Annotated in this window: 98 protein-coding genes, 6 tRNA genes and 1 pseudogene (1 of these 105 cut by a window edge); 45 read left to right on the top strand and 60 right to left on the bottom strand. The window is 60.0% G+C overall.

The genetic code is table 11. From position 1 onward, the window contains the following. From DM872_RS26545 to DM872_RS26535, 3 genes are all read right to left on the bottom strand, one after another. On the bottom strand, window positions 1–1,234 hold the 5' portion of the coding sequence (locus tag DM872_RS26545) for an amino acid permease (RefSeq protein ID WP_179062190.1). Its footprint begins 155 nt before the window's first position; only the first 1,234 of its 1,389 coding nucleotides appear in the window; its start codon is at window positions 1,232–1,234; the stop codon falls past the left edge of the window. 55 nt (window positions 1,235–1,289) lie between these two features. Further along, complete coding sequence (locus DM872_RS26540; protein WP_179062189.1) at window positions 1,290–2,714, bottom strand: aldehyde dehydrogenase family protein; 1,425 nt, start codon at window positions 2,712–2,714, stop codon at window positions 1,290–1,292. A 415-nt stretch (window positions 2,715–3,129) separates the two neighbouring features. Next, window positions 3,130–3,318 (bottom strand): YhfG family protein, encoded by a 189-nt coding sequence (locus DM872_RS26535; RefSeq protein ID WP_179062188.1) that lies wholly within the window; start codon window positions 3,316–3,318, stop codon window positions 3,130–3,132. Between the two features lie 447 nt (window positions 3,319–3,765). Between DM872_RS26535 and DM872_RS26530 the strand changes: the two genes are divergently transcribed. After that, window positions 3,766–3,975, top strand: coding sequence for a hypothetical protein (locus DM872_RS26530; protein WP_179062187.1), 210 nt, complete (start codon window positions 3,766–3,768; stop codon window positions 3,973–3,975). 222 nt (window positions 3,976–4,197) lie between these two features. On the opposite strand, the gene DM872_RS26525 is transcribed toward DM872_RS26530, so the two are convergent. Beyond that, a complete protein-coding gene (locus tag DM872_RS26525) occupies window positions 4,198–4,986 on the bottom strand; it encodes a helix-turn-helix transcriptional regulator (RefSeq protein WP_179062186.1) in 789 nt (262 codons plus the stop codon). Window positions 4,987–5,143: 157 nt separating this feature from the next. Between DM872_RS26525 and DM872_RS26520 the strand changes: the two genes are divergently transcribed. The 6 genes from DM872_RS26520 (at window position 5,144) to DM872_RS26495 (ending at window position 11,610) form a co-directional block, all read left to right on the top strand. After that, window positions 5,144–5,434: a helix-turn-helix domain-containing protein gene (locus tag DM872_RS26520; protein ID WP_179062185.1), complete on the top strand. Its 291-nt coding sequence runs from the start codon at window positions 5,144–5,146 to the stop codon at window positions 5,432–5,434. 243 nt (window positions 5,435–5,677) lie between these two features. Beyond that, entirely contained in the window at window positions 5,678–5,809 is a 132-nt protein-coding gene (locus tag DM872_RS31085; RefSeq protein WP_444860453.1) for a helix-turn-helix domain-containing protein, read from the top strand. Between the two features lie 461 nt (window positions 5,810–6,270). Beyond that, window positions 6,271–7,833: a DNA cytosine methyltransferase gene (locus DM872_RS26510; protein WP_256873481.1), complete on the top strand. Its 1,563-nt coding sequence runs from the start codon at window positions 6,271–6,273 to the stop codon at window positions 7,831–7,833. Continuing rightward, entirely contained in the window at window positions 7,799–9,460 is a 1,662-nt protein-coding gene (locus tag DM872_RS26505) for an McrB family protein (protein WP_179062184.1), read from the top strand. Before DM872_RS26510 ends, DM872_RS26505 begins: the two co-directional genes overlap by 35 nt. A 3-nt stretch (window positions 9,461–9,463) precedes the next feature. Next, on the top strand, window positions 9,464–11,116 hold the full coding sequence (locus DM872_RS26500) for a DUF2357 domain-containing protein (protein ID WP_179062183.1): 1,653 nt from the start codon (window positions 9,464–9,466) through the stop codon (window positions 11,114–11,116). Window positions 11,117–11,124: 8 nt separating this feature from the next. Next, window positions 11,125–11,610, top strand: coding sequence for a very short patch repair endonuclease (locus DM872_RS26495; protein WP_179062182.1), 486 nt, complete (start codon window positions 11,125–11,127; stop codon window positions 11,608–11,610). Between the two features lie 178 nt (window positions 11,611–11,788). Here DM872_RS26495 and DM872_RS26490 read toward each other — a convergent pair whose 3' ends face one another. Genes DM872_RS26490 through DM872_RS26470 form a run of 5 tightly spaced genes read right to left on the bottom strand, consistent with a single transcriptional unit; the run spans window position 11,789 to window position 21,752 of the window. Then, the gene (locus DM872_RS26490; protein ID WP_179062181.1) at window positions 11,789–13,543 is read right to left on the bottom strand and encodes a hypothetical protein; all 1,755 of its coding nucleotides are present in this window, start codon (window positions 13,541–13,543) and stop codon (window positions 11,789–11,791) included. Continuing rightward, window positions 13,543–15,168 carry an ATP-binding domain-containing protein gene (locus DM872_RS26485; protein ID WP_179062180.1) on the bottom strand — a complete coding sequence of 542 codons (1,626 nt, stop codon included), beginning with the start codon at window positions 15,166–15,168 and terminating at the stop codon, window positions 13,543–13,545. The genes DM872_RS26490 and DM872_RS26485 overlap by 1 nt, the downstream gene beginning before the upstream one ends. Next, complete coding sequence (gene drmB / locus DM872_RS26480; RefSeq protein ID WP_179062179.1) at window positions 15,165–16,958, bottom strand: DUF1998 domain-containing protein; 1,794 nt, start codon at window positions 16,956–16,958, stop codon at window positions 15,165–15,167. The genes DM872_RS26485 and drmB overlap by 4 nt, the downstream gene beginning before the upstream one ends. Further along, complete coding sequence (locus tag DM872_RS26475) at window positions 16,955–20,170, bottom strand: helicase-related protein (RefSeq protein ID WP_179062178.1); 3,216 nt, start codon at window positions 20,168–20,170, stop codon at window positions 16,955–16,957. The genes drmB and DM872_RS26475 overlap by 4 nt, the downstream gene beginning before the upstream one ends. Window positions 20,171–20,177: 7 nt before the next feature. After that, window positions 20,178–21,752 (bottom strand): nuclease-related domain-containing DEAD/DEAH box helicase, encoded by a 1,575-nt coding sequence (locus DM872_RS26470; protein ID WP_179062177.1) that lies wholly within the window; start codon window positions 21,750–21,752, stop codon window positions 20,178–20,180. Between the two features lie 257 nt (window positions 21,753–22,009). Between DM872_RS26470 and DM872_RS30590 the strand changes: the two are divergent. Beyond that, window positions 22,010–22,111, top strand: a pseudogene (locus DM872_RS30590) (hypothetical protein); the annotation flags it as partial. Window positions 22,112–22,218: 107 nt separating this feature from the next. Here the strand turns inward: DM872_RS30590 and DM872_RS26465 are convergent. From DM872_RS26465 to DM872_RS26415, 11 genes are all read right to left on the bottom strand, one after another. Then, window positions 22,219–22,995 (bottom strand): DUF429 domain-containing protein, encoded by a 777-nt coding sequence (locus DM872_RS26465; RefSeq protein ID WP_256873480.1) that lies wholly within the window; start codon window positions 22,993–22,995, stop codon window positions 22,219–22,221. A gap of 182 nt (window positions 22,996–23,177) precedes the next feature. Next, window positions 23,178–23,254: transfer RNA gene (locus DM872_RS26460), tRNA-Pro, on the bottom strand. Window positions 23,255–23,341: 87 nt separating this feature from the next. Next, entirely contained in the window at window positions 23,342–23,698 is a 357-nt protein-coding gene (locus tag DM872_RS26455) for a MerR family transcriptional regulator (protein ID WP_016493505.1), read from the bottom strand. Beyond that, window positions 23,679–23,981 carry an integration host factor subunit alpha gene (gene ihfA / locus DM872_RS26450; protein ID WP_003282572.1) on the bottom strand — a complete coding sequence of 101 codons (303 nt, stop codon included), beginning with the start codon at window positions 23,979–23,981 and terminating at the stop codon, window positions 23,679–23,681. Before ihfA ends, DM872_RS26455 begins: the two co-directional genes overlap by 20 nt. 3 nt (window positions 23,982–23,984) lie before the next feature. Then, window positions 23,985–26,363, bottom strand: coding sequence for a phenylalanine--tRNA ligase subunit beta (gene pheT, locus DM872_RS26445; RefSeq protein ID WP_179062176.1), 2,379 nt, complete (start codon window positions 26,361–26,363; stop codon window positions 23,985–23,987). A 177-nt stretch (window positions 26,364–26,540) separates the two neighbouring features. Further along, window positions 26,541–27,557: a phenylalanine--tRNA ligase subunit alpha gene (gene pheS, locus DM872_RS26440; protein ID WP_077526030.1), complete on the bottom strand. Its 1,017-nt coding sequence runs from the start codon at window positions 27,555–27,557 to the stop codon at window positions 26,541–26,543. Between the two features lie 94 nt (window positions 27,558–27,651). Further along, window positions 27,652–28,008, bottom strand: a complete 357-nt coding sequence (rplT, locus tag DM872_RS26435) for a 50S ribosomal protein L20 (RefSeq protein WP_016493508.1) — start codon at window positions 28,006–28,008, stop codon at window positions 27,652–27,654. Window positions 28,009–28,036: 28 nt separating this feature from the next. Next, the gene (gene rpmI / locus DM872_RS26430; RefSeq protein WP_069084432.1) at window positions 28,037–28,231 is read right to left on the bottom strand and encodes a 50S ribosomal protein L35; all 195 of its coding nucleotides are present in this window, start codon (window positions 28,229–28,231) and stop codon (window positions 28,037–28,039) included. A gap of 61 nt (window positions 28,232–28,292) precedes the next feature. Then, window positions 28,293–28,844: a translation initiation factor IF-3 gene (gene infC / locus DM872_RS26425; protein WP_179062201.1), complete on the bottom strand. Its 552-nt coding sequence runs from the start codon at window positions 28,842–28,844 to the stop codon at window positions 28,293–28,295. Then, entirely contained in the window at window positions 28,844–30,766 is a 1,923-nt protein-coding gene (gene thrS / locus DM872_RS26420) for a threonine--tRNA ligase (RefSeq protein ID WP_179062175.1), read from the bottom strand. The genes infC and thrS overlap by 1 nt, the downstream gene beginning before the upstream one ends. A gap of 227 nt (window positions 30,767–30,993) precedes the next feature. After that, window positions 30,994–31,070 (bottom strand) — tRNA-Val (locus DM872_RS26415). Window positions 31,071–31,254: 184 nt separating this feature from the next. Between DM872_RS26415 and DM872_RS26410 the strand changes: the two genes are divergently transcribed. Then, a complete protein-coding gene (locus tag DM872_RS26410; RefSeq protein WP_179062174.1) occupies window positions 31,255–32,538 on the top strand; it encodes an NAD(P)/FAD-dependent oxidoreductase in 1,284 nt (427 codons plus the stop codon). A 58-nt stretch (window positions 32,539–32,596) separates the two neighbouring features. Here DM872_RS26410 and DM872_RS26405 read toward each other — a convergent pair whose 3' ends face one another. Further along, on the bottom strand, window positions 32,597–33,265 hold the full coding sequence (locus DM872_RS26405; RefSeq protein ID WP_179062173.1) for a PA2778 family cysteine peptidase: 669 nt from the start codon (window positions 33,263–33,265) through the stop codon (window positions 32,597–32,599). 315 nt (window positions 33,266–33,580) lie between these two features. Here DM872_RS26405 and DM872_RS26400 point away from each other — a divergent pair, with 315 nt between their 5' ends. From DM872_RS26400 to DM872_RS26380, 5 genes are all read left to right on the top strand, one after another. After that, window positions 33,581–33,850, top strand: a complete 270-nt coding sequence (locus DM872_RS26400; protein WP_179062172.1) for a hypothetical protein — start codon at window positions 33,581–33,583, stop codon at window positions 33,848–33,850. Window positions 33,851–34,035: 185 nt separating this feature from the next. Beyond that, the gene (locus tag DM872_RS26395) at window positions 34,036–34,743 is read left to right on the top strand and encodes a DUF421 domain-containing protein (RefSeq protein WP_179062171.1); all 708 of its coding nucleotides are present in this window, start codon (window positions 34,036–34,038) and stop codon (window positions 34,741–34,743) included. Then, on the top strand, window positions 34,740–35,777 hold the full coding sequence (locus DM872_RS26390) for a DNA topoisomerase IB (RefSeq protein ID WP_179062170.1): 1,038 nt from the start codon (window positions 34,740–34,742) through the stop codon (window positions 35,775–35,777). The genes DM872_RS26395 and DM872_RS26390 overlap by 4 nt, the downstream gene beginning before the upstream one ends. An 88-nt stretch (window positions 35,778–35,865) precedes the next feature. After that, on the top strand, window positions 35,866–36,873 hold the full coding sequence (locus DM872_RS26385) for a GlxA family transcriptional regulator (RefSeq protein ID WP_179062169.1): 1,008 nt from the start codon (window positions 35,866–35,868) through the stop codon (window positions 36,871–36,873). A 10-nt stretch (window positions 36,874–36,883) separates the two neighbouring features. After that, a complete protein-coding gene (locus tag DM872_RS26380) occupies window positions 36,884–37,126 on the top strand; it encodes a DUF1272 domain-containing protein (RefSeq protein ID WP_179062168.1) in 243 nt (80 codons plus the stop codon). Between the two features lie 60 nt (window positions 37,127–37,186). Here DM872_RS26380 and nfuA read toward each other — a convergent pair whose 3' ends face one another. Together nfuA and DM872_RS26370 are read right to left on the bottom strand one after the other, a co-directional pair. Continuing rightward, on the bottom strand, window positions 37,187–37,771 hold the full coding sequence (gene nfuA, locus DM872_RS26375) for a Fe-S biogenesis protein NfuA (RefSeq protein WP_179062167.1): 585 nt from the start codon (window positions 37,769–37,771) through the stop codon (window positions 37,187–37,189). 94 nt (window positions 37,772–37,865) lie between these two features. Beyond that, complete coding sequence (locus DM872_RS26370) at window positions 37,866–40,112, bottom strand: fatty acid cis/trans isomerase (RefSeq protein ID WP_256873485.1); 2,247 nt, start codon at window positions 40,110–40,112, stop codon at window positions 37,866–37,868. 211 nt (window positions 40,113–40,323) lie between these two features. Here DM872_RS26370 and metH point away from each other — a divergent pair, with 211 nt between their 5' ends. Further along, entirely contained in the window at window positions 40,324–44,016 is a 3,693-nt protein-coding gene (gene metH / locus DM872_RS26365) for a methionine synthase (protein WP_179062165.1), read from the top strand. 77 nt (window positions 44,017–44,093) lie between these two features. Continuing rightward, window positions 44,094–45,473: an FAD/NAD(P)-binding protein gene (locus tag DM872_RS26360; RefSeq protein ID WP_179062164.1), complete on the top strand. Its 1,380-nt coding sequence runs from the start codon at window positions 44,094–44,096 to the stop codon at window positions 45,471–45,473. A gap of 25 nt (window positions 45,474–45,498) precedes the next feature. On the opposite strand, the gene DM872_RS26355 is transcribed toward DM872_RS26360, so the two are convergent. Continuing rightward, window positions 45,499–45,789: a DUF1883 domain-containing protein gene (locus DM872_RS26355; RefSeq protein WP_179062163.1), complete on the bottom strand. Its 291-nt coding sequence runs from the start codon at window positions 45,787–45,789 to the stop codon at window positions 45,499–45,501. A gap of 172 nt (window positions 45,790–45,961) precedes the next feature. On the opposite strand from DM872_RS26355, the gene DM872_RS26350 reads away from it, so the two are divergent. The 3 genes from DM872_RS26350 to DM872_RS26340 all read left to right on the top strand — a co-directional run bounded on the left by DM872_RS26350 (window position 45,962) and on the right by DM872_RS26340 (window position 47,945). Continuing rightward, window positions 45,962–46,570, top strand: a complete 609-nt coding sequence (locus tag DM872_RS26350) for a hypothetical protein (protein ID WP_179062162.1) — start codon at window positions 45,962–45,964, stop codon at window positions 46,568–46,570. 66 nt (window positions 46,571–46,636) lie between these two features. Continuing rightward, a complete protein-coding gene (locus tag DM872_RS26345) occupies window positions 46,637–47,677 on the top strand; it encodes an RNA methyltransferase (protein ID WP_179062161.1) in 1,041 nt (346 codons plus the stop codon). Between the two features lie 49 nt (window positions 47,678–47,726). Next, the gene (locus DM872_RS26340; RefSeq protein WP_179062160.1) at window positions 47,727–47,945 is read left to right on the top strand and encodes a DUF2970 domain-containing protein; all 219 of its coding nucleotides are present in this window, start codon (window positions 47,727–47,729) and stop codon (window positions 47,943–47,945) included. 3 nt (window positions 47,946–47,948) lie between these two features. Here DM872_RS26340 and DM872_RS26335 read toward each other — a convergent pair whose 3' ends face one another. Next, a complete protein-coding gene (locus tag DM872_RS26335) occupies window positions 47,949–49,034 on the bottom strand; it encodes an ABC transporter substrate-binding protein (RefSeq protein ID WP_179062159.1) in 1,086 nt (361 codons plus the stop codon). Window positions 49,035–49,487: 453 nt separating this feature from the next. Here DM872_RS26335 and DM872_RS26330 point away from each other — a divergent pair, with 453 nt between their 5' ends. Beyond that, window positions 49,488–51,146: a nitrite/sulfite reductase gene (locus tag DM872_RS26330; protein ID WP_179062158.1), complete on the top strand. Its 1,659-nt coding sequence runs from the start codon at window positions 49,488–49,490 to the stop codon at window positions 51,144–51,146. Next, window positions 51,130–51,630 (top strand): DUF934 domain-containing protein, encoded by a 501-nt coding sequence (locus DM872_RS26325; RefSeq protein WP_179062157.1) that lies wholly within the window; start codon window positions 51,130–51,132, stop codon window positions 51,628–51,630. Before DM872_RS26330 ends, DM872_RS26325 begins: the two co-directional genes overlap by 17 nt. A 239-nt stretch (window positions 51,631–51,869) precedes the next feature. On the opposite strand, the gene DM872_RS26320 is transcribed toward DM872_RS26325, so the two are convergent. Then, complete coding sequence (locus tag DM872_RS26320) at window positions 51,870–52,448, bottom strand: TetR/AcrR family transcriptional regulator (RefSeq protein WP_179062156.1); 579 nt, start codon at window positions 52,446–52,448, stop codon at window positions 51,870–51,872. Between the two features lie 109 nt (window positions 52,449–52,557). Between DM872_RS26320 and DM872_RS26315 the strand changes: the two genes are divergently transcribed. After that, window positions 52,558–53,412, top strand: a complete 855-nt coding sequence (locus DM872_RS26315) for an alpha/beta hydrolase family protein (protein WP_179062155.1) — start codon at window positions 52,558–52,560, stop codon at window positions 53,410–53,412. A gap of 19 nt (window positions 53,413–53,431) precedes the next feature. Here DM872_RS26315 and DM872_RS26310 read toward each other — a convergent pair whose 3' ends face one another. The 6 genes from DM872_RS26310 to sohB form a co-directional block, all read right to left on the bottom strand. Then, window positions 53,432–54,031: a cytochrome c3 family protein gene (locus DM872_RS26310; RefSeq protein WP_179062154.1), complete on the bottom strand. Its 600-nt coding sequence runs from the start codon at window positions 54,029–54,031 to the stop codon at window positions 53,432–53,434. Between the two features lie 9 nt (window positions 54,032–54,040). Beyond that, window positions 54,041–54,529 carry a nitrate reductase cytochrome c-type subunit gene (locus DM872_RS26305; protein WP_179062153.1) on the bottom strand — a complete coding sequence of 163 codons (489 nt, stop codon included), beginning with the start codon at window positions 54,527–54,529 and terminating at the stop codon, window positions 54,041–54,043. Window positions 54,530–54,539: 10 nt separating this feature from the next. Then, complete coding sequence (napA, locus tag DM872_RS26300) at window positions 54,540–57,044, bottom strand: nitrate reductase catalytic subunit NapA (RefSeq protein ID WP_179062152.1); 2,505 nt, start codon at window positions 57,042–57,044, stop codon at window positions 54,540–54,542. After that, window positions 57,044–57,337, bottom strand: coding sequence for a chaperone NapD (locus tag DM872_RS26295; protein ID WP_179062151.1), 294 nt, complete (start codon window positions 57,335–57,337; stop codon window positions 57,044–57,046). Before DM872_RS26295 ends, napA begins: the two co-directional genes overlap by 1 nt. 56 nt (window positions 57,338–57,393) lie before the next feature. Further along, window positions 57,394–57,561: a periplasmic nitrate reductase, NapE protein gene (gene napE / locus DM872_RS26290; protein WP_077526004.1), complete on the bottom strand. Its 168-nt coding sequence runs from the start codon at window positions 57,559–57,561 to the stop codon at window positions 57,394–57,396. Between the two features lie 150 nt (window positions 57,562–57,711). After that, entirely contained in the window at window positions 57,712–58,746 is a 1,035-nt protein-coding gene (sohB, locus tag DM872_RS26285; RefSeq protein ID WP_179062150.1) for a protease SohB, read from the bottom strand. Window positions 58,747–58,956: 210 nt separating this feature from the next. Between sohB and DM872_RS26280 the strand changes: the two genes are divergently transcribed. The 4 genes from DM872_RS26280 to DM872_RS26265 all read left to right on the top strand — a co-directional run bounded on the left by DM872_RS26280 (window position 58,957) and on the right by DM872_RS26265 (window position 62,111). After that, on the top strand, window positions 58,957–59,667 hold the full coding sequence (locus DM872_RS26280) for a histidine phosphatase family protein (RefSeq protein ID WP_179062149.1): 711 nt from the start codon (window positions 58,957–58,959) through the stop codon (window positions 59,665–59,667). Window positions 59,668–59,726: 59 nt separating this feature from the next. After that, a complete protein-coding gene (locus tag DM872_RS26275) occupies window positions 59,727–60,041 on the top strand; it encodes an SCP2 sterol-binding domain-containing protein (RefSeq protein ID WP_077526001.1) in 315 nt (104 codons plus the stop codon). A gap of 206 nt (window positions 60,042–60,247) precedes the next feature. Then, window positions 60,248–61,318, top strand: coding sequence for a phosphotransferase family protein (locus DM872_RS26270; RefSeq protein WP_179062148.1), 1,071 nt, complete (start codon window positions 60,248–60,250; stop codon window positions 61,316–61,318). 25 nt (window positions 61,319–61,343) lie between these two features. Then, window positions 61,344–62,111: an SDR family oxidoreductase gene (locus tag DM872_RS26265; RefSeq protein ID WP_179062147.1), complete on the top strand. Its 768-nt coding sequence runs from the start codon at window positions 61,344–61,346 to the stop codon at window positions 62,109–62,111. Between the two features lie 359 nt (window positions 62,112–62,470). On the opposite strand, the gene DM872_RS26260 is transcribed toward DM872_RS26265, so the two are convergent. Beyond that, window positions 62,471–63,121: a hypothetical protein gene (locus tag DM872_RS26260; protein ID WP_179062146.1), complete on the bottom strand. Its 651-nt coding sequence runs from the start codon at window positions 63,119–63,121 to the stop codon at window positions 62,471–62,473. 106 nt (window positions 63,122–63,227) lie between these two features. Between DM872_RS26260 and DM872_RS26255 the strand changes: the two genes are divergently transcribed. Beyond that, window positions 63,228–64,001, top strand: a complete 774-nt coding sequence (locus DM872_RS26255) for a TSUP family transporter (protein WP_179062200.1) — start codon at window positions 63,228–63,230, stop codon at window positions 63,999–64,001. Here DM872_RS26255 and nudC read toward each other — a convergent pair. From nudC to DM872_RS26240, 3 genes are read right to left on the bottom strand one after another with little or no spacing between them, the layout of a single operon-like run. After that, the gene (nudC, locus tag DM872_RS26250; protein WP_179062145.1) at window positions 63,975–64,808 is read right to left on the bottom strand and encodes an NAD(+) diphosphatase; all 834 of its coding nucleotides are present in this window, start codon (window positions 64,806–64,808) and stop codon (window positions 63,975–63,977) included. The two genes, DM872_RS26255 and nudC, sit on opposite strands and share 27 nt — an antisense overlap. Before the next feature lies 1 nt (window position 64,809). Beyond that, window positions 64,810–66,489: a ferrous iron transporter B gene (locus DM872_RS26245; protein ID WP_179062144.1), complete on the bottom strand. Its 1,680-nt coding sequence runs from the start codon at window positions 66,487–66,489 to the stop codon at window positions 64,810–64,812. 38 nt (window positions 66,490–66,527) lie between these two features. Beyond that, entirely contained in the window at window positions 66,528–67,340 is an 813-nt protein-coding gene (locus DM872_RS26240) for a crotonase/enoyl-CoA hydratase family protein (protein ID WP_179062143.1), read from the bottom strand. Between the two features lie 218 nt (window positions 67,341–67,558). On the opposite strand from DM872_RS26240, the gene nhaB reads away from it, so the two are divergent. Then, window positions 67,559–69,061 carry a sodium/proton antiporter NhaB gene (nhaB, locus tag DM872_RS26235; RefSeq protein WP_179062142.1) on the top strand — a complete coding sequence of 501 codons (1,503 nt, stop codon included), beginning with the start codon at window positions 67,559–67,561 and terminating at the stop codon, window positions 69,059–69,061. On the opposite strand, the gene DM872_RS26230 is transcribed toward nhaB, so the two are convergent. From DM872_RS26230 to DM872_RS26205, 6 genes are all read right to left on the bottom strand, one after another. Further along, complete coding sequence (locus DM872_RS26230; protein ID WP_179062141.1) at window positions 69,045–70,409, bottom strand: amino acid permease; 1,365 nt, start codon at window positions 70,407–70,409, stop codon at window positions 69,045–69,047. The genes nhaB and DM872_RS26230 overlap by 17 nt on opposite strands. A gap of 21 nt (window positions 70,410–70,430) precedes the next feature. Then, window positions 70,431–72,686, bottom strand: coding sequence for an Orn/Lys/Arg decarboxylase N-terminal domain-containing protein (locus tag DM872_RS26225; RefSeq protein WP_179062140.1), 2,256 nt, complete (start codon window positions 72,684–72,686; stop codon window positions 70,431–70,433). A 103-nt stretch (window positions 72,687–72,789) separates the two neighbouring features. Then, a complete protein-coding gene (dnaQ, locus tag DM872_RS26220; RefSeq protein WP_179062139.1) occupies window positions 72,790–73,551 on the bottom strand; it encodes a DNA polymerase III subunit epsilon in 762 nt (253 codons plus the stop codon). Between the two features lie 245 nt (window positions 73,552–73,796). After that, window positions 73,797–75,344: an amino acid ABC transporter permease/ATP-binding protein gene (locus DM872_RS26215; RefSeq protein WP_179062138.1), complete on the bottom strand. Its 1,548-nt coding sequence runs from the start codon at window positions 75,342–75,344 to the stop codon at window positions 73,797–73,799. 50 nt (window positions 75,345–75,394) lie between these two features. Then, on the bottom strand, window positions 75,395–76,186 hold the full coding sequence (locus tag DM872_RS26210) for an ABC transporter substrate-binding protein (RefSeq protein WP_179062137.1): 792 nt from the start codon (window positions 76,184–76,186) through the stop codon (window positions 75,395–75,397). Between the two features lie 88 nt (window positions 76,187–76,274). Beyond that, window positions 76,275–77,030, bottom strand: a complete 756-nt coding sequence (locus tag DM872_RS26205; RefSeq protein WP_179062136.1) for a class II aldolase/adducin family protein — start codon at window positions 77,028–77,030, stop codon at window positions 76,275–76,277. A gap of 113 nt (window positions 77,031–77,143) precedes the next feature. Here DM872_RS26205 and DM872_RS26200 point away from each other — a divergent pair, with 113 nt between their 5' ends. After that, window positions 77,144–78,109: a LysR family transcriptional regulator gene (locus tag DM872_RS26200; RefSeq protein WP_256873478.1), complete on the top strand. Its 966-nt coding sequence runs from the start codon at window positions 77,144–77,146 to the stop codon at window positions 78,107–78,109. A 149-nt stretch (window positions 78,110–78,258) separates the two neighbouring features. Here DM872_RS26200 and rnhA read toward each other — a convergent pair whose 3' ends face one another. Beyond that, window positions 78,259–78,702 (bottom strand): ribonuclease HI, encoded by a 444-nt coding sequence (rnhA, locus tag DM872_RS26195; RefSeq protein WP_077525985.1) that lies wholly within the window; start codon window positions 78,700–78,702, stop codon window positions 78,259–78,261. Beyond that, on the bottom strand, window positions 78,703–79,467 hold the full coding sequence (locus tag DM872_RS26190; protein WP_077525984.1) for a methyltransferase domain-containing protein: 765 nt from the start codon (window positions 79,465–79,467) through the stop codon (window positions 78,703–78,705). 61 nt (window positions 79,468–79,528) lie between these two features. On the opposite strand from DM872_RS26190, the gene gloB reads away from it, so the two are divergent. Then, window positions 79,529–80,308, top strand: coding sequence for a hydroxyacylglutathione hydrolase (gene gloB / locus DM872_RS26185; protein ID WP_179062135.1), 780 nt, complete (start codon window positions 79,529–79,531; stop codon window positions 80,306–80,308). 98 nt (window positions 80,309–80,406) lie between these two features. Continuing rightward, window positions 80,407–81,990, top strand: coding sequence for a LysM peptidoglycan-binding domain-containing protein (locus DM872_RS26180; protein WP_179062134.1), 1,584 nt, complete (start codon window positions 80,407–80,409; stop codon window positions 81,988–81,990). Here the strand turns inward: DM872_RS26180 and DM872_RS26175 are convergent. Then, a complete protein-coding gene (locus tag DM872_RS26175) occupies window positions 81,978–83,432 on the bottom strand; it encodes an HDOD domain-containing protein (protein WP_179062133.1) in 1,455 nt (484 codons plus the stop codon). The two genes, DM872_RS26180 and DM872_RS26175, sit on opposite strands and share 13 nt — an antisense overlap. Before the next feature lie 236 nt (window positions 83,433–83,668). Between DM872_RS26175 and DM872_RS26170 the strand changes: the two genes are divergently transcribed. The 6 genes from DM872_RS26170 to fabI are packed head-to-tail and all read left to right on the top strand — an operon-like array spanning window position 83,669 to window position 91,871. After that, window positions 83,669–85,495: an extracellular solute-binding protein gene (locus DM872_RS26170; RefSeq protein WP_179062132.1), complete on the top strand. Its 1,827-nt coding sequence runs from the start codon at window positions 83,669–83,671 to the stop codon at window positions 85,493–85,495. Further along, a complete protein-coding gene (locus DM872_RS26165; RefSeq protein WP_179062131.1) occupies window positions 85,492–87,339 on the top strand; it encodes an extracellular solute-binding protein in 1,848 nt (615 codons plus the stop codon). The genes DM872_RS26170 and DM872_RS26165 overlap by 4 nt, the downstream gene beginning before the upstream one ends. Then, window positions 87,340–88,425 carry a microcin C ABC transporter permease YejB gene (locus DM872_RS26160; protein WP_179062130.1) on the top strand — a complete coding sequence of 362 codons (1,086 nt, stop codon included), beginning with the start codon at window positions 87,340–87,342 and terminating at the stop codon, window positions 88,423–88,425. 2 nt (window positions 88,426–88,427) lie between these two features. After that, window positions 88,428–89,447 (top strand): ABC transporter permease, encoded by a 1,020-nt coding sequence (locus DM872_RS26155; protein ID WP_179062129.1) that lies wholly within the window; start codon window positions 88,428–88,430, stop codon window positions 89,445–89,447. 1 nt (window position 89,448) lies between these two features. Next, entirely contained in the window at window positions 89,449–91,056 is a 1,608-nt protein-coding gene (locus tag DM872_RS26150) for an ABC transporter ATP-binding protein (protein ID WP_179062128.1), read from the top strand. 20 nt (window positions 91,057–91,076) lie between these two features. Further along, the gene (gene fabI, locus DM872_RS26145; protein WP_179062127.1) at window positions 91,077–91,871 is read left to right on the top strand and encodes an enoyl-ACP reductase FabI; all 795 of its coding nucleotides are present in this window, start codon (window positions 91,077–91,079) and stop codon (window positions 91,869–91,871) included. A gap of 128 nt (window positions 91,872–91,999) precedes the next feature. Here the strand turns inward: fabI and DM872_RS26140 are convergent, their stop codons facing one another. The 11 genes from DM872_RS26140 to DM872_RS26090 form a co-directional block, all read right to left on the bottom strand. Further along, complete coding sequence (locus DM872_RS26140; protein WP_179062126.1) at window positions 92,000–92,515, bottom strand: AAA family ATPase; 516 nt, start codon at window positions 92,513–92,515, stop codon at window positions 92,000–92,002. A 164-nt stretch (window positions 92,516–92,679) separates the two neighbouring features. After that, window positions 92,680–94,554 carry a SurA N-terminal domain-containing protein gene (locus tag DM872_RS26135; RefSeq protein WP_179062125.1) on the bottom strand — a complete coding sequence of 625 codons (1,875 nt, stop codon included), beginning with the start codon at window positions 94,552–94,554 and terminating at the stop codon, window positions 92,680–92,682. A gap of 212 nt (window positions 94,555–94,766) precedes the next feature. Then, window positions 94,767–95,039 (bottom strand): nucleoid-associated protein HU-beta, encoded by a 273-nt coding sequence (gene hupB / locus DM872_RS26130; protein ID WP_003087931.1) that lies wholly within the window; start codon window positions 95,037–95,039, stop codon window positions 94,767–94,769. 135 nt (window positions 95,040–95,174) lie between these two features. Then, on the bottom strand, window positions 95,175–97,571 hold the full coding sequence (gene lon, locus DM872_RS26125; RefSeq protein ID WP_077523793.1) for an endopeptidase La: 2,397 nt from the start codon (window positions 97,569–97,571) through the stop codon (window positions 95,175–95,177). 133 nt (window positions 97,572–97,704) lie between these two features. Next, a complete protein-coding gene (clpX, locus tag DM872_RS26120; protein ID WP_077523794.1) occupies window positions 97,705–98,985 on the bottom strand; it encodes an ATP-dependent Clp protease ATP-binding subunit ClpX in 1,281 nt (426 codons plus the stop codon). 109 nt (window positions 98,986–99,094) lie between these two features. Further along, entirely contained in the window at window positions 99,095–99,736 is a 642-nt protein-coding gene (gene clpP, locus DM872_RS26115) for an ATP-dependent Clp endopeptidase proteolytic subunit ClpP (protein WP_179062124.1), read from the bottom strand. Between the two features lie 96 nt (window positions 99,737–99,832). Further along, window positions 99,833–101,143, bottom strand: a complete 1,311-nt coding sequence (tig, locus tag DM872_RS26110) for a trigger factor (RefSeq protein WP_179062123.1) — start codon at window positions 101,141–101,143, stop codon at window positions 99,833–99,835. A gap of 250 nt (window positions 101,144–101,393) precedes the next feature. Further along, window positions 101,394–101,469, bottom strand: a tRNA-His gene (locus tag DM872_RS26105). Between the two features lie 112 nt (window positions 101,470–101,581). Continuing rightward, window positions 101,582–101,666, bottom strand: a tRNA-Leu gene (locus DM872_RS26100). 57 nt (window positions 101,667–101,723) lie between these two features. Further along, window positions 101,724–101,799, bottom strand: a tRNA-His gene (locus DM872_RS26095). Window positions 101,800–101,833: 34 nt separating this feature from the next. Beyond that, a tRNA-Arg gene (locus DM872_RS26090) sits at window positions 101,834–101,910 on the bottom strand. A gap of 263 nt (window positions 101,911–102,173) precedes the next feature. Between DM872_RS26090 and folD the strand changes: the two genes are divergently transcribed. Continuing rightward, the gene (gene folD, locus DM872_RS26085) at window positions 102,174–103,028 is read left to right on the top strand and encodes a bifunctional methylenetetrahydrofolate dehydrogenase/methenyltetrahydrofolate cyclohydrolase FolD (protein WP_179062122.1); all 855 of its coding nucleotides are present in this window, start codon (window positions 102,174–102,176) and stop codon (window positions 103,026–103,028) included. Between the two features lie 56 nt (window positions 103,029–103,084). On the opposite strand, the gene cysS is transcribed toward folD, so the two are convergent. Further along, window positions 103,085–104,470 carry a cysteine--tRNA ligase gene (cysS, locus tag DM872_RS26080; RefSeq protein ID WP_179062121.1) on the bottom strand — a complete coding sequence of 462 codons (1,386 nt, stop codon included), beginning with the start codon at window positions 104,468–104,470 and terminating at the stop codon, window positions 103,085–103,087. Next, window positions 104,470–106,137, bottom strand: a complete 1,668-nt coding sequence (locus DM872_RS26075; RefSeq protein WP_179062120.1) for a glutamine--tRNA ligase/YqeY domain fusion protein — start codon at window positions 106,135–106,137, stop codon at window positions 104,470–104,472. The genes cysS and DM872_RS26075 overlap by 1 nt, the downstream gene beginning before the upstream one ends. A 122-nt stretch (window positions 106,138–106,259) precedes the next feature. On the opposite strand from DM872_RS26075, the gene DM872_RS26070 reads away from it, so the two are divergent. After that, window positions 106,260–106,754 carry a peptidylprolyl isomerase gene (locus tag DM872_RS26070; RefSeq protein ID WP_179062119.1) on the top strand — a complete coding sequence of 165 codons (495 nt, stop codon included), beginning with the start codon at window positions 106,260–106,262 and terminating at the stop codon, window positions 106,752–106,754. Continuing rightward, the gene (gene lpxH / locus DM872_RS26065) at window positions 106,751–107,473 is read left to right on the top strand and encodes a UDP-2,3-diacylglucosamine diphosphatase (protein WP_179062118.1); all 723 of its coding nucleotides are present in this window, start codon (window positions 106,751–106,753) and stop codon (window positions 107,471–107,473) included. The genes DM872_RS26070 and lpxH overlap by 4 nt, the downstream gene beginning before the upstream one ends. A 49-nt stretch (window positions 107,474–107,522) precedes the next feature. On the opposite strand, the gene DM872_RS26060 is transcribed toward lpxH, so the two are convergent. Next, complete coding sequence (locus tag DM872_RS26060) at window positions 107,523–108,125, bottom strand: tRNA-(ms[2]io[6]A)-hydroxylase (RefSeq protein ID WP_179062117.1); 603 nt, start codon at window positions 108,123–108,125, stop codon at window positions 107,523–107,525. Window positions 108,126–108,299: 174 nt separating this feature from the next. Here DM872_RS26060 and DM872_RS26055 point away from each other — a divergent pair, with 174 nt between their 5' ends. Further along, window positions 108,300–109,163 (top strand): universal stress protein, encoded by an 864-nt coding sequence (locus tag DM872_RS26055; protein ID WP_179062116.1) that lies wholly within the window; start codon window positions 108,300–108,302, stop codon window positions 109,161–109,163. 46 nt (window positions 109,164–109,209) lie between these two features. Here the strand turns inward: DM872_RS26055 and DM872_RS26050 are convergent, their stop codons facing one another. After that, window positions 109,210–109,686, bottom strand: coding sequence for a DUF1289 domain-containing protein (locus tag DM872_RS26050; protein WP_179062115.1), 477 nt, complete (start codon window positions 109,684–109,686; stop codon window positions 109,210–109,212). 400 nt (window positions 109,687–110,086) lie between these two features. Here DM872_RS26050 and acnB point away from each other — a divergent pair, with 400 nt between their 5' ends. The 4 genes from acnB (at window position 110,087) to DM872_RS26030 (ending at window position 115,067) form a co-directional block, all read left to right on the top strand. Next, window positions 110,087–112,696 carry a bifunctional aconitate hydratase 2/2-methylisocitrate dehydratase gene (acnB, locus tag DM872_RS26045; RefSeq protein WP_179062198.1) on the top strand — a complete coding sequence of 870 codons (2,610 nt, stop codon included), beginning with the start codon at window positions 110,087–110,089 and terminating at the stop codon, window positions 112,694–112,696. 155 nt (window positions 112,697–112,851) lie between these two features. After that, window positions 112,852–113,061 (top strand): YgdI/YgdR family lipoprotein, encoded by a 210-nt coding sequence (locus DM872_RS26040; protein WP_179062114.1) that lies wholly within the window; start codon window positions 112,852–112,854, stop codon window positions 113,059–113,061. Between the two features lie 191 nt (window positions 113,062–113,252). Further along, window positions 113,253–114,467 (top strand): CmpA/NrtA family ABC transporter substrate-binding protein, encoded by a 1,215-nt coding sequence (locus DM872_RS26035; protein ID WP_179062113.1) that lies wholly within the window; start codon window positions 113,253–113,255, stop codon window positions 114,465–114,467. Window positions 114,468–114,488: 21 nt separating this feature from the next. Beyond that, window positions 114,489–115,067, top strand: a complete 579-nt coding sequence (locus tag DM872_RS26030; protein WP_179062112.1) for an ANTAR domain-containing response regulator — start codon at window positions 114,489–114,491, stop codon at window positions 115,065–115,067. Window positions 115,068–115,343: the final 276 nt, after the last annotated feature.

Below are 115,343 nucleotides of genomic sequence, written 5' to 3'. Positions count from 1 at the left end.
CGATGGCGAAGTACTGCCCGTAAGGCCAGAACGGTACCCGGAAGTGCAGCTTCGCGACCTCCACCTCGCCAAGGCTCCGACGCATCGCCACCTGGGAGAGCAGGATCATCAGCCATACCCACACCCCGGCGAACGTCACCAGCGATGCGAATGTCAGGAACAGCTCATTCGGCATCAGATAGTTGAGCAACACGCCCAACAGCAGCGCGACGGCGATGACCACCACGGTCATCCAGGGCACGCCATGGCGAGACAAACGCCCGAACGCTGCAGGCGCATGGCCGATCTCAGCCATGCCGTAGAGCATCCGACCCGTGCAGAAGATGTCGCTGTTGATCGCCGATACCACTGCCGAAATCACCACCAGGTTGAGAATGCTGGCGGCCGACTCGATTCCAAGCCCACTGAAAATCTGAACGAAGGGACTGCCCTGGCTACCGATCTTCGGCCAGGGATAGAGAGCCATCAGCACCAGCAACGTCAGCGCGTAGAACAGAAGGATGCGTAACGGCACCGAATTGATGGCTTTGGGGATCATCCGTTGCGGGTCCTTCGCTTCTCCCGCCGTGAGGCCAATCACTTCGATACCGCTGAAGGCGAACATCACGATCGTGAAGGACGCCACCATGCCCTCGACGCCATTGGGGAAGAACCCGCCATGGGCCCAGAGGTTGCTGAGCGTCGGCTCCCCGCCCGAACCATCGCCCAGCCGGATGCCCATCAGCAGCACGGCCAGCCCGGCCGTGATCATGGCGACAATGGCCAGTACCTTGATCAGCGACAGGCAGAACTCCAGCTCGCCAAACACCCGCACGTTGCACAGGTTCAGCGCTGCGATGAAACAGACAATGCCCAATACCCAGATCCAGCGCGGCGTATCGGGAAACCACAGCCCCATATAAATGCCGAAGGCCGTGACATCAGCCAGACAGACCATCGCTATGGCGAAAGCGAAGGTCCAGCCGGTGAGAAACCCCGCGTAGCGTCCCAGGTACCAGCTTGCGTACTGACCGAAGGAGCCTGCCACCGGCGAGCGCACTGCCATTTCCCCCAGGGAACGCATCACCAGGTAAACCACAAGGCCGCCAATCAGGTAGGCCAATAGCACCGAAGGCCCTGCCCACTGGATGGCTGCCGCCGAGCCGTAGAACAACCCCGTGCCGATGGCCGAGCCCAGTGCGATGAATCGAATATGCCGCGCACTCAAACCACGGCGCATTGCGGAACCTTCCATCGAGTTGTCTCCTTGTTGTTGTTATCAGCGAAACGTCCGAGCTGCCCGCCCTCGCCTACCTTGGGTACCAGCCCCAGCGTTCGGCACTGTCGTAATGGATGATCTGCTTTCTCTCCAGGTAGCTCTCCAGCCCCGAGGGCTCTGGGGTGAAGGCAGAGGGCGAGCAGTTGACCCAGGTCGTCCCGGCACGCAGCCCGTTGGCGATGCGAGTGGCACGCTCCAGGTCAGCGGAGAACACTGCGGTCGCCCGGTCGTCGCCGTCGTGATTGAGCAATGCCAACGCCTCCGCTTCCGTCTTGAAGCGCTTTACGCAGATCACAGGGCCAAGGACGTCCTCACGCCAGATTTCATGCCTGACGTCGGGCTCATCGAAGATTGTCGCTTCAACGAAGTGGCCGACCGGTAAGTGGGCTGGGCGTCTTCCACCGATGAGCAACTTGGTAGCCCGTTGGCCGTGCTGAACCACCGTGATGAACTTCCGATGCTGCCTGGCACTGACGAGAGGCCCCATGTGAACCCCCGCCTCCATCCCATGGCCCACACGCATACCGCGCACGGACTCAACCAGCCGCTCCAGCAGGCGAGGCGCAATGCTCGCTTGAACCACCAATCGCGAGATGGAACCAGAAGCCTGCCCCTGGTTAAGGAAGGCGCCGTGCACTATCCCCTCCACCGCGGCGTCTACGTCGATGTCGTCGAACAGAATGCAGCCCGCCTTGCCGCCTGATTCCGGACTCAACCTCCTTTCCCCGACCAGGGCGGTCAAGGGCATCTTGACCCCGAAAGGCAAACGACCGAAGGACAACCTGTCCACGCCCGGGTGCCGAACCAAGGCCCGGTCGACCTGCCCCTCGAAGCCCGACAGGATGTTCAGCACCCCGGGCGGGAGACCGACTCGGCTCGCCGCCAACCCCAACTCCAGGGCACTCAGCGGCGTGAGCTCCGACGGCACGACCACGCATGTCGCCCCTGCTGCCAACACCGGCGCAATCGCCCGCGCCGCCATCAGCAACGGGAAACTCCAATGGATGATCAGCCCCACCACTCCCAACGGCTCGTGGCGAATCCGACAGCTGAAACCCTTATCCCTCAGATGCAGCAGTTGCTCCTGACGTTCATCCAGCTCGCACGCCAGCCTCGCGTAGTGGCGGAAACACTCGATGGCATCGGCCACATCTGCCTCCGCTTCGAGCAAGGGTTTGCCGTTGTCGCGAACCTCCAGCCCCGCCAGGGTCTCCTTGCGCAGCTCCAGGTTGTCGGCCAGCGCATTCAGGTACCCCGCCCTCTCGCTGCCAGGCATCTGCGCCCAGCCACCATTGAAGGCCGTTCGGGCAGCTTTCACGGCCAGGTCCACATCCTCCGCACCGGCCGCCCCCAACTCCATGATGCGTTTCTCCAGAGCCGGATCAACGGTGGAGAACCGTTGCCCTTGCCTCGGCGCCACCCAACGCCCATCGATGTAGAGCGTTGGCTCGCTCATGGTGGTTTTCCTCGCGCGACTTGATTGATGAACGAAGGCTATCAATGCCGCTGCGAAGGGCGCCTATGCCGACAGAGGTACGGGCCACCTCGCCGGGCTGTCAGGCATTTCTCAGAGGCAGAAAACGCGAGGCGATTCAGCACCTCGAGACTCACGAGGCGCACGATGGGGAAGGAGGAGATTCGAAGAAGGGGTTGAGTGGGACGATGCCCATGCAGTTCATTGCTGCAATCGGGTATTCAGGCAATCGGCGGCCCGATGGAGCGCTCGAAGATACGGATCCACTCGCCGTAGTCGCAAACCACTGCATCGACATTCGCCTGCAGCCACTCACCCTCCTCCACCGGCCACCAACTGATCTCATAGCCGGCGTTGACGATGAGGTGTTCAAACAGGGTGCGCAGCGCCCCGGCCGTCAGCCCTGCCTGGAATGGTAGGCACTCAGCACGGACTCACGCGAAGGCAGCTTGCGCTCGGCATCGGCCGGCGTCACATCGACGCCCTTCAGCCGCAGGCTGGCCGCGTAATTGGATTGGCGTGCCTTGGCGTAGTAGGCCTTCTTGGCCTGCAGGGACGGATTGGCATTGGCTGGCCGCTCTCGCAATAGAGGACGCAGTTACAGTGGATGACGTTTTGGACGACCCAATGGGAGAAAGTGCGCAAGCTCAATGCCCTACCGCACTGCGAACGCTCAGGCCACCACCAAGCCGGAGGTAACTCCAAAGCACCAGGCGCGAGTCACCCCTCTCCTCTTTAGGGAGAGGGGCCGGGGGAGAGGGCAGCTGCCGGCGTGCTCTGCGCCAATCCCCTTCGCCTCAGTCAGGATGACGACATCTGCCCTGCCGGCGATCACGTCACGAAACATAGTCACGGGACCATGCGACACCAGGTCGCAATGGTCACTTCACAGAACCATGACATGCTCCAGGTGCATGCACGAAGGCGATTTCGACGGTTCGGAAACGATCGGTTTCGACTTCATGCTCGCGACGTCGGCTATTCGCCGTTATCAGAATTGTTCGGTTCATCCCCTCAAATCAGGAGGTCCGCCATGAGTGCACGCTTTTCGGTGAAACGGGTCCCACGTGTAGGCGTCAGAGGGATCAAGAACGTGGAGGATCACGGAGCAAACGCGCTGGATGCCTGCTGGTATCGGATCATCGACAGAGCAACTGGCGATTTCGTCGGTGGCAGGCATGCAGAACAAACCGGGGCGCATGATGAGTGCGAGCGGCTGAACAACAGGACGAGATGTGCGTGATCGTGCTACCTGGTAAAGCCCCGTTCTGTGCGGGGCTATTGCAGGTTGCCAACCCATCTACCTATTGAGGCGAATTCGTACATACTTCCTTCACGTACTGCTTCCCCCTCGATCACGGCTACCGTTCTCTGGATGCCGGTTCGGATATCTGCAAGACACTGCCCGCTAGCGAGATCGAGCTCGGCTCTTCCTGCACCAGCGCCGTCAACGAGGTCGGGGGGATTACCCGCCCTTGAGCTCCCTGATAAACACCGCCAGCAACTCGGCCTGGCTGCCTATCTCCAACTTGTCGTAAAGGTTCTTGCGGTGGACCTTCACCGTTCCTCGCTGGATGCCGAGTAACTCCGCGATCGAGCTATTGGTGTTCCCTTGCAATACCAAACGGGCAACCTGACGTTCACGCGGGCTCAACACTTCGTGCCCAAACTGGTCGAACGCGTTGCGAACCCTCTCATCCAGGTCATAGGCAACACGCTGCTCCTTCGGCCGATGCGCCTGCCAAGCCGAACGCACTACCTCATCCACCACCGGCACCGCACTGCGAAATAGCCGCAGCTCCTTTTCGCTGAACGACAGCCTCCCCCGTCGCCTCATCAGCGACAGCACCGCACTGCCCTGGCCCTCCAGGCTGGTGAAAAAGCCCAGCTCCTCGCACAGGCCCAGGCGGCGGTAATAGCTGCGGAAGTACTCACTGGCAGAAAAGCCCTGGGGCGCCAGGCTTTGCATGCTGTGTAACCCCTCCGCCTGGCCGCCCTGACTAGCGAGGTAGAACGGGTCCAATCGATAAGGTCCTGCCTGATACTCGTGCACGAAGAATTGCCGTAGGTGCGCCGGGAAGGTGTCGAACAGCGACAGCGGCAGATAACGCCCCTCGTAGATGAACAGCACGAAGTGATCGATGAAGCCCAGACGCTGCAGCCAGGTGGTCAACGCCTGTAGTTGCGGCTGACCGGGAGGTCGAGTGAGGACGGCAGCAACATCGCGGGTCCATTCGGTTAGCTGGCCGTGCATGGTCGATCTCTCAATCCGCCGATGCGGATTTGTGCATCTGCGCAGATGCAAGAATGTGCGTGCCGGCAAATCCGTCAGCGCATGAAAGCGCCGAACATGCCGAAATGAGTTAAATATAACGTGGTTTTGATTCTCCCTCCACCGGACGCTTCTGCCCATGCAGAAGCGATCAGTCCAACCCGGCCGACCGGCCGGCTCCACCACCTTCGATGCCGAGCTGGCGCAAGCCTTCGGCGCGGCAGTGCGCGCCCTGCGCAAGGAGCAAGGCATCGCGCAAGAGTCGCTGGCGAACCTGGCCAGCATCGAACGCTCGCACATGGGCAAGGTCGAGCGCGGCGAGCACATGCCCACCCTGGCAATCATCTTCAAGATCGCCGGCGCTCTCGACTGCAGTACGGCGGCGCTGATGGCAGCGACGGAAAACCAGCTCGCCGCATCCAGGGCATAGTCCCGCGACAGTGTCTGCTGCAAAGGGCAGAGCGACGAAGTGGTCGTCATGCCACAGATAAAAGGGATCGGATAGAAAGTTAGAGCAGGAAAAATAAATCCGTCCCCTTTTCCCTTAGACCGGCTCCACCACCTTCGATGCCGAGCTGGCGCAAGCCTTCGGCGCAGCAGTGCGCGCCCTGCGCAAGGAGCGAGGCTCGCGCAAGAGTCGCTGGCCAACCTGGCCAGTATCGAACGCTCGCACATGGGTAAGGTCGAACGCGGCGAGCACATGCCCACCCTGGCGATCATCTTCAAGATCGCCGGCGCGCTCGACTGCAGTACGGCGGTGCTGATGGCAGCGACGGAAAACCAGCTCGTCGCATCCAGGGCATAGTCCGCGACAGTGTCTGCTGCAAAGGGCGGGGCGACGAAGTGGTCGTCATGCCACAGATAAAAGGGATCGGATAGAAAGTTAGAGCAGGAAAAATAAATCCGTCCCCTTTTCCGGCCGTAGAAGCAATTCATGAGTTTGATTGGAAGACATTCTGCGAAGTTAGGAGTTGGGACAAACGAATGAGCGCGTGGTACGTGGGCGCCTCCCAGAAGACGCTTGCAAAGGCGAAGACTTACCCCCCAACTGATGATGCAAGGTTATGCATAGTGATGCATAATGGTGCCTTTCCATCCAGCGACGAACATCACACATGGCCCGTAACCCCGTTGCACCGGATCGCAAGACTGTCAGGACGTCCGTCCTGTTGCCTGAGGACGCACACCTGCAAATCCAGGCCCTGGCAGATGCAAACCATGTCTCCGCTGCCTGGGTCATCCGAATGGCCGTTCAACGCTTCCTAGATGAACAGCAAGGTCAGCTTGAGCTACCTCTACGCTTGTCCGCACGACAAGGATTCGATTCCAATGACTGAAGAAGTAATTCTCCGCAAACTCGCACGCTTGCAAGCGGGTGCAAAGCCTCGTGTTCTGGACCTGTTTGCCGGCTGTGGCGGAATTTCTCTCGGCTTCGAGGCCGCCGGATTTGATATGCGTGCAGCTGTCGAGTTCGACCCGGATGCCGCAAGGTCTCATGGGCTGAATTTCCATGGCGGTGCCGAAGCTCATAGCCAGCCGATCGACATTACTCGGACGTCACCAGCAGAGCTTTGCGCCCGCCTTGGCACTGGAAAAGTGTCAGATGCATTCGACGTCGTTGTAGGAGGACCGCCATGCCAAGCATTTGCTCGCGTTGGCCGCTCCAAGCTACGAGAGATTGAGGACCACCCTGAGGCGTTTATTCACGACCCCAGGGCACAGCTCTACAAAAAGTACTTGGAGTATGTAGACGCATTTCAACCGCTTGCAGTTCTCATGGAGAACGTTCCTGACATCCTGAACCATGGCGGCCAGAACATTGCGGAAGAAACGTGCGAAGTGCTGGAAGCTAAAGGCTACGTATGCGGCTATACGCTTCTGAACGCCGCCTTTTATGGTGTACCCCAGATGCGCGAGCGGATGTTCCTGATCGGCTATCGCAGGGAGCTCAGGCAGCAGGTGTCCTTCCCTTCACCGACTCACTGGTTGGTGCTCCCTCCGGGATATGAAGGGTCGCGCTCAGTAGCTCTGAAGTCACTTCGTGGTCTCTTCGACGACGCTCATTCTTATATCGAGCCTCCAATAGCGACCCCTGACTTACCGCCTGCAGTGACGGCCGAGGAGGCGCTGGGCGATCTACCTGTGATCAACGCCAGGGAACTCTTGGCTGAGGGAAAAATTGCACGTGGCGCTCGACGTTTCGATACTCCCGCCGGTTACAGCCGCAACAAGCCTTCCGCCTATGCAACACTTATGCGGACTTGGCCTAGGCACGAAGCATCGAGCGAAGGTCCGAAGGATCATGTCATTCGATATCTGCCTCGGGATTATGAGCTGTTTGCCCGGATGAACCCTGGAGATCAGTATCCCGAAGCCTATGCACATGCGGTAGAAATGTTCCATGAACGCTTAGAAGCGGCCCAAGCAGCAGGAAAAGAACTCGCGGAAGGTTCTGCTGATTACAAGGCTCTCTGGGACTCCATCGTACCTCCGTACGACGCCAGCAAGTTCCCTAACAAATGGCGAAAAATGTGGAGCAATCAGCCTGCACGCACACTTATGGCACATCTGGGTAAAGACAGCTATAGCCACATTCATTATGACAGCAAACAGGCACGCACAATTTCTGTACGCGAAGCCGCCCGACTACAGTCTTTTCCGGACGGATTCCTTTTCAGCGGCACAATGAACCCTGCATTCAAGCAGATAGGCAATGCCGTGCCCCCGCTTCTAGCAAAAGCCCTAGCCACGCAAATAATGAAAGCGCTTAAACAGACGGAAATGGAGTCAGTGGATGAACCTTGTCGATCGGCAGCGGCAATTTCTTGAAGCAGCGCAAGAGCACTTCGGAGCCACAAAGAATACCCGCATCAATAAGCTCTTCGGAGTTTCGAATAGCGCAAAGATAGTGGAAGGTGGTGTGCAGATCGGCGTACCGAACCTGGACAGTGCCCGTGATAACGCTGAGGCTTTTATCATGGCGTGTGTGATGAGGTTCCCGCCAGAGGACGAAGTCTATTTCGCCATATTGGTCCGGAAGGACAAAACGAATTTTTTGGCACGGCTTACCGACATGAAGGTGCTGGGTGAGTCCGCCAAGAGTGGCAGTGACGAGCTCCGCGAGGAGAACGAAGAAGAGGCGAGCGAGTCAGATAAGCCTTTCAAATATAGCAAACGCAATAACTTGGCGGCCGTATACTTAGCAAAAGATGGTCGACTTTGGATGCGTAATTCCGGCTTTTGGAACAGCCTCGATTTTGACTTAACGCCGTTCGGCCCCTCAGTGGAGCCAGATGAGATCGTCGTGTCTCTATATCCTCCAACAGCGTCGGCTCGACGTAGTCTGTTGGCTCGTGAATTCATTGGCTGGCTGGGCAAGCTTGCCGGCCAGGAAAAGATTCATGAGCTGTCAGTCTGGGCTGACACGAAAACAGTTGGGCCTCTAATGCGACGGATGCCGTCAGCTATTCCGATCGCAGACATTGAGACAGCAGTCGGTGATCTTGGAGGTTACTATCCCAATGGAGAGGTCAGGCGGCTCCATGCAGCACTGAACTTCCTTAGTCACAAACACTTTGTCATCCTGTCAGGCCTGTCCGGTACAGGCAAAACGCAATTGGCCTTGAAATACGCCCGTGCAGTCCATGGACTGACATCGAATACAGAGCCCGATCCACTGTTTTTTGAGTGCCCTGTCCGCCCCGAGTGGACGGATCCGACTGGCTTGACGGGTTACTACGACGTATTAACAAACCGGTATGTCGTGCCGACATTCCTTGAGGCGGTGCTGGTCGCTACTGCGCACCGCCAATCACCAGTGTTCGTTCTGCTCGATGAAATGAACCTCGCGAGAATTGAATATTACCTCTCTGATGTACTTTCATGCATCGAGACTAAAGGCAATTTACAACTGCACTCTAACAGTATCCCTCTGGAAGGCACCACGGGAGGCAGCATACGCTCCGAGCTGCCACTACCACCAAACTTGTTCATCATCGGCACCATAAATGTCGATGAGACAACCAATCCCGTCAGCGATAAGGTCCTTGATCGAGCATCCGTGATCGATATGTCTGCCGTAGACGTCCCTGGTTTTATCGCCTCGCTTGCAGCCCGGTGCCCTGAACTCGGGACCGCACGGACGGCGGTAGAACCGAAATTGTCTGAAATTCATGGGATGCTGCAACAGCATGGGTTTGGATTCGGATACCGCCTCATTGAAGAGTTCCTACGCTATCACGCTTTCGATGCGACTCATCTTAAGAGCGCCTCAAGCGATATAACTGACCAGCTGCTGGTGCAAAAAGTTCTAGTAAAACTGCGTGGCGCAGAGCGACAGCGCCCGCTGCTTAGCAGCCTCGACAAGGCCTGTGTGGGCCTGCCACGAGCCCAGGCTTATATCAGAAAACTGCTGCATGATTTGGATGATTTCGGCTCCTTCCAGGCGATGCGGTAACCAATGACAGCCCTCTACATTCAAGCCGAACGCGATGGAGAGGCATGGCAGGTCTGGCCCGTGCCTAATGCAGTTCCCGAGGGAGCCATTCGGGAAGCGACTACGTATCTGTTTGAGCTGAGGGACTGCGAAGACGCACTGGCTGCCGAACTACTAATTGATGATGTACCGGCGGAAGCACTACGTTCCCGTCAGCCGGATGTAGCACGCTGGCGCTGGAAACCTGGCTTTCATGCCGGAGTGATTGAGGCAGCACTTCGTATCCCCGGCACAGGTACGCGCCGTTTCCAAATAACTACTGACCCGGACTTACACAAACTCACCCGCGAAGATTTTGACACGATGGTACGCGAGGTGCTTGAGGATACTTTCGCACTATTCTCACTAAGTGCATTCCGCAAAGGAATTGCACGCCAATCGGGCAACAGACCCCCCCCACTTGCGCGACTCGAGTTCCTGCGTTCACGTACAGAGGAAATTGTCGAAACGATTGCCGCAATCGCTCGTTCGCCTCGCCACTATCTACGTGCTGAGGAGATAACCGTAGCCTCACACCAAGCGAGACGGGCAACAGGACCGGAGATCATCAAATCATTCCGATCCGGCGTAATCCACTCTGAGATGGTTAGACCGTCCAGGCTGCCAGCCGCACTCAAGGGACACCTGCCGGCAAAGATCAAGTTGCGGCATCGCCGGAATAGCGTGGACATACCTGAACATCGCCAGATCAAAGCCTGCCTTAAGTCGTGGGCCTCATGGCTTTCTGGTGTCGCTGACGTACTTGCAAAGACCAGCACACCGAACGACCTAGAAACTATCACAGCAGCAGATAGCTGGGCGGTCCGAGCACGTCATATCGGACGTAGGCTCAAGAATGCCGCAGGTTCGGGCTTCATGGCTGAGGTGGGTGACGGGCCGGCACTGTTACATATGTCCTCGCTGTTCCGCAACGATCCGACCTATCATCGCTTCTACCGACTGTGGCAAGACATGAATCTGGGGCTCGCGGCGTTGTTCGGCGATTTTTTGCAGATGCCTCTAGCGAGAACTTACGAGCTGTATGAGCTCTGGTGCTTTCTTCGCCTTCTGCGCGCTGCTATCGCGGAATATAACCCTTCCGGCACGAACTTAGGCAACCTATTCATCACCGATGCCACAAACAACGTGACGATAGCCTCTGGCTCCATAATTGTGCCGATAGATGCAGAAAAGGAGCTGTGCTTCCAGAGGCAGTACCGCGAATATTGGGTCGAGCCCAGCGGCGAAGGAAGTTTCAGCCGCACAATGATCCCAGACATTGTCTTCGCCGGCTCAGGTTTCGGTAGGTCAGATCGAAGAGTGATTGTCCTGGATGCTAAGTACCGCATAAACGATGGACTGAATGAAGCTCTAAACTCGATCCATACTTATCGCGACGCCCTGGTTCAGAAGACACTAGGTGGCCATATCGAAGGCGTTGTGACGGCAGCCTATCTACTCACACCACATGTGCCTGCCCTCACATCCGATTTCCACAAAACACCAGTACCGGGACGCCTGTTTCATCCGCAATATCGCGAAAAGTTTCGATTTGGCGCGGTTACACTACGACCGGGAATGAGCACAACTGACCTCCGAGCTTGCCTGAGAAGTATTGTCGCCGATGCTATTGCATAGGAGGGTAAATGGTCGACGTACTCACCTCCGAACAACGTCAGCTCAATATGAGCCGCATCCGCGGTCGCGATACCAAGCCTGAAATGCTGATCCGGCGCGGGCTTCACGCACGCGGCCTACGCTATCGACTTCACGTCAAGACTCTACCTGGCCGTCCTGACCTTGTTTTTCCACGCTTCCGAACGGTTGTATTTGTCCATGGCTGCTTCTGGCATGCGCATGGATGCAATCTTTCAAAAGAACCAACCACACGAAAAGAATTTTGGACTAGCAAACTTGAGGGCAATGCAATAAGGGACAGAATAACCCTAGATGCCCTGCAAGCATTAGGATGGCGCATATTGATAATCTGGGAGTGTGCTTTGCGCGGGCCGAGCCGCATTGAATACTCCAACGTACTTGATCGCTCTACCTATTTCATCCGCGAAGACGAAAAGGTTACTTTGGAAATTTCAGGGCAAAAAATTAAACCAACACCAAAAATTACACAATAAAACCCCACACCAAAATAATTCTCATAGAAAAACTCCCCATTCAACCCACCAAAAAATTCCTTATTCATAGGAATCAAGGAACTCAAGTAGCATGAAATCAGAATTTTGCTAATCTTGAAAATCACATCTCAATCAAAAGCCCCAACCAAAACCGTCTTTTACGCACAAGACCAAGAAATCAAAGACGATCTACCTTAACCCTTCTAGACCTAGGAGTCTTCCGCGGCAAAGCATAAAATTCCAACGCCCCAGGAAGCATCCGCATTATTGCGTTCACACCCTTTATATCCGGCAGAGAATAAATATCACAAAATAAGAACCGAGAACCCGTCTCATCAAATCCCGGGTACCATAATCTTGACCCTCCCGCGCGAATAGACTCTAAGTCTTTTACCTTCCGAAGTTTTTGACGCTCATCAAGATAAAATCTAATCGAATGGATCTCGGGATCTACGGAATGATAACTAGAAATCTCAACCAAGTGTTCTGAACCCAATTTTACAAGAAACGACCCAGGTATTCGCCCTCCCCCCAGCACCTCAAATTCTGAGCTATCGAAACCAGAAATCCATTTTTGTATATATCCGTATTTCCCCTCCCCTACCTCCTCCATCCACTCAACCAAACTCTCACCACTGGCAATAATCGACGTAACCCAGGAGGCATTTACTAAAAACTCCGAAACTGAGAACAACCCTCCCATATCCCGCGAAGGATCGACACTAGCTTTCGCGATCATTGCAGCCACTAAAGAAATTTGACGAGCATTTACCTTCTTCACCTTCCACGAAGTGCTTATCACCCCTTGCTTAAGTCCCACGAAAAATGCTGCGATAGTAGAAACTCTTACACCAGCAGGTTTTTCCGCATCAAGAAATACATCCAACGCCTGTACGTTATCGACTATCAGCGCAAGCAGTGTACCTCGAAGCAAGATAGACTTTTCGTCAGACAACCAGTCACCAGTTAAAGCGATCCTATTGCGAATCACAGCATCGGCAACTTCAAGCCACTTTCGATCCCCCTCCTCTTCATGTCCTCCCTTTACACTACTGGCAAACCCTGCGGCAACCCGACTTAGCAGGTGGCGAGGAGAGGGATCATCGGCACCTAAAAATGCGGAAACTATAGCTTCCTGGCAATTTAAATCTATTTCGCGCTGCTCAAGAGCAACTCTAAATGCGGTCACAAAATCGAAACCCGAAGACGCTCCTTTCTTACAAGAGCTCCCCAAGAACTCTGTGATCGCCGCTCTACAATCCGGCCTGGCATTACCCAAAGACAAGACCGAACCTACGCCGGCCGCGAATCGATCGGCGATCAATCCTACTCGTTGAAAAGAGGCTGCTGACCGAACCAAAAAGCGTGGCTCACCCGCCCATCCAAAAAGCGCGGCATCGACTTCACAAGAATAAGTTTCGGTATCAAACTCATCTACTGGTCTAAACTTAAACTCGTCGGCTTCTGAGCTAGTGCGAAACCAAAGCTTGATCACGTCCTTATGCTCGAGAATTCGCGGTCGCATCAAAGCAACAACAGGAAAAACCTCGATCAACACAGGAAACTTCTCCGTCCGCCCGGAGTGTAGAAGAACCTCCTCTTCCGAGCGCAGCCCCCCCTCAAGCAACGCAATGCCCGCCTCTTGAATAGCGAGCTTTACATCGGGCACTGGGAAAAACTCAGAAATGCATAAACCACCGAGAAGTATCAGAGCATCTTCGCGATTACAGGGGAAAAATAATCGTGCGCCGGAAGCACCTCCCACTTTGGTGCTCTCCTCAACCATTTCGGTTGCCTGACGTCCACCATCATCCGGCCCAAATGGCATTGGCTTTTCGTGCACATAACTTTCACTAGCTAAACCCGTTTTCTCTGACGCAGGAAATACATCTCCACCAGGCCCCCGGCCCACATTTATCTCCAACTGTTTCATTATTTCCTCCACCATTCACCACGATCGGCCTTGTACTTAAAGCCAAGAGACTCAAGCAAGTTCGCGTGTTCATGGCCTGCCGTCACCCAAACCGCACCGCCCCTTTTACGCTTGTCGATTAGTGGCAGTCTCAATTTCCTAGCGAGCCGCTCAATCTCAATAAACCAGTCAGGTGACTGTGGATTTTTATCAGCGGAGTGCAAGCCATCAGGCGTTACTGAAAATTCTATGTGGCTAGGCAAAGTGGAATTTTCTCGCGACAGATACTCTTCACCAGGAAGAATCTCTTGATAAACTCCATGCCCTGCACGAGGACCCGCGTCGAGCAGACTAACCCAATCTCTAGCTCGAGAAACCGCAACAAACATCTGCATCTTGTACTTATCAGCGCCATATATCCCTATTGCAGCCTCCTGAGAGTCGACAATAAATACAGCATCAAACTCAAGCCCCTTGCAACTTTGCATGTTCAAAACTGTTACGACATCAGCACCATCAAAGACCAATTTATTAGCTGGATTCTGGCGTCGAGATGACCAAGAGTAAGTTTGAACTGTAATGACCCGCCCTTTGATTCGACGCACTACACCTCGCAATCTATCAACCAGATCTTCACGCGTCCCTTCTTCAAAAACCACAACACCAACTTCCTTCAACGGATTATTGACAATCCAAGTCAGAATCCTCTCAACTATAACAGATCTATCGGCACAAATTTCATACAAAGGCTTCTCAGATGTTCTAGTTGGCAGCCTTGGCAATACACCAACATCAGCAAAAAACCGCCTTGCCAACTCAGCAATTTCCCTAGAATTTCTAAAATTATCTAGCAAAAGATATCTATTTTTCTCAATTATTTTTAGCTCAGTATAGATCTGCTCGATAGTTGAATTCTCTTCGGTTAACTGCTGATTCTCATCAGCCAGAACAAAGCACTGAAGTGGATTACTTACCTTTCTCATCCGGCCAAGCGCAGACAACACTCTCAGAAATGCGTAAAAAGCTGGAGGGAAATCCTGCCCCTCATCTACTAACAGAACACCAAGATTGAGCAAAGAGTCACCAATAAGCTCGTCATTGTTAATCAGATGTCTTGAGACCTCTCCCCAATCGATACGGTTTTTGTTGTCGTCAATAACCGGAGGCTCAGGCCATAACGTCCATTTTTCAAATGCGTCCGGGTTCCGAAAGTACACCTCCGAGTCAACCATCCAAACACCCCTACGCGTCTCCCAAGGCCGCCATTCATTGCTGCACCAATATACACCGACCTCCTTAGCTGAATCTTTTTCCTCATATGGAACCTGCACAGCAATTCGGCCAGATGCACCAGGGTGCGGAGGCAAACCGCTCGCGCGCCACCATTCCCTAAACCAGGAATGCACTGTCTGGGAGGGTATAGGAGCATCAACTCCGGCATTTGAGGAATAGGTCATCAATACTTGGTTGAACATGCCAAGCACAACTGGCACCTTCCTTTTCTGCAGCTCGATAGCCCTTAAACATGCAATGAGCGTCTTCCCAGTACCTGGAGGCCCTTGTACCAGCACATGACTATCCAAAGGTGCATAGAGGTAAATCTGTTTCTGCTCTTCGGTAAGTTGCCTCAACTTCGGCAATCTCATTTCGAGCTTTCCATGTACTTCAACAACCCCCACACCGGATCGAACAACATACGTCGATCCAAAAGGGTATTAGCAGATACACAACTTGTTTCAGAAACCAAACTACATGCGTGACACGCGGCGTGATTGAAGCCCCCAAGTCCCTGGCCGGCTGTTTCGGAACAGACTGGATCGGCCGAGCACCAGCGCCCTTGGTCTAATGCCTCGATGATCGATTGAGCTAAGCGATCCTCACGCCCCTGGCGAACCAGTCCCCCCAATGAACCTTCAGAGTCGCCATCTGCTGTAAAGATCATAATGGCCGCGTATCTCTTCTCCCTATTAAAGTAGAGGCGCTCCCTCAGGGAGGAAGATGAATAGCCACACTCGAAGGTTATTCGCCGCAGCAGCAGATGGGTGAGCGTATGAATGGAGAGAAACACCGGGTCCACTCTAGGAAGGAACCAGAAGTTCTCGTCGAGTCGCTTCTGCTCCAGAGCACCGAGCACATTCTGCTCACCTTCAGGAATGCTAGACGCCCAGTTTTCGAGCATGTCGAAGTCGAGCGCAAGTACGATGCCTTCTCCAAATACCTCCGCCGCGGGCAGCCAACGCTCGTTTGCTCCTACATCCGGGCGAACGGTCTTGTCCGGAGTTCCCGGCTTGACTCGTTGAAAACCGAGATAGGCCCTAACTTCCCTCAGACGCCTGATCAACAGCACTCCACCAATAAGCTGCTTCATCCATTTAGGTGCGGATTGAGCTATCGCCTCTCTGACAGCCGAAAAATTCTGACTGACCAGTTCACCGTCATGCAGCGCCTTTTCGATCGTTCGCCATTCTTCATCCAACAAGAGCTCTTGATCGATTACAGCTTCTTGGCTTGCAGTGTTTCCCGCAACAAGGGGCCGGCCGTCAGCATCTGCCTGCAAGACATCCAGAACGACTGATGGATCACATCCGACTGCATCAGCCATAAATCCAACAACTTCCTCGATGTAATCCCCATTGTCCCCTTCAGTATCTCTAATCAGACTGAGTACTTTCTGATACCTTGGATGCTGCTTGACCTGCTCAGCGAACTCGACAGCAGGGTTTTCGACTACATCGGCAGGGATATCAAGCGCAGAAATCGTGCTCGGATAGTGGAGGTTGGTGGCCCCGCGCTGGAGGACGACGACGTCCGCAGTACATTCTTCTTGTTTTCCGAATATCCACGGATGCCGGCCGGTGCAATTTCGAAACATCTCCTTCACGATAACCTTGCTAGCGAGATCCTCAAGCGTTCGGGAACTTCCGCAGTCTTTGCACTCGACACGCAGGGACGCAAGTCCCCCGGTCGCAGCTTTCACATCTACGACAAAATGCAATCGGTTTCTAACCTTGCATCCCCCCTTCGCCCCGTGATTACCACTGTGAGCCCAGAAGCCCCAGTCAATATCGTCCAGATGGCCGTTCTCGCAAGCAGCAACAAACCTCATCGGAACCAATTTTCCACCACAGCTGTTACTTGGACAGACAGGTTCGGAGGCTTCCTTCTCCATATCCGTCCTCCAGCTTGTCAGGCTACGGCACTTTTCGCAGAACATTGCACGAGGAAATCTGCGAACCATTAATGTCGGATTCTCCTCCTTCGGCGCCTTGAGAACCTTGTGCAATCGGGACGATAGACGCCTGAGATCAATGACCCTGAGTTGAGCCTGCTTCCACAAATCGATGCCCGGTATCAGGAAAGACTCCTGACCTACATCAATGACCGCACCTACTCCGGCCATTCCGGCAACTGCACTGGATCGGATTTCACGCTTCATAGCTGACTCCCCGCCGCATTTTCCTGCACCATGGGGACCTTGAGTTTGAGTGGGGTATCCACACTCCGGAGCGATTGCAGCGTTTCCCACCCCCGCCCAGGCTCCCGGAAGGGCCGGATTAGGTTCGCGTGAGCACGCCCCCCACTCTGAAAGCGAAGATTATTGCGATGAGTAGTTGCGAGCTCCACCCAATCGTCAATGAAGCGACTCAGGCACTCACGAGACTCAAGAATGTCTCCGTCGCGAGCCTCATCGACACGGTTGAGGAACACTTCTGCAAGCTGCCAGATCTCGTCACTCTTCGTACTAATCTTTGATGCATGGTTGTTTGCGTGAATGGCGGACACCATGCGTACTAGAGCTAGGAAAGCACCGTGGAGACCTCGATCCTGCGCAGGCTGGGCAAAGGGGGTGACGCTTGTCGGCTCTACGTGACGGTAGTATCCCTTGTGAAAAGCCCGGAAAAACTCGTAATGAGAACGGTCCCTAGGCTTTGAGGGACTGAACAACGCAAGGACAATACCTGGTAAGCGCTTGCTGTCACGACCAACTCGGCTTGAGGCCTGGATGTATTCGGAAACGGTCTTCGGCTGTCCGTTGACCATCATCAATCCAAGCCGCTGGACATCAACACCTACGGAAAGCATGTTGGTGCAAGCCACAAAATCAAGAGCTGACTGGTCAGGAATCGCGATTCCAAGTTGATGCAGCGCTTCAGGAATCTCACTGTCCCTTAGGTTTGCAGATAGTTCCTTTACGCCCGCACCAGATACTGTCCGCTTTTCGCCCAGCGCTTTCAGACGCGCCGGGATGTCGTCTCTTGCCAGCGAGAGTGTCTTGCCTAGTTCGCGCTTGCTGTTGTGGTAGGCCACAAGCGTCCACCACGTGTCGGCAAGCTCTGCAACTCGCTGCCTCATAACACCACCTGCAGCAAGAAGAGCTGCAGCAGTAATTACGTTCGAGAAAGTCGGCGTATGTCCTTGTCCCATCGCCCCAATATAAAGTCGTCCAGCTACGTTAGACTCAGATTTGGAATAGAAAGAGTCCGCCGCATCCAGGCCCGGAGGTGGGAAGAGCGACGCCTCTCGGCCATAGAGCTTTCTGATCTGGTCATCCGCGCGACGTATCGTTGCAGTTGCACAGATATATTTTGCTCGAGCGCCGAGACACCCGATGGCGGTATCGATCGCAGCCTCATAAATACCTGCCAAGGTGCCAAGCGGCCCCGAGATAAGGTGCAACTCATCCTGGATGACCAGCGAAGGGGGAGAGACGTGCCCGCCTGTTCCGAAAAATGCTCGCGCTTCATCGCGCCAAGCGAGCATGGCAAACTTGTCGATCGTGCCAAGAAGCATCGTCGGGGGGTATGCGTAGAGGTGCTCATCAATGAAGCTAATTGGCAATGCCTCATGAAATGAGCAAAAAGGATTCGGACAGAAGACTTCGACGGCCCCATCTGCCAATCGCAGCCCAACCCCCTCATCACCTTCATCTTTCGGTGACGGCACAATGGGCGTAGCACACGCAGGGCACTGCTTCAGCGGTACCTTGACACCCTCAACCTTGCCTATTGCAGAACGGATCTTGTTGAGGTCAGCAACTGCATGAGTGTAATCATTTGGCGAGGAATCCTTCCCGACCCACAGACCCAAGCTGAATGCTGTCACACCCGGAATTGCCCCAGCTCGCCTCAGGGTCTCGAGGGCACAGATAAGGCTCCCGGCCCGCTCGAACTGTTGGATGGTAAGTAGGCGCAAGGTGTATCGCTTGATGATTGCCGTACCGCCACCCCGCTCTCCCTCTATGACCCGGCGACGAATCATCTCAAACGCAGCTACCGCGAGGTACGCTTCTGTTTTTCCGCCACCAGTTGGGAACCAGATGAGGTCTACGATCGATCTATCCGCATGATCTGACTCCCACAGACCACGCAGCGACAGCAGAAAGAAAGCTAACTGGAAGGGGCGCCAGCGGAAGTCCTCCGGATTAATAGCAGCAAGAGAAACGTCCTCATAGACCTGCCCGGGCTCCCGATCTCGATTTGCTGCAGCCCGTGCGATGCTAAGAAGCATCGCGCGATTGGCAAGCCTGAAGACATCCATCGACGCTGATTCAGATGTGAGGAGCTGAACGCCATCTTGCATCCGCTTTATCGCGCCATCGATGCGCAGCAAGATACGATCCCGCGGCTTCTTGAACCGCTCAGGGAAGCTCGCTTTGGCAAGCACGTCGTACCATTCCTGATATGCCGAGATGAATCTCGAAAATGCCGGTATCGGATCGAACTCTGAATCCTGCAAGCGAAAAATTGATAGTGCTGCCTTCACATCATCAGGTAGGGAATCAATATCGGTCGTCACTGGCGGAACTTCCAGAGATGGCACGAAATCTACTGCAACTGATTCAACACGCCCCAAAATAGCCTCAGGCCACTCCACACCACAGCCATGCCCAACCGCAAACGCGGGGAGGGCCCGATACTGGAGCGCCAGCTCTTCTGACTCGATATCCTCGCTGATAGTCGGTGGATCCGGGTAAGCAGTGACGCCGTTAACGGGTCGGCACTTCATGCGAACCTGGAACAAGATGTTCTCGACTTGGAGAAATTCCTCCTCACCAGTTGTGCTCTCGTTCACCAGCGAAACGGTAGCAATGCGAACACCCTGTGCACGCCGAATGTACAAGCGAAGACTAGCCCTGCCACCAAATACCAGCCTCTCCTGCTCACCATCCGAAGCTGCAGAAAACTCGACGAGCTCGCCAGTAGCTCCCTGGACTAATGAAATACGCTTCCAAACTAGATGCCTACGCTTTGAGCCTTTCTTATGTGCCTCCTCGGAATCTACCTCCTCAGCTACCAGCTCAGCCGCCTGCCTCAGGTATCTGGCGCCCCCAAGTTCTACGTGAATCTTGGTCTCTTCCTCATCAATGGCAAAAGTCAGGCCAACGGAAGCAGGGAGCTTTTGGAAGAGCATATCCATGGCGGACTCACTCTCCGCCTGGTCATCGTCGACAGAAGAATCTCCAGCCAAATCATCTTCGTCTGCAGTTGCGCCTCTTGTGGTCGCTCCTTTCGGGAAAAGCATGCCTGTGAGATAACGCTTATTGGGCTTCTCCCGGAGCTCCTCACTGGGTGATGAAGGGCCGACAAGCCTAGCGAATACTTCGCCGACAAACTGTTTGCGCAACTCTTCTTTTTCCTGTCTGTCCATATGCGAATTACTTCCGTTCGAATGAATTCCTGATCAACGCCTTGAGAAAAGCCCCGAACTCTGGCTGAACCAGCAGCTGGAGAGACGCTGATGCCCTTGACATACCGATGTAGAGCAGTGACTCCCCACGTTGATCTGTAGGCAGTAGGTGCAAATCGACGAGAAATACCACTCGAGCCTCAAGCCCACGGAAAGCTGATATGCCGCACACCACGCCGTGAACTGATGACTGAATCTCCCCCTCCAACGAGAGTGGTCGGAAAAGGCCTCGCATTTGCTGGAGCACTTTCTTGCAAGTCGGCCCAAGTTCAGCGCCAGCCCCAAGTACCGCCATCTCTGATGGCCGAACCCCATCCTCAAGCATAAATTCGATCAGTCTTCTGACTGCTGCCAGCTCGCCATCGGTGTTCCCGACAGAATGAAAGCCAACTTTAATACCAAATCCATCGATCTGAGAAATGCCGACATCCGCATCAAGAAATGCCCTGATCGAATTGACGATTTCGCGAGTGGAGCGAACATTCCTTGTCAGGACCACACCAGCCGAATTACAAGCGAGGGACTTCAGACATTCCGAATCAGGCGCGAAACTAGTGAATTGAAGATTCGGATCCATGAACCATCGCCATCTCCCACCTGAAACGCCCCCGGGTAGCTGACGGAAAAGCATCTCCATGCGATCCGGTTGTGCGAAGTCTTGGCCTTCATCCACGATTAATGTGTCAGTACCAATCGGCAAAGAATCCGAAACAACAGGAATACCAAAAGCGCTCATTCGGCTTCGAAGCGCGGCCGAGAGAGGCGTTCCGCTCACCACTATCGCCGGCGTTCGACCGGCGGCTCTTTCAGCCCGCGCACAAAGCGCAACCAATTCAGTCTTGCCGGTTCCAGCGCCGCCGGAAATGCAGAGTCTAGAATTGACCTCCAGGCTTTCAAGGATCGCGAACTGCTGCTCCGTCAAACGTATCGCCTCCTCTTGCGTAGACCTAACTACAAGACCTAGCGAGGTGGCCGCACTCAGCTCTGGAACGAGAATCTCGCGAATCCGATCAATATCCGCATCTTCGAGCGCAAAGTCCTTCGGCTTATGCTGATCGAAGGGAAGATTTATCAGCCAATCCTGGAATGAACTTAATTCGCTGCAAGTCAGGTTATTTGCAAGCCGGGAAGTCGGTAGTTCCGCTACATTTTTCTTGAAACTACAGTAGGGAAATACCACCCCCCACCGACTACGGACCTTCTTGTCAAGGTGCTTCGCCAGCAGTTTCTCTAATGCGACGGCTGCCGACATCGCCTGACGGGCAGGCCCCTCTGTCGAAGTAATTGCTTGGCCCCGAGCATTCTCGTAACGCCACACCTTGCCAGCAAGACTCACGGAGCCGCCCTTGACCTCCAGCAGCGTCACTCCTGATCGAGAAACGATAATAAAATCAGCCTCTCCCCAGCGCTTGTACTCGTGCTCTGGCAGATTTACAGAGTGAACAGCGAAGCCGTGCCTGTCGGGAACCTTTGCGAGCAGATCGTAGACCCTTGCCTCGCCCTTGAGTCTTGGTCGCAGCTGATAGCGGGGAAAAATGTCCAAAGTAGTCCCTTACCGCACGTTTATGCACTAAGGGTAAGCTAATCTCTATTGGCAACCAATTGGAAATGGGAAAAGAAAAATGCAAGCACGAAAAAGGCCGGTTCATTTCTGAACCGGCCTTTCTCTGAATATGGTCGGGAAGAAAAGGGGGACAGATTTATATTCTCTACTCTAAACGCCCGTTTCTGGCCCAGGCTGTTAAAAAACGTGGCCAGCGACCTTGTTATGCTGCCGTCGGGCTTCAAAGCGGGCGGCCCATGAAGCGTTTCATCCAGAGAGCGTGTCGAGGCCAAAGCACGCAGCTGCCCCAGAGCCTGGATGATTACGTGGCGAACACCAATCCGGTGCGAGTGGTCGATGAAGGGGTGCTACGTGCCCGGATGCAGAGACGGCGGAGCATCTGAGGGCGCGACTAGAGTAATTCTTCTCCACCGAGAAATGCGGCCGGTATGACGCCGGCACGCGACTACTTTTCGGACTGGGCGGCGAGCCCATCGGCAGGAACAAAGATCCAGCCCTCTCTTTCGGGCGCATCTGCACAAGGCTGCGCGAGTAGCTCCGGCTGGGAGTGGAATACCCAGGCGATCAGCGCACAGGCCAACGCATCCCACTGATCGACATGCCCCAGATGCGGCGGACGACCATAGAACTGCAGCAAATCACGCATCACTGTCGAGCGCTTACCAGAGGCTGGGTAGGCCTCGATGACGCGTAGATGCTGGTTGTCCGTCCACACGCCACAGCGCTCGATGTAGGGCGCAAACCGCGCGAGCACATGCATGCCCTTGGTCGCCTGGCTACCGATCATGTCCTTGACTGCCGAGAGCGGGCTAAGCCCCCGCTCGAAGAGGAAGCGCTCGGTGTGCCGGAACAGATAAGGGTTGCTCGAAGAGTTCTCGATCGGGCCGGTCGCCCTACCTTGCATGATCAGATCAATGAAGGCGCTGGAGAATCCAAGGGGCGTATCGATGGCCAACACCACAGGCGCCCGACTGAAGCAGGTGGAATCCAGCTCACACAGCTCAAGAATCTTGGCAATGAACTCTGATGTATTGCCTGACTGGTTGATGCATCTGCGCAGATTGCCGCGCCAGGGCTTTCCCTGGATCTGGCGCTGGGAATCAATCACCACCAGGGCGTCTCGACTGGTGGGGTTCTTGTCGCAGTTCCAGCCACCGACATCCCAGCCGATGAAGATCGGGGATACATCAGTGGTAAGAGGCATGTCTTCGCTTTCGAGCATTTTCGACTTCCCATCAAGCGCTCGCCCATTGCCCGCAGAAAGACTGGAAGCGCTGACTTCACCCATGAATGATGAACACGCAGCAAACCGGCATTACCCAGCTTTTTGTCTAAGTCCTTGCGTGGCCAAATCGCGCATACGAAAAAGGCCGGTTCATTTCTGAACCGGCCTTTCTCTGAATATGGTCGGGACGGAGTGATTCGAACACTCGACCCCTTGCACCCCATGCAAGTGCGCTACCAGGCTGCGCTACGCCCCGACGTTTTGTAGCTCGCTCCGGATCACCGGAAGCGGAGCGAACTATATCTTAAGCTTTTGAATTGTGGAAGGTTTTTTTCAAAAAAATTCACTTCCGCAAAACATGGAGGACGTCCTCGAGCTCGGCAATCATCTGGCGGATGAGCTGCTTGTACTGGGTAGTGTCTTCCTTGGCTTCGTCCCCGGAGAGGCGCTGGCGCGCCCCGCCGATGGTGAAGCCCTGATCGTATAGAAGCGCACGGATCTGCCGAATCATCAGCACATCCTGACGCTGGTAGTAGCGCCTGTTCCCGCGCCGCTTTACTGGGTTGAGCTGGGGAAATTCCTGCTCCCAGTAACGCAGCACGTGGGGCTTGACCGCGCAGAGTTCACTAACTTCGCCAATAGTGAAGTATCGCTTGCCTGGAATCGGCGGCAACTCGTCGTTATGACTTGGTTCCAGCATAAGCTTCGACCCTGGCTTTGAGTTTCTGCCCTGGACGGAAAGTGACCACACGGCGAGCCGTGATCGGGATTTCCTCTCCTGTCTTCGGGTTTCGGCCAGGCCGCTGACGCTTATCGCGCAAGTCGAAATTGCCGAACCCGGACAACTTCACCTGTTCGTTGTGCTCCAGCGCCTGACGGATTTCCTCGAAGAACAGCTCCACCAATTCCTTGGCTTCCCGTTTATTCAGGCCAAGCTCTTCATAAAGACGTTCAGCCATCTCAGCTTTCGTCAGAGCCCCCATACGCTACTTCCTTAACGTGGCATTGAACCTGTCTTCCAGCGAGGTGACGATGTTTTGCGTTGTGTTGTTCACCTCATCGTCAGTAAGAGTGCGCGATGGATGCTGCCAGGTCAAGCCGACCGCCAAGCTTTTTCTAAGCGGATCAATGCCTTTACCGTGATACACGTCAAATAGCCTGAGGTCAGTGAGCCATTCGCCCGCAGCCTCACGGATGGTGGCGAGTACCGACTCGGCGGCAACGTCGCGATCCACCAGCAGGGCAAGGTCACGGCGCACTTCAGGGAAGCGCGACAGCTCGCTGAACTTCGGCAGCTTGCCTTGCATCACTTCAGCCAGTACCAGCTCGAACATGTAGACCGGCTGATCCAGGTCCAGGGCCTTGGCAAGTTCCGGATGCAGCGCACCGAGGAAACCTACCAGGCGCCCTTCTCTTTCGATGCGAGCGGTCTGGCCCGGATGCAGGGCAGGATGCTCACCCGCTACGAAGCTGAAGGCACCCAGGTCGCCAGCGGCACCGAGGATGGCTTCTACATCTGCCTTGGCATCATAGAAGTCGACGGCGTCACGGCCGTTGGCCCAGCTTACCGGCAGACGGGAACCACAGATCACACCCGCGAGCATGGGCTCCTGTTTCAGGCCTTCGAGTTGACCCACGAAACGCAGACCGCTTTCGAACAGGCGAACACGGGATTGCTGACGATTGAGGTTGTGCTGCAACGCGCTCACGAGACCTGGCCACAGCGAAGAACGCATGGCAGCCATATCCGCGGAGATGGGGTTGGCCAGCATCAGCGGCTTAACGCCCGGGTTGAACAGCTCGAACAACTTCGGATCGATGAAGCTGTAGGTAATGGCTTCGTGGTAGCCACGGGCTACGAGCAGGCGGCGCAGGGCCGGTAGCTCAACAGCACCTTCGGCACGAGCACGCGGGGCAAGACGGGCTTGCGGGTAGCGAACCGGCAGGCGGTTGTAGCCATAAAGGCGACCCAGCTCTTCGATCAGATCCACTTCGAGGCTGATGTCGAAGCGATGACTCGGCACTTCAACACGCCACTGACCGGCACCTTCAGCGGTGACTTTCAGATCCAACGCAGTAAGCAGACGCTCGATTTCGGCAGCGTCCATTTCCATACCCAACATCTGGGTGATGCGCTCAGCACGCAGGGTAACCGGAGCCACATTCGGCAGGCTTTCCTGGCTGGCCGCCTCGATGATCGGGCCCGCTTCGCCGCCGACGATTTCCAGCAGCAGGCCAGTGGCGCGCTCCATGGCTTCGCGAGCCAGTTGGAAGTCGACGCCACGCTCGAAGCGGTGCGACGAGTCGGTATGCAGGCCATAGGAACGGGCCTTGCCGGCAACGGCGATGGTGTCGAAGAACGCCGCTTCGAGGAACAGGTCGCGAGTCTTGTCGCTGACGCCGCTGTGCTCACCACCCATGACACCTGCGATGGCCAGGGCACGAGTGTGGTCGGCGATGACCAGGGTGTCGGCGCGCAGGCTGACTTCCTGACCGTCGAGCAGGACGAGTTTCTCGCCCTCCTCCGCCATGCGCACACGGACGCCGCCATTGATTTCGGCGAGATCGAACGCGTGCATGGGCTGGCCGAGTTCAAGCATCACGTAGTTGGTGATGTCGACGGCAGCATCGATGGAACGCACTTCGGAACGACGCAGGCGCTCAACCATCCACAACGGAGTCGGGCGGGACAGGTCGACATTGCGGATCACGCGGCCGAGATAGCGCGGACAGGCAGCCGGAGCGGTCACTTCGACCGGACGGACTTCGTCATGGGCTGGTGCAACGGCGGGAACTTGCGGACGAGTCACCGGGGCAGCGTAGAGCGCACCCACTTCACGGGCCAGGCCGGACATGCTCAGGCAATCGCCGCGGTTCGGGGTCAGGCCCAGTTCGATGATCACGTCATCCAGGCCCAGGTACGCACGAATGTCCTGGCCTACCGGAGCATCATCAGCCAGCTCCATCAGACCGTCATGGTCATCGCTGATCTGCAGTTCGGAAGCCGAGCAGAGCATGCCGTTGGACTCAACGCCACGCAGCTTGGCCTTCTTGATCTTGAAGTCGCCCGGCAGCTCAGCACCGATCACGGCGAAAGGAATCTTCAGGCCAGGGCGCACGTTAGGCGCGCCGCACACGACCTGGAGGGTCTCACTGCCATTGCTCACCTGGCAGACGCGCAGCTTGTCGGCGTCCGGGTGTTGTTCGGTGCTCAGCACCTCGCCCACGACCACACCGCTGAAGGCGCCCGCTACCGGAGTAACGCTGTCGACTTCGAGGCCAGCCATGGACAGACGAGCGACCAGCTCATCACGGGAAACCTGCGGGCTGACCCAGCTCCGCAGCCAGTGTTCACTGAATTTCATCCTCTTCTCCTAGAGCCTGCTCAACGCCTGCTGCGCGTCGGCTCTGCTGCGTTAAAAGCAGGCTCAAAATGCTCATTTACAACGCGTAAACTGCGCTTTTTCGCCTGCTTTTGCCTTGCATAGCTCTAGCTCGCAAGGCGTTGAAACAGGCTCTGGATTCGTTTCGGACGCTGCGACCTAGCGGAATTGCGCGAGGAAGCGCAGGTCGTTGTCGAAGAACAGGCGCAAGTCGTTGACGCCATAGCGCAGCATGGCCAAGCGCTCTACGCCCATGCCGAAGGCGAAGCCCTGGTACTTCTCCGGATCGATGCCGGACATGCGCAGCACGTTCGGGTGCACCATGCCGCAGCCCATCACTTCCAGCCAGCCGGTCTGCTTGCACACGCGGCAGCCTTTGCCGGAGCACATCACGCATTGCATGTCGACTTCGGCCGACGGCTCGGTGAACGGGAAGAAGGAGGGACGGAAACGTACGCCAAGGTCCTTCTCGAAGAACACACGCAGGAACTCTTCGATGGTGCCCTTGAGGTCGGCGAAGCTGATGCCTTCGTCTACCAGCAGGCCTTCGACCTGGTGGAACATCGGCGAGTGGGTGATATCCGAGTCACAGCGGTAGACGCGGCCGGGGCAGACGATGCGGATCGGCGGCTGCTGCGACTCCATGGTGCGGACCTGTACCGGAGAAGTGTGGGTACGCAGCAGCATGTTCGCGTTGAAATAGAAGGTGTCGTGCATTGCCCGGGCCGGGTGGTGGCCGGGAATGTTGAGCGCTTCGAAGTTGTGATAGTCGTCTTCGACCTCGGGGCCTTCGGCGATGCCGTAGCCTATCCGAGTGAAGAACTGCTCGACCCGCTCCAGGGTACGAGTCACCGGATGCAGGCCGCCGGAGGCCTGACCGCGACCCGGCAGGGTCACGTCGATACGTTCGGCCGCGAGCTTGGCGGTCAGGGCAGCCTGCTCAAGCGACTCTTTGCGGGTGTTCAAGGCATCCTGAACGCGCTCCTTGGCGGCGTTGATCAGGGCGCCGACCTTGGGACGCTCTTCAGCCGGCAGATCGCCCAGGGTCTTCATCACCTGGGTCAGCTCGCCTTTCTTGCCAAGGTAGTGAACGCGAATCTGCTCCAGGGCATTCACGTCTTCAGTTTGCTGCACGGCCTCAAGCGCTTGCGAGACCAGCGCATCCAGATTTTCCATTTACTGACTCCAGATACGAAATAGGGGAAGAGCGCAAGGCCCTTCCCCTATCGGTGACGTTTAGCACCGGGCAAGCCCGGTGATTGTCGGGGACTTAAGCCAGAACGGCCTTAGCTTTCTCGACAATCGCAGCAAACGCCGCTTTTTCGTTCACTGCCAGGTCGGCCAGAACCTTACGGTCGATCTCGATGGCCGCTTTTTTCAGGCCAGCGATCAGGCGGCTGTAGGACAGACCGTTCTGACGAGCACCAGCGTTGATACGAGCGATCCACAGAGCGCGGAACTGACGCTTGCGCTGACGGCGGTCACGGTAGGCGTATTGGCCAGCCTTGATTACCGCCTGCTTGGCAACGCGGAACACGCGGCTGCGTGCGCCGTAGTAGCCTTTGGCGAGTTTCAGAATCTTTTTGTGACGCTTACGAGCGATGACGCCACGCTTAACACGAGCCATGAGTAATTTCCTCTAGAATCTTGACCGATTAACGAACGCGCAGCATGCGCTCTACTTTGCGGACGTCAGACGGGTGCACCTGGGTGCAACCGCGCAGCTGACGCTTACGCTTGGTAGTCATTTTGGTCAGGATGTGGCTCTTGAAAGCGTGCTTGTGCTTGAAGCCGGAAGCAGTCTTCTTGAAGCGCTTCGCAGCACCGCTCTTGGTTTTCATCTTTGGCATGTTCGGATACTCCGCATTCAATCAATACATATAACCGCAAGGCCTGCCAGTGCCCTGGGGGTTATTTTCGCTTTTTGGGGGCGATGACCATCATCAGCTGGCGTCCTTCCAGCTTAGGATGCTGTTCTACGGTGCCGAATTCGGCGAGGTCGGCTTCGACCCGCTTCAACAACTCCATACCCAGCTCCTGGTGGGCCATCTCACGACCGCGGAATCGCAGGGATACCTTGGCCTTGTCCCCATCACTAAGGAAACGTACCAGGTTGCGTAGTTTTACCTGGTAATCCCCTTCTTCCGTCCCTGGACGAAACTTGATTTCTTTAATCTGCTGCTGGTGCTGGTTCTTCTTCGCTGCCGCAGCCTGCTTCTTCTTCTCGAAGAGGTGTTTGCCGTAATCCATGATCCGGCAAACAGGCGGCACGGCATCGGCAGAAATCTCTACCAGATCCAGCTTGGCTTCTTCAGCAGCGCGAAGCGCTTCATCAATCGAGACGACGCCAATCTGCTGGCCGTCAGCACCAATCAACCGCACCTCACGAGCCGAGATATTCTCGTTGATCGGGGCCTTCGGTTGAGTCCGCTTGTCCTGTCTCATTTCACGCTTAATAGTGATTACTCCAATTCTTGGCGACCACGCCGGGAAACCGCTTGTGCGAGCGTCTCAGAGAAGCTTTCGAGGGGCATGGAACCCAGGTCGACACCCTCGCGGGTGCGCACAGCAACGGATCGAGTCTCAACCTCCCGGTCTCCAATAACCAAGAGATAGGGAACCTTGAGCAAAGTATGCTCGCGGATTTTAAAGCCGATTTTTTCGTTTCTCAAGTCGGACTTGGCACGGAACCCGCTTTCGTTGAGGGTTTTCTCGACCTCGACGGCGAAATCGGCCTGCTTGTCGGTGATATTCATGATCACCGCCTGGGTCGGCGCCAGCCAGGCAGGGAACGCGCCAGCGTAGTGCTCGATCAGCATACCGATGAAGCGCTCGAAGGATCCGAGAATCGCGCGGTGCAACATCACCGGGCGCTTACGGTTGTTATCTTCGGCGATATAGCTGGCATCCAGCCGCTCCGGCAGGTTCGGATCGTACTGCAGGGTACCGCACTGCCAGTTACGGCCGAGGCAATCCTTCAGGGTGAATTCGATCTTCGGACCATAGAACGCCCCCTCGCCCGGCTGGTATTCCCACTCCAGACCAGACTCGTTCAGCGCATCCGCCAGGGCACCTTCGGCACGATCCCACAGCTCGTCGGAACCTACCCGCTTGACCGGACGAGTGGACAATTTCATCGAGATATCGACGAAACCGAAGTCCTTGTAGACCTGCAGCGTCAGCTTGATGAAGTCAGCCGCTTCCTTCTTCACCTGATCCTCGGTACAGAAGATGTGCGCATCGTCCTGGGTGAAACCGCGAACGCGCATGATGCCGTGCAGGGCGCCGGACGGCTCATTGCGGTGGCAGGCACCGAACTCCGCCAGACGCAGCGGCAGATCACGATAGGACTTCAGGCCCTGGTTGAAGATCTGAACGTGGCACGGGCAGTTCATCGGCTTGACCGCGTAATCACGGCTTTCCGACGAAGTGGTGAACATGTTCTCGGCGTAGTTCGACCAGTGGCCCGAACGCTCCCACAGAATGCGATCGACGACCTGGGGAGTGCGCACCTCTACATATCCGTGGTCACGCTGGACCTTGCGCATGTACTGCTCAAGCACCTGATAGACGGTCCAGCCGCTCGGATGCCAGAACACCATGCCTGGCGCTTCTTCCTGCAGATGGAACAGGTCCAACTGCTTGCCAATACGGCGATGGTCACGCTTTTCAGCTTCTTCGATGCGCTGAACATAGGCAGCCAGCTGCTTCTTGTCAGCCCAGGCGGTGCCATACACGCGCTGCAGCTGCTCGTTCTTCGAGTCGCCACGCCAGTAGGCGCCAGAAATCTTGGTCAGCTTGAATGCCTTGAGGAAGCGAGTATTCGGCACGTGCGGGCCACGGCACATGTCCACGTACTCCTCATGGAAGTACAGGCCCATGGCCTTCTCGTCAGGCATGTCATCGACCAGGCGAAGCTTGTATTCCTCGCCACGCGACTTGAACAGCTCGATGACGTCGGCCCGCGGAGTCATCTTCTTGATGACGTCGTAGTCCTTCTCGATCAGCTCAGCCATACGCTTTTCGATGGCCGCCATGTCTTCCGGCGTGAAGGGCCGCTCGAACGCGATGTCGTAATAGAAGCCTTCTTCAATGACCGGACCGATCACCATCTTGGCGGTCGGATAGAGTTGCTTGACCGCGTGGCCAACCAGGTGCGCGCAGGAATGGCGAATGATCTCCAGCCCGTCTTCGTCCTTGGGGGTCACAATCTGCAGCGAGGCATCGTCTTCGATCAGATCGCAAGCATCTACCAGCTTGCCGTTGACCTTGCCGGCCAGGGTTGCCTTGGCCAGGCCCGCACCGATGGACTGAGCCACTTCGAGTACGGATACGGGTTTATCGAAAGTACGCTGACTGCCGTCAGGAAGAGTGATGATGGGCATGGCGCCTCCTCTCCTAGTGGTGACCTCTACCAAAGGCCACATGGGTTGGGATGAGCCAGTACGCGATTCGGTGGTATGCCCGCCATACGGTAGCAGGAGCCTTGCAGCCAACCAGAGCCGAACCAGAGTCACTGGAGGTAATGAAGAGCGGGATGCTTGCAGAAAGCCCGAGCCCCGACAAGCGCCCAATAAAAAAGGGTCACCTGAGTGACCCTTTTTATCGAATTTGGTAGGCACAATTGGATTCGAACCAACGACCCCCACCATGTCAAGGTGGTGCTCTAACCAACTGAGCTATGTGCCTTCGATGGGTGCGCATTCTACGGACTGAGTTTTCCCTGTCAACACCTTTTTTCGCTAACTCTCTGAAAAAGTGGATTTTTTACTGTTCAGCGCCTCGTTGAATATTTTGCACAGAGGCTAGCCGACCCGTTTCAACTCAGGTAGGATCACCACATCTGTAAAAAATAAAAAACAGAGATTCCATTATGACGCACACTCCCTACCCCCAGTCCTATTACGCGTTCTCGGCCAACCCGGTACCGGCACGCCCTGAACTGCAAGGTGAGATCGAAACCGACGTCTGCATTATTGGTGCAGGCTACACCGGTCTCTCCACCGCCCTCTTCCTTCTGGAGAACGGTTTCAAAGTCACCGTGCTCGAGGCTGCGAAGGTGGGCTTCGGCGCATCCGGTCGTAACGGCGGCCAGATCGTCAACAGCTACAGCCGCGACATCGATGCTATCGAGCGCACCGCGAACCCGAAGAACGCCAAGCTGATGGCTGACATGGCGTTCGAAGGCGGCCGCATCATTCGCGACCGCATCAGCAAGTACAACATCCAGTGCGACCTGAAGGATGGCGGCGTATTCGCAGCCTTCACCAAGAAGCAGATGGCGCACCTGGAATCCCAGAAGAAACTGTGGGAGCGCTTCGGCCACAACCAGCTGGAATTGCTGGATGCCAAGGGCATCCGCAAAGTGGCGGCGACCGACAACTATATTGGCGGCATGCTGGACATGAGCGGCGGTCACATCCATCCGCTCAACCTGGCACTGGGCGAAGCCGCAGCCATCGAGTCCCTGGGTGGCGTGATTTACGAGCAGAGCCCTGCGACCCGCATCGAGCGTGGCGCCAATCCGGTGATCCACACCCCGAAAGGCCGCGTGAAGGCGAAGTTCGTGGTGGTAGCCGGCAACGCCTACATGGGCAACCTGGTTCCCGAACTGGCCAGCAAATCCATGCCTTGCGGCACCCAGGTGGTCACCACCGAGCCGCTGTCGGATGAAGTGGCCAAGTCCCTGCTGCCGCAAGACTACTGCGTCGAGGACTGCAACTACCTGCTGGACTACTACCGTCTTTCCGGCGACAAGCGCCTGATCTACGGCGGCGGCGTGGTATACGGTGCCCGTGACCCGGCGAACATCGAAGCCATCATCCGTCCGAAGATGCTGAAGACCTTCCCGCAGCTGAAGAACGTGAAGATCGACTTCGCCTGGACCGGCAACTTCCTGCTGACCCTGTCGCGCCTGCCCCAGGTCGGCCGGATCGGCGACAACATCTACTACTCCCAGGGCTGCAGCGGCCACGGCGTCACCTACACCCACATCGCCGGCAAGGTGATCGCCGAAACCCTGCGTGGCCAGGCCGAGCGCTTCGACGCTTTTGCCAGCCTGCCGCATTACCCCTTCCCGGGTGGCCGCGTGTTCCGCGTGCCCTTCACCGCGATGGGTGCCTGGTACTACACCATGCGCGACAAGCTGGGCGTCTGATCCGCCTGCAAATGAAAACGGCGCCCCAGGGCGCCGTTTTTATTTCCGTGCTCGCCGATCAGGGCATCTGCAAGCGCGCCATCTTCGCGGCATTGACCTGGCCAGCCGCGGCAAGATCATCGGCCGCCTTCAGCCAGCGAGCCCTCTCCACCGATGCCGGCAACTGATTCGGCGCCTGCACCAGCACCGCCCAATGACCTGCTTCCGCCCAACCCGACTCGAACTCACGGAAGCTCATCAGGGCGCGGCGCTTGTGGCCGTGGCGGAGCAGCACCTGCTGGTTGGTGCGGTCGTAACCGATCAGCAACGCGTAGCGCCAGGACGGCATCCAGCCGAACCCTTCGCGCAGATGCACGAGCACCGGATTGCCCGCGGCCACTTGCTCCAGCAGATCGTCTATCCGGCTACCCAGTGGATAGACCACAAGACCATGCTTGCGCGCCGTCTCCGCCAGCCCATCGCGGAGGGAAGCTTCCTTCTGCGGCAGTTGCAGTTCCTTTTCGATCATGCCCGGCGTGACCTCGTCACCCTGCTGGGTCAGCAAGGCCGCCAACGAAGCCGGCGCGCTCTGGTAGGCGTTCTGAGCGAAGAACGGGACACCGCTCAATTCCACCCGCTCCGGCCCCGAGCGCAGTTTCGGTGACAGCGGCTGGGCGCCACAGCCGGCCAACACGGCAATGCAAGTGGCCACAAGGATGGGACGGAACAGACGGCTCAGGACGGGCACGGCAACACTCGCTGTAGGCAACCTAGAACGGCCGATGATGATACTGGCAGGAGCACGGGCGGTACATCGCGAGAGGAATCGGACCCGATTCGGGACAATGCCGAGCACGCCCTGTATACCCAGCCCCACGAGAAAAACGCACAACGGCCGGTACAAAAATCGCTTACCCATTCATTTCAGCGACAAAAACTTAGTTTTTCACGACGTGCTGTGACTTATCGGTCGAGTCTCGCCATCCACATTCACGACGGTGCAATAAAGGTCTGAAGCCGCGCTGTCACCTTCATTGGGCACAATATGGAGAGACCCCCTCCCATGAATACTCCGCTGCGTTTCAACGAAGCACTGATCATTACCGGCCGTGCGTTCAAACCCTTCCAGTGCGTTGCCTGGGCCCAGCAAGATGGCACCGGCGAACTCAGCATCAGCGTGATCGACCGTACCAACACCCGTCTTCTCGGCCGCTCGAAGATTCCCAGCAGCACCTATTCCGACCCCGAACAACTGGCCAGCATCCTCGAACAATCCCGCGAGGAATTGAGCCGCAAGGGCTACGACCTCGAACCCTGGTCGATGCCTGAGTAAAGGCTTCAGCGCCAGTGCCCAATGCGCGGCGAGCAGGCCTGACCTGCTCGCTCCGGCAAGTTTTCCCCCACGCTTCCCCCTCCTCGCTCGTGCCGCCCGGCCAATGCATGGCGCAAGTCGCCTGAATCCACGGTCTATCCCAGTACTGCCCCGTAAAGCCCTGCTGCGCGCAAGGAGCGGCCTGGATGAACCCATTCGACTGGCAACGCATGCTGCTCCACGAGTTTCCCCTCGGATTCCTCGGCGAAGTGATGCTGCGGTCGTTGTTCGCTTTCATCGTGGTCTTCGCGTTCCTCCGCCTTTCTGGAAGGCGCGGTGTCCGCCAGATTTCGCTGTTCGAAGTCCTGGTCATCCTCACCCTCGGCTCCGCCGCCGGCGATGTGTCGTTCTACGAGGATGTCCCGCTCCTGCCCATACTGGCGGTGTTCGTCACGCTGCTCTGTCTTTATCGCCTCACCACCTACGCCATGGAGCGCAACGCACGATTTGGCGCCTGGATGGAAGGCAAGCCGGTGGTGATCATCAAGGACGGGCTCTACGACACCGAAGCGCTCGGACGGAAAAACATCGCCAGTGACGAGTTTTTCATGGAGCTGCGTCGACAGAACGTCGAGCACCTTGGTCAGGTCCGCCTGGGGATACTCGAGGTCAACGGCGATGTCAGCCTCTATTATTTTGACGAGAGCGAAACGCGCCCTGGTCTCTCCGTCCTGCCGCCTTGTCTGCGCCGTGACCACGCGCGGATTCCCTCCGACGGCCTGTACTCCTGCAACCATTGCGGCATGACCAGCCAGCAACGCGCAGGCGAAAAGCCGTCCTGCCAGCATTGCAACAACGACACCTGGTCAAAGTCCATCGGCCGCAAGCGCCTGACCTCAGCGACCCGCCCATGACAGAACGCAACAACCCGGACTGCCCCATCGACCTGCCCGCACAGTTGCGCTATGTCGACGACGGAATGCCCGGCATTCGACGGCGCCGGCAGCGCGGACGCTTCATTTACCTCGACCCGGAGGGTGCGCGGATTCGCGACCCGGACGAGGTGCGTCGTATCGATCAGCTCGTCATCCCGCCTGCCTATCGCGATGTCTGGATCTGTCCGGACCCGAACGGGCATCTCCAGGCCACCGGTCGAGACGCGCGAGGGCGCAAGCAGTACCGCTATCACCCCTTGTGGAACGAGAACCGGAACAGCGCCAAGTACGAGCGCCTGCTGAGTTTCGGGAGCGCGCTGCCCCAACTCCGCGCCAGGATCGACAAGCACCTCGGCGAGACAGGAATGGGGCGAGACAAAGTCATGGCCACCGTGGTCGCCCTGCTCGATGAGACACTGATTCGGGTCGGCAATCGACGCTACGCGCGGGAGAACAACTCCTATGGGTTGACCACCCTGCGCAATCGCCACATCAACGTAAACGGCAGCCAGATCCGCTTCAGCTTCAAGGGCAAGAGCGGTATCGAGCATGACGTGAGCCTGACCAGCCCCCGCCTGGCAAGAATCCTTCGACGCTGCCTGGACCTCCCCGGACAGCAGCTCTTCCAGTACCTCGATGAAGAGGGCCAACGGCACTCGGTCGGTTCCCATGACGTCAACGACTTCCTGCGCAGCCAGGCCAGCGGTGAGTTCACGGCCAAGGACTACCGAACCTGGGCAGGCAGCGCCTTGGCTCTGGAAGCGTTGCGCAAAGTCGCCCAAAGCACGCCGGACAATCGCACCCAGCACGTAACCGAGATGGTCAAACAGGTAGCCCAACGCCTGGGCAACACCCCTGCCATTTGCCGCAAGTGCTACATCCATCCCGCCGTAGTGGACGCCTTCCTCACTGGCGAACTGGCCGGCTGCAAACGACCACGCAAACGCAAGGGCATGAGTCCGGAAGAAGTCGCCCTGCTCCAGTTTCTCCAGGCCCGACAAACCAGCGACTGAGCTTTTTGGCGAGATTTGTGGGGTTATTGTCATTGTCGCCAGGACACGCTCGCAGCAGACTGGAGTCATCTTTCCTGCCGAGCCGGTCATGGACGCTATCCGCCACATCGCCTGCCTCACCTTCGCCGACGTCATGAGCCTGGACGTGACCGGCCCGCTGCAGGTGTTCGCCTCAGCCAACGACGAGCATGCACGCCATAGCCTTCCGCCTTGCTATGGAATCCACGTGCTGGGGCCCGACGCGGGACCGGTGAAGACCTCCGCCGGCTTCGCCCTGGTGGCCGATCGAGCGTGGCGCGAGGTGGACCCGGCCAGCCTGGACACTCTGCTCATTCCTGGCGGAATGGACATGGAAAGCCAATGCAAGGAAGGCGAACTGCTGGATTGGTTGCGGAATGCGGAGCCCCAGGTGCGGCGCTTCGGCTCCATCTGTTCGGGCGCCCTGATCCTGGCCGCAGCGGGATTGCTGGATGGCCGCCAAGCCACTACCCACTGGGCGGACGTAGCAGCGCTGAGCTGCCATGAGGGAATCGACGTGCACGGCGATCGGCTGCACACCTATGACCCCACAGGCCGGGATGGCGACCCCCACCTCTTCACCTCGGCCGGAGTCACCGCCGGCATCGATCTGGCACTGGCATTGGTGGAAGCCGACCTTGGCCGCCCGATGGCACTGGCGATCGCCCGGCGGCTGGTCCTGTTCCTGCGACGCCCCGGAGGTCAGACGCAGTTCAGCGCGCTGCTCACGCCGGAACCCAGCCGCACGCCCAAGTTGGCTGCTCTATTGGAATGGATTCCGGCCAACCTGGGCGCCGACCTGTCCCTGCAAGCGCTGGCCGCCCAGGCGAAGATGGCACCGCGCAGCCTGTCGCGCACCTTCGCCCAGGAACTGGGTGTGGGCCCCGGCAAGTATGTGGAACGGGTCCGGCTGGAAGCGGCCCGCACCCTACTGCAGGACTCCCAGGCCTCCATCGCCACCGTGGCGCGCCTGACCGGCTTCGGCCACCCGGAAAACCTCCGCCGCACCTTTCACAAGCACCTGTCCGTGGGCCCGCAGGAATACGCGGAACGTTTCGGACGCTCCACCACCGATTGAGGACCTGGCCATGCTCGAACTACGCCCCAACTGCGAATGCTGCGACAAGGACTTGCCCCCTGACTCCGAGCAGGCGCTGATCTGCTCATTCGAATGCACCTTCTGCCGGGACTGCGCCGACCAGCGCCTGCACGGCACCTGCCCCAACTGCGGCGGCGAACTGGTGCGGCGACCCATTCGCCCCAAGGCGAAACTGGCGAAGTTCCCCGCCTCTGCTCAACGCGTCCTGAAGCCTGCCGGCTGCCCGGGCTGAGCTGAACGCCGGCCATGAAAAAGGCGACCCGGAGGTCGCCTTTTTCATATCGCCACTACCTCAGTAGTAGGCGTTTTCCTTGTTGCTGTGATCGGTGACGTCACGTACGCCCTTCAGCTCCGGAATACGCTCCATCAGGGTCTTTTCGACGCCATCCTTCAGCGTCATGTCGACCATGCCGCAACCTTGGCAACCGCCGCCGAACTTCAGCACGGCGATGCCTTCGTCGACGACATCCACCAGGCTGACCTGACCGCCGTGGCTGGCCAGACCGGGGTTGATCTCAGTCTGCAGGTAATAGTTGATGCGCTCGGTGATCGGGCTGTCTTCGTTGACCATCGGGACCTTGGCATTCGGTGCCTTGATGGTCAGTTGGCCGCCCATGCGGTCGGTGGCGTAATCCACCACGGCGTCATCAAGGAAGGGCTCGCTCACGCCATCGATCCAGGCGGTGAAAGCAGCCAGGGCAACCGCATTGTCCTCGGGCTTCTGCTCACCCGGCTTGCAGTAGGCAATGCAGGTTTCGGCGTACTGGGTACCAGGCTGGGTAATGAAGATACGAATGCCGATGCCCGGGGTGTTCTGCTTCTCCAGCAGGTCAGCCAGATAATCCTGGGCAGCTTGGGTAATGGTGATGGCGCTCATGGCAACTCCTCGCAAACATGGGCGCAGTGTACGCCAAAGGGGAACGGGGGTTAAAGCCTTACCAATTTGGTAGGAATTATTCTCGTCCAGTGTTTCAAAGGTTCTGATAGCGATTCATATCCAGTTCGCCGGCCTCGATGGGTTCAGTTTCGCGGATGTAGCCCGCCAGATCGTGGAAGTACGTCCAGAACTGCGGGTGAGTACGACGGATGCCCCAGCGCTCCACAACCTTGTCGAGCGCTGCTCCATCCTTCGCCTGTTCCAGGGCAGCAACGAAGGCTTCGGCTTCTCCCGCCTTGAGACTGAAGATGAAGTTCGGGTAGCTGGACAGCACGCCCGGATACAACGTCAGCGTGTCCAGGCCAGGTTGGTAGCGCAATGCCTCGCCCAGCATGAAGGCCACATTGCTATGGGCCCGGTTGCGCAGGAGGCTGTAGACCTCGCGCCGGCCGTCACTCAGCTCTATCCGGAGCAGCGTCGCTTCCGGCAATTGATCGATCACCTTGAGCCCCGCGGCCGGCCGGCTTACCAGCCTGCTGAGGACCTGCTCCGCATCCTGCAGTTCAGGTGCTATGCCCGATCTGTAGCAATGCCCGTCCTGGCACCGGTTGATCGGATCGGGCCGCGCATTAAGGCCCGCGTAGCGCGTCAGCAGTTCCTGGGCAAAGGCACGTTTCGGGTCCTTCTCGGGCAGCGCCAGCGCGCTAGGGGTGCCGTTATCGATGCTCTGGTAGTCCAGCCACATCTTCACCTTGCCGCTGTTCTGATACCAGTCGCCAAGCAGCGCGGTGCGAGACTCGGCCGGCATCAGGCGAAGGAAGTTGACCTCGGCACCGTTGCGGATCAGATCGAAGTACAGCCTTGTCTGCGCCTGGTGGGAAACGTTGCCGAACACGTCAAAGTTGACCACCAACTGATAATAGGTGCGTTCGAGCAGCGGGTAGTCCATCCACCAGATGGTCTGCGGGATCTCGCCGATCAGCCCTTTGCGCACCGAGGCGCTGTCGTACTGGCGGAAGATGGACAACAGCGCGTTGTCGTTGCCCGTCCAGATATGCGACCAGCTCGGCACCGGCGCATTGGCGTAAGCGTCCATGCGCAGCGCTTCGTACTCGTTGCGCTTGTTGCGGTAGGCGCGCCACAGACCGGGCAGGTCACCAATGTCATCGAACTGACCCGGCATCGCCAGCAACGGCGTTGCCTGCTCGCGGTAGCTGGCATCGGTGATGTACAGGTCATGGCTTGGCGCCTGGAACAACGCCCAGAAGTTGTCGCGAATCACGTCGGTGGCGATCTGGCCACGGCAGACCGGGCCGCGAATGAAGGTCCGCACGAAATATTCGGCGTTATCCAGCATGAACTGGTAGCGCGCCTGTGCCGGGATAGCCTGGAAGGTTTCAAAAGGATTCGCGCGACGCTGGGCGCCGTAGCCGGGCACTTGATCCGCCACCCAGTCACCGGAATAGAAGAGCTCCTTGACCCGCGCCAGCTTCTTCGCGCTCAGCGGATAGGTGATGTGCGTCTTGTGCACGATCACGCCCTGGATAGGCCAAAGGCGGTAGTAGAAGGTGTTGCCCGGGTCTTCATTGGGACGGCGCGTGGCAATGGGGTCGATGGGCTGGCCGCTAGGCGTGCGTGAACGCACCAACTGGAAGAAGTGGCCGGGCTCACCGCCCTCGAAATAGAGATGCGCGAGGAACAGGTGCTCGAACAGCCAGCGACCGACCAGCACTTCCCGCGCTCCCGGCGCGTTCAATAGCGCCTCCCACTCGGCGACCTGACGAGCCTCGGCACTGCTGGGCTGCACCACCTGCTCCTCCACCTTCGCACCCTGCGCCAACCAGCGCTGCAGGGTCTGGTACTCCGCCTCGCTGAGACCGGTGACGGCGAACGGCATGCCGGCCTGGGCGTGCTTGCGCGCGTAGTCTTCGAACTCTGCCGGCAAGGGGCACTGGTTCTGGCGGTTGATGCCGATGTCGAGCTCGGCGGGAAGCTTCTCATTGGCCTTCGGCGGATTGCTGCGGCCCAGCTTCAGCATCCTTGCCATCAGGGCAGCCTGGGCGCCATTGGCGTCGAGCACGGAATGGAAGCCCTTGCGCCGCCAGGCGTCGGCACCCTGAGCATCGAAGTACAAGCGCGTGGTCGCCTGAGCCTTGGTACGGCCGCCGTCATACACCGGCAGCTTGCTGGCGCCCCGCGCGGCACCTTCGGCGCTGCCCAGGTTGAGCTGGCATGGCGAGTCGTAGCAGGCATGGCAGGCCACGCACTTCTGGGTAAAGATCGGCTGGACGTCGCGACTGTAGGAGACCTCCTCAGCCACTGTCGGGCGAATCCACAGCATGAACAGAACAAACAGGGCGACACAGGTACGCAGCGACATGACTCGATCCATGAGGAGCAAATGGGCGGATTCTACTGACTTACGGGACAGGTCGGCGAACCGCCCCCTCGCCAACATGAGCAAAATTCATGAAAACGGCGAGCAAGCTAAAAAATACTAAGGTTTTGCTATCATCCTCGCCTTTGTTCACGCCACCCCTCAGGTAGTTCCCATGTCCGACCGCATCGCCCGCCAGCAAGCCCTGCAACAGGCGCTCAAAGAGCGCATCCTGATCCTCGACGGCGGCATGGGCACCATGATCCAAAGCTACAAGCTGCAGGAAGAGGACTATCGCGGCGAGCGCTTCGCGGACTGGCCGCAGGACGTCAAAGGCAACAACGACCTGCTGATCCTCAGCCGCCCGGACGTGATCGGCGCCATCGAAAAAGCCTACCTGGACGCCGGCGCCGATATCCTGGAAACCAATACCTTCAACGCCACCCAGGTGTCCCAGGCCGACTACGGCATGGAATCGCTGGTGTACGAGCTGAACGTCGAAGGCGCGCGACTGGCCCGCAAGGTCGCCGACGCCAAGACCCTGGAAACCCCGGATCGCCCGCGCTTCGTCGCCGGTGTGCTCGGCCCGACCAGCCGCACCTGCTCGATCTCCCCGGACGTCAACGACCCCGGCTACCGCAACGTCACCTTCGATGAGCTGGTGGAAAACTACACCGAGGCCACCAAGGGCCTGATCGAGGGTGGCGCCGACCTGATCCTCATCGAAACCATCTTCGACACCCTCAATGCCAAGGCGGCGATCTTCGCCGTGCAAGGGGTCTTCGAGGAAATCGGCTTCGAACTGCCGATCATGATCTCCGGCACCATCACCGACGCCTCCGGCCGCACCCTGTCCGGACAAACCACCGAAGCCTTCTGGAACTCGGTGAGCCATGCCAAGCCGATTTCCGTCGGCCTCAACTGCGCCCTTGGCGCCGCCGAGCTGCGCCCCTACCTGGCCGAACTCGCGGCCAAGGCCGGCACCCATGTTTCCGCCCACCCCAACGCGGGCCTGCCCAACGCCTTCGGTGAGTACGACGAAACCGCGGAACAGATGGCCGAGGTGGTGGAAGAGTTCGCCAAGAGCGGCTTCCTCAACATCATCGGCGGCTGCTGCGGTACCACCCCGGCGCACATCAAGGCGATTGCCGAGGCCGTGGCCAAGTACCCGCCGCGCGTCATCCCGGAGATTCCCCGGGCCTGCCGCCTCTCGGGCCTGGAGCCGTTTACCATCGATCGCAGCTCCTTGTTCGTGAACGTCGGCGAGCGCACCAACATCACCGGTAGCGCCAAGTTCGCCCGGCTGATCCGCGAGGAGAACTACACCGAAGCCCTGGAAGTCGCCCTGCAGCAGGTGGAAGCCGGCGCCCAGGTGATCGACATCAACATGGACGAGGGCATGCTCGACTCCAAGGCGGCGATGGTGAAGTTCCTCAACCTCATCGCCGGCGAGCCGGACATCTCCCGCGTGCCGATCATGATCGACTCCTCCAAGTGGGAAGTGATCGAGGCGGGCCTGAAGTGCATCCAGGGCAAAGGCATCGTCAACTCGATTTCCATGAAGGAAGGCGTCGAGCAGTTCAAGCATCACGCCAACCTGTGCAAGCGCTACGGCGCCGCCGTGGTGGTCATGGCCTTCGACGAGGTCGGTCAGGCCGACACCGCCGCACGCAAGAAGGAAATCTGCCAGCGCAGCTACGACATCCTGGTCAACGAAGTGGGCTTCCCGCCGGAAGACATCATCTTTGACCCGAACATCTTCGCCGTCGCCACCGGCATCGAAGAGCACAACAACTACGCGGTGGACTTCATCGAAGCCTGCGCCTACATCCGCGACCAGCTGCCCTACGCGCTGTCGTCCGGCGGTGTGTCCAACGTGTCGTTCTCGTTCCGTGGCAACAACCCGGTGCGCGAGGCCATTCACTCGGTATTCCTCTACCACGCGATCAGGAACGGCCTGACGATGGGTATCGTCAACGCCGGCCAGCTGGAAATCTATGACGAGATCCCGGCCGAGTTGCGTGAAAAAGTCGAAGACGTGGTGCTCAATCGCAACCCCGACTCCACCGAGGCCCTGCTGGCCATCGCCGACAACTTCAAGGGTGGCGGCGCGGTGAAGGAAGCCGAGAACGAAGAGTGGCGCAGCTACCCCGTCGACAAGCGCCTGGAACATGCGCTGGTCAAGGGCATCACCACCTTCATCGTCGAAGACACCGAAGAGTGCCGTCAGCAATGCGCGCGTCCGATCGAAGTGATCGAAGGCCCGCTGATGAGCGGCATGAACGTGGTCGGCGACCTGTTCGGCTCGGGCAAGATGTTCCTGCCCCAGGTGGTCAAGTCGGCCCGCGTGATGAAGCAGGCCGTGGCGCACCTGATCCCCTTCATCGAAGAGGAAAAAGGCGACAAGCCCGAAGCCAAGGGCAAGATCCTCATGGCCACCGTGAAAGGTGACGTGCATGACATCGGCAAGAACATCGTCGGCGTGGTACTGGGTTGCAACGGCTACGACATCGTCGACCTGGGCGTGATGGTGCCGGCGGAGAAGATCCTGCAGACCGCCATCGCCGAGAAGTGCGACATCATCGGCCTTTCCGGCCTGATCACTCCGTCGCTGGACGAGATGGTCCACGTTGCCAAGGAAATGCAGCGCCAGGGCTTCAACCTGCCGCTGATGATCGGTGGCGCCACCACGTCCAAAGCCCATACCGCCGTGAAGATCGACCCGCAGTACAGCAATGACGCGGTGGTCTACGTGACCGACGCCTCCCGCGCCGTGGGCGTTGCCACCCAACTGCTGTCGAAAGAACTCAAAGCCGGCTTCGTCGAGAAGACCCGCATCGACTACGCCGAAGTCCGCGAGCGTACTGCCGCCCGTGCCTCCCGCACCGAGCGCCTGGCGTATGCCGACGCCCTGGCCAACAAGCCGCAGTTCGACTGGAACAGCTACCGCGCCGCCAAGCCGAGCTTCACCGGCGCACAGGTACTGGAAGACATCGACCTGGCCGTGCTGGCCCAGTACATCGACTGGACGCCCTTCTTCATCTCCTGGGACCTGGCCGGCAAGTACCCGCGCATCCTCACCGATGAGGTCGTGGGCGAAGCGGCCACCTCGCTGTTCAACGATGCCCAGGCCATGCTCAAGCAACTGATCGACGGCAAGCAGATCAAGGCCCGCGCGGTGTTCGGCTTCTGGCCGGCCAACCAGGTGGATCACGACGACATCGAGGTCTACGACAGCCACGGCAAGCCCCTCGCCCGACTGCATCACCTGCGCCAGCAGACCATCAAGCCCGACAGCAAGCCGAACTTCTGCCTGTCCGACTACGTCGCACCCAAGGAGAGCGGCATCACCGACTACGTGGGCGGCTTCATCACCACTGCCGGCATCGGCGCCGAAGAACTGGCCAAGCAGTACGAAGCCAAGGGCGACGACTACAGCGCGATCATGGTCAAGGCACTGGCTGACCGCCTGGCCGAAGCCTGCGCGGAGTGGCTGCACGAGCGCGTACGCAAGGAATACTGGGGCTATGCGGCCGACGAGCAACTGACCAACGAGGCGCTGATCAAGGAGCAGTACAAGGGCATTCGCCCTGCTCCCGGCTACCCGGCCTGCCCGGATCACACCGAGAAAGGCACTCTCTTCCGCCTGCTCGACCCGCAGGGCGCTTCCGGCGTCACCCTTACCGAGCACTACGCAATGTTCCCGGCGGCTGCCGTAAGCGGTTGGTACTTCGCCCACCCGGACGCGCAGTATTTCGCCGTCGGCAAAGTCGAGCGCGACCAGATCGAGAGCTACAGTAAACGCAAGGGCCAGGACCAGACCGTGAGCGAGCGCTGGCTGTCGCCAAATCTGGGATACGAGAACTAAGGCACGCACTGCCCCGTTGCGACGGATCAGGTCCGTCGCAACGAACGCGGTCGCAGGCCGCATTGGGGGGCATGAGAGTGCATCAGCACATCAGCATCATTGGCAGCGGATTCTGTGGGGCAACGCTGGCGGTCCAATTGCTGCGTCACGCAAAAGGGCCGCTGCATGTGCAGCTGATCAATCGCTCCGGACGGCTGGCAAGGGGCCTGGCCTACGGCACTCGATCTGACAGCCACTTCCTTAACGTTCCAGCAGGTCGAATGAGCCTGTTCCCGGATCGCCCCGACGACTTTCTCCTTTACGCGACATCAAGGTTTCCCGAAGCGCGCGCGGGTGACTTTCTGCCCCGCAGCCTCTATGGCGACTATCTGGAGCAGCGCCTCGCGGAGGCCATTTCCCGCAAGGCCCCGGCGATTACGTTCGAGCACGTTGAAGCCCAGGTCATCGATATCGACACAACTCCCGACAAGGTGGTCCTGAAGCTGCTGGATGGTCGCATCCTGGAGGGAACTCAGGCTGTCATCGCCACCGGTAACTTCGCCCCGGCAGTCCCCGCCTCGCTTGCGGGCATAGCGACAGACCCGCGGTTCATTCGCGACCCCTGGCTGCCCCGTGCGCTCGAGCCCATCCAGCGGGATGCACGGGTCTTGCTGGTCGGCACTGGGCTCACCATGCTCGACGTGGCCCTGGCCCTCCAGGACCAGGGCCACCAAGGCCCGCTGCATGCATATTCACGGCGAGCGCTCTTGCCTCAGGCCCATCGCGCCAACCTGGAATCCCCGACGCTTCCGGCGGTACCCGACTCGCTTCTCCAACAGACCAGGACGAGACACCTGCTGTCCGGCATCCGCGCGTTCGTGCGTGAAGCACAACGTGATGGCTTCGACTGGCGTGACGTGGTCGCGGCCCTGCGCCCTGCAACGCCAGCGCTTTGGCAGCAGTTGGGATGCAACGAGCGAAGACGTTTTCTGCGTCACCTGCAGCCTTATTGGGAAGTCCATCGGCACAGGGCGGCGCCGAACATTGCCGCACGGATCGAAGCGATGCTTCAGCAGCGCCATCTGGAGGTGAACGCCGGGTGCGTGAACGCGGCGAATATCTCCGACCAAGCGCTGATACTGGATTTGAAGTTGCGTGGAAAGCAGCAGGAGAAGCGCTTCGAGGTCGATCACATCATCAATTGCACGGGGCCTTGCAGTGACCTGGCAAAGCTGGATGAGCCGCTACTGAACAACTTGCATGCCCGCGGCGATTTGCGACGCGACGATGAGGGGTTGGGCGTAGAGGCCACTGCGGAGTATCGCCTGGTCGGCAGGGACAAGGCCGCTCACGAACGCCTGTTCCTGCTGAGCCCCATGCTTCGTGCCCGCTACTGGGAAGCGACCGCGGTGCCAGAACTGCGGCAGCACGCGGCCAGGCTTGCAGAATTACTGCTGAACGCAGATCAGCCCCATTAGGCCGGCCTGGCGAGCATTAGAGGTGCTACTTGGTACGCCTCACAAACTTGATCGACCACTCGAAGTTGGGCTTCCGCGTTACGCTGATGGCACGGCGGCTGACGGTGTCGAGGGTGACGTTCCAGAAGCCGCTGCTGGGGACCACGATCTTTGCCGGGAAGCGATCGAACGCGCCGCCGATGTAATTGTGGCGGGCACCATTCTTGAAGCTGCGGAAGTTCGCATCGTTCATCAGGCGGATGTTGCAGGTCTGCGAGCACTGGATGACGACCAGGTCTCCCTCGTTGAGGTGCTCGCGTTGATGGATGAACTTCATTTACAGCTCCTGGATCACTGGATCGAACAGCGCGCCAGAATACCACGGAGGCAAATGTCGCCGCCTCGCCTACGCTGAATAAGCCGACCAGGCGGGATGCCCGGATGAAGATGGACGACCACCAGCCGCGCATCCAACCCACATGGAACCCGATAGACAAGGTGGACACGATATGCCCCATTCCCGCCACATCCCTGCGCTCGTGATGACAATCAGCCTGCTCGCGGGTTGCAGCAGCCATGCCGAGAACGATGGCCTGGAAGCGACGACCAGCACAGGTGAAGCCTACGCCCAGGGTGTACCCGGTAGCGTCGTCACCGAGACGGAACGAGTCTCGGCGGTCGTCACTGCCATCGATCATCAGAAACGGACCTTTACCCTCGAAGACGACAAGGGCAATCGCCAGACCTTCAACGCGGTGCCGGAAATGCGCAATTTCCCGCAGCTGAAAGTCGGCGACCGGGTCAATGCGGTGGTGACCCACGAGCGCGTCATCCAGCTGCGTGCACCCAATGAGTCCCATGAGGACGGCGCTGCGGGCCTGGTGGCAACCGCACCCGAAGGCGACAAGCCGGGCATGCTGGCGGCCAATACCGTGGAAGTCACGGCGGTGGTCAAGGCGATCGACACCACGCAGCACACGGCCACCCTTGAGTTCGACGATGGCACGCGCAAGGTCGTGAGAGTGCGCCCCGACATCGAGCTCAAGCCGTCCTACCTCAACCAGGAAGTGGTCATCCGGATGACCTCCGCATTCGCCATCAGCGTAGAGGCTCCCTGAAGTCCTGAAACCGGGCGCCTGGTGGGTCTGCCAGGGTTTCGGGGACAGTGGTAGGATGCGCGCCCCATGCGTATCAGTGATATCCACCAGCACCTGGCCGACCTCGGCGCCCTCCCCGTCCACCGTGGACGGGTGGTGCGTGCCTGGCTGCAAGGCAAGCCCCTGGATGCCGGCACCCGGCGCCAACACACTGAAAACTTCCTGCCCCTGAGCGTCCGTGATGGCCTGCCGGCGCTGGCCGAACAGTTGGACGCTTTGGTGCGTCTGGATTCTCAGCACCCCGGGACCGACGGTTCAGCTCGCCTGCTGGTGACGCTTGGCGATGGCCAGATGGTGGAAAGCGTGCTGCTGCCCCGCGACGGACTCTGCGTCTCCACCCAGGTGGGTTGCGCAGTGGGTTGCGTGTTCTGCATGACGGGCAAGAGCGGCTTGCTGCGCCAGGTGGGCAGTGCCGAGATCGTCGCCCAGGTCGCCCTCGCCCGCCGCTTCCGGCCAGTGAAGAAGGTGGTGTTCATGGGCATGGGCGAACCGGCCCACAACCTGGAGAACGTGCTGGAAGCCATCGACCTGTTGGGCACCGACGGCGGCATCGGCCACAAGAATCTGGTGTTTTCCACCGTGGGCGACATGCGCGTCTTCGAGCGCCTGCCTCGCGAGCGGGTCAAGCCGGCCCTTGCCCTGTCGTTGCATACCACCCGCGCCGACCTGCGCGAGCAGCTGTTGCCCAAGGCGCCGCGCATCACGCCGGACGAATTGGTGGAGCTGGGCGAAGGCTACGCCCGCACTATTGGCTACCCGATCCAGTACCAATGGACGTTGCTCAAGGGCATCAACGACAGCCAGGACGAAATGGACGGCATCCTGCGCCTGCTCAAGGGCAAATACGCGGTGCTGAACCTCATCCCCTACAACAGCCTGGACGCGGACGAGTACCAGCGTCCGGACGGCGACCGTATCGTGCAGATCGTGCGCTACCTGCACAGCCGCGGCGTACTTACCAAGGTCCGCAACTCCGCCGGACAGGATGTCGAGGGCGGTTGCGGTCAGCTACGCGCCCGCGCCGTGGAACTGGTCAACACGCGTCGCCTGCACCGCACTGCGCCCTGAAGCCGGCAATTCCGGGCCAACGAGCTAAGCTCAGGCCAGGAGGTGCTCCATGGACGACAAGAACCACGATCAACCCCTGACTTTCCGTGAAATGCTGCAAAGCGTACTGGCTGCGGCCTTTGGCGTGCAGAGCGGGAAGAATCGCGCTCGCGACTTCAGCCGTGGCAAGCCCAGCCATTTCATCATCCTGGGCGTGCTTTTCACGGCGATATTCGTGCTGGTGCTGTATGGGCTGGTGAAGCTGATACTTCACTTCGCGGGCATCTGAGCCTCAGTCGATCAGCGGCTCGAGGGAGAATCGATACGCGCCGGCTCCCTTCTTGCCGACCAGGCTGAACTTGCGGAAATCGAGGTCGAAGCCTTGCCGCTCGAAATGCCGTAGCAGGCGTGTCGCCCGGTTCCGATCAAGCGACATGAACAACCGCACTTCCCGGTCCTTGCCACCGTGCCTGGCGAAATCCAGCCCGGCGTCATAGTCGTGGATCAGCACCATGGCCCAGCCACCCAGGGTGAAGTGGCCACTGACCAGCGCGCTGATCTTTCCATCGAGATAGGTGTGCAGGACTTCCGTGGAATTGTTCAGGGCGGAGAACACCACATCCTTTCCAGGCGTATGCCCAAGCTCAGTGGCAGCCTGCATTGCGCCGAAGGCCATCTCATCGTTGGCCGACCACACCACCTTCACTTCGGGGTAGCGCTGGAACAATTGCAGCGCCTGCGCGTGGGCACGTTCGCGATTCCATTCGCTGTAGACCAGTTGCCGCAGGTGGGCATTGGGGACCTCAGCCAGGGCACGCATCAGGCCTTGCTCGCGTAGCTGGGCGGCGGGTGTCTGCTTCACACCGGAAAATGCCAGCACATCGAAAGGCTGACCGGGTGCGCGCTGCGCCTGCAGGTCCAGCAGCGTGCGCGCCATCAGGTAGCCGGCTTCCTCATCATTCGCGACCATGCTGCCGATCCAGTCGGGGTAGCGCTCCCGGGTACCGCCGGTGAGCGTCTGCTGGTCGGGGGTGAGGTTGCTGTTCACCGAGAACAGCTTGACCCCGCTACCGCGAGCCAGGCGCAGGATTTCCGGCCCCGCGTATTGTTCGTTGACGAACAGGAGGTAATCAGGCCGCTTCTCGCCCTGCAGCACTTCGCGAGCCTGATCGAGCATCCGGTTCAGGTCGCGCTCGGCGTAGCGGACCTCGAGATCCATGCCCAGGTCGCGGGCGGCGGCCTGCATGAACTGCACATAGCTGACCCAGAAGGGTTCGTTGGTCCGACCGGGATTGAGAAACACCACGGAAGCGGCGCTCAGCGACTGACTGAACACCAGGCAGAAGCCAAGAAGAAGAGAGGAGTAGCGACCTTTCATTCGATCACCCTGAAAAAGCAGCGGCGAAGTATAACCACTTCTTGCAGGGCAATCGGACGCGACGAAGCGGGCCGACTCTCGCCGGCCCGCTTCGCGCATCATTTATTGGTGGCTGACCCAGAAAACAGCAGTGGAAACGGCGATCAGAATCAGGAAAAAGATGGCCCAGGCATCAACCTTGCTGTCGCGGCTGGAGTCCTCGGAATGATCGGTCATGGCGTCCCCCATTTGTTGTGGTTATAGGCGGCTTGCACAACGAGTAAAGACCACCCCCTGCGGCGGCTCAAGCCGAAGGGTTATGCACCCTCCCAAAGCAATAACTTTTGGTTCTTTACATATACTCAAACATCACTTTTGCGCATAACCCCGAACTGGTATCTTCCTCCGGCTCCGCGGGGAGTGCGCGGCCGTGCGCGCAGAAAAGCTGTAAACAGCCTGATAACAGGACATTTCATGTACGTATACGACGAGTACGATCAACGGATCGTCGAGGACCGCGTCAAGCAGTTCCGCGATCAGACCCGCCGCTATCTGGAAGGCGCGCTTTCGGGGGAAGAATTCCGCCCGCTGCGCCTGCAGAACGGCCTGTACATCCAGCGCTTCGCGCCGATGCTGCGCGTTGCCGTGCCTTATGGCCTGCTCTCTTCGGTCCAGGTGCGTAAGCTGGCGCAGATCGCTCGCGACTACGACAAGGGCTACGCCCACATCAGCACGCGCCAGAACGTCCAGTACAACTGGCCGGAGCTGGAAGATGTGCCGGAAATTCTCGCCGAGCTGGCCACCGTGCAAATGCATGCCATCCAGACCAGCGGCAACTGCATCCGCAACACCACCACCGACCAGTTCGCCGGCGTCGCCCGTGACGAACTCGTCGATCCGCGCCCCTGGTGCGAGATCATCCGCCAGTGGTCGACGTTCCACCCGGAATTCTCCCACCTGCCGCGCAAATTCAAGATCGCCGTCAATGGCGCCGTCAGCGACCGCGCCGCTATCGAAGTTCATGACATCGGCCTGGAAGCGGTACAGAACGCTGCCGGCGAGCTGGGCTTCCGTGTATCCGTCGGCGGCGGCTTGGGCCGTACCCCGATCGTGGGCAGCTTCATCAATGAGTTCCTGCCCTGGCAGCACCTGATCAGCTACCTCGACGCCATCCTGCGGGTGTACAACCGCTATGGCCGCCGCGACAACAAGTACAAGGCGCGTATCAAGATCCTGGTCAAGGCACTCACCCCGGAAGTCTTCGCCGAGCGCGTGAATGCCGAGTGGGCCAACCTGAAAGACGGTCCTACCACCCTGACCGAAGCCGAAGTGGCCCGCGTCGCCAAGCACTTCGTCGATCCGACCTACAAGGCACTGGAAGACCAGGACGCCGCCCTCGCCACCCTGGATGCCGAGCATCCCGGCTTCGGCCGCTGGCGCACCCGTAACGTCGTGGCCCACAAAAAGCCCGGCTACGTGGCTGTGACCCTGTCGCTCAAGCCCACTGGCGTAGCCCCGGGCGACGTCACCGACAAGCAACTGGACGCCATCGCCGACCTGGCCGATCGCTACAGCTTCGGTGAAGTGCGCAACAGCCATAACCAGAACATCATCCTCGCGGATGTCGAGCAGTCCCAACTCTTCACCCTGTGGGGCGAACTGCGCGAGCTCGGCTTCGCCACCCCGAACGTAGGCCTGCTGACCGACATCATCTGCTGCCCGGGCGGTGACTTCTGCTCCCTGGCCAACGCCAAGTCGATCCCGGTGGCCGAAGCCATCCAGCGTCGCTTCGATGACCTGGACTACCTGTTCGACATCGGCAACCTGGACCTGAACATCTCCGGCTGCATGAACGCCTGCGGCCACCACCATGTCGGCCACATCGGCATTCTCGGCGTGGACAAGAAAGGCCAGGAGTTCTATCAGGTTTCCCTCGGCGGCAGTGCCGGCCGTGACGCCAGCCTGGCGCAGATCCTCGGCCCGTCCTTCGCCCAGGACGAAATGGCCGATGTGATCGAGAAGATCATCAAGGTCTACGTGGAACAGCGCACCGAGGACGAGCAATTCCTCGACACCTTCCGCCGTATCGGTATCGATCCGTTCAAGGAGCGCGTTTATGCAGCGAATCATTAAGAACGGCCAGGTGATCGACGAAACCTGGCACCTGCTGGCCAAGGACTCGACCCTGGACGGCATTCCCAACTGCGACGACATCATCATCCCGCTGGCGCTCTGGCGCGATCACGCCCACGCCCTGAAAGCCCGCGATGGTGGCCTGGGTGTCTGGCTGGACAGCGACGAGGAAATCGAGGAAATCGCCGGTGATCTGGAGCACTTCCAGGTCATCGCCCTGAACTTCCCGGCGTTCACCGACGGCCGTCACTCCTCCACCGCCTACCTGCTGCGCCAGCGCTATGACTACAAAGGCGAAGTGCGCGCCATCGGCGATGTACTGCGCGACCAGCTCTGGGCCCTCAAGCGTTGCGGTTTCGACGCTTTCGCCCTGCGCGCGGACAAGGATCCAGAGGACGCCCTCAAGGCCTTCGAAGAGTTCTCCGAGGTCTATCAGGCGTCCAGCGACCAGCCCCTGCCGCTGTTCCGCCGCCGCACGGCCTGAGTGATGCACCCACAAAAAGCCCCGCAATTGCGGGGCTTTTTGTTGGGCAGTGGGAGCGAATTCATTGGCTGTGTCCGCACCCGTAGGAGCTGGCTTGCCAGCGAATGGCTCCTTTTCGCTAGCAAGCTAGCTCCTACAAGGCGCCTGGACCGACTGTTGAATGCTGGCAACAGCTAACGCAGACATAGCCAATTCATTCGCGAATAAATTCGCTCCCACAAGTGAATCACCCCCATGAACTACGCACGAACCGCATCCCACGCCACCTGCATGAACAGCTCGCGGCAATCAGCCAGGCTCGTGCGCGTGCGTCCGGCCAGCCAGTTGCGAGTGAAGTCCTGGACCGGGCCGATGACGACTGAAACGAAGCAATCGCGAGGCATCTCACGATAGGCACCTGATTCGCGGTATGGCCGCAGGACCTCATCGATGCGCCCGTGGTGCAGGCGATTGGTTTCGCGGAGCTGCTCACCCAGCTCACTCGCCTCCACCCTCCCCCGGCTATGCAGGATGAAACGCGCCCAGTCCGGGTTCGCCAGCACCCAATCAACATAGCAGCCCACCAGCAGCTTGATGCACCCCTCGGCACTGTCCACCCTGGCGAAACCTGCTTCCAGCAGTCGCGCATAGCCGCTTACCCCTTCGAGGTAGAGCGCGGCGATGATCCGCTCCTTGTTGCCGAAGTGGTGGTAGAGGCTGCCGATGCTGGCACCTGAGCGGTCGCGAATCATCTCGATGGTGGTGGCATCCACCCCCTGTTCGCCGAAGCAGGCCAGGGCGGCCTGGAGAATGTCGTCTTTGCGGGAGGGACGGCCCATGAATGTCCTCTAATGAAACTAGAATATTTTTCTAGAATACTTTTCTAGCTTTCGTATACTGCCCGGGTTCACGCTTTTCCAAAAGCCTCTCCACGTCAGGATGGACGCCATGATCAGCTCGACAGAAACCCGGATCGACAACGGCAACGGCCACTTCATCAGCGCCAACTGGTTCCGCCCCGAGGGCGAAGTCCAGGCCGCGGTGCTGATAGTACCTGCCATGGGTGTGCCGCAACGCTATTACGCTCCTTTCGCCACCTGGCTGGCAGAACGTGGCTACCTGGTCGCCACGTTCGACTACGTCGGGATGGGCCAGTCGCGCAATGGCCATCTGCGTGACCTGAATGTGGACATCCTCGACTGGGCCCGCCATGACTGCAGCACCATGCTCTCGCTGGTGGTCAATGCCGCAGGCGGCAAGCCGCTGTACTGGATCGGCCACAGCCTGGGAGGACAGATCCTGCCCTTCGTGGAAGGGGCCGAGCGCATCAGCAAAGTGCTGACCATTGCCACGGGCAGCGGCTACTGGCGGGAAAACACTGCTGAACTGCGCCGCCGCGTCTGGCTGCTGTGGTTCCTGGTCGCACCCTTGGTCACCCCCCTGGCCGGCTACTTCCCCGGCAAGCGTCTGGGCATGGTGGGTGACCTGCCCAAGGGCGTGATCAATCAGTGGCGTCGCTGGTGCCTCGATCCGGAATACGCCGTGGGTGCCGAAGGCGCTGAGGTGCGGGACGCCTACTCCGCGGTGCGCACGCCCATCACCTCCATCTCCTTCACCGACGACGAGATGATGTCCGGACGCAATACGGAGTCGCTGCACAGTTTCTATCGCCAGGCCGAGAAGCGCTTCAAGCGTATTGCCCCGGCGGATGTGGGCGTAAAGAACATTGGCCACTTCGGCTTCTTCAAACCGCAGTTTGAACAGTCCCTGTGGAAAGATGTGCTGCTCCCTGAGCTGGCCTGATGCCCACCGACCCGGGCCGCTACTGCCACCCTTTCACGCCCGTCATGTCGGGTAAGTGGTGCGCGATGCCCTTGTGACAGTCGATGCAGGTCGCTTCGCCGGAAGCCAGCGCGGTGGAGTGCATCTGCCGCGCACGCTGCCCCTGGCGGGTGAAGTCCATGTAGTCGAAGTTGTGGCAGTTGCGACATTCCAGCGAATCGTTGGCCTTGAGCCTCGCCCATTCGTGCTCGGCGAGTTCCCGCCTCAAGGCCAGGAACTTGTCGCGCGTATCGATGGTGCCGAAGACCTTGCCCCAGACTTCCTTCGAGGCCTGCATCTTGCGCGCGATCTTGTCAGTCCACTTGTGCGGCACATGACAGTCCGGACACGTCGCGCGCACACCGGAGCGATTGGTGTAGTGGATGGTGTCCTTGAGTTCCGCAAAGACGTTGTCCCGCATCTCGTGGCAGGAGATGCAGAACTTCTCTGTATTGGTCGCCTCCAGCGCCGTGTTGAATCCACCCCAGAAGATGATCCCGGCGATGAATCCGGACAGGGTCAGGAAGCCCAGGCTGTAGTGCACGCTGGGTCGGCGCAGGATGCTCCAATACCCGAGGAACCAGGCGAAAAGTGCTTTCATGGCGGCTCCTCAGGGCTTCTTGCCGGTGCTCTCTGTCTGCTGCTGCAGCAACTGGTCGATGTTCTGGTAGGTGTTGCCGACCAGGGGCTGGACGTCCTTCTGCACCACGTGGCACTGGGTGCAGAAGTAGCGTCTGGGCGCCACTGCGGCCAGCGCCTGGCCGTCCCGGTCCATGTAATGGGTGATGCTGATCATCGGCGCCTGCGTCCTGGCGCTTGCAGCCCGGCTATGGCAGGTCAGGCACTTGTTGCTGTTGATGTCGATCAGATAGCCCCGGATGCTGTGGGGAATGGTGGGCGGCTGTTCGGGATAGTTGCGTTCACGTCGCAGGTCCTTGTTCTCGTCATTGGCCAGCGGTGGCGCCGGCTGCGTCTCGGCCAGGCTTCCGCCGGGGCGGCGGCCGTCGGGAGCGGGAGCATCCAGCGGATAACCTGGGTCAGCGGCCGACACCGTCAGGCTGCACAGCAGGGCGAGGAGCGCGGGTGTGATCAGTTTCATGTCTGCGTCCTCACGCCAGGCTGACCAGTTCTATGCGGACCGCGCACTTCTTGAAATCGGTCTGCTTGGAGATGGGGTCAGTGGCATCCAGGGTGACCTTGTTGATCAGCTTGTTGGCATCGAAGAACGGTACGAACACCAGCCCCTGCGGTGGCTTGTTGCGCCCACGCGTTTCCACCCGCGCGCGGATCTCGCCGCGTCGGCTGATGACCTTCACTTCACTGCCACGGCGCAGCTTCAGCTCCCGTGCGTCATCGGGATGCATGTAGACCAGCGCATCGGGAACCGCCTTGTAGAGCTCGGGAACACGCGCCGTCATGGTGCCGGTGTGCCAGTGTTCCAGCACGCGTCCGGTGCTCAGCCAGAAGGGAAATTCCTGGTCCGGCATCTCGGCTGGTGGCTCGTAGGGCAATGCGAAAATGATCGCCTTCTTGTCCGGGTAGCCGTAGAACTGCACGCCGCTGCCTTTGGTGACATAGGGATCGTGCCCCTCCCGGTAACGCCAGCGGGTTTCCTTGCCATCCACCACCGGCCAGCGCAGCCCGCGCGCCTCGTGGTAGGCGTCGAAGGGAGCCAGGTCGTGCCCGTGGCCGCGACCGAAACTGGCGTACTCCTCGAACAGGCCCTTCTGGAGGTAGAAACCGAATGCCTTGGCTTCGTCATTGGCGTAGCCCTGGGCGACCTCCTCCGAGCCGTAGGCATCAACCTGGCCATTCTTGAAGAGCACCTCGAAAAGCGTCTTGCCCCTGAGTCCGGGCGCCGCGGCCAACAACTCTTCTGGCCAGACCTCGTCGGTGGTGAAGCGCTTGGAGAATTCCACCAGTTGCCAGAGATCGGACCTGGCCTGGCCCGGCGCACTGACCAGTTGATGCCAGAACTGCGTACGGCGTTCTGCATTGCCGTAGGCACCCTCCTTCTCCACCCACATGGCGCTGGGCAGGATCAGATCCGCAGCCTGGGCCGAGGTGGTCGGATAGACGTCGGAAACGATCACGAAGTTGTCCGGGTTGCGCCAGCCTGGCAGGGTTTCCTGCATCAGGTTCGGGCCCGCCTGGATGTTGTTGCTGACTTGCTGCCAATAGACGTTAAGCACGCCATCCTTGAGCATCCGACTCTGCTCGACCGCGTGGAAGCCTGGTTTTTCCTGGATTGTGCCGGCTGGAACCTTCCAGATTTTCTCAGCGGTTTCCCGATGCTTCGGATTGGCCACCAACAAGTCGGCGGGAAGGCGATGGGAGAAGGTGCCGACTTCGCGGGCAGTGCCACAGGCAGAAGGCTGGCCGGTGAGGGAGAACGGGCTGTTGCCCGCTTCACTGATCTTCCCGGTGAGCAGGTGAATGTTGTAGATCAGGTTGTTTGCCCAGACCCCACGCGTGTGCTGGTTGAAACCCATGGTCCAGAAAGACACCACCTTGCGTTTCGGATCGGCATACATCTCGGCCAGGGCTTTCAGGTGCGTAGCGGAAACCCCGGACTCCTTGGCCGCACGTTCGAGGGTGTAGGGTTTGACGTAGGCGGCGAACTCATCGAAACCGATGTCCGACCAAGTGTTGGCCTTGGCCGCGTTCTTCGCCTTCTGTTCCAGCGGGTCGGTGGGCCGTAGCCCGTAGCCGATGTCTTCAGCGCCGTGGGCGAACCTGACGTGCTTGTCGATGAAGTCCTGATTGACCGCGCCGCTCTGAATGATGTGGTTGGCGATGTAGTTGAGGATGAACAGGTCGCTCTGTGGCTTGAACACCATGGGGATGTCGGCGAGATCGAAGCTGCGGTGCTGGAAGGTGGACAGCACCGCGACCTTGACCTGGGGCGCACTGAGCCGGCGGTCGGTGACCCGCGACCAGAGCACCGGATGCATCTCGGCCATGTTCGAACCCCAGAGCACGAAGGTGTCCGTGGCCTCGATATCGTCGTAGCAACCCATTGGCTCATCCATGCCGAATGTGCGCATGAAGCCCATCACGGCGGAGGCCATGCAATGGCGGGCGTTGGGGTCGATGTTGTTGGAGCGGAATCCGGCCTTGAACAACTTGTTCGCGGCATACCCTTCCCAGATCGTCCACTGGCCGGAGCCGAACATGCCGATGGAGCCTGGTCCCTTGGCCTTGAGGGAAGCCTTGAACTTCTCCGCCATGATGTCGAACGCCTGGTCCCAACTGATGGGCTGGAACTCTCCCTGCTTGTCGAACTTGCCATCCTTCATGCGCAGCAGCGGTTCGGTCAGGCGGTCGCTGCCGTACATGATCTTCGACAGGAAGTAGCCCTTCACGCAGTTGATCCCACGGTTCACTTCGGCCTTGATATCACCGTGGGTCGCGACGACTTTGCCATCGCGAGTGGCAACCATCACCCCGCAGCCAGTGCCGCAGAACCGGCAGGGTGCCTTGTTCCATTCAAGGCGGGTCATGTCCGATTCGGTGATGAGGTTGCTGGCGGTGCTGAAGACAGGCAGGCCGACGGCTGCAGCCGCGATGGCAGCGGCATTGGCCTTGGCGAATTCACGGCGAGTGAGTTTCATCAGGCATCTCCGGTGTGATTGCCGTCCACGGTCAGTTCGGTACGTTCCGGATCGTCGAGGATTTCGTGATAGACCAGCGCGGCGTTGAGCACGCCCGGCAGGTTCTGAATGCTGTCGAGGGTCGCAAGAATCCTGCTTTCATCCGCTGCTTCGAGCACAACCACCAGCTTGCCTTCGGGGCTTTCCTGATGGAGTTCGAGGCCGGGTATCCGGCGCAGGTTGTCCTTCACCGCGGATAGCAGATGGGGATGGAGATGTACGATCAGACTGGCGATGTGCAGAGCTTCCGGCATCGTCCTTGGCCTCATGGGAGTCGATCTGGCGACGGGCGAGGAGCGCGGCGGGCGCGTTATGCAGGCGGACCAGGCGGCCCGGCGATCATCTGGTACATCCAGACGATGAAGCCGTAGCCGCCGACGATCATCACGGAAAGGATGGGAAACAGGCAGGCAACCAGGAACAGGAAAAGCCGGGTTTCCTTGCGCTTGCTCGTGTCACTCCCGCTGTCGGCAGTCATGGCAGTTCTCCATCGGAAACAGGAGTTAGCCTAGATCATGCAGACGGAAGTGCATCGAAGAGACGTGCGACGGAAGCGCGCGGCGACTCGAAATGAATGAATCGAGACGCCGCACTGGAGAGGATCAGGATGCCTGGGCAGCGATCAGGTTCACTGCCAGAAGCGCTGCTGGCTGAGACGCTCCCACCAGCTCAGCAGCACGCGATCGACCGCCACGCTGGCGGCAAGTCCTACGCGCTCCTGCAAGCTCTTGCGAGCGGCGAAGTGCAGATGGAACAGTTCCGCTTCCTTGGCTCGCGCAGCGAGGTACTCGTCGCTGGTACTCAGCTCATCCACCAGTTGCTTGTCCCGCGCCGCCATGCCCAGCCAGACCTCACCCGTAGCGATCTCGGCCATATGCAGCTGCGGGCGATAGCGCCCGACGAAGCCCTTGAACAGCTCATGGGTGGTTTCCAGGTCTTCCTGGAACTTCTGCCGGCCCTTTTCGGTGTTCTCGCCGAAAACGGTCAGCGTGCGCTTGTACTCGCCAGCGGTGAGCACCTCGAAGTCGATATCGTGCTTCTTCAGCAGGCGGTGCACGTTGGGCAACTGCGCCACGACACCAATGGAACCGATGATGGAGAACGGCGCCGCAAGGATCTTGTTGCCGATGCACGCCATCATGTAACCGCCACTGGCTGCGATCTTGTCCACGCAGACAGTGAGCGGTACGCCGGCATCGCGAATGCGCGCAAGCTGCGAAGAAGCCAGGCCATAGCTGTGCACCATGCCGCCGCCGCTTTCCAGTCGCACCACGACTTCGTCCTTGCTCGTTGCCATGGACAGCAATGCCGTCACTTCATGGCGAAGGTGATCAGTCGCCGAAGCCTTGATGTCACCGTCGAAATCCAGCACGAAGACCCGGGGTTTCGCGTCTGCTGTCTTCTTCAGCTTCTTCGCGGTTTTCGCCGCCTTGGCTTCGGCCTTGCGCGCGGCTTTCACATGCGCCTTGTCCAGCACCGAGTGCTCCAGGCGCTCGCGCAGGTCCTTGTAGAAGTCATTGAGCTTGCGCACATCCAGATGGCCACTGGCTACCCGACGGTTGCGGCCACGCAATGCCGCGATGACCACCAGCACGACGAGGATGGCCACCAGCACGGTCACGGTCCGGGCCAAAAAGCCTGCGTACTCGGCAAAGAACTCCACTTGAATCTCCCCTTGTTATCCCATCTGGCGCCGGCTTTTCGGCGGCGCCAAAAGCAGCAAGCATAACGGCGCCACCCCTCGCTCGCCAGCCAATGGAAACGTCTGCATAAACAGTGGGAATGCATTCAAACAAGCGTATGTTTTTTCGTTGACAGCCCCCTGGCTTCCTCATACCCTCGCGGAACTTTCAACCTCACGGGACGCCAGTACGTGGGCAGTATCTACCTGATAAGACATGGCCAGGCCTCCTTCGGCGCCGATGACTACGATGTCCTCTCGCCCACCGGCATCCGCCAGGCCGAGGTACTCGGCGCCCACCTTGCCCGGTTGGGCCTGCGCCTGGATCGCTGCTACAGCGGCGACCTTCGCCGCCAGCAGCATACCGCCCAGGCCGCACTCGCCCAGTTCGACGCTGCGGGCCTCGGCGCGCCTGCGGTACAGATCGATCCGGCCTTCAACGAGTTCGATGCCGACGCGGTGATTCGCTCCCTGCTCCCCGACCTGCTTCCAGAAGAACCCGAAGCCTTGCACATACTGCGCAACGGCGCGCAGAACCGGGCCGAGTTCCAGCGCCTGTTCTCCAAACTGGTACTGCGCTGGGTGTCCGGCGAATACGAAAAGCCGGGGCTGCAAAGCTGGACCTCTTTCGTCGAGCAAGTCCGGGGCGGCCTTGAACGCATCCTGGCCGACGCGGACAGCAAGCAGAACATTGCCGTGTTCACCTCAGGCGGCACCATTACCGCCCTGCTCCACCTGGTCGCAGGCATCCCGGCTGACAGCGCCTTCGGCCTCAATTGGCAGATCGTCAACACTTCGCTCAGCCGCCTCAAGTTCCGTGGCAGCGAAGTGACCCTGGCTTCCTTCAACAGTCATGTGCATCTGGAACTGTTGAAGGCGCCGGAACTCATCACCTATCGCTGAGTCCGGCCCACCGCGGCCGGAAAGGCCGCTGGATAAAACCCTAGAAAAAGGAAAACACCATGACCAACGTTGCTGACATCGTCAAAACCATGCAGTCCAAGTTCAACGCCGGTGCCGCCGCTGGCCTGGACCTGGTATTCCAGTTCAACATCGAAGATGGCGACAACCACTACCTGGTGGTCAAAGACGGCACCTGCGACGTACAGCAAGGTGATGCCCCGAACCCGAACGTCACCCTGATCATGGACAGCGCCACCCTGGTTGGCATCATGACCGGCGAAACCGACGGCATGCAGGCCTTCATGGCCGGCAAGCTGCGCGCCGAAGGCGACATGATGCTGGCGATGAAGCTCGGCGAGCTGTTCCCGGTCTAAGCTCAACGCTCGGATCACGAACAAGAAACCGGAGTCCCAGGGCTCCGGTTTTTTTTCGCCCGGTGCCGGTGGCATGGGCGAATCAGGCAACCTGATTGAGCTGCAACACCTTTATCTATAACGGCTCGTTCGGCTTGTGACGCCTCCAAGGCGGCATTAGATTAGCGAATAGTCTCGGGCCCCCATCATAAGTAGAAGGGATAAGCATGGCGCTTACTGATCAGTCCACCCGTATCCGCGACGGCGAAGAGCTCGACGCAGCCGTTATCGATCCATACCTGAAGGCCAACATTCCAGGTCTGACCGGAACCCCGCGCATCAGCCAGTTCCCGGGCGGCGCATCCAACCTGACCTATCTGCTGGAATACCCGGACCAGGAATTCGTGCTGCGTCGTCCGCCGTTCGGCCACAAGGCGAAATCCGCCCATGACATGGGCCGCGAATTCCGCATCCTCAACCAGCTCAATGCCGGCTTCCCCTACTGCCCGAAGGCCTACGTGCACTGCACCGACGAGTCGGTGATCGGCGCCGAGTTCTACGTGATGGAACGGGTGAAGGGCGTGATCCTGCGTGCCGACCTGCCGGCCGACCTGTCGCTCGAAGAAAGCCAGGCCCGCGAACTGTGCCGGAGCTTCATCGACAAGCTGGTCGAACTGCACAACGTCGATTACAACGCCTGCGGCCTGGGTGACCTGGGCAAGCCGGAAGGCTACGTGCAGCGTCAGATCGGTGGCTGGAGCGACCGCTACGAGAAGGCGCGGACTCCGGACGCCCCGACCTGGGAGCCGGTGAAGGCCTGGCTCAAGGACAAGATGCCTGCCGACCACCACAAGCCGGCCATCGTCCATAACGACTACCGCTTCGACAACGTCATCCTCGATCCGGCCAACCCGATGCAGATCATCGGCGTGCTGGACTGGGAGCTGACCACCATCGGCGATCCGCTGATGGATCTGGGCAACACCCTGGCCTACTGGATCGAAGCCAAGGACCCGGCACCCGTGCAGTTGATGCGCCGCCAGCCGAGCCACCTGCCGGGCATGCTGACCCGCCAGGAGTTCGCCGACTACTACGCCGAGCGCGCCGGCCTGCCGCCCATCACCAACCTCGACTTCTACTACACCTACGGCCTGTTCCGCCTGGCCGGCATCGTGCAGCAGATCTACTACCGCTACTTCCATGGCCAGACCCAGGACAAGCGCTTCGCCCAGTTCATCCACATGAACAAGCTGCTGGAGCAGATGAGCCTGCAGGTCATCAACCAATCACGGCTGTAAACCGGCTTACAACAAGGGGAACCCCATGTCCAAGACCAACCTGTTCGACCTCGACGGCAAGATCGCCTTCGTTTCCGGCGCCAGCCGCGGTATCGGTGAAGCCATTGCCAAACTGCTGGCCCAGCAAGGCGCTCACGTGATCGTGTCCAGCCGCAAGATCGAGGGCTGCCAGGCCGTCGCCGACGCCATCATCGCCGAAGGCGGCCAGGCCACCGCCATCGCTTGCCACATCGGTGAGATGGAGCAGATCCAGAGCGTCTTCGCCGAGATCCGCGAGAAGTTCGGCCGTCTCGACATCCTGGTCAACAACGCCGCCACCAACCCGCAGTTCTGCAACGTGCTGGACACCGACCTGTCGGCCTTCCAGAAGACCGTGGACGTCAACATCCGTGGCTACTACTTCATGTCCATCGAAGGCGGCAAGCTGATGAAGCAGAACGGTGGTGGCAGCATCATCAACGTCGCGTCCATCAACGGCGTCTCGCCGGGCGAGTTCCAGGGCATCTACTCCGTGACCAAGGCTGCCGTGATCAGCATGACCAAGGTCTTCGCCAAGGAATGTGCCCAGTTCGGCATCCGCTGCAATGCCCTGCTGCCGGGCCTGACCGATACCAAGTTCGCCTCGGCCCTGGTGAAGAACGATGCCATCCGCGAAGTCGCCCTGCAGCGCATCCCGCTGAAGCGCGTGGCTGACCCGAGCGAAATGGCCGGCGCCGTGCTGTATCTGGCCAGCGCTGCCTCCAGCTACACCACCGGCGTTGCCCTCAACGTCGACGGCGGCTTCCTCTCCTGAGGATCACGCCCATGAAAAAGGGAGCCCATGGGCTCCCTTTTTCATGTCTGCAATTCCGTGAAACCGAACATACGAACGACTGCGCTTCTTCTGGCCCCGGACACCGATAGAGCCTGCTCCCCCGGTTCACCATTCGAGGCCCGGCATGGCGCCGCTGGTGGATGAAAAAAGCGCCATCCACCCTACAGGGCTAGCGCATGGCCGAACTTGTAGGAGCGAGCTTGCTCGCGAATAGAGCCGTAGGATGGACCACGCTCCACCGGTCCACCATTCGAGGCCCGGCATAGCGCCGCTGGTGGATGAAAAAGCGCCATCCACCCTACCGGGCTGGCGCATGGCCGAACCTACAAATGTGGCAATCAACGCCAGTCCTTCAACGCTTCCTTGGCCACCGGGTTCAGCGGCTGGGCCAGCAGGCCGGTGGGCGACAGGCTCACGGAATACACCGCACCGTCGGCCATCGGCAGGTAGGTCACCCGATGCGCTTCCGGCACGAACAGGAAGAAGTCGCGCTGGGCCAGGCGCAGCCAGCGCCAGAGATCGACGCCATACGGGCTGCTCGCCAACTGGGCACGCGGATGCTGGGCCAGGGCTTGCTGCTCAATGGCCAGAAAGCGACCGGACAACCGCTCCAGGCGATAGCCCGGCTCCAGCCCCAGCAGATTGCCAAGCCCCTTCCACTTGAACAGGCGCGCGTCCAGTTGCCAGAGGTCGCCGTCCAGCAGCAACTCACGCTCGGTTGCGCCCTCCAGCAAGGTGACCTGATAGCTCTGCGGCCCCATGGCTTTGAAGTTCAGGGTCACCAGCGGCTTGTCCTCGGGAAGCGTGCTATAGCTCCACAGGTCCCGGGCCACCAGCGCGACCAGCAGCGCCAGCGCCAGAAAAGCGAGACCGCAGGTGCCGCGAAGCCAGCCGAGAAACCAGCTGCGGTCGAGCAGGATGCGTCCGGCGACAACCGCGACCAACACTGCCAGCAGGGCGGTTGCCCAGGCCAGGCCGTCATACTGCATGGAGCCCATTCCTTATGCGTGAAAATGCCGGCATTATGCGCAACTCCCCAAGCCGCAGCCACAAGCCACGCGGCAGTTGTAGACACGGACCTCGTTTTCCATGCCAATCCCCTTCGAGCTGGCGGTCGATCCCGCCACCCTGGCGATTCTCGCCGCCGTTGCCTTTCTTGCCGGATTCATCGACGCCATCGCCGGCGGTGGCGGCCTCCTGACCATCCCTGCCCTGCTCACTGCCGGCCTGCCGCCCCACCTGGTGCTGGGCACGAACAAACTCTGCGCCACCTTCGGCTCCGCCACCGCCAGTTACACCTTCTACAGGCGCAAGCTGTTCGACCCGTCGAAGTGGCGCAACGCGCTGATCGCCACCGCCATCGGCGCGGCACTGGGCGCGGTGATCGTCCACTGGCTACCCGCCGCATGGCTCAACCAGATGCTGCCGGTGGTGGTCTTTGGATGTGGCCTGTACCTGCTGTTTGGCAAGACCCCGGATGCCGAACATAGCCAGGACGCAGCGATTCCCCGTGGCCGCCAATGGCCGCAAGGGCTCGGCCTCGGCTTCTACGACGGCGTGGCCGGTCCCGGCACCGGCGCCTTCTGGACCGTTAGCAGCCTGCTGCTCTATCCGCTGGATCTGGTACGCGCCAGCGGTGTCGCCCGCAGCATGAACTTCGTCAGCAATGCCATGGCCCTGGTGGTATTCATCGCCGCCGGCCAGGTGGTCTGGGCCCTGGGCATCAGCATGGGCGTGGCGCTGATGATCGGCGCCTTCCTCGGCGCGCGCACCGCCATCAAGGGCGGTGCCAAGTTCATCCGCCCGGTATTCATTCTGGTGGTGTTGGCGCTGACCGCGCGCCTAGTGTGGCAACACTGGATCGGCTAAGCCGAGGCGACGCGCCACGTACAGATCGATGAGGTAACGCGCGATGGAGCGCTGCGCCGGCAATGGCGGCAGCGCATCCACGGGGAACCAGCGGGCATCTTCGATCTCGCCGGGTTGCGGCACGATCTCACCACTGCGGTATTCGGCGTGGAAGCCGAGCATCAGCGAATGCGGGAATGGCCAGTTCTGGCTGGCGATGTACTGGATGTTGCCGATCTCGACACCCACCTCTTCCCGCACCTCGCGAGCCACGCACTCTTCCACGGACTCGCCGGGCTCGACGAAGCCCGCCAGCGTGCTGTAGACGCCACTGACGAAGCGCGGCGAACGCGCCAGCAACAACTCATCGCCCCGACTGACCAACACGATCATGCTCGGCGACAGCCGCGGGTAGTGGTGGACTTCGCAGCTCGGGCAACGCATCGCACGCTCACCCGCTACCTGCTCCATGCGTTGGCCGCAGCTGCCGCAATAGCGGTTCTGGTCCGCCCAGGTACCGATCTGGCTGGCGTAACCGAGCATGCGGAAGGTATCCGGGTCGCCCTGCAGCATCACCTGGCGCAGACCCTGCCAGAAGCAGCCCGCCACGTCGGCCGGATGAGCCAACTCCAGCAGGTAGATGGGGTCACCGTCGAAGTGACCGATGCCGTGTTCGGCCAGCACCGGCAATTCCTGGCGCTTCAGCCACTCACGGGGAAAGAGCACGCCATTGCTGTCGGTGAGAAACTGCTGCCGGCAGTGCGCCACCGCCCAACCACCGGGGACGGAAGCATCCAGCAATCCCGACTGCCAACGTTCGCCCGCCATATCAGGCCGCCACCGGCAAGCCGAGGGCGCGCACGCTGTTGGCGGCCAGGTCGAGTACATCGGTCTGGAAGCCGCGACGCATGCCGGCGCCGCCTTCGAGGTAGTACTCGAGGCTGGTCAACGCATCGGCCAGGGTCTCCAGCATCTGCTCCGAAGGCATCAGGGAGGTTTCCAGCATCTGCTGCTGGATGTACTCGCCGCAGGCAGCGACCAGGGCGGCGGCGCGCTCCTGACCGAGGAACCACAGCCCGCCGCGCACGGCCTGCAGGCTTACCGGCACGTTGGCCAGGTGCAGTTTGTCGCCATTGGATTCCAGGTACGCCGTGATCGCGCGCTTGGCCAGGGCAAGACCGCCCTGGGCTTCATCCAGCACCACGATGCGCGCTTCAGCCAGTTGATGATTGGCGAAGGACTCCGCCTCGTGTCCCGGCTCGACGACCTGACGCACACCGCGGCGCTCGCCACTGTCGAGACCGGCCACCATGCTTTCCACATAGAGCACCGCATCGGCGAGCTTGAGCAGTTCAGCGGATTCGACCGGTTGTTCCGCACCCCAGGCCGCCACCATCGGCAGTTGTACCTGCAAAGCATTGCCGGGGGAGTTCAGACCGACCATGACCAGTGTCTTGGCCAGCTTGCCAAGCAGGACGTGCAGGTTCCCGAAGGATTCACCCGGCGCAGTGCCGCGTTCGATCAGGTCGATCATGTCCTTGACGCTGTTCAGCTCTTCGAAGATCGCCGAGGACAGCGAACGCATCACCGCCTGGCCGGGGCCGGACAGGCGCTGGTATTCCTGCTCCAGCAGCTGGTCGGTGAAGGGCAGCGCGGTCATGCCGAAGACTTCGCGCAGCTCATGGGAACGGGGAGCCTGGCTGTCAGCCAGCGCAACCAGGTAAAGCAGTTCCTTCTGCAGGTTGCGCGGCGCCTCGTAGGCGGCGTTGGCCAACAGCGACTTGAGCTCACGGTCCACACGCGAGAACAGCTGTTTGCGCGACTTGCGCGCCAGCAATTGGCCGGCCAGCTGCGACTCGATTGCCGCCGCGCCGATCCAGCAGAGTCGACCGCGCGGCTGATCGCCGTACAGGCGCTCGAGGCCGCCAAGGGCGCGCTCCATCGTGCGCAGGGCGTTTGGCACGTTGTGCCCGCGCAGGAAGCCGAGCAATCCCTGCTGGTACGCCTGACGGAAACGCCGGGCCAGGGCATCGGGATCGGTGCCTTCCGGTAAGCGGGCTTGCACCGCGATGCGCCGCGCCTGATCCAGGCGGACGCTGAAGAAGTAGCTCTCTGGCAGTGGCGGCTGCCCACCGGCCTGGCGCAGGTCGTTGATGGCGGGTAGCAACAGCTCCGGCATTTCCTGGCGATGCAGGTCGAGATTTTCCAGATAGCGACGCAGGACGTGCAGCGCATTGCTTAGCGCGGCCAACTGGACGTCACGCTCCTCGCCCGCCCCCGTGGGAATGTCCGTGGCCTGGTCCAGCAGCTCCTGGGCCAGCAGTTCGGCGCCAGTCAGCTCGATCAGGTTGAGCGTTCCACGTACCTGATGCATGGCCTCCACGGCCTGCTGCAGGAGGCTGCCGTTCTGGCGCTCGGCAATGAAGTGTTCAAGACTCTGTTCCGCCTGCTCCATGGTGGCGAACAGTTCGTCGCGCACCAGCCCCAGCGAAGTGACTCCAGTGACCATGCCTTAATGCGCCTCCCGCGCGAGTGTGCGGAATCGCATCAGTCAGCGAACTCTGGCTTCTGCTTGCTCATGTGGGCTGCCATGGCGACGCGAAGATCGGCCGATTGCAGCATGGCCGCATTCCAGGTAGCGACGTATTCGAGGCCGTCGTCGACCCGGTGGTCGCGCATATAGCGGATCATTTCCTTGGTGCCGCGCACAGCGATGGGGGATTTGGCGGCGATCTGATGGGCGATGCCGAACACGCCATCGAGCAGGGCATCCTGATCGGCGTAGGTGCGGTTGACCAGTCCGAGGCGCAGCGCTTCTTCACCATCGATGGTGCGGCCGGTGTAGGCCAGTTCGCGCATCATGCCGTCGCCGATGATGCGCGGCAGGCGCTGCAGGGTACCGACGTCAGCCGCCATGCCGATGTCGATTTCCTTGATGGAGAACTGCGCATCGGCGGTCGAATAGCGCATGTCACAAGCCGAGATGAGGTCGATGGCGCCGCCGAGGCAATAGCCCTGGATAGCTGCGATCACCGGTTTGCTGCAGTTGTCGACCGCGTTGAACGAAGCTTGCAGTTCGAGAATCTTGCGGCGCAGGGCACGCGCGTTGCGACCGGCATCCGGGCCCAACTGAGCGCCGACCGAGGCCAGCATCATCAGGTCGATGCCGGAGGAGAAATGCTTGCCCGCACCGGATAGCACCACAACCCGAACTTCATCGTTGTCCTCGATCTCACGGAAGATATCGACGATCTCTTTCCAGAAATCGGCATTCATCGCGTTGATCTTTTCCGGACGATTGATCTGCACATGGGCGATCTTCTCTGCCAACTCTACGCGGAAGGCTTTGTAATCAGGCACGGGTCAGTCCTCGGCGTGCGCCACAGAAAAAGTGTCATTCAGGAAGCCCGGCAACTATAACAAGCACGAAGTAAAAGTCGATGCTGACCACTGTGACGCAGGCCACGCCATGCAATTGCCACCGCACATGGAAAAGCCGGCTTAAATGCTTGATCTACAGAGGCCGGGATGCCATTTTCCCGCGCCCAATCATGCCCATACCTTCAAGGACCACCTCGATGCCCGCCTCACCCGCTGCCGCACTCGGCCGCAACTTCCTCGGCAACTCCCCGCTCTGGTACAAACTGACGATCCTCGGGTTCCTCGTGCTGAACCCGGTAGTGCTATGGCTCCTCGGTCCGGTGGTGTGCTCGTGGTTGCTGGTGGGCGAGTTCATCTTCGCCCTGGGCATGGCGCTCAAGTGCTATCCCTTGCTGCCGGGCGGACTCCTGGTGCTGGAGGCGATACTGCTCGGCCTGGCGACCCCCGACGCGATTTACCAGGAGCTCCAGCACAACTTCCCGGTGATCCTGCTGCTGATGTTCATGGTGGCGGGTATCTACTTCATGAAAGATCTGCTGCTCCTGCTGTTCTCCCGCCTGCTGCTCGGCGTGCGCAGCAAGACACTGCTGGCCCTGATGTTCTGCCTGCTGTCGGCCTTCCTCTCGGCCTTCCTCGACGCGCTGACGGTAACAGCGGTGATCATCAGCGTTGCCCTCGGCTTCTATGGCGTCTACCACCGCGTGGCCTCCGGCCGCGGCGCCGGCGATGAACACAGCCTCGACTCCGACCACGAAGTCGCCAGTTCCAGCCGCGAGGACCTGGAGACCTTCCGCGCCTTCCTCCGCAGCCTGCTGATGCACGCCGCTGTGGGCACCGCGCTGGGTGGCGTCTGCACCCTGGTGGGTGAACCGCAGAACCTGCTGATCGGCCACGAAGCCGGGTGGCACTTCAAGGACTTCTTCCTGCACGTAGCGCCGGTGTCGATGCCGGTACTGGCTGCTGGGCTGTTGACCTGCGTGTTATTGGAGAAACTGCGCTGGTTCGGCTACGGCGCCCAATTGCCGGACAGCGTGCGGAAAGTGCTGGCCGATTACGCCCATGAAGAGAGCGCCCGGCGCACCCAGAACCAGCGCTTGGCGCTGATCGTCCAGGGCGTGGCGGCGCTGATCCTGATTCTCTGCCTGGCGCTGCATGTGGCGGAAGTGGGTCTGATTGGCCTGATGGTGATCGTGCTGATCACCAGCTTCAGCGGCATTACCGACGAGCACCAGATCGGCCGCGCATTCCAGGACGCCCTGCCCTTCACCGCCCTGCTGGTGGCCTTCTTCGCGGTGGTGGCGGTGATCCAGCAGCAACATCTGTTCACCCCGATCATCCACGCGGTACTGGCGCTGCCGGTGGATCAGCAGCCGGGCATGCTGTTCATCGCCAACGGACTGCTCTCGGCCATCAGCGACAACGTCTTCGTCGCCACGATCTACATCACTGAAGTGAAGAACGCGCTGGAAGCGGGAAACATGACCCGCGAGCATTTCGACACCCTGGCGGTGGCCATCAACACCGGCACCAACCTGCCCAGTGTCGCCACGCCCAACGGGCAGGCGGCCTTCCTCTTCCTGCTCACCTCATCCGTTGCGCCGCTGGTGCGTTTGTCCTACGGCCGCATGGTGTGGATGGCCCTGCCCTACACCATCGTAATGGGAACACTTGGCTGGTGGGCCGTCAGCCATTGGCTCTGACGGCCGCGTCGGCCTGAACCCGATTGCGCCACTGGCGCCAGGTGTAGAGGGGGATGCCGGCCATCAGCACGAGGAAGCCCCAGAAGATGGCCTGTTGGCCGGTGCCATAGAGTGCCCAGATGGAGTAGACGAAGCCCAACACACCGATGGCCACCAGCCGGTTACGCTCGCGCTCGGAGAAATCGCCGGGCTTCACCGCCAGCTGCTGCAGCAGCGCGGCGGTGCAGAAGGCGTATGGCACGACGCCCGTCATGGTGCCGAGCAGGATGATGACGTTGAACACGTCCACCAGGTCGCCCTGGCCATCCACCAGCACCAGCGCGGTGACCAACACACCGGAAACCAGCAGGCCATGGGCGGGCACGCCGTACTTGTTGGTCTGCGCCAGAGATTCAGGCAGCAGGCCATCGCGCGCGGTGGCCATGGGAATCTGGCCCTGCAGCAAGACCCAGCCATTCAATGCGCCCAGGCAGGCGATCACCGCGCCGCCAGCCACCAGGTGATAACCCCACTCCCCCATCAGTACCCGCGCGGCATCGGCGAAAGGTGCCGTGGAACGCATCAGCATTTCCGGCGGTAGCACGCCCTGTACAGCGGTGATGGAGAGGATGTAGACCCCGGCTGCCACCAGGGTGCCGAATACCGTGGCACGGGGAATGGTGCGTTTGGGGTTGTCGACATCGTCCGCCGGCACGGTCGCCGACTCCAATCCGATGAACGACCAGAGCGTCAGTGCCGCCGTGGTGGCGATGGCATTGGCGTATCCGCCAACGCCCGGCGGAAGCTCGCTGACCTCGGGAATGCGCAGGTATTCGGGATGGAAGGAAAACCAGCCGAGTATCCCCACCAGGACCAGCGGGATGAGCTTGAGCGCGGTGAGGATGTTCTGCGCCAGACCAAAAGCACCAATACCACGCAGGTTGACCAGGGTGCAGAGCCAGATCGCGCCAATCGCGGTGGCCACCATCAGGACCGGATCGCGCAGTGCCGGGATGAACACCTGCAGATAACCCACCAGGGTCACGGAGATGGCCGCGTTGCCAATCCAGGCCGCCTTCCAGTACGTCCAGGCGCAGAGGTAACCGGCAAAGCTGCCAAAACCATCGCGTGTGTAGGCGTAAGGCCCACCGGCCGAGGGGTTGAGCCTGGCCAGGCGGGCGAAGGTCAGTGCCAGGATCACCGCTCCGGTACTGGAGATCAGCCAGCCGAACAGGCTGAGGCCACCGTAAGCGGCCAGGCTCGAGGGCAGCAGGAACACGCCCGAGCCGATCATGTTGCCCACCACCAATGCGGTGCAGGTCCAGAACCCCATTTTTCCGCGAGGCTTCGCCCCTTCCCCAGTCGCCATCGCGTTCCCCCGCAAGCCGATTTATTCCTTTATGCAGTCCACTGTATAGCAGCGACCTGTAGGACTTTCCTGACAGTTGAGCCCATGGACGTCGATATCGAAGCCCGGGAAGCTGACGTCGAAGGTCCGGGCGAACTCCAGGTAGTCGATGATCGCGCGGGTTTCCGCGGTGAAGCGCTCACCCGGCATGATCAACGGAATGCCCGGCGGATAGGGCACCAGCATCACGGCGGCGATGCGCCCTTGCAGCTTGTCCAGGGGCACTGGCTCCACTTCGCCGCGCACCAGCTTGTCGTAGGCATCAGCCGGCTTCATCGCCAGTTCCGGAAGTTTGGTGTACATGCGTCTCAGCGCCTTCGGCGTGGCGCTGTTGCGGTAGCAGGCATGCAGCGCGTCACAGAGATCGCGCAGACCCATGCCGGTATAGCGCGCCCCATGGCCACTGGCGATCGAGGGCAACGCGTCGGCCAGCGGCTGATTGGCGTCGTAGCCGCGCTTGAACTCCAGCAGCTCGGTGAGCAACGTGCTCCACTTGCCCTTGGTGATGCCCATGGAGAACAGCACCAGGAATGAATAGAGGCCGGTCTTCTCCACGACCAGTCCCCTTTCCCAGAGGAACTTGCTGACCACCGCCGCGGGAATGCCCTGCTCCCCCAGCTTGCCGTCCGCAGTCAGGCCCGGCGTCACCAGAGTGACCTTGATCGGATCGAGCAACACGTAATCGTCGGCCACGTCGCCAAAACCGTGCCAGTCCGCATCCGGGCGCAGCAACCAGTCCGTGGTGCTGACGACGTCGGTCCCTTCCACCAGGGGCGGCTCCCAGATATCGAACCACCAGTCGTCCGCCGCCAGGGTCTGCCACACATTGGCCAGGGCACGGCGGAAACGCAGTGCTTCGTCGAAGGTTTCCTGGATCAGCGAATGTCCGGCGGGCCCTTCCATCATCGCCGAGGCCACATCGAGCGAGGCGATGATGCCGTACTGAGGCGAGGTGGAGATGTGCATCATGAACGCTTCGTTGAAGCGGTGCCGGTCGAGACGGCGAGCGCCGCCATCCTGCACGTGGATCATCGACGCCTGGCTGAAGGCAGCCAGCAACTTGTGGGTGGAGTGAGTGGTGAACACCAGTGGCGAGCGTTCCTCGCGGCCGGTGCACATGCCGTAGCGGCCGGCGTAGAACTCGTGGAAGGCGGCATAGGCGTACCAGGCCTCGTCGAAGTGCAGGACTTCCACCGAATCGCCGAGCGCCTGCTTGATCATCTCCGCGTTGTAGCAGAGTCCGTCGTACGTGGAGTTGGTCACCACCGCCAGCTTGACCTTCGGCTCGCGCCCCTTGGCGAGCGGGCTGGCGTCGATCTTGGCCTTGATCGACTCCCGACTGAACTCGCGGAGCGGGATCGGCCCGATGATGCCCAGTTCGTTGCGCTCCGGCGTCAGATACAGCGGGATGGCGCCGGTCATGATAATGGAGTGGACGATCGACTTGTGGCAGTTGCGGTCCACCAGCACCAGGTCGTCGCGACCGACCATGGAATGCCAGACGATCTTGTTCGCCGTCGAGGTGCCGTTGATCACGAAGAAGGTGTGGTCAGCACCGAAGTTCTGTGCCGCCCTGGCCTCGGCTTCGGCCAGCGGACCGGTGTGGTCCAGCAACGAGCCCAGTTCCGGTACCGATACCGAGAGGTCCGAGCGCAGCGTGTTTTCACCGAAGAACTGGTGGAATGCCTGCCCCACCGGGCTCTTGCGGTAAGCCACGCCACCGCCGTGGCCCGGCGTGTGCCAGGAATAGTTGGATTGCGCGGTGTGCTCCACCAACGCCCGGAAGAATGGCGGCAACAGCCCTTCCAGGTAGTTGCGCGCGGCCCGGGCCACCTGGCGGGCGAGGAAAGGCACGGTGTCTTCGTAGAGATACAGCAGACCGCGCAACTGATTGAGGTCGGCCATCGCCTCGGCGGGTGCGTTCTCGATGGTCACCTGTTCGCCCAAGGCAAAGATCGGCAACTGCGGTGCACGAACCCGGGCAACGCGGATCAATTCCACCATGTCCTGAAGCAGGCGCTGGTTTTCACCGGCCCCTTCAGCGGCAACCAGGATGCAGGCGAGTCCGTGGTGGGTAGAGGCGACGATGCGGCCTTCAGCGGAGCTTGCAGTAGGGAGGATGGTGAAGCCTTCCTGCTCCAGCTCGCGGGCAATGGCGCGGACCCGGTCGCCGGCAACGGTATCGGCCTTGATGTCGCGATGGACGATGAGGACGGGGAACTTGAGCTCTTTATACATTGTGGCTCCCTGAGGGGCGGGCCTGCCCGCCTATGCCCTCAGGGTAGAAGCTCGACCACGGGGGCGGTACCCCGTTTCCACTGGCTGTACGTAAAGGTCGCAATCAGGAAGCTGGCGGAGCGTCCATCTGCACCCAGAGGGCAGGCGCCCCGGCGGATTTCTCGATGGCGGCCAGGCGCGAGGCGTGGGCGGCCAACTCTTCCTCACTGGCGCGGATTACCCGGCTGGGTGCGCGATCGGCCGGCAGGCGACGGATCGGTGTCGCCTGGGCCCGACCACCACTGCCATCGCCACCTTCGCCGGCAAGGGACAGGTTGGTCTGGCCACCGGTCATCGCCAGGAAGACGTCGGCAAGAATCTCGGCGTCGAGCAACGCGCCGTGCAGTTCGCGGTTGGAGTTGTCGACGTCGTAGCGCTTGCACAGGGCGTCCAGGCTGTTGCGCTGCCCCGGGTGGCGCTCGCGGGCCATCATCAGGGTGTCGAGTACCGCGCAGTACTCGCTGACATCGCTGCGATCCGACTGCCCCAGCAGGGCAAACTCGTTGTTGAGGAAGCCGATGTCGAACGCCGCGTTATGGATGATCAGCTCGGCGCCCTTGATGAACTCGAAGAACTCGTCGGCGACATCCTTGAAGCGCGGCTTGCCCACCAGGAACTCGTTGGTGATGCCGTGGACCGCGATGGCGCCTTCGTCCACCTCACGGTCAGGTTGCAGGTATACGTGGAAATGACGCCCCGTAAGGCGTCGGCCTTCCATCTCGACGCAACCGATCTCGATGACGCGGTGGCCATCGGTGACTGGCATACCGGTGGTTTCGGTGTCCAGTACTATCTTTCTGTCAGCGGCGCTGTTGTGAACCGTCATTGCTTTTCCCCTGTAAACGCGCGCCGAATCTTAACACGCCGGGTGAAAACCATCGCAACGACCGATGATCCGGTGTAACTAGCGCCGAGCATGCTCTTCAAACGCGCCAAAAAGTAATCATGCTCCGGGGCGTGCGACGTGTTCATGTGTGTGCGGCTAATTTTCAAGCCAAGCGCTTAAATAAATGCGGACGAAGCCGCATTTATCTTTCCGGCATTTATTATGTGGAAAAGCGCAAGCTCAAACTAACCAATATTGAGTAGCTTTTTCTCCAGATCCGGCTCTGGCAACCCAATGAACCGCCTGACTCTTTCAGCCGAAGCCGCCTCACGAATTTCCTTGGGCGACGCATCAAACTGAACAATTCCATTTTCCATAAACACAACCCTATCCGAAATGGACATTGCGAACTCCATTTCATGGGTCACAATGATTAGCGTCATGCCCTCGTCCGCCAACCCCTTGATCACCTCCAGCACCTCCCCAACCAGTTCAGGGTCTAATGCGGAGGTAGGCTCATCAAACAACATGATATCCGGAGACATGGCGAGTGCACGTGCAATCGCGACTCGCTGCTGTTGACCACCTGATAGCTGATGTGGGTACTTGCATGAATGCGCAAGAAGCCCTACTCGATCTAAAAGTGCATAGGCATATAGCCGACTCTCACTTTTGCAACCCCCATGATATCGGGGCGCGAGCGTAATATTTTCAGCAAGAGTACGATGCGGAAACAAGTTGAACCCTTGAAACACCATGCCAATATGTTTTACACGTTGCCGGAAGGCTCGCGTCTTACTCTCCGCCAAAGCGCCACTTTCAATGAAATCTTGACCAAAAAGCCTAATGCTTCCCTGATTGATATCCTCCAGCCCGTTTATGGTTCTGATAAGGGAGGTTTTTCCTGATCCAGACGGGCCAATTATAGAAACAACCTCTCCCCTCTTGATCTCCAAATCGACGCCCTTAAGGACCTCATGACTGCCATAACTTTTATGAATCCCAAGCAACTGCAAAACAGGCTCACTACTAATAGAGCGTGGCTGGAGGCGTTTTTTATATCCAGCAACCTGACTCCTCAATGCGTGCGTCTGAGCTGCATCCAGGGTTTGGGGTTTACGCCGACTCAAATCAAGAGACAATTCGAATCGCTCCAGGAAAAACCCAAAGACCGTTACGATCAAAACGTAATACACACCCACGGCAGCGAGAGTTTCCATAACCAGGAAGTTCTGTGCATATAGGCGCTGCCCAACAGTGAGAATCTCCGTGAGGGAGATGACTGAGGCAAGGGATGTCAGCTTGACGATCGTGACATACTCGTTGATCAGCGTAGGAAGCGATATGCGAATGGCCTGTGGAATTACGATAAGCCATTGGGCCCCCACTGTGCCGATAGCCAATGCCTTTCCAGCCTCTCGTTGCCCCTTGGCTACGGAAATCAATCCCCCTCGATGGATCTCAGCCATATAGGCTGCTTCAGTTACAACGAGCGCGATAAGGGCTGACCAAAATGGATTAGAAAGCACACCTCCAGACGCCGGGAACAACTGCGGGAGGTTATAGACAAACACGATCAACACCAATAACGGAACACTGCGAAAGAACCAGATATAGACTGATGCAGGGCTTCTAAGTAGCGGCGAACTGGATAGCTTTGCCATGGCCAGCAAGAATCCTAGTAGCCCACCCAAAACCCAGGCTGCGGCACTGAGCTTTATGACTTGCAAGCAAGCCATCCAGAACAGGTCGAGGGTAAACAGGGACGCGAAATAATTCCAATCGAACGACATATCTGCCTCTCAATAGCGCCAGCCACAATCAGCGTAGCGCTATGTACTTATTATTCTGAAATTGGTTCAAGGCTATATTTCTTTAGAATCTCGTAATACTCCCCGCTCGCCCTGCTTTGCGCTAATGCCTTGGATATCTCCGAGTACGTCGAATCGTTCCCTTTCTTTACAAAAATCCCTAGCACCTCTGGAGAAATCAGATCCTTTGAACTTATTACCACCCGTCCTCTTGTCCGCTCAGAAATCATATGAGCGGCACCTGCTATTTCTACTTGAGCTTCCACATGACCAGACAGCAATGCTTGAGTTGCCTCTGGGGCAGAGGGGTACTCACTAAGTGTGACGGCGGGCTTGTGGTTAGGAAGGCAATAGTTCTGAGAAAGCTTTTGCAGTTTAGGCAGCCAGGAATTCCCCTGCTCCAAACCAACTTTCTTACCGCACAATTCTTCTGGTGTCTGCGGTTGAAACTCGCTACCTCGCGCCACCAATATTGCCGACCCTGTCATGGCATAGGGAATGATCAGAGCGCGAAGCCTTCTTTCTTCAGTTATATACATCCCAGAAATAATAGCGTCGTACTTGTTCGAATTAAGCCCATTTATCAAGTTCAGGAACTTCGTATCAACGAACTCGACAGATCGACCCAAAGCCTTGGCAATTGACCTTGCAAGCTCAGGATCAGAACCCACAATATTATTATTCTCGTCATAGGACTCGAATGGCGGATAGGTGATTTCCATACCTATTTTAAGAGGCACCCGCTCCTCAGAAACGGCAATTCCAGCCCACCCACCAAAAAGCACCAAATATCCAAATCCAACTGCAAGGGCTTGCTTTTTCATTATCTTATTACCATTCACAAGGCACGCATCTAGGTTGCCGCGACAACTTTAGTTTCGCGCAGCAAATTCTTGTAATTAACCAACCAGTTCAGCGGCAGTACGAATCTTTTTGCGATGAAATTATCTTGAGCGCTCTCTGCCACGCCAACTCCACGATTCCACACTCAAAATCGGCCGCAAATGTTTCGCAGGTCTTTCTGCACATCTCAGGATCAGGAATGACGACACTCTGATCAGTGCTTCTAATTTGCAAATGAATCTGGCAGGCCCGCTCCAACATATAGACACTGTGAAATGCTTCGCCAATAGTGCGACCGCCGACAATGATTCCATGGTTATGCAGCAGCATCGCATTGGCATCACCAAGACTTTGAATCATTGCTTTCTCTTCTAGCTTGGTGTCAATAAAAGACCCATAAGTGTGATACTTCAGCTTCCCGTAAAACTTCATTGCATGCTGAGACAATGGCGGAAGCCCTTCCTCAAGCGTCGAGACGGCGATGCCTGCGGCAGTGTGAGTGTGAATCACGCACTTCATATCCGGTCTAGCGCGGTGAATAGAAGAATGGATCACGGCCCCGGCAATATTCATTGGCCCATCCGTTTCCCCTTGATTTACAGGAACGCCATCCAGGTCAACCTTCACAAGGTCGCTTGCGCTCATTTTCTCGAACGGCACGCCATACTTGTTTATAAGGAAGTACCCGGACTCTCCAGGAATACATGCGGAGGCGTGGGAATCAACGAGATCCGTCATTCGATAATAGGCTAGAAGGCGGAATAGCGCCGCGAGATCGCAGCGAACCGACCATTCCTGCGGACTACAATTTTCATGCAGACTCATATAGGCATCCTCTTTTTGTGATATTTAAGAGGAACACTATTGAATTCCGCCGATAGCGCATATTCACATTTTATTATATTATCTATTCGCCAAACCAATGGAGGGTCTAGCACATGGGCTTCAGACAAACTTCTGCATCAAATTCTGGAGAGGCTCGATCTGTTAGCGAGCGCATGGACTGGAATCTTCTGAAAACGTTCTGTGCCGTTGCGACCGAAAAAAGTATCAGCAGAGGTGCAGAAAGGCTTCATCTATCTCAACCCGCCGTCAGTCAAGCCATCAAACGACTGGAAGAGCAACTCGGATGCACGCTGATTGACAGAGACAGTCATCGATTCGAGTTGACAGATATAGGATCTTCGCTGTTTAGAGTTTCACTAACGGCTCGACAAAGCATCCGAGAGATCGACTCCATAGTCGACAAGACACGCAGTAATGTTAAAGGCAGCATTCGCCTATTAACCGTCAGCGGAGTGAACTGCCCGGAGTACGATGATGTCTTGCGTGGCATACACCAAGACCACCCCGGAATAACTTTTAGTATTGAAGTGGCGTCAACCCAGGAAATAATAAGCGCCCTGCACCGAAACGACTCAACTTTCGGCATTGGCATTAGCCAGCCCGGCGATATTGACATAAATCAGCTCATACTCAGCCGAGAACGAACCTTTTTCTACTGCAGCAACCTGCACCCCCTCTTCAATGACGACAATGTAACGCCTGAAAAAATCAAGTCATCTAAACTCGTGAGCTTTTCAGGCGAGTCGCTTGGGGGGACTTTGCCAAAACTATCAGAGCACTATGGTAGCAACTACATACGCCACAATATATCCGCGTCTTCAGCGAATACGGGTGAGGTTTTGCGGTTGGTGTTGGCAGGCCTGGGTGTAAGTTCACTCCCTGAACACTTATGCAGAGAGTATGAGGAGCGTGGACTTCTGCGAAAACTCATGCCTGAAGTGAACGTTTGCGAGGTATTGATTGTATTGATGTGGAGCGCTCACCAAGTCCGCACGCAAGCCGAAGAGATCTTCTTGAAAAGAATGCAAGCCGCATTAGGTCACATGAATTCGATTTGATCTCCAACTCATGAACCACAGCGGATCGCCAATCATCCGCTTAAAGAGCACCCCCAAATTCAGATGTAAACGGGAGATGACCGAAGTAACTCACCGTTTACATGCTGGCGCCGTTAAGGTTGGAAGCTCTCCCGCAAGGGGGGCCAGTGCTAACGAGCACCCAGCTCGCTGACACCGCGGTTCGCCAACTGGTCAGCACGCTCGTTGCCAGCGTGGCCGGTATGACCGCGTACCCACTGCCAGCGCACGGTATGGCGATTGACCTGTTCGTCCAGTGCCTGCCAAAGGTCGGCATTCTTCACCGGCTGCTTGGCGGCGGTCTTCCAGCCGCGCTTCTTCCAGTTCGGCATCCATTCGGTAATGCCCTGCATCACGTACTGGGAGTCGGTGATGATCTTCACCTCGCAGGAACGCTTGAGGGCGACCAGCCCCATGATGGCGGCCATCAGTTCCATGCGGTTGTTGGTGGTATCGCGCTCACCCCCCCAGAGCTCGCGCTCGGCACCCTTGTAGACCAGCAACGCACCCCAGCCGCCAGGGCCGGGATTGCCCTTGCAGGCGCCGTCGGTATAGATCTCGACCAGATCGCTCACTTAAGCCTCATGTTTCGAATCGCACCGGCTGACCTTGGCCACCGGCATGGGAACCAGCTTGCCCATGGGCTCTCGCCGGGCCTGACGCAGTGGGCGCAAACCAATTACCAGCTTGCGCGCCACCAATAGATAGAAGCCTGCACCGAATCCTTGTCCGGCGGCGCCCCAGCGCTCCAGCCGAGCCAGGCGTGTTTGCCAGGCGGCCGAAGCAAGCGGCGGACGATAGCACCCGAAGCGGCGTTTCTCCAGCGCGAAGCCCAGCAGGTTCAGCCAGTCGCTGACCCGTGTCGGGGAGATGCAGCGCGCACGGCGCAGGGCGTCACGCGCGAAGTAATGGCGCACCCCCCAGGCGCTCCACGGGTTGACCCCAACAATGATCAGATGACCGCCGGGGCGAACGCTGCGCGCGGCTTCGCGCAGCAGGCTATGGGGGGAGAGGCAGAAGTCCAGGCCGTGTTGCAGCACCACCACATCGGCGGCATGTTCGCTGAGCGGCCAGGCCGACTCCTCGCAGGCGATCTCCACGCCCGGCAGCGGCGCCCCGAGATGCACGCTGCGCTGGATCTGCTTGGCACCGGGCGGCAATTCCGCACGCGGCCCGTAGTGCACCAGGTAGCCACCGAAATAACGCGCCAGTTCGTCCTCCAGCAGGCGCTGCTCTTCGAACAGCATCAGGCCGCCCAACGGGCCGCAGAACCAGGAACGGGCCCCGGAGATCAGCTCCAGCCAGTCGGCATCGGCTTGGGCGAATGCTTTTTCGGTCATGGCAATCTCCTGCGTGAGAGCCCTAAGATGCTCCATTGCTCTCTGCTTGGCGACTCCCTTCATGATCCAGATCGATGCCCTCCCCGCCTTTTCCGACAACTACCTCTGGCTGCTGCAGGACGACGCAACGCGTTGCTGCGCCGTGGTCGACCCCGGCGATGCCGCGCCGGTGCTGGCCTGGCTGGAGTCCCATCCCGGCTGGAAGCTGACCGATATTCTGGTCACCCACCATCACCATGACCATATCGGCGGCGTGGCGCGCCTGAAAGAAACGACCGGCGCCCGCGTACTGGGCCCGGCGCAGGAAAAAATCCCCGCACGCGACGAGGCGCTGGGCGATGGCGACACCGTGCAGGTGCTCGGGCTGGCGTTCCGGGTGATCGAGGTACCCGGCCATACCCTGGGGCATATCGCCTATTACCATGGGGACACCGAGCGTCCCCTGCTGTTCTGCGGCGACACGCTGTTCGCGGCCGGTTGCGGCCGGCTGTTCGAAGGAACGCCGGAACAGATGCACCACTCGCTCAGCCGCCTGGCGGCGCTCCCGGCGGCCACCCAGGTCTTCTGCACGCACGAATACACGCTCAGCAACCTGCGTTTCGCCAAGGCCGTCGAGCCCGGCAATCGCGCGACTTCCAATCGCTTCGACGAGGTCACCCGGTTGCGCGAGCAAGGCGGTATCAGCCTGCCATCGACCATCGCCCTTGAACTCGCGACCAACCCCTTCATGCGGGTGACTGAAACATCCGTTAAACAAATGGCCGACGAGCGGGCTGGCCGGGATAACCCTACGCCAGCCGAGGTCTTCGCGACCCTTCGAGCCTGGAAAGACCAATTCTGAACACTCGGTCAGGCTTCGGAGAACTGGTGAAAACTTGACCAACCATAGGTCGATTTCTAGAATCGCCGAACTTTTTTGCCGGAAAAACCCCTCAGCCAATGTTGTCTTCGCCGATCAAAACCTTCGACCTGGATGCATTGGCACGAGCCGCACGCGCGCTTGTGGTGGTGTGCGCCGCCACTCTCGCAGGCTGCGCCGGCACGGGTCAGAAGGACGACGACCAGGGCCGCGAAACCGACCGCGCACTGGCCATGCAGCAGCAGGCTCAGTGGCTGGAAGAGGCTCAAACCGAGCGCGAACCCCAGGATATCTGGGAACGCATGCGTAACGGCTTCAAGCTTCAGGACGAGATCGGCGTCAACCCGCGCATCGAGCGTCAGCGCCTCTGGTATGTGAGCAAGCCTTCCTTCCTGGAAACCGCCAGCGACCGCGGCAGCCTCTATATCCACTACGTGGTGGAGCGCCTGGAAGAGCGCAACATGCCCCTTGAACTGGCCCTGCTGCCGGTGGTGGAAAGCGCCTACAACCCCTTCGCCTACTCACGCAGCAACGCGGTAGGTATCTGGCAGTTCATTCCCTCGACCGGTCGCCACTTCAATCTGCGCCAGACCAACTGGTACGACGGCCGACGCGACATCACCGCCTCCACCAACGCCGCGCTGAACTACCTCGAACGCCTGCATGAAATGTTCAACGGCGACTGGCTGTTGGCCCTCGCCGCCTACAACGCTGGCGAAGGCACCGTCAGCCGCGCCATGGAGCGCAACCAGAAGCTCGGCCTGCCAACCGACTACTGGAACCTGCCGCTTCCCCAGGAAACCCAGGACTACGTACCCAAGCTGCTGGCCCTGTCGCAGTTGGTGATGGCGCCGGAAGCCTACGGCGTGAACCTGAGCCCCATCGCCAACGAGCCTTACTTCGAAGTGGTGGAGGTCAAGCAACAACGCCTGGACCTTTCCCGTGTGGCCGCGATGGCCGACATGGACGCCGATGAGATGTACCAGCTCAATCCGGCCTTCAAGAAACGCATCACCATGGACGGCCCGCAACATCTGCTGGTCCCCACCGACAAGGCTGAACTGCTCACTGCCAACCTCGCGCTGATGAAGCCCCAGGAACTGGTGGACTGGCAGCAGTACCGGGTGCGCAATGGTGACAGCCTGCATGGCATCGCCAATCGCTACCACGTTACGGCCAAGACCCTGAAAGAGATCAATGGCCTGTCGGGCAATCACCTGCGGGTGGGCCAGCAACTGAGCATCCCGGTCGAGCCGGGCCTGAAACCTGATCGGCCGCTGTTCCAGAACGTCGCCAGCGCTCCAGCACCGACCCCGGCACGCACGCACAAGGTCAAGAGTGGCGACAACCTCTGGTCCATCGCTCGCCAGTACAAGGTGAACGTGCAGGACATCAAGCGCTGGAACAGCCTCAAGGCCAACCACCTGAAGGCTGGCCAGGTGCTGAAACTGGAAGGCGGTGCCACCCAGGTCGCCAATGCAAGCAAGGGCAAGTCGAAGGGCAACGGCCGCGAGTCGGTGACCTACTACAAGGTCAAGCAGGGCGACTCGCTCTACCTGATCGCCAAGCGATTCAACGTTGAAATGAAACACCTTCAGCGTTGGAACCCCCGCAGCGACCGCTCCCTGAAGCCCGGCCAGACCCTGACGGTCTACCTGCCCTGATTCTTCTGCGCCATCGCCTCCAGGCATCGCCCCGCCGCCTGGGCGAAGTGCTGGAACGCCACGAACTGCTCGTGCCGTAGCGCCCGCCCCGAAAGGCGGCAGTCGGCATAGATCACCCCGATCTCGCGCTTGCCCGCCAGTAGCGGCGCGACGAAGAACATTCCCTGCCCCAGCCATTCGCGCATCGGTCGCGTCACCAGGTCATTCAGGCTGTAACTCGCCGGCACGCCCATCCAGATGGTTTCGCGGGCCCGCAGGACGTAGCTGAACAGATTGGCTTGCTCGGCCTGGCCGGCGGGCAGGGCAAAGCCATCGAGCCAGCGCTCACTGCCCTCGCCCACCGCCCGGCGTACCGTGAAGCGACTGCGCTGGTCAGTCAGCACCGCCACCATCACCCGCTCCAGTCCGGCCCCCTGGTGCAGTCCCTGGAGCAGGGTATCCAGCACCAGATTGATGTCCGCCTTGCGCGACACCAGCATGCCCAGTTCCTGCAAGGCCTGCTGCATGACCAGCAGGTCCGGTTGCAACAGGCGCGCCTGCCGCTGCTCACGCTGCAGTCGGATCTGATCCGGGTCGGTATGGGGTATCAGGTGACAGAGCTTGCTGGCACCGAATGTGGTCGCCACCTTGACCGCCTCATCGGCACTGGCCAGCACCTGCTGCATGGCCTCCTCCCGACTCAGGCCAACCAACCCCCCCAGTTGTTCTACAAGCTGTGCCATGGAGGCTGAGTCCCAGCCCTGCAAGGCCGCTTCGCTGATGCGAACCCCCAGGCTCACGGCTTTCACCGCCGGATCACCCTGCGCGGAGCCGGTATGGGCCAGGCTCGCCAGTTCCCCCAGGTTCCAGCTGCGGACCAGCCCCAGGGTCAACTGACGAAAACTGGTGCCCAGCACTTCGCGCACCGCTTGCTCCTCATCGACACCCGGTTGCGCCAGCGCGGCAGCGAGCTCGTCGGCCTGCTCGCCACCACAACCCCAGAACGCCAGCTCACCCAGGTTGTGCAACAGGGCGGCGATGAAGACCTCCTCCTGGCTGCGCGCAAGGAGGTAGCCGGCGATGTTGCGAGCCTGCACGGCCGCGTGGAAGGAACGCGCGAGAATCTCGGGTAGCTGCTCCCTCGGGCCGCGAGCCAGCAGGCTGTCGATCAGGCTGACCGAAAGACCGATCAGGCGCACATTCTCGAAGCCGATCAGCACGATGGCGCGGGAGATCGTGCGAATGGCTTCCTGGGAGGGGTTGTAATAGACGCTGTTGGCGACCTTCAGCACCTTGGAGGTGAGGGTCGCATCACGCAGCAGCACATCGGCCAGCTGCTGTACGGAAGACTTATCCTGTTGGGCCATCTGGTGCAGGTCCTGCACCACCGCGGCCAGAGCGGGCAATTCGGCCTCATTGAGACGGTCGATCCATGACTGCAGACCATGGCTGCGTTCACCCAAGATTGGCACCCCTGCGCAAATTTCCGAATGGTGGCCAGAATGCTGGCCAGCTACCCGCAGGCTGGCCCTTTTTTCTTGCCTGTACAAGCTGTTACTGTACTTGCCAGCCGTTACCGCCGACAGCCACGGCGCGTGACCCCCGACACGATTTCGCCGGCCCGATGCCCGCGCCATCCCGCCAGCGAGGCCAACGCCCACATGCCCGACACGATATCCATGGATCGGACCCCCGCCTGATGCGTCGCCTTGCGTTCCTGCTCATTGGCCTGCTGGCTCAACCCTGCTTCGCCAGCCTTACCGAAAGCCACGGCTATGCGCAGTTCGGCGCCCTGAAATACCCCGCCAATTTCGACCATTTCGACTGGGTCAATCCCAATGCACCCAAGGGCGGAACCTTGCGGGTCATGGCCTTCGGCACCTTCGATACGCTCAACCCATACACCTTCAAGGGCACCAGCCCGGTTTCCACGCCCAACTTCCTGCAGTACGGCGTAACCGAGCTGAACGAGCCGTTGATGGTGGGCACCGGCCAGTACGATCCGTCCGGCGACGAACCCGCATCCAGCTACGGCCTGATCGCCAAGAGCGTCGAGTTCAGCGAAGACCGGAGCTGGGTGGTCTTCAACCTGCGCGAAGAAGCCCGCTTCCACGATGGCCAGCCAATCACCGCCTTCGACGTGGCCTTCTCCTACCGCACGCTGGTCAAGAACGGCCACCCGCAGTACCGCACCAGCCTCCAGGAAGTGAAGCGGGTCGATATCCTCAACCGCCATCGCATCCGTTTTGTGCTCAAGCGCGCCGGCAACCCGCTGCTGATACTGCGTCTCGGCGAACTGCCGGTGCTGCCGCAGCACTATTGGAAGAAGCGTGACTTCAAGGCGACCACCTTCGAAGCGCCACTGGGCAGCGGCCCCTATCGCATCATCCAGGTAAGGCCGGGACGCAGCCTGGTGTTCGAACGGGTCAAGGACTGGTGGGGTGAAAAGCTCCCGGCCAATCGTGGCAAGTACAACTTCGACCGGGTCGAGGTGGAGTTCTACCGCGACAGCAATGTCGCCTTCGAAGCCTTCAAGGCTGGCGAGTTCGATTTCTATATCGAGCACCAGGCGAAGAACTGGGCCAACGGCTATCGTTTTCCGGCCATCGCCCGGGGCGACGTGATCCGCGCGGAGATTCCGCACCAGATCCCGACCCAGACTCAGGCGCTGTTCATGAACACCCGCCGTGCCATGTTCGGGGACCGCAAGGTCCGCGAGGCCATGGGGCTGATGTTCGACTTCGAATGGACCAACCGCACCCTGTTCAACAACGCCTACATACGCGCCGCCAGCTATTACCCGAACAGCGAGTTCAGTGCCGTGGGCAAGCCCGAGGGCCATGAGTGGCTGCTGCTGTCGCCGCATCGCAAGGAGCTGCCTGAACCCTTGTTCACCCGGCCCTTCCAGGTGCCCACCACCGAAGGTCGTGGCATCCCGCGGGAAACCCTTCGCCGCGCGCTGGGTCTATTGGCCGAAGCCGGCTGGAAGTTGTCCGGCCAGCGCCTGCTGAACGATCGTGGCCAGCCGCTGCGTTTCGAGATCCTGCTGGTCAATCCGAACCTTGAACGAATCCTCCAGCCCTACCGCGAAAACCTCGCCAGCATCGGCATCGACGTCAGCCTGCGCACGGTGGACCGCGCCCAGTACAAACAGCGCCTGGACCACTTCGACTACGACATGATCCTCATGACCCTGCCGCAGACCCTGAGCCCGGGCCTGGAGCAATACCTCTACTTCCATTCCAGCCAGGTCGGCGTGAAGGGCAGCAAGAACTATGCGGGCGTCGCCAACCCGGTGGCCGACGAGATGATCGAAAAGCTCCTCGGCGCCCAGAGCCGCGACGAGCAACTGGCCGCCGCTCGCGCCCTCGACCGCACCCTGCTGTGGGAGCACTACGGTATTCCCAACTGGTACATCAACTATCACCGCCTGGCGTACCGAAACCGGTTCGCCTTCGTCACCACGCCGCCCTACACGCTGGGCCTGCGCGCCTGGTGGCTGAAGCCCACGGAGAACGCCCGATGAGCAAAACGCTGCGCACCCTTTGCCTGCAAGGCTGTGGCGCCCTGCTGCTATCCCTGGCCGGGTTCGCCATCGCCGAGCCGAAATACGCCATCACGCTGTACGACGAGCCGGCCAAGTATCCGGCGACTTTCACGAATTTCTCCTGGGTCAATCCGGATGCCCCCAAGGGCGGCGTCCTGCGACTCGCCGGCGTCGGCGGCTTCGACAGCCTCAATCCCTTCATCCCACGGGGCAACTCCGCCGACCAGTTGGGCCTGATCTACGACAGCCTGACCTTCCACTCCCCGGATGAGCCCTTCACCGAGTACGGTCTGCTGGCGGAGAAGATCGAGAAAGCGCCGGACAACAGCTTCGTGCGCTTCTACTTGAACCCCAAGGCACGCTTCAACGACGGCCAGCCGGTGACGGCCGAGGACGTGGTTTTCACCTTCAATATGCTGGTCGAGCACGGCGACCCGATGTACCGCCACTACTACGCGGACGTCGCCAAGGTGGAGGCGGAGGACAAACAACGCGTGCGCTTCGACTTCAAGCATCCGGGCAACCGTGAGCTGCCGCTGATCATCGGCCAGATCCAGGTACTGCCCAAGCACTACTGGGAAGGCCGCGACTTCGGCAAGACCAACATGGAACCGCCAGTGGGCAGCGGCCCCTACCGCATCGCCAAGGTCGACGCTGGCCGCTCGATCCGCTACGAGCGCGTCAAGGACTGGTGGGCGAAGGACCTGCCGGTGACGCGCGGCTACTACAACTTCGACGCCGTCACCGTGGACTACTACCGCGACATGTCGGTGTCCCTCGAGGCCTTCAAGGCCGGGCAGTTCGACTTCAACCTGGAGTACTCCGCCAAGGACTGGGCCACCGGCTATGAGGGCCCTGCCCTTCGCGCCGGCAAGATCGTCAAGGAAGCCATCCCCAACCACAACCCGACCGGCATGCAGGGCTTCGCCTTCAACATTCGCCGGCCGGTATTCCAGGACCGTCGCGTACGCGAAGCCATCGCCCTGCTGTTCGACTTCGAATGGGCGAACAAGCAGCTCTTCTTCAGCTCCTACAAACGCACCAGCAGCTATTTCGAGAACTCGGAAATGGCCTCCCACGAGATGCCTGACGCCGATGAACTGAAGATTCTCGAACCGCTGCGCAGTCAGGTGCCGGCAGAGGTATTCACCCAGGTCTTCCAGCCACCGGTCAGCGATGGCAGCGGGATCATCCGCGATCAGAAACGCCGCGCTTACCAGCTGTTCATGGAGGCCGGCTACAAGATCGAGAACGACAAGATGGTCGGGCCGGACGGCAAGCCCCTGGCGTTCGAATTCCTCACCGCCCAGGCCAACCTGGAGCGGGTGATCCTGCCGTTCAAACGCAACCTGGCGGAGCTGGGCATCGACCTGCAGATCCGCCGCGTGGACGTATCCCAATACATCAACCGCCTGCGCTCGCGCGACTTCGACATGATTCCCGCCACCTGGGGCCAGTCCAACTCGCCGGGCAACGAACAGATGGAGTACTGGCATTCGCGCAGCGCAGACAGCGCTGGCAGCCGCAACTTCATCGGCCTGCGCGACCCCGCCATCGACAAGCTGGTGGAAGGCCTGATCCGTGCCGACTCTCGCCAGAGCCTGGTGGAACACGCACGCGCCCTCGACCGCGTGCTGCTGTGGGGCCATTACGTGGTGCCCAACTATTATGTCGACACTTACCGCGTCGCCTACTGGAACCAATTCCAGCGCCCGGAAACCACACCGCTCTACGACTTCGGCCTGATGACCTGGTGGCAGAAACCGGGCACGGAAACTGCTAGCCAGTCCGAGCAACCCACTTCCGAGCCGGATGTCCAGTAAATGCTCGCCTACATACTGCGTCGACTGCTGCTGATCATTCCCACCTTGTTCGGCATCCTGCTGATCAACTTCATCATCATCCAGGCCGCTCCCGGCGGCCCGGTCGAGCAGATGATCGCCAAACTGGAAGGCTTCGATGCCGCCGCAGGTGGCGCCACCGGGCGCATCTCCGGCGGCGGCTCGGAAGTCGCCACGGCGGGTTCCAACTACCGTGGCGCCCAGGGACTCGATCCTGAGCTGGTAGCCGAAATCGAAAAGATGTACGGCTTCGACAAGCCCGCCCCGGAACGCTTCTGGCTGATGGTCACCAGCTACCTGAAACTGGACTTCGGCGCGAGCTTCTTCCGTGATGCCAAGGTCATCGACCTGATCATCGAGAAGCTGCCAGTGTCCATTTCCCTCGGGCTCTGGAGCACCCTGATCATGTACCTGGTGTCCATCCCGATGGGCATCACCAAGGCCGTGCGCCACGGCAGCGCCTTCGACGTCTGGAGCAGTACGGCCATCATCGTCGGCTACGCCATTCCCGCCTTCCTCTTCGCCATCCTGCTGATCGTGCTCTTTGCCGGCGGCAGCTACTTCGACTGGTTCCCCCTGCGTGGGCTCACCTCGAACAACTTCGACGAACTGAGCTTCGCCGGAAAGATCACCGACTACTTCTGGCACCTCGCGCTGCCCGTGACCGCCCTGGTGATCGGCAACTTCGCCACGCTCACGCTGCTGACCAAGAACAGCTTCCTCGACGAGATCAACAAGCAGTACGTCATCACCGCCCGCGCCAAGGGCCTGTCGGAAAACCGCGTGCTCTACGGCCACGTGTTCCGCAATGCGATGCTGCTGATCATCGCCGGCTTCCCGGCGGCCTTCATCGGCATCTTCTTCACCGGCTCCCTGCTGATCGAGGTGATCTTCTCCCTCGACGGCCTGGGCCTGCTGAGCTTCGAGTCGGCCCTGAACCGCGACTATCCCGTGGTCTTCGGCACCCTCTTCATCTTCACCTTGCTGGGGCTGGTCGTGAAACTGATTGGCGATCTCACCTACACCCTGGTCGATCCGCGTATCGACTTTGAAAGCCGGGAGGGTTGAGCATGGCACTCTCCCCTATCAACCAGCGGCGCTTCGAGCGTTTCAAGGCCAACAAGCGTGGCTGGTGGTCGCTGTGGCTGTTCCTGATCCTCTTTGTCCTGAGCCTGGGCGCCGAGATGATCGCCAACGACAAGCCGCTGGCGGTCAGCTACGACGGCCAGTGGTACTTCCCCTTCCTCAAGCGCTACCCGGAAACCACCTTCGGCGGCGAGTTCCCGCTGGAAGCCAACTACAAGACGCCCTACATCCGCGAGCTGATCGAATCCAAGGGCGGCAGCATGATCTGGACGCCCATCCCGTTCAGTTACGAGACCATCAACTACGACCTCAAGGTGCCAGCGCCCGCGCCTCCTTCGTCGGACAACTGGCTGGGAACCGATGACCAGGGCCGCGATGTGCTGGCGCGGGTGATCTACGGCTTCCGCGTCTCGGTGCTGTTCGCCCTGACCCTGACCCTGCTCAGCTCCATCATCGGCGTGATCGCCGGTGCGCTTCAGGGGTTCTACGGCGGCTGGGTAGACCTTGCCGGACAGCGCTTCCTGGAGATCTGGTCCGGTCTGCCGGTGCTCTACCTGCTGATCATCCTCGCCAGCTTCGTGCAGCCGAACTTCTGGTGGTTGCTGGGCATCATGCTGCTGTTCTCCTGGATGAGCCTCGTGGACGTGGTGAGGGCCGAGTTCCTCCGCGGCCGCAACCTGGAATACGTGCGTGCCGCGCGCGCCCTGGGCATGCAGAACGGCGCCATCATGTTCCGCCATATCCTGCCCAACGCCATGGTTTCCACCATGACCTTCATGCCCTTCATCCTCACCGGCGCCATCGGCACCCTTACCGCACTGGACTTCCTCGGTTTCGGCCTGCCGCCAGGAGCACCTTCCCTCGGCGAGCTGGTAGCCCAGGGCAAGTCCAACCTGCAGGCGCCCTGGCTCGGCATCTCCGCCTTCCTGGTGCTGGCGGCCATGCTGACCCTGCTGGTGTTCATCGGCGAAGCCGCGCGCGATGCCTTCGATCCGAGGAAGTGAGATGAGCGAGAACCTGATTGAAATCCGCGACCTCTCCGTCGAGTTCGTCAGCGGCGAGAAGTGCCAACGTGTCGTCGAAGGCGTCAGTTTCGACATCCGCAAGGGCGAGACCCTGGCCCTGGTGGGCGAAAGCGGCTCCGGTAAATCGGTGACCGCCCACTCCATTCTGCGGCTCCTGCCCTACCCGCTGGCACGCCACCCGAGCGGGAGCATCCACTACGCGGGCAAGGACCTGCTGAAGCTTTCCGAGAACAAGCTGCGATGCATTCGTGGCAACCGCATCGCCATGGTCTTCCAGGAGCCCATGACTTCGCTGAATCCGCTACACAACATCGAGAAGCAGATCAACGAGGTGCTCGCCCTGCACAAGGGTTTGACCGGCAAGGCGGCCACAAAGCGCACCCTGGAACTGCTGGAGTTGGTCGGCATCCCGGAACCTCACAAGCGCCTGAAGGCCTTCCCGCACGAGTTGTCCGGCGGTCAGCGGCAGCGGGTAATGATCGCGATGGCCCTGGCCAATGAGCCGGAACTGCTGATCGCCGACGAACCCACTACCGCGCTGGACGTCACCGTTCAGCTGAAAATCCTCGAACTGCTCAAAGAGTTGCAAGCGCGGCTGGGCATGGCGTTGCTGCTGATCAGCCACGATCTCAACCTGGTTCGGCGAATTGCGCATCGCGTATGTGTCATGCAGCGCGGTTGCATCGTCGAACAAGCGTCGTGTGATGAGCTGTTCCACGCACCGCAGCATCCTTACACCCGGGAACTGCTCGGCGCCGAGCCTTCTGGCAGGCCGGCAGAGAACCCCGAAGGAGCGCCACTGCTGGAGGTCGATGACCTTCGCGTGTGGTTCCCGATCAAGAAGGGGTTGCTGCGGCGCACCGTGGATCATGTGAAGGCCGTGGACGGCGTCAATTTCAGCCTGCTGCAGGGTCAGACCCTGGGCATCGTGGGCGAAAGCGGCTCCGGCAAGTCCACGTTGGGCCTGGCGATTCTCCGGCTGCTTGGCAGCCGGGGCGGCATCCGCTTCCAGGGCCAGTCCCTGGACGGCCTGTCGCAGAAGGATGTGCGGCCGTTCCGGCGCGAGATGCAGGTGGTCTTCCAGGACCCCTTCGGCAGTCTCAGCCCGCGCATGTGCGTGGGCGACATTGTCGGCGAGGGTTTGCGAATCCACCGCATCGGCACCGAAGCGGAGCAGGAACAGGCCATCATCGACGCGCTCCTGGAGGTAGGGCTGGATCCGGAAACCCGGCACCGCTACCCCCACGAGTTTTCCGGCGGGCAGCGGCAGCGGATTGCCATTGCCCGGGCATTGGTGCTGAAACCGGCACTGATCCTGCTGGACGAGCCCACCTCGGCGCTCGACCGGACGGTTCAGCGTCAGGTAGTGGAGTTGCTGCGCAGGCTACAGACCAAGTACGACCTGACTTACCTGTTCATCAGCCATGATCTGGCGGTGGTCCGGGCACTGAGTCACCATCTGATGGTGATCAAGCACGGACAGGTGGTCGAACAGGGTCCGGCCGATGCCATCTTCGCTGCCCCGCAGCACAGCTATACGAAGCAGTTGCTGGAAGCCGCATTCCTGGCTCCGGAAACTGCCCATTAACCAGAAGAGGATGAAAGCACATGGGTTTTCTCGCCGGTAAGCGCGTACTGATCGTTGGCGTAGCCAGCAAACTGTCCATCGCATCGGGCATCGCTGCAGCCATGCATCGCGAAGGTGCCGAGCTCGCCTTCACCTATCAGAACGAGAAACTGAAAGGCCGCGTGGAAGAGTTCGCAGCAGGCTGGGGTTCCAGCGCCGAGCTTTGCTTCCCCTGCGACGTGGCCAGCGATGAAGAAATCGCCGCCGTCTTCGAGGCCCTGGGCAAGAAGTGGGACGGTCTGGACTGCATCGTGCACTCCGTAGGCTTCGCCCCCGGCGACCAACTGGACGGCGACTTCACCGAAGTCACCACCCGCGATGGCTTCCGCATCGCCCACGACATCAGCGCCTACAGCTTCGTGGCCCTGGCCAAGGCCGGTCGCGAGATGATGAAAGGCCGCAACGGCAGCCTGCTGACCCTGTCCTACCTGGGCGCCGAGCGCACCATGCCGAACTACAACGTCATGGGCATGGCCAAGGCCAGCCTGGAAGCCGGCGTTCGCTACCTGGCCGGCAGCCTCGGCCCGGAAGGCACCCGCGTAAACGCCGTCTCCGCCGGTCCCATCCGCACCCTGGCCGCTTCCGGCATCAAGAGCTTCCGCAAGATGCTCGCCGCCAACGAGAAGCAGACTCCCCTGCGCCGTAACGTGACCATCGAAGAAGTCGGCAATGCCGGCGCCTTCCTGTGCTCCGACCTGGCTTCGGGTATCAGCGGCGAAATCATGTATGTCGACGGTGGCTTCAATACCACCGCCATGGGCAACATCGAAGACTGATAGTCGCCCGTACAAGAAAAGCCCGCACTCGTGCGGGCTTTTTTGTGCCCGGTGTCCCGCAAGATCTCACTGCTCGCAGCTTTCTCGGACTCCCACTCTCCCCTGCTCCATCAGGCTTGCAGCTCGCACTAGCGCTGACTTCCTTGGCAGAAGAACTGCTCGATGAGCAGTGTCACTGCCTCGGCAGCGGACACCGAGGCCGTATCGATGCGCAACGGGCGCAGATCCCATTCCTCATAGTCGGAATTCAGCACGGATTGCCAGGTGGGCGGAATCAATCCGGGCACGTCAATTTTCCTGGTTTCTACCCGTCGCTGGTGTTCATGCTTATCCGAGCAGACCACCTCGACATTCACCAATGGAGTGTCTGCGCGTGCGGCAACTTCCCTCCACGCGGTTCGACTTTCAGCCACGGGATTGACGCAGTCGACTATGACAGTGCTGCCAAAACGAAGATTGCTCAGCGCGAGTTCATTGGCGATCACGTAACCACTCCGCCCGACGTCTTGCCCCAGCGCGCCGGAATTCCGGAGTGCCTGCTCGATCGTATCGATGCGCAAGTACAGGGCTCTTGTCTTGCCGGCCAGAGCGCTGGCGATCGTCGTTTTCCCCGTGCCAGGCAGGCCACTGAAGACAATCAGCATTCCATGTCCCTCGGTCCGTTGGTTGACCTGGTGTACGTAAGCACATGCAGTTGGTCAGGGCCATATCAGGAGGGCTCACTCCCGTGAGTGGAAGCGCCGCCCCATGTGCGGGCATCCCAAAAAGAAAAAGGCCGCATAAGCGGCCTTCTTCTTCAGCGCATCGATCAGAAGCGTTCGATCTTCGCTTTCTCTTCGACCTGGCGGCGGTAGGCAGCGAAATCCTGCTGACCGCTGCGCGAGGCGAGGAATCGGCTGTACATCGCCTTCTCCTGCTCGGAGAGCTTCTCTTCCGGAACATTGACGCCGTTCAGGCGGATGACCACGTAGTCGCCGTTGTTCAGCTTCACGCCAGTGAACTCGGGCTTGTCTGCGGCGGCCGGCTTCGGCATGCGGAACAGGGTCTGCAGCAACAGCGGCTCGATGCCTTCCTGGCTGCGGGTAGCGGCTTCCACCACGTTCCAGGACTGACCTTCCTGAGCTTGCTCGACGGGGGTCTTGCCTTCGCGCAGGCTGGCAATCAGGGCATCGCCCTTGGTCTTGACGGCTTCGCCGGCCTTCTGGCCTACCAGATGCTGGCGAATGCTATCGCCGACCTTGTCCAGGCCAAGCTGCTCAGGCTTCTTGTGCTCCTTGACGCGGAGGACGATCACGGTATCCGGGTCCAGCTCGATCGCCGAGCTGTTGGCACCGTCTTCCAGCACTTCCGGACTGAAAGCAGCCTGGAGGACCTGGCGGTTGGCAGTCAGGCCTTCACCACCTTCGCGACCGAAGGGAGCGCTGGTCTTCACTTCCAGGTTCAGTTCCTGGGCCGGCTGGGCCAAGTCGGAAGCCTCGAACGCGGCGTCTTCCAGTTCCTTGCTCACTTCAACGAAGCGCTGTTCGACCTGCTGGGCCTTGATGTCGTGCTCCAGCTTCGGCTTGAGGCTTTCGAAGCTCGGGACTTCCGGCTCCTGCACGCCCAGCAGCTTGATCAGGTGCCAGCCGTACTGGGTACGTACGGGGGCGGAAACCTCGCCCTGCTTCAGCGCATACAGCGACTCTTCGAAGGCGGGCTCGTACACGCCGGGGCCGGCGAAGCCCAGGTCACCACCGTTGGCGGCGGAGCCGGAGTCATCGGAGAACTCCTTGGCCAGTGCGGCGAAATCTTCACCCTTGTCCAGGCGCTGCTTGACCTGTTCGATCTTCGCCTTGGCCTGCTCCTCGTTGAGCTTGTCGCTGACCTCCACCAGGATGTGGGCGGCCTGACGCTGCTCAGCCAGGTTGCTGATCTCTTTCTGGTACTGCGCCTTGAGGTCTTCTTCCTTGGCTTCGACCTGGTCGAAGAAGGCGGCCTTCTTCAGCTCGACGTACTCGATCACAACCTGTTCGGGACTCTTGAACTGGTCGACATGAGCGTCGTAGTAGGTTTTCAGCTCTTCATCGGAAACGCTGACGGTAGCCGGATCGGCCTTCAGGGTCAGCGTCGCGAAATCGCGGGTCTGTTTTTCCAGGCGGGCGAAGGCTTCAACTTCCGCATCGGTCACGAAGCCGCTACCGGCCAGACCCGCACGGAGTTGGCCAATGAGCATTTCCTGCTCGAGCATCTGACGGAATTGCAGACGGTTGTAGTTCATCTGGCGGATGACCTGATCGAAGCGGTCGGCATTGAACTTGCCGTCCACCTGGAACTCCGGCGTCTGCAGGATGAGTTGGTCAAGGGCGCCTTGGGAGAAGGCGAAATCGGCATCACCGGCTGCTTGCAGCAGGAGTTTGCGCTCGATCAGGCCTTTCAGTGCGGCTTCGCGCAGCAGCTTTTCGTCAAGAAGGGAGGCATCGAAGTCCTTGCCCAACTGCTGCTGCAGCTGACGGCGCTGCATGTTCACTGCTTCGCTCAGCTGGTCCTGGGTGATTTCGTCACCGTTGACCTCAGCCGCGTTCTGGCGATTGCTGGTGGCATTGAAAATGGCGTCGAAGCCGGTCAGCGCCAGCAGCGCGATGATGACGCCAATGATGGTTTTGGCAATCCACCCCTGTGAATTGTCCCGTATGTTCTGCAGCATGGGTCCCCCAGAAACGGCCGCATTGAGTCGCAGCCGAGTAACGCGGGTAGAGTATCCGAATATGAGAAAGGCGCATCCTAGGATGCGCCTTCTCGTAGCTTGCGGAGTCTGAGATTCGACCTCTCTGGTGGTAGGAAGAAACTCCCTGATTCCACCGCTCCGCTATCGGGCCAAGTTGAACCCGACCCGGTCGGGCAGAGCCCGAAAGACGCTTAGTTGACGGCGTCTTTCAGAGCTTTGCCAGCTTTGAAGCCAGGGATCTTGGCAGCAGCGATCTTGATCGGCTTGCCAGTCTGCGGGTTACGGCCAGTACGAGCAGCACGCTCTTTAACAGCGAAAGTACCGAAGCCAACCAGCACCACGGAGTCACCAGCCTTCAGAGCGCCAGTAACGGATTCGATAACTGCGTCCAGCGCGCGGCCAGCTACAGCTTTCGGGATGTCAGCAGATGCGGCGATAGCATCAATCAGTTCCGACTTGTTCACTCTTAAGTCCCCTTATTTCTGTTGAGTTGTTTCTTAGTTGTTTGGTGTAAGCAAAGCGGGTGCTGGATGGCCTGCTAACACATAAGAGCCGCTTTATAACAAGGGCTCGAAAAATGTGTCAAGAAAGCCCCCCGGCTAATGCGTGCTGATTCGCTCCTTGGAATCAGTCTCGCGCTTGTCATCCTTTGCAACCATCTCCGGAGCCGCATCGGGCAAGGGCTCCGGGGCGTATTGCAGCGCAATTTGCAGGACCTCGTCAATCCATTTAACCGGTTTAATCGCCAAGTCTTGCTTGATATTTTCGGGAATTTCTTTGAGATCGCGCACATTCTCTTCGGGAATGATCACGGTCTTGATTCCGCCACGATGCGCGGCCAGTAGTTTCTCTTTCAAACCACCAATCGCGAGTACCTGGCCACGCAGAGTGATTTCTCCAGTCATGGCCACATCTGCACGAACCGGGATTTGCGTCATGGCCGAAACGAGAGCCGTGCACATACCGATACCGGCGCTGGGACCATCCTTCGGAGTGGCACCTTCCGGCATGTGGATGTGAATGTCGCGCTTCTCGTGGAAGTCTGCCGGGATACCCAGACTCTTCGCACGGCTGCGTACCACGGTCAGGGCCGCCGTAATGGACTCGGCCATCACATCACCCAGCGAACCGGTCTTGGTCAGCTGGCCCTTGCCAGGAACGACCGCCGCTTCGATGGTCAGCAGTTCACCACCAACCTGGGTCCAGGCCAGGCCAGTCACCTGACCGATCTGATCCTGTTGCTCGGCCAGTCCGTAGCGATACTTGCGCACGCCCAGGAAGTGTTCGAGGGACTCGGCAGTAACTTGCACTGCAAAGCGCTTCTCGCGGGCGTGCTCTTTCACGGCCTTGCGGCAAACCTTGGCAATCTGGCGCTCAAGGCTACGCACACCGGCTTCGCGGGTGTAGTAGCGGATGATGTCGCGGATGGCTGCCTCGTCGAACTCCAGTTCGCCCTTCTTCAGCCCATTGGATTTGGTCTGCTTGGGCGCGAGGTATTTGACGGCGATGTTGACCTTTTCGTCTTCGGTGTAGCCCGGCAGCCGGATCACTTCCATACGGTCCAGCAACGGGGCCGGAATGTTCATGGAGTTGGCGGTGCAAAGGAACATCACGTCCGAGAGGTCGTAGTCGACTTCCAGGTAATGGTCGTTGAAGTTGTGGTTCTGCTCCGGATCGAGCACTTCCAACAGCGCGGACGCAGGATCACCACGCATGTCGCTGCCCATCTTGTCGATCTCGTCGAGCAGGAACAGCGGGTTGCGCACACCAACCTTGGTCATCTTCTGGATCAGGCGACCCGGCATGGAACCAATATAAGTGCGGCGATGGCCACGGATTTCAGCTTCGTCGCGCACGCCACCCAAGGCCATGCGCACGAACTTGCGATTGGTGGCATGGGCAATGGATTCGGCGAGCGAGGTCTTGCCGACGCCGGGCGGGCCAACGAGGCAAAGAACCGGGCCTTTTACCTTTTTCACGCGCTTCTGCACGGCAAGGTATTCAAGGATGCGTTCCTTCACCTCATCCAGGCCGTAATGGTCGGCGTCGAGGATATCTTCGGCCTTGGCCAGGTCGAGGCGAACCTTGCTCTCGGCCTTCCACGGTACATTGACCAGCCAATCGATGTAGGAGCGCACTACGGTCGCCTCAGCAGACATCGGCGACATCTGCTTCAGCTTGTTCAGCTCGGCATTGGCCTTGGCCAGTGCCTCCTTGGTCAGGCCCGCATTGTCGATGCGCTTCTTCAGCTCTTCGACTTCGTTGTGGCCTTCGTCGATGTCGCCCAACTCTTTCTGAATGGCCTTCATTTGCTCATTCAGGTAGTACTCGCGCTGGCTGCGCTCCATCTGTTTCTTGACGCGGCCGCGGATCCGCTTCTCGACCTGCAACAGGTCGATTTCGGCATCCAGCAGTGCCAGCACATGCTCGACGCGCTCGGACAGGTCGGTCAGTTCGAGAATTTCCTGCTTCTGCTCGATCTTCAGCGCCATGTGAGCAGCCATGGTGTCGACCAGGCGACCCGGCTCATCGATGCTGTTCAGTGAGGAAAGCACCTCGGACGGCACTTTCTTGCCCAGTTGCACGTACTGTTCGAACTGGCTGAGCAAGCTACGGATGAACACTTCGGATTCACGCTCGCCCGCATCGACTTCATCGATCAGGCTGACTTCGGCGCGGCAATGCCCATCCACCTCGATGAAGCGCTCGATCGAGCCACGCTGCTCGCCCTCTACCAGCACCTTCACGGTGCCGTCCGGCAACTTCAGCAGTTGGAGCACAGTAGCGACAGTGCCCATGCGATACAGGGCGTCTTCGCCCGGATCGTCATCGGCGGGGTTCTTCTGGGCAACCAGGAGAATCTGCTTGTCCCCCGTCATCGCGGCCTCGAGCGCCTCGATGGATTTCTCACGCCCTACGAAAAGGGGGATGACCATGTGCGGATAGACCACGACATCGCGCAATGGCAGGAGAGGTAATTCAGCAGTCGTATTCATGGTATCAGCTCTACGGCGGCCCTAAGGCCGTAAACAGATGGGAAAACCCTTGGCCCTAAGATGGGGTTAGGCCCGGGAAAAAACAAGCGTTGAGGCAGGAAATGCAAAGGGGCCCGCAGGCCCCTTTGTTTCATCAAGCGTCAGGCGCCGCCTTGGCAGGCTGCTCGTTGTTCTCGTAGATCAACAGAGGCTTGGACGATCCTTCGATGACACTTTCGTCGATGACTACCTTGCTTACATCTGTTTGAGAGGGAATCTCATACATGGTGTCGAGCAGAATGCCTTCGAGGATGGAACGCAGGCCACGGGCACCGGTCTTGCGCTCGAGCGCACGATGGGCAACGGCCTTGAGTGCGTCTGGACGGAACTCGAGGTCCACGCCTTCCATTTCGAACAGCTTGGTGTACTGCTTGGTCAGCGCGTTCTTCGGCTCGGTGAGAATCTGCATCAGAGCAGCTTCGTCCAGCTCATCGAGGGTAGCGATGACTGGCAGACGACCCACGAACTCAGGAATAAGGCCGAACTTCACCAGATCTTCCGGCTCTACTTCGCGGAGCGCTTCACCCACCTTCTTGCCCAGGTCCTTACTGCGAACCTCGGCGTTGAAGCCGATGCCACCTCTGGTGGAACGGTTCTGGATCACTTTCTCCAGGCCGGCAAATGCACCACCGCAGATGAACAGGATGTTGCGAGTATCGACCTGCAGGAACTCCTGCTGCGGATGCTTGCGCCCGCCCTGCGGCGGAACCGAGGCAACGGTGCCCTCGATCAGCTTCAGCAGTGCCTGCTGCACGCCTTCGCCCGAAACATCTCGGGTAATCGACGGGTTATCCGACTTACGGGAAATCTTGTCGATTTCGTCGATATAGACGATACCCATCTGGGCCTTCTCGACGTCGTAGTCGCACTTCTGCAACAGCTTCTGGATGATGTTCTCGACGTCCTCACCCACGTAACCAGCCTCGGTGAGGGTGGTGGCGTCGGCGATGGTGAAGGGAACATTCAGCAGACGAGCCAGAGTTTCAGCCAGCAGGGTCTTGCCCGAACCGGTAGGGCCGATCAGCAGGATGTTGCTCTTGCCCAGTTCGACATCATCTTTCTTGTCACGCTGGTTCAGGCGCTTGTAGTGGTTGTACACCGCTACCGCGAGCACTTTCTTCGCACGTTCCTGGCCAATTACATACTGGTCGAGGATGTTGCGGATTTCCTTGGGCGCGGGCAGCTTGTGCGCACTGCTCTCGGCCTGGGCTTCCTGCACCTCCTCGCGGATGATGTCATTGCACAGGTCGACGCACTCGTCGCAGATAAATACGGAGGGACCGGCAATCAGTTTGCGCACTTCGTGCTGGCTTTTGCCGCAGAAGGAGCAATAAAGCAGTTTGCCGTTGTCCTCGCCGTTGCGGGTGTCAGTCATTCGATCGATCCAATCGGGTAGGCGTGAAACACAAGATGAAGGCAAATGCGGGCATTTTCAACCCCGCGAAACGGCCGGATATTCTCCGGCCGCGGTCCTGCGGATGGGCTTAGCCCGCGATCTGGCGCTTGTTGAGCACCTGGTCGATCAGGCCGTATTTGACTGCTTCGTCGCCACTCATGAAGTTGTCGCGGTCGGTATCGCGGGCGATCACGTCGATTGGCTGGTCACAGTGGTCAGCCAGGATCTTGTTCAGGCGCTCGCGGATAGTCAGGATTTCACGCGCGTGAATCTCGATATCCGACGCCTGGCCCTGGAAGCCGCCCAGCGGCTGGTGAATCATCATCCGCGAATGCGGTAGGCAGTAACGCTTGCCTGCCGCGCCGCCAGCCAGCAACAACGCACCCATGCTGCACGCCTGACCGATACACAGGGTCGAAACGTCGGGCTTGATGAATTGCATGGTGTCGTAGATCGACATGCCGGCGGTAACCGAACCGCCCGGGGAGTTGATGTAGAGCTGGATGTCCTTGTCGGGGTTCTCGGCCTCGAGGAACAGCAGCTGCGCCACCACCAGGTTTGCCATGTAGTCTTCGACCGGGCCCACCAGGAAGATCACGCGCTCCTTCAACAGGCGCGAATAGATGTCGTAAGCGCGCTCGCCACGGGCGGACTGCTCGATGACCATCGGCACCAGGCCACCAGCGGCTTGGATGTCAGGCATTTGCTGCATAAAAGAATTGCGGGACATGTCCGGCGATCACTCCCTAATTGAATAGTCATGTCTTAAAGACGCATAAGCCAGCTCGGAGGCTGGCTTATGGTGTACTCGAAGGAGGCGGAACAATCAGTCGGCTTGCGGAGCTTCTGCCGGCTTGACTGCCTCTTCGTAGGAAACCGACTTATCGGTTACGTTGGCCTTCTGCAGGACAGTATCTACAACTTGTTCTTCCAGCACAACAGAACGAACTTCGTTCAGTTGCTGGTCGTTCTTGTAGTACCAGGCCACGACTTGTTCCGGCTCCTGGTAAGCGGAAGCCATCTCTTCGATCAGCTCACGCACGCGGGCTTCGTCAGGCTTCAGCTCGAACTGCTTGACCACTTCAGCGACGATCAGGCCCAGCACGACACGGCGCTTGGCTTGCTCTTCGAACAGCTCGGCCGGCAGTTGCTCGGGGTTGATGTTGCCGCCGAACTGCTGGACAGCCTGAACGCGCAGACGGTTGACTTCGTTACCGATCAGAGCCTTCGGCACTTCAACCGGGTTGGCAGCCAGCAGGCCGTCCATTACCTGGTTCTTCACCTTGGACTTGGTGGCCTGACGCAGCTCACGCTCCATGTTCTTGCGAACTTCGGTGCGGAAGCCTTCCAGACCGCCTTCCTTGATGCCGAACAGGGAGAAGAACTCGTCGTTCAGCTCAGGCAGTTGCGGAGCGGAAACGCTGTTGACGGTCACGGTGAATTCGGCAGTCTTGCCGGCCAGATCCAGGTTCTGGTAGTCAGCCGGGAAAGTCGGGTTGATCACGCGCTCTTCGCCAGCCTTGACGCCTACCAGAGCCTCTTCGAAGCCCGGAATCATGCGGCCGGAGCCCAGCACCAGCGGGGTGCCTTTGGCGGTACCGCCAGCGAAGGCTTCGCCATCGATCTTGCCGACGAAGTCGATGTTCAGCTGGTCGCCATTCTCGGCAGCGCGCTCAACAGCTTCGAAACGGGTGTTCTGCTTGCGCAGGATGTCCAGCATGTTGTCGACGTCAGCGTCGCCAACTTCTGCCTGCAGGCGCTCGATGGCGATGCCTTCGAAGCCGGAAACCTGGAACTCGGGGAATACTTCGAAGGTAGCGATGTATTCCAGATCCTTGCCCTTCTCGAACACTTTCGGCTCGACGGCCGGAGCACCAGCCGGGTTCAGCTTCTGCTCGACAACAGCTTCATAGAAGGAGGACTGGATCAGATCGCCCAGTACTTCCTGACGAGCGGAATCTTCGAAACGCTGGCGAATGACGCTCATCGGCACTTTGCCCGGGCGGAAGCCGGCAACTTTGGCGCGGCGGGCAGTCTGCTGCAGGCGCTTGGTCACTTCGTCCTCGACGCGCTCGGCCGGCACGCCGATGGTCATGCGGCGCTCAAGAGCGGAGGTGCTTTCTACAGAAACTTGCATGGATATTCCTCGTTGCACAGACATTAGCCGGCCGTTCCGGCCCCAGAATCAAGGGCATGCATTCTAGTGGGTCGATTTGCAGAAGTCACCCAGCAGAAACAGCCGGCAAAAGGAAGGGATAGAAGAAACGGAAATCAGCAGCCTTGAGTGGCAGGCATCGACCCGATTCCCTCACTGCGAAAGGCACGCCCACGACAGGCTGAGCCGGAAATGAAAACGCCAGGCATTAAGCCTGGCGCTTTCACGAATATGGGGTGGACGATGGGAATCGAACCCACGACACCAGGAGCCACAATCCTGTGCTCTACCAACTGAGCTACGCCCACCATATTACGCATTTGCCGACTTGCATCGGCAGTGGCGACCTCTGGTCACCACTCTACAACCTGAATCGCCAAGAACCGCGGGCATCCACCATTCAATACGACTCGAACATCATGGTGCGGACGGAGAGACTCGAACTCTCACGCCTTGCGGCGCTGGAACCTAAATCCAGTGTGTCTACCAATTCCACCACGCCCGCGAGAGGCAACGCTTAAAACAAAATCGCCAGGCTCGTGGCCTGGCGACTTCTCGAATATGGGGTGGACGATGGGAATCGAACCCACGACACCAGGAGCCACAATCCTGTGCTCTACCAACTGAGCTACGCCCACCATATTACGCATTGCTTGTGCCAAATGTGCCTAGTGGCACGCCCGGCAGGACTCGAACCTGCGACCATCCGCTTAGAAGGCGGATGCTCTATCCAGCTGAGCTACGGGCGCTTATATCTGCGAGCAGACTATAAAGCTTTGGCCTGAACTGAATCACCTGGATCCAGCCTTGCCATCTTACCCAGCGACAGGCTGTGCTCGACAAGCGGGGCGCATGTTATAGCCAGCCCCACCCTCCGTCAACAGGAAAATTGAAAAAAATCAGAAAGATAAAGGGCTTACGGGAAAATGCTGACCAGCCGCCTTTGCCCGCCCGCCCCTCCATGCGAGAATACGCGCCCTTTTTAGGCCTTCCCGATGGTTAATCTAGCGTCATGACCGCACAACTGATCGACGGCAAAACGATCGCCGCCCGCCTCCGCCAGCAGATAGCCCAACGTGTCGCCGAGCGTCGCCAGCAGGAACTTCGCGTCCCCGGCCTCGCCGTGATTCTGGTCGGCAGCGATCCCGCCTCCCAGGTCTACGTCGCACACAAGCGCAAGGACTGCGAGGAAGTCGGCTTTCTTTCCGAAGCGCATGACCTGCCCGCCAGCACCAGTCAGGCCGAGCTCCTGGCGCTGATCGACCGCCTCAATGAAGACCCGGCCATCGACGGTATCCTGGTCCAGCTGCCGCTGCCGGAGCATCTTGATGCGTCGCAACTACTGGAGCGCATCCACCCCGACAAGGACGTGGACGGCTTCCATCCCTATAACGTCGGCCGCCTCGCCCAACGCATTCCCCTGCTCCGCCCCTGCACCCCCAAGGGCATCATGACCCTGCTGGAGAGCACCGGCGCGAACCTCTATGGCATGAACGCCGTTATCGTAGGGGCTTCCAACATCGTCGGCCGCCCCATGGCCCTCGAACTGCTGCTGGCCGGCTGCACCGTGACCGTCACCCACCGATTCACCAAGGATCTGGCTGGCCACGTGGCCAACGCGGACCTCGTAGTCGTGGCCGCCGGCAAGCCTGGGCTGGTCAAGGGCGAATGGATCAAGCCCGGCGCCATCGTCATCGACGTCGGCATCAACCGCCAGGACGACGGCAAGCTGGTGGGCGACGTGGAGTATGACGTGGCCGCACAACGCGCCAGCTGGATCACTCCGGTTCCGGGCGGCGTCGGCCCCATGACGCGCGCCTGCCTGCTGGAAAACACGCTGTACGCCGCAGAGGCACTCCACGCCTGAGACACAGACATGAAAAAGGCCGCGAAATGCGGCCTTTTTTATTTGGGCAACCCGGCTTAGTCAGCCAGGCGCCAGGTAGTGCCACCCTTGCCGTCTTCCAGCACCACGCCCATGGCGGTCAGCTGATCACGGATGCGGTCGGATTCAGCCCAGTTCTTTTCCGAACGCGCTTGCAGCCGCGCCTGAATCAGCGCCTCGACTTCCGCGGCATCGACCTTGCCCTCGGCGCCCGCGCGCAAGAACGCATCCGGCTCCAACTGAAGCACGCCGAGCAGGCCGGCCAGCTCCTTGAGCCGCGCAGCCAGTGCAGCGGCAGCCTGAAGGTCGCTATCGCGCAGTCGATTGACCTCACGCACCATTTCGAAGAGAACAGCACAGGCTTCCGGACTGTTGAAGTCGTCATCCATAGCTGCCGCGAAGCGCTCGACGAAGGCATCACCACCGGCCGGCGCGACGTCAGGCAGCCCCTTGAGGGCGTGATAGAAGCGCTCCAGGGCGCCCTTCGCTTCCTTGAGGCTCTCTTCGGAATAGTTGATCGGGCTGCGGTAGTGGCTGGACACCAGCAGATAACGCACCACCTCAGGGTGATACTTCTCCAGCACCTCACGGATGGTGAAGAAGTTGCCCAACGACTTGGACATCTTCTCGCCATCCACGCGCACCGCCCCGGCATGCATCCAGGACTTGGCGTAGAGCTTGCCGGTGGCCGCCTCGCTCTGCGCGATCTCGTTCTCGTGGTGCGGGAACACCAGGTCCGGACCGCCGCCATGAATGTCGAACGTCTCGCCCAGGCAGCAGGTGGACATCACCGAGCACTCGATATGCCAGCCTGGACGACCTGCACCCCAGGGCGAATCCCAGCTCGGCTCGCCCGGCTTGGCGCCTTTCCAGAGCACGAAGTCCAGTGGGTCTTCCTTGATTTCGTCCACTTCGATGCGGGCACCGATCTTCAGCTCGTCGATCTTGCGGCGGGACAGCTTGCCGTAGCCTTCGAACTTGCCGACGCGGTAGTACACATCACCATTGCCCGGTGCGTATGCGAACCCCTTGTCGATGAGGGTCTGGATCATCTGGTGCATACCGGCGATGTGACCGGTGGCACGCGGCTCGATATCCGGACGCAGCACGGAGAGGCGCGCCTCATCCTCATGCATTGCCGCAATCATGCGATCCACCAGCGCCTCGAACGGCTCGCCGTTCTCATTGGCGCGACGGATGATCTTGTCGTCGATGTCAGTGATGTTGCGCACGTACGTCAGGTCGTAGCCGCGATGACGCAGCCAGCGCGCCACCACGTCGAATGCCACCATCACGCGAGCATGACCGATGTGGCAGAAGTCATAGACCGTCATGCCGCAGACATACATGCGCACCTGGTTGCCGACCAGCGGCTGCAGCGGCTCCTTGGTCTTGCTGAGGGTGTTGTAGATCGACAGCGCCATCATTGCCCCCAGGAATCGCGCAGGGTCACGGTGCGGTTGAAGACCGGCTTACCGGGCTGGGTCTCTTTCAGGTCGGCAACGAAGTAACCTTCGCGCTCGAACTGGAAGCGATCTTCCGGCTGGGCCTGAGCCAGCGAAGGCTCGGCACGGCAACCACTGAGCACCTGCAGGGAATCCGGGTTGATGTTGTCGAGGAAGGTACCGCCCTCCTCCGACTTCTCCGGGTTCGCCGAACGGAACAGGCGGTCATACAGACGCACTTCGCACTCCACGCTGCCTTCGGCCGGCACCCAATGGATCACGCCCTTGACCTTGCGGCCTTCGGGGTTCTTGCCCAGGGTTTCCGGATCATAGGAGCAGCGCAGCTCGACGATGTTGCCATCGGCATCCTTGACGGCCTCGTCGGCGCGGATCACGTAACTGCCACGCAATCGCACCTCACCACCCGGAATCAGGCGCTTGTAGCCGGCCGGCGGGACTTCTTCGAAGTCGCCGGCATCGATGAACAGCTCGCGACCGAACGGCAGGACCCGCACGCCCATGTCTTCCTTCGGATGGCGCGGCAGCTCGAGGTTCTCGACCTGGCCTTCCGGGTAGTTGGTGATGACCACTTTCAGAGGCTTCAGCACGCACATGGCACGCGGTGCGGTGGCGTCCAGATGGTCGCGGATGCTGAATTCCAGCATGCCGATATCAACCACGCCGCTGGCACGGTTCACACCGATCATTTCGCAGAAGTTGCGGATCGACTCCGGGGTATAGCCGCGGCGGCGATAACCGGACAGGGTCGACATGCGCGGATCGTCCCAGCCGTGAACATGGCCTTCATCCACCAACTGCTTCAGCTTGCGCTTGCTGGTGATGGTGTAGTTCAGGTTCAGGCGCGAGAACTCGTACTGGCGCGGCTGGGCCGGAACCGAGAGGTTTTCCAAGAACCACTCGTAAAGCGGGCGATGATCCTCGAACTCCAGGGTGCAAATGGAGTGAGTGATGCCCTCGATGGCATCCGATTGACCATGGGTGAAGTCATAGCTCGGGTAGATGCACCACTTGTCACCGGTCTGGTGGTGATGGGCATGGCGGATGCGATAGAGGATCGGATCGCGCAAGTTCATGTTCGGCGAAGTCATGTCGATCTTCGCGCGCAGGGAACGGGCGCCGTCCGGGAATTCACCGGCCTTCATACGCGCGAACAGGTCCAGGTTTTCGTCCACGGAGCGGTCGCGGAACGGGCTGTTCTTGCCCGGCTCGGTCAGGCTGCCGCGGTACTCGCGGGCCGCTTCCGGCGACAGGTCGCAGACGAAGGCCTTGCCGGCCTTGATCAGCTCGATGGCCCAGTCGTGCAACTGGTCGAAATAGCTCGATGCGTAGCGCTCCTCACCGGCCCACTGGAAGCCCAGCCACTTCACGTCGCTCTCGATGGCGTCGATGTATTCCTGGTCTTCCTTCGCCGGGTTGGTGTCGTCGAAGCGCAGATGGCAATCACCGCCGAATTCCTTGGCCAGGCCGAAGTTCAGGCAGATCGACTTGGCATGACCAATGTGCAGGTAGCCATTGGGCTCCGGCGGGAAGCGGGTGACGATCTTGGTGTGCTTGCCGGCGTCCAGATCCGCCTGAACGATCTGGCGCAGGAAGTTGGAAGCGGCGGGAGTCTCTGGCTTGCTCATGGGGTCCTTACATCTAGCTGGTGCACGGCTCAGGGTAGGCCGGCCAAATCAAAGCGCTTATCATAGCCGAAGCTGTCAATCCCCTGACAGGCCTTGGATTTCTCGATAGAGCGAATAGCCAAATGATCAAGCTGCACACCAACCACGGCGTCATCACCCTGCAACTCTTCGAAGACAAAGCCCCGGAAACCGTGGCCAACTTCAAGGAGTATGTGAAATCCGGCCATTACGACGGCACCGTCTTCCACCGTGTAATCGGCAACTTCATGATCCAGGGCGGCGGTTTCGAGCCGGGCATGAAGCAGAAATCCACCCGCGCGCCCATCAAGAACGAGGCCAACAACGGCCTGTCCAACAAGGTCGGCACCGTCGCCATGGCCCGCACCATGGAGCCTCACTCGGCCTCTGCGCAGTTCTTCATCAACGTTGCCGACAACACCTTCCTCAACCACAGCGCGCCGACCGTACAGGGCTGGGGCTATGCCGTGTTCGGTGAAGTGGTAGAAGGCATGGACGTGGTCAACAAGATCAAGGGCGTCGCCACGACCATGAAAGCTGGCCACCAGGACGTCCCGGTCGATGACGTAATCATCGAGAAGGCCGAGATCGCCGAGTGATATTGCTGATCTCCGATCTGCATCTCGAAGAGGAACGCCCGGACATTACCCGGGCGTTTCTTCATTTCCTGCAGACCCGAGCGCCGCAGGCCGAAGCCCTCTACATCCTCGGAGACTTCTTCGAAGCCTGGATCGGTGACGACGCGATGACCCCCTTCCAGCGTTCGATTGCCCAAGCCCTGCGCAAGCTCGCCGATAGCGGTACCCGTATCTTCCTCATGCATGGCAACCGTGACTTCATGATCGGCGGGGGCTTCTGCCGCGAAGCCGGCTGCACCCTGCTGAAGGACCCGAGCCTGGTGCAGATGAACGGCGAGGCGGTGCTGCTGATGCACGGCGACAGCCTGTGCACCCAGGATGAGGCGTATATGCGGCTGCGCAGGTGGCTGCGTAACCCGGTGAGCCTGTTCATCCTGCGCAACCTGCCACTGGCGACGCGCCACAAGCTCGCGCGCAAGCTGCGCAAGGAAAGCCGTATGCAGACGCGGCAGAAAGCCGTGGAAATCACCGACGTCACCCCGGAAGAAATTCCACGCATGCTCCGCCAGTTCGGTGCAAGGACCCTGATCCACGGGCACACCCATCGCCCCGGCACTCACGAACTGGAACTGGACGGTCATCCCGCCCGGCGCATCGTCCTCGGCGACTGGGACCGACAAGGCTGGGCGCTTCAGGTTGACGAGCGGGGTTTCCAACAGGCCCCGTTCAACCTGGATTGACTCCCCGCACCCAACGAAAAAGCGCCCCTCGGGGCGCTTTTTCCATTCATCAGGCGGGCACGCCGCTGTGGAAGCGGAATTCCTCGTCGGGCGACTCGATCAGCTCCTGCTCGGCCACCCGGACTTTCTCGATGCAGTAGTCCACATCCCGCGCCTCGCCGTACTGATAGGCCAGCTTCAGGTAGCCCTGATAGTGGCGGGCCTCGCTTTTCAGCAATCCGCCATAGAACTTCGCCAGATCTTCATCCAGATGCGGCACCAGTGCCTCGAAACGCTCGCACGAGCGCGCCTCGATGTACGCCCCCACCACCAGCGTATCCACTAGCTTCTGCGGCTCATGGGCGCGCACGAACTTGCGCAGGCCAGACGCGTAGCGCGATGCCGAGACGGGTTTCAGGTCGATCTTGCGGCGCTTCATGATGCGCAGCACCTGCTCGTGATGCACCAACTCCTCACGAGCCAGACGGGACATGAAATTGATCAGGTCCAGTCGGGTCGAGTACTTGGCCATTAACGCCATGGCTGTGGACGCCGCCTTGTACTCGTTGTTCTTGTGGTCGATCAGCAGGGTTTCCTGATCGGCCAATGCCGCCGCCACCCAGGCATCGGGGGTACGACAAGCAAGGAAGTCATGGATCTCGGGCAGGTTCACAAGCGGTTCTCATCATGCTGGGGGCCACGCTGGCCGGGCTCCCGAAGGCGGAGCATTATACGAATGCAGGAAGCGACGACCAGCCTGGGCCGCTTGATATATGTCAAGAACACCAAAGCGAAATCGGGACTACATTTGTTTTGGCTATAAGCCATCGACAGGGAGATGAGGACCATGCAAGCCATTCGCAGCATTCTGGTGGTATTGGAGCCGGACCGGCCGGAGGGCCTCGCCCTGAAACGGGCAAAACTGATCGCCGGAGTGACCCAGTCGCACCTGCACCTGCTGATCTGCGACCGCAAGGGCGACCATGCCGACTATCTCAGCGATCTGGCTGAATCGCTCAAGGCTGAAGGCTATAGCGCCAGCACCCAGCAAAGCTGGCTGGAGAACCAGCACCAGACCATCATCGCTGCGCAACAGGCCGAAGGTTGCGGCCTGGTCATCAAGCAGCACGTTCCCGACAACCCGCTGAAGAAAGCCCTGCTCACACCGGACGATTGGAAGCTCCTGCGCTTCTGTCCCGGGCCCGTACTGATGGTCAAGACCGACAGGCCCTGGACCGGGGGCAACATCCTGGCGGCGGTGGACGTCGGCAACAGCGACGGTGAGCACCGTACCCTGCACGCCACCATCGTCAGCCACGGCTACGATATCGCCAGCCTGGCCCACGGCACCCTGCACGTGATCAGTGCCCACCCGTCGCCCATGCTCTCGGCGGCGGACCCCACCTTCCAGCTCAAGGAAACCATCGAGGCCCGCTACCGCGACGAATGCCGAGCCTTCCAGGCTGAATATGATGTCAGCGACGAACGGCTGCATATCGAAGAAGGGCCGGCTGACGTACTGATCCCCCACGTCGCCCACAAGCTCGGAGCCGCCGTCACCGTGATAGGTACCGTCGCACGTTCAGGCCTGTCCGGTGCGCTGATCGGCAATACGGCCGAGGTGGTGCTGGATACCCTGGAAAGCGACGTTCTGGTCCTCAAACCCGATGCGATCATCGCCCACCTGGAGGAACTGGTCGCCCAGCGCTGATCCCCGTCCATGAAAAAAGCCGCCAGATGGCGGCTTTTTCTTGGTTTCAGACGCGACTCTCGACGCCCTCCCGCAGGAAGCGCGGAGCGATGTAGCGTTCGTAGTGAGCCTCGGACAGCAGGAAGAATTCCCGATCAATGGCTTCCCGCAACTCCGGGAGTGCCCAGCCGCGAAATTCCGGGAGGAGCGAGATGCCATAGGCATCCAGACGATTGATCATTCGCGAGGCCCGCGCGATCAATTGGTAGGCCCAGCAGTATGGGGACTGTTCAGGCACGAAACGCACCTGGCGCTGCTCCAGTTGGTGCCGCAGGCGTTGCGGATCGAACACCTCCAGCTTGGCCTCCATCACCTGCACCAGCAGGATTTCCAGGCGTCTCCAGACCGCGCGCTTCTCCTCCTCGTTATAGAGGTTCCAGTTCACCACCTCATGATGGAAACGCTTGCAGCCCCGGCACACGTGATCGCCATAGACGGTTGAACAGAGGCCGACGCAAGGCGTCTTGATGCGCTGGTTGGACATGTGGAGGCGAATTCGGCAGGTAAAACAGGCCGGCCATCTTAGCCCTTTGTCTAATCAGGGTCACCCTCAGGGAAATAGGGATTCCGTCTTAACTTTGTCGAGCCTTTCCTTTAGAATCGGCCCGCCATTTTAGGCGCCGATATCCGTTGGAAGCTGTTTTCAAAGCGTCACGAGCACAGTCGATCCGGCAGGAAATAATGGCGCTGGGCATCCCGCCCGGGATGTCCGCCGCCAGCCCTCATCAGGCCTTCCTTCCGGCGTAAAACTTTGAAAACAGCTTCTCGATGGAGGCCGCCGAAACCTTGGCCAGACAGCCCAAAAAGCTGTGCGGCGCATGCGTTCGGCGGATTCCTGGATGAGCGCCCTGGACGATTCCAGGGCCACTGATGAGGGTAAAACTGTGCTTGAAGCCTATCGCAAACACGTAGAAGAGCGTGCCGCCCAAGGGGTCGTACCCCAGCCGCTGAACGCCGAACAAACTGCAGGCCTGGTCGAGCTGCTGAAGAATCCCCCGGCTGGCGAAGAGGCCGTTCTCCTCGACCTGATCACCAATCGTGTTCCGCCGGGTGTGGATGAAGCTGCCTACGTCAAAGCAGGTTTCCTCTCCGCTATCGCCAAGGGCGAAGCCACTTCCCCGCTGATCGACAAGGCTCGCGCCACCGAACTGCTGGGCACCATGCAGGGCGGCTACAACATCGCCACTCTGGTCGAGCTGCTGGACGATGCCGCACTGGCCACCGTCGCCGCTGAGCAACTGAAGCACACCCTGCTGATGTTCGACGCCTTCCACGACGTCGCCGAGCGCGCCAAGAAGGGCAACGCTTCCGCACAAGCCGTGCTGAAGTCCTGGGCCGAAGGTGAGTGGTTCACCGCCCGTCCGGCCATCGCCGACAAGTACACCCTGACCGTGTTCAAGGTGCCCGGCGAAACCAACACCGACGACCTGTCCCCTGCCCCTGACGCCTGGTCGCGCCCGGACATCCCGCTGCACGCCCTGGCCATGCTGAAGATGGCTCGCGACGGTATCGAACCCGAGCAGCCTGGCTCGATCGGCCCGCTCAAGCAGATCGAAGCCGTGAAGGCCAAAGGCTTCCCGGTTGCCTACGTCGGTGACGTGGTGGGTACCGGTTCTTCCCGCAAGTCCGCCACCAACTCGGTGCTGTGGTTCTTCGGCGACGACATTCCGTACGTACCGAACAAGCGCGCTGGTGGCTTCTGCTTCGGCACCAAGATCGCCCCGATCTTCTACAACACCATGGAAGACGCCGGCGCTCTGCCGATCGAATTCGACTGCACCAACCTGGCCATGGGCGACGTCATCGACGTGTACCCCTATGAAGGCAAGGTCGTTCGCCACGACAGCGGCGAAGTCGTCACCAACTTCGAACTGAAGACCCCGGTCCTGCTGGACGAAGTCCGCGCCGGCGGCCGTATTCCGCTGATCATCGGCCGCGGCCTGACCGAGAAGGCCCGCGCCGAGCTGGGTCTGGGTGCTTCCGACCTGTTCAAGAAGCCGGAATCCCCGGCCGACAGCGGCAAGGGCTTCACCCTGGCCCAGAAGATGGTTGGCCGCGCCTGCGGTCTGGCCGAAGGCCAAGGCGTCCGTCCGGGCACCTACTGCGAGCCGAAGATGACCACCGTCGGTTCCCAGGACACCACTGGCCCGATGACCCGCGACGAGCTGAAAGACCTCGCCTGCCTCGGCTTCTCCGCCGACCTGGTGATGCAGTCCTTCTGCCACACCGCTGCCTATCCGAAGCCCATCGACGTCAACACCCACCACACCCTGCCGGACTTCATCAAGACCCGCGGCGGCGTGTCCCTGCGTCCGGGCGACGGCATCATCCACAGCTGGCTGAACCGCATGCTGCTGCCTGACACCGTCGGCACCGGTGGCGACTCCCACACCCGCTTCCCGATCGGCATCTCCTTCCCGGCCGGTTCCGGCCTGGTAGCCTTCGCTGCCGCCACTGGCGTAATGCCGCTGGACATGCCGGAATCCGTTCTGGTGCGCTTCAAGGGCAAGATGCAGCCCGGTATCACCCTGCGTGACCTGGTGCATGCCATCCCCTACTACGCCATCCAGGCTGGCCTGCTCACCGTCGAGAAGAAGGGCAAGAAGAACATCTTCTCCGGCCGCATCCTCGAGATCGAAGGCCTGAACGACCTGACCGTCGAGCAAGCCTTCGAGCTGTCCGACGCCTCGGCGGAGCGTTCCGCTGCTGGTTGCACCATCAAGCTGCCGGAAAATGCAATCGCCGAATACCTGAAGTCCAACATCACCCTGCTGCGCTGGATGATCGGTGAAGGCTACGGCGACGCCCGTACCCTGGAGCGCCGCGCCCAGGCGATGGAAGCCTGGCTGGCCAAGCCGCAACTGCTGGAAGCCGACAAGGACGCCGAATACGCCGCCGTCATCGAAATCGACCTGGCCGAAGTGAAAGAGCCTGTGCTCTGCGCACCGAACGACCCGGACGATGCCCGCCTACTGTCCACCGTGGCCGGCGACAAGATCGACGAAGTGTTCATCGGCTCCTGCATGACCAACATCGGCCACTTCCGCGCTGCCGGTAAGCTGCTCGACAAGGTCAAGGGCGGCATCCCGACCCGTCTGTGGCTGGCTCCGCCGACCAAGATGGACCAGCACCAGCTGACCGAAGAAGGCTACTACGGCATCTACGGCAAGGCTGGCGCGCGCATGGAAATGCCGGGCTGCTCCCTGTGCATGGGCAACCAGGCCCGCGTACAGACCGGTGCCACCGTGGTCTCCACCTCCACCCGTAACTTCCCGAACCGCCTGGGCGACGCCACTAACGTCTACCTGGCCTCCGCCGAACTGGCGGCCGTTGCCTCCATCATTGGCAAACTGCCGACCGTCGAGGAGTACATGGAATACGCGAAGAACATCGACAGCATGGCTGCCGATATCTATCGCTACCTGTCCTTCGACCAGATCGCCGAGTACAAGGAAGCCGCTGCAAACGCCAAGATCCCGGTGGTCCAGGCCTAAGGCCTCATCGATATCTCGGTAATGAGAAAGCCCCGCCTCGTGCGGGGCTTTTTCTTTTCCGGAACCTGCCAACGCCGCTCGCCGTCGGACCGACTTGCAGCCGTCCTGCCAGCAGCTATGTTCCAAATATCAGCCCCACGACGTTGGACGCCGCCATGAAAACCTGGTCCCTGATCCTCATCTGCGCCCTTGGTCTGGCCGGCTGCTCCAGCGAATACCTTATCGCCACGACCGACGGCCAACTCATCGCCACCGACGAGAAACCCGAACTGGATAAAGACACCGGCATGATCGAGTTCGAGGACCACGAAGGTCGCTCCCAGCAGATTCCGCAGAGCCAGGTGAAACAGATCATCGAACGTTGAGGTAGCTCCGACGTACAACCCTGGCCCCGCACTCGCGGGGCTAATTTTTTGCGCCGCTGGCATATCGCTTGCTTGAGCTGCTTCAACGAAGCCCGCTCCAACGACGGAACGAGCTGCTGACGATGGCGTCGATTCCGGCCGGCCCCGGCTGCTCCGGATCGGCGCCATTTTGCTGAAAGGTGGCCACCACAATGACGGACAAGCAAGACACCACGCGCACGGACAACCTCGCCTGGGTCGCAGGCAGCGATGCACCGGAGAAGTGCGTGCTCAACCTGGGCTTCATGCCCCTGACCGACTCGGCATCCCTGATAGTCGCGGCCACCCAGGGCTTCGCGCAGCCCTACGGCCTGACCCTGGACCTGCAGCGCCAATCGTCCTGGGCCACCCTGCGAGACAAGCTGCTCTCCGGCGAGCTGGACGCAGCGCAGGCCCTCTACGGGCAGATCTATGGGATCGAGCTCGGTATTGGCGGCCCCTGCGCCGAGATGGCCATCCTCATGGGGCTCTGCCAGAACGGGCAGGCCATCAACCTCTCCGAACCACTCAAGCGCATCGGCGTGACCAGTTCCGATGCACTGTCCCGTCATGTGCACCAGAGCGGCGCACGCCTGACCTTCGCCCAGACCTTTCCCACTGGCACCCACGCCATGTGGCTGAACTACTGGCTCGCCGCCCAGGGCATCCACCCGCTGCAAGACGTCGATACAGTCGTGGTACCGCCTTCGCAGATGGTGGCCCACCTCAAGGCCGCCCGGATCGACGGTTTCTGTGCGGGCGGCCCCTGGGGCGCGTTGGCGGTCGACCAGGGCCAGGGGTTCACCCTCGCCACCAGCCAGATGATCTGGCCAGACCATCCGGAGAAAGTCCTCGGCGTAACCCGCGAGTTCGCCGAGCAGTACCCCAACACCGCCCGCGCACTGACCATGGCGGTGCTGGAAGCCAGCCGCTTCATCGATGCCAGCCTGGAAAACCGCCGCAGCACGGCCCAACTGATCAGCGGTAGCGACTACGTCGACGTCCCCCTCTCGGCCGTGGAGCCGCGCTTCCTCGGCCATTACCAGGATGGCATCGGCAACGCCTGGGAGGACCAACACCCGCTGCGCTTCCATGCGGACGGCAAGGTGAACATGCCCTACCTCTCCGACGGTATCTGGTTCATGACCCAGTTCCGCCGCTGGGGCCTGCTGCGGAATGACCCGGACTACTTGGCCGTCGCCCAGCGCGTGCAGCGCCTGGACATCTACCGCGAGGCGGCTGAAGCCCTGGGCGTCCCGCTTCCCGGGCTGATGCGAAGCGCCACCCTGATCGACGGTCGCACATGGGACGGCACCGAGCCCGCCGCCTACGCCCGCAGCTTCCCGATCCACTCCCTGGCCGGCACCGCCCGCGCCATTGCCCTGTAGCCGCTAGGGAAGACCGCCAACATGCTGCGCATCCTGCTGATCAACGACACTGCGAAGAAAGTCGGCCGGCTCAAGGCCGCCCTGATTGAAGCCGGCTTCGAGGTCATCGACGAATCCGGCCTGACCATCGACCTGCCGGGACGCGTCGAGGCCATCCGCCCGGACGTGGTCCTGATCGACACCGAATCCCCCGGCCGCGACGTGATGGAACAGGTGGTGCTGGTCAGCCGCGACCAGCCTCGTCCCATCGTCATGTTCACGGACGAACACGACCCGAAAGTCATGCGCCAGGCCATCCAGGCCGGCGTCAGCGCGTACATCGTCGAAGGCATCCAGGTTGATCGCCTGCAGCCCATCCTCGATGTCGCCATGGCGCGCTTCGAAAGCGACCAGGCCTTGCGCGCGCAGCTCAACGCCCGCGACCAGCAACTGGCCGAACGTAAGCGCATCGAACTGGCGAAGGGATTGCTGATGAAGATGAAGAACTGCAACGAGGAGGAGGCGTACACCCTGATGCGCCGTCAAGCCATGAGCCGCCAGCAGAAGCTGATCCAGGTGGCCGAACAGATCATCGCGATGCACGACATGCTGGGTCATTGAAACGGACAATCCGCGCAGTGCGCCGCTGATCCTGGTCTATTACCGCTACGACGCTGCCCTGGGCACTGGCCGGGTGATTGCCAAGCTGCAGGGCACACCTGGCCCAAGCACATAGCAACGTAGGATGGGTTGAGCCTGCGATACCCATGCTGTTCGTTGGCGCCGATGGGTATCGCTTCGCTCAAGCGGACGCCGCCCGCCACATCTTGCGAGCCATCCTGCTAGCCCGAGCAATGGAGCGTCACAGGCACGAAACTTTCCTCGACAAACCGCTGC

Origin of the sequence: Pseudomonas taiwanensis (genome assembly GCF_013393345.1) — a bacterium.
Classification (GTDB): Bacteria; Pseudomonadota; Gammaproteobacteria; order Pseudomonadales; family Pseudomonadaceae; genus Metapseudomonas; species Metapseudomonas resinovorans_C.
This window is presented reverse-complemented; position numbering and strand designations above follow the sequence as displayed.

Excerpts from the sequence above, each read along its gene's own strand:
- DM872_RS26030 (WP_179062112.1), top strand. The coding sequence starts at position 114,489 with ATGCTGCGCATCCTGCTGATCAACGACACTGCGAAGAAAGTCGGCCGG.
- DM872_RS26295 (WP_179062151.1), bottom strand. The coding sequence starts at position 57,337 with ATGCCGGAAGCTCTGCACATCGCCAGTCTGATCGTACATCTCCATCCC.
- DM872_RS26225 (WP_179062140.1), bottom strand. The coding sequence starts at position 72,686 with ATGTATAAAGAGCTCAAGTTCCCCGTCCTCATCGTCCATCGCGACATC.
- DM872_RS26305 (WP_179062153.1), bottom strand. The coding sequence starts at position 54,529 with ATGAAACTGATCACACCCGCGCTCCTCGCCCTGCTGTGCAGCCTGACG.
- DM872_RS26340 (WP_179062160.1), top strand. The coding sequence starts at position 47,727 with ATGGACGACAAGAACCACGATCAACCCCTGACTTTCCGTGAAATGCTG.
- DM872_RS26530 (WP_179062187.1), top strand. The coding sequence starts at position 3,766 with ATGAGTGCACGCTTTTCGGTGAAACGGGTCCCACGTGTAGGCGTCAGA.
- DM872_RS26150 (WP_179062128.1), top strand. The coding sequence starts at position 89,449 with ATGAGCGAGAACCTGATTGAAATCCGCGACCTCTCCGTCGAGTTCGTC.
- DM872_RS26390 (WP_179062170.1), top strand. The coding sequence starts at position 34,740 with ATGACAGAACGCAACAACCCGGACTGCCCCATCGACCTGCCCGCACAG.
- drmB (WP_179062179.1), bottom strand. The coding sequence starts at position 16,958 with ATGAAGCGTGAAATCCGATCCAGTGCAGTTGCCGGAATGGCCGGAGTA.
- DM872_RS26525 (WP_179062186.1), bottom strand. The coding sequence starts at position 4,986 with ATGCACGGCCAGCTAACCGAATGGACCCGCGATGTTGCTGCCGTCCTC.
- DM872_RS26155 (WP_179062129.1), top strand. The coding sequence starts at position 88,428 with ATGGCACTCTCCCCTATCAACCAGCGGCGCTTCGAGCGTTTCAAGGCC.
- DM872_RS26510 (WP_256873481.1), top strand. The coding sequence starts at position 6,271 with ATGAACAGCAAGGTCAGCTTGAGCTACCTCTACGCTTGTCCGCACGAC.
- DM872_RS26335 (WP_179062159.1), bottom strand. The coding sequence starts at position 49,034 with ATGAAAGGTCGCTACTCCTCTCTTCTTCTTGGCTTCTGCCTGGTGTTC.
- DM872_RS26170 (WP_179062132.1), top strand. The coding sequence starts at position 83,669 with ATGCGTCGCCTTGCGTTCCTGCTCATTGGCCTGCTGGCTCAACCCTGC.
- DM872_RS26275 (WP_077526001.1), top strand. The coding sequence starts at position 59,727 with ATGACCAACGTTGCTGACATCGTCAAAACCATGCAGTCCAAGTTCAAC.
- DM872_RS26465 (WP_256873480.1), bottom strand. The coding sequence starts at position 22,995 with ATGCTCGAAAGCGAAGACATGCCTCTTACCACTGATGTATCCCCGATC.
- DM872_RS26490 (WP_179062181.1), bottom strand. The coding sequence starts at position 13,543 with ATGAAACAGTTGGAGATAAATGTGGGCCGGGGGCCTGGTGGAGATGTA.
- DM872_RS26180 (WP_179062134.1), top strand. The coding sequence starts at position 80,407 with ATGTTGTCTTCGCCGATCAAAACCTTCGACCTGGATGCATTGGCACGA.
- metH (WP_179062165.1), top strand. The coding sequence starts at position 40,324 with ATGTCCGACCGCATCGCCCGCCAGCAAGCCCTGCAACAGGCGCTCAAA.
- DM872_RS26245 (WP_179062144.1), bottom strand. The coding sequence starts at position 66,489 with ATGGTCACTGGAGTCACTTCGCTGGGGCTGGTGCGCGACGAACTGTTC.
- DM872_RS26395 (WP_179062171.1), top strand. The coding sequence starts at position 34,036 with ATGAACCCATTCGACTGGCAACGCATGCTGCTCCACGAGTTTCCCCTC.
- DM872_RS26520 (WP_179062185.1), top strand. The coding sequence starts at position 5,144 with ATGCAGAAGCGATCAGTCCAACCCGGCCGACCGGCCGGCTCCACCACC.
- DM872_RS26400 (WP_179062172.1), top strand. The coding sequence starts at position 33,581 with ATGAATACTCCGCTGCGTTTCAACGAAGCACTGATCATTACCGGCCGT.
- folD (WP_179062122.1), top strand. The coding sequence starts at position 102,174 with ATGACCGCACAACTGATCGACGGCAAAACGATCGCCGCCCGCCTCCGC.
- tig (WP_179062123.1), bottom strand. The coding sequence starts at position 101,143 with ATGCAAGTTTCTGTAGAAAGCACCTCCGCTCTTGAGCGCCGCATGACC.
- DM872_RS26495 (WP_179062182.1), top strand. The coding sequence starts at position 11,125 with ATGGTCGACGTACTCACCTCCGAACAACGTCAGCTCAATATGAGCCGC.
- clpX (WP_077523794.1), bottom strand. The coding sequence starts at position 98,985 with ATGACTGACACCCGCAACGGCGAGGACAACGGCAAACTGCTTTATTGC.
- DM872_RS26345 (WP_179062161.1), top strand. The coding sequence starts at position 46,637 with ATGCGTATCAGTGATATCCACCAGCACCTGGCCGACCTCGGCGCCCTC.
- DM872_RS26505 (WP_179062184.1), top strand. The coding sequence starts at position 7,799 with ATGAACCTTGTCGATCGGCAGCGGCAATTTCTTGAAGCAGCGCAAGAG.
- DM872_RS26165 (WP_179062131.1), top strand. The coding sequence starts at position 85,492 with ATGAGCAAAACGCTGCGCACCCTTTGCCTGCAAGGCTGTGGCGCCCTG.
- DM872_RS26455 (WP_016493505.1), bottom strand. The coding sequence starts at position 23,698 with ATGCTGGAACCAAGTCATAACGACGAGTTGCCGCCGATTCCAGGCAAG.
- pheS (WP_077526030.1), bottom strand. The coding sequence starts at position 27,557 with ATGGAAAATCTGGATGCGCTGGTCTCGCAAGCGCTTGAGGCCGTGCAG.
- DM872_RS26260 (WP_179062146.1), bottom strand. The coding sequence starts at position 63,121 with ATGCAGTATGACGGCCTGGCCTGGGCAACCGCCCTGCTGGCAGTGTTG.
- DM872_RS26410 (WP_179062174.1), top strand. The coding sequence starts at position 31,255 with ATGACGCACACTCCCTACCCCCAGTCCTATTACGCGTTCTCGGCCAAC.
- nhaB (WP_179062142.1), top strand. The coding sequence starts at position 67,559 with ATGCCCGCCTCACCCGCTGCCGCACTCGGCCGCAACTTCCTCGGCAAC.
- DM872_RS26330 (WP_179062158.1), top strand. The coding sequence starts at position 49,488 with ATGTACGTATACGACGAGTACGATCAACGGATCGTCGAGGACCGCGTC.
- fabI (WP_179062127.1), top strand. The coding sequence starts at position 91,077 with ATGGGTTTTCTCGCCGGTAAGCGCGTACTGATCGTTGGCGTAGCCAGC.
- rplT (WP_016493508.1), bottom strand. The coding sequence starts at position 28,008 with ATGGCTCGTGTTAAGCGTGGCGTCATCGCTCGTAAGCGTCACAAAAAG.
- thrS (WP_179062175.1), bottom strand. The coding sequence starts at position 30,766 with ATGCCCATCATCACTCTTCCTGACGGCAGTCAGCGTACTTTCGATAAA.
- DM872_RS26055 (WP_179062116.1), top strand. The coding sequence starts at position 108,300 with ATGCAAGCCATTCGCAGCATTCTGGTGGTATTGGAGCCGGACCGGCCG.
- DM872_RS26050 (WP_179062115.1), bottom strand. The coding sequence starts at position 109,686 with ATGTCCAACCAGCGCATCAAGACGCCTTGCGTCGGCCTCTGTTCAACC.
- clpP (WP_179062124.1), bottom strand. The coding sequence starts at position 99,736 with ATGTCCCGCAATTCTTTTATGCAGCAAATGCCTGACATCCAAGCCGCT.
- DM872_RS26500 (WP_179062183.1), top strand. The coding sequence starts at position 9,464 with ATGACAGCCCTCTACATTCAAGCCGAACGCGATGGAGAGGCATGGCAG.
- ihfA (WP_003282572.1), bottom strand. The coding sequence starts at position 23,981 with ATGGGGGCTCTGACGAAAGCTGAGATGGCTGAACGTCTTTATGAAGAG.
- DM872_RS26380 (WP_179062168.1), top strand. The coding sequence starts at position 36,884 with ATGCTCGAACTACGCCCCAACTGCGAATGCTGCGACAAGGACTTGCCC.
- gloB (WP_179062135.1), top strand. The coding sequence starts at position 79,529 with ATGATCCAGATCGATGCCCTCCCCGCCTTTTCCGACAACTACCTCTGG.
- napA (WP_179062152.1), bottom strand. The coding sequence starts at position 57,044 with ATGAAACTCACTCGCCGTGAATTCGCCAAGGCCAATGCCGCTGCCATC.
- rpmI (WP_069084432.1), bottom strand. The coding sequence starts at position 28,231 with ATGCCAAAGATGAAAACCAAGAGCGGTGCTGCGAAGCGCTTCAAGAAG.
- DM872_RS26200 (WP_256873478.1), top strand. The coding sequence starts at position 77,144 with ATGGGCTTCAGACAAACTTCTGCATCAAATTCTGGAGAGGCTCGATCT.
- DM872_RS26350 (WP_179062162.1), top strand. The coding sequence starts at position 45,962 with ATGCCCCATTCCCGCCACATCCCTGCGCTCGTGATGACAATCAGCCTG.
- DM872_RS26370 (WP_256873485.1), bottom strand. The coding sequence starts at position 40,112 with ATGCTGTGGATTCGCCCGACAGTGGCTGAGGAGGTCTCCTACAGTCGC.
- pheT (WP_179062176.1), bottom strand. The coding sequence starts at position 26,363 with ATGAAATTCAGTGAACACTGGCTGCGGAGCTGGGTCAGCCCGCAGGTT.
- DM872_RS26540 (WP_179062189.1), bottom strand. The coding sequence starts at position 2,714 with ATGAGCGAGCCAACGCTCTACATCGATGGGCGTTGGGTGGCGCCGAGG.
- DM872_RS26385 (WP_179062169.1), top strand. The coding sequence starts at position 35,866 with ATGGACGCTATCCGCCACATCGCCTGCCTCACCTTCGCCGACGTCATG.
- dnaQ (WP_179062139.1), bottom strand. The coding sequence starts at position 73,551 with ATGACGGTTCACAACAGCGCCGCTGACAGAAAGATAGTACTGGACACC.
- DM872_RS26215 (WP_179062138.1), bottom strand. The coding sequence starts at position 75,344 with ATGTCGTTCGATTGGAATTATTTCGCGTCCCTGTTTACCCTCGACCTG.
- lon (WP_077523793.1), bottom strand. The coding sequence starts at position 97,571 with ATGAATACGACTGCTGAATTACCTCTCCTGCCATTGCGCGATGTCGTG.
- DM872_RS26355 (WP_179062163.1), bottom strand. The coding sequence starts at position 45,789 with ATGAAGTTCATCCATCAACGCGAGCACCTCAACGAGGGAGACCTGGTC.
- nfuA (WP_179062167.1), bottom strand. The coding sequence starts at position 37,771 with ATGAGCGCCATCACCATTACCCAAGCTGCCCAGGATTATCTGGCTGAC.
- DM872_RS26205 (WP_179062136.1), bottom strand. The coding sequence starts at position 77,030 with ATGAGTCTGCATGAAAATTGTAGTCCGCAGGAATGGTCGGTTCGCTGC.
- nudC (WP_179062145.1), bottom strand. The coding sequence starts at position 64,808 with ATGGCGGGCGAACGTTGGCAGTCGGGATTGCTGGATGCTTCCGTCCCC.
- cysS (WP_179062121.1), bottom strand. The coding sequence starts at position 104,470 with ATGGCGCTGTCGATCTACAACACCCTCAGCAAGACCAAGGAGCCGCTG.
- DM872_RS26485 (WP_179062180.1), bottom strand. The coding sequence starts at position 15,168 with ATGAGATTGCCGAAGTTGAGGCAACTTACCGAAGAGCAGAAACAGATT.
- DM872_RS26135 (WP_179062125.1), bottom strand. The coding sequence starts at position 94,554 with ATGCTGCAGAACATACGGGACAATTCACAGGGGTGGATTGCCAAAACC.
- napE (WP_077526004.1), bottom strand. The coding sequence starts at position 57,561 with ATGACTGCCGACAGCGGGAGTGACACGAGCAAGCGCAAGGAAACCCGG.
- DM872_RS31085 (WP_444860453.1), top strand. The coding sequence starts at position 5,678 with ATGGGTAAGGTCGAACGCGGCGAGCACATGCCCACCCTGGCGATCATC.
- DM872_RS26475 (WP_179062178.1), bottom strand. The coding sequence starts at position 20,170 with ATGGACAGACAGGAAAAAGAAGAGTTGCGCAAACAGTTTGTCGGCGAA.
- DM872_RS26040 (WP_179062114.1), top strand. The coding sequence starts at position 112,852 with ATGAAAACCTGGTCCCTGATCCTCATCTGCGCCCTTGGTCTGGCCGGC.
- DM872_RS26325 (WP_179062157.1), top strand. The coding sequence starts at position 51,130 with ATGCAGCGAATCATTAAGAACGGCCAGGTGATCGACGAAACCTGGCAC.
- DM872_RS26140 (WP_179062126.1), bottom strand. The coding sequence starts at position 92,515 with ATGCTGATTGTCTTCAGTGGCCTGCCTGGCACGGGGAAAACGACGATC.
- DM872_RS26210 (WP_179062137.1), bottom strand. The coding sequence starts at position 76,186 with ATGAAAAAGCAAGCCCTTGCAGTTGGATTTGGATATTTGGTGCTTTTT.
- DM872_RS26270 (WP_179062148.1), top strand. The coding sequence starts at position 60,248 with ATGGCGCTTACTGATCAGTCCACCCGTATCCGCGACGGCGAAGAGCTC.
- DM872_RS26265 (WP_179062147.1), top strand. The coding sequence starts at position 61,344 with ATGTCCAAGACCAACCTGTTCGACCTCGACGGCAAGATCGCCTTCGTT.
- DM872_RS26230 (WP_179062141.1), bottom strand. The coding sequence starts at position 70,409 with ATGGCGACTGGGGAAGGGGCGAAGCCTCGCGGAAAAATGGGGTTCTGG.
- DM872_RS26320 (WP_179062156.1), bottom strand. The coding sequence starts at position 52,448 with ATGGGCCGTCCCTCCCGCAAAGACGACATTCTCCAGGCCGCCCTGGCC.
- DM872_RS26315 (WP_179062155.1), top strand. The coding sequence starts at position 52,558 with ATGATCAGCTCGACAGAAACCCGGATCGACAACGGCAACGGCCACTTC.
- DM872_RS26070 (WP_179062119.1), top strand. The coding sequence starts at position 106,260 with ATGATCAAGCTGCACACCAACCACGGCGTCATCACCCTGCAACTCTTC.
- DM872_RS26075 (WP_179062120.1), bottom strand. The coding sequence starts at position 106,137 with ATGAGCAAGCCAGAGACTCCCGCCGCTTCCAACTTCCTGCGCCAGATC.
- DM872_RS26190 (WP_077525984.1), bottom strand. The coding sequence starts at position 79,467 with ATGACCGAAAAAGCATTCGCCCAAGCCGATGCCGACTGGCTGGAGCTG.
- DM872_RS26160 (WP_179062130.1), top strand. The coding sequence starts at position 87,340 with ATGCTCGCCTACATACTGCGTCGACTGCTGCTGATCATTCCCACCTTG.
- DM872_RS26310 (WP_179062154.1), bottom strand. The coding sequence starts at position 54,031 with ATGAAAGCACTTTTCGCCTGGTTCCTCGGGTATTGGAGCATCCTGCGC.
- DM872_RS26035 (WP_179062113.1), top strand. The coding sequence starts at position 113,253 with ATGACGGACAAGCAAGACACCACGCGCACGGACAACCTCGCCTGGGTC.